The sequence below is a fragment of the Mesorhizobium sp. WSM4806 genome, from assembly GCF_055811635.1.
In genome coordinates, this window is the sequence record NZ_JBVVQZ010000014.1 from 1 (window position 1) to 86,997 (window position 86,997).

Below are 86,997 nucleotides of genomic sequence, written 5' to 3' on the forward strand. Positions count from 1 at the left end.
GATCACGTCCTGCAGTGAGAAGACGAGAACGCCCAGGCAGAGAAAGCCAGTGGCTGCTAGGGACTTGTTCTGCATGGATAGGTCCTAGTGAAGGGGCGCAGTTAGCTTGGCTAGGGCCGAGCTCGATAGGGCCTGCACAGCCGCACCTGTAATCCACACTGACGTGAACGATCGTCGCGCGATTTCGTTCTGGCCGCAGACTAAGGGGCGTGCTCATACGAATTGGAAGTAGCTGCATCCGCGCGGCTGCGCCGCTGTGGCGGGCGCGATAAGGAAGCAACGTGCAGACAAAGGATGGTTATCTGCACTGGAGGCGAAAACTCGGCGTCCTCATGTTAGCCCGATGGGGTGTCGGCGAAGCCTTCACCATGCTGACGATGGAGCCTGGGCCCGATATCGCGCCCTATCATGACAGGCAGATTGTTATCCTCGATCGCAGCGCGTGGGCGGACTGGCTTGACGCTTCGGTATTGGCGAAGTCGCTGATCAAACCCCTTCCAGCCGGCACGCTGCAGGTAGAGCAAGTCGGATGAAGCGATCGGCGACCGATGCCGATCAGGGATGGGGGACGGAACGCACCACCTGCCGGGCTGGCTTGTCCTGACGCTCGCCTTGGTACGAGACCTGGCGCAGGAGATTGTCTTCCGTCCAGGTGAGATAGGTGACCTCGACCACCACTTCAGGCCTGACCCAATGCACGCGCGACAGCTCAAGCGGCGAGGCGAACCGGCTCTCGCGCGGCGGCGGAACGTCGAGGGGCATTCGAGCTGTCTGAAGTGGCGCAAGCCGGCGAGCCAATCGCTTGAGCTCTGCAACCGTGATGCCCGTGCCGGCGCGGCCCGCGTACATCAGACGACCATCATCGGTGTAGTAGCCTAGAAGCAGCGAGCCGATATGCGGCCGGCTTCCAGTCGGATCGGTCCAGCCGACGACGATGAATTCCTCTCTGTTGAGACACTTTGACTTGACCCATAGGCCGCGATTGCCGGATGCATAGGCGCTGCCGATCCGCTTTGAGATAGCGCCCTCGAGTGCAAGCCGGCAGGCGTGCTTGCGGAACACAGGCCCGCCGCCAATCACGTGATCGCTGAAGCGCAGGCCGGGGATGTCGGTCGAAAACAGGCCTTCCAGTCGCGCCTTGCGGTCCATGAGCGGCAGCTTCGCAATGCTTTCTCCGTTCAGGAACAGAAGATCGAAAGCAAAGAAGGCAAGATCGCCGGTGCGGCCCGCGTCCATAGCAGCCTGCAGGCGGCTGAAGGAGGTGACGCCGTCTGCGCGAACGGCGCACAGCTCCCCGTCGAGATATGCCTCTTTCACCGGGAGCGCGCGGAGGGCCGCTATCGTCGCTTGATAGCGATGCGACCAATCGAGGCCAGTGCGGGTGAGCAAGCGGAGGTCGCTGCCGTCGATCCGCGCGTGCATGCGGTATCCGTCGTACTTGATCTCATGAAGCCAATCGGGGCCGTCGGGCGCTTCGTCGACTAGGCGCGTCAGCTGAGGCTCGATCCATTTCGGCGGATGCGTTCTATTCGGCTTTGCCGGATTCACCGTCTTCCACGCCAATTCAGATGAAGCGTCGTCATGCGGGCCAGACTACCACATGATGACGGTATGCAGGAGTTCCTCCGCGAAATCCTGAGGGCGGACCCGCGCGAGGCGAAGCCATGAATCCCGATGCTCAGATCATCGCGGCATTCCCACGAGACCGGCTCGACCTGTTCCTCGCCACGGCCAATCGGATCGGAGTTCCGGTGGGCAATGTCGAAAGGCTTTTTGGGTCTGCTGGCCCTCAATGCGCTCTACCACGAACGGCCTGCGGGCGAGCCACGGCTGCTTCAGGGCGGCACGTCGCTGTCAAAAGGCTATGGCCTAATCCAGCGTTTTTCTGAGGACATCGACGTTACCGTGTTCCGCGACGATCTCGACGAGGCTGCCTCCGTCGAAGAGCTTGAGGGACTGTCGAACAAGAAGCGCCGCGCCAAGCTCGACGCCATCCGGGACGCCTGCCGTGCGTATATCACAGGCCCGCTGCGAGACTTCCTCACCGCCCAACTTGCCGACATTACGAACGGCACCGGACGGGTGGAGCTCGACGAAGCCGATGCCGATGATCAGACCCTGCTGCTCTGGTATCCCGAGGTCGAGCCGCGTGATGGCGCTTATGTGCGACCGGCCATACGCCTCGAGTCCCTGTTGGCATAGCGCCCGGGGCGGACTGGCAGGGCTCGGGAACGTTATGCACTTCGATCCAGGCGGTCGATCTCATCGGGCGTTCGCCCCCGCCGCTCGCGATAGCGTGGCAGCGACCATCCCTTATGCAACGCCATGCCGCGCACGAGCAGCCCGGCAATGAGACCTGCCCCGAGCACGACCTCGCGACGTAAGCCGATATTCGTGAGCACAACAAAGACGATCGCCCCAGCAAGGGCTGCCGTGACATAGACTTCACGGGAAAGCACTATTGGACTTTCATTGCCCAGCACGTCACGAATGATTCCGCCGAAGGTGGCCGTGACCACTCCCATAGCCACGCCACCACCGCGCCTGAGCCTGCAAGCAAAGCGCGCTCCGCACCCGTGACAGCGAAGAGTGCCAAACCGAGGGCATCGAGCCACAGGAGCAAGCGGTAGCGACTCTGCGGGATGTGAGCGGTGAAAAACACTGCGCATGATACGATGACGCATGCGAGAAGAACGGCAGGCTCCCGCACCCAAAAAACGGGGCTCAAGCCCAGAAGAAGGTCGCGCAGCGTGCCACCGCCGATGCCCGTCACCGTGCCTAGCAGGACGAAGCCGACTACGTCCATTTGCTTGCGCGAGGCGACCAGCGCGCCCGAAATCGCAAAAACGATCAAGCCCAGCCAGTCGAGCAGTGCGGCGGCCGTGTCGAAGAGCATAGGAATCTTCCGCTTGGGTTTGGCGACCGCAGCGCGTCCTTCGCTGCTGCATACGCTCGACTACGCGTCAATACAGAACCAATGCTCACTGTGCGGAGAAAGTCTAGCGAAGAGGATGGAATAAAAAGCGTAGCGGGCCGCTTCCCTCCACCAAGTCTATTGTTCAGGTTCGTCACCGCTATCAGGTTCAGCCGCTACGCTTTGGCGGGTGCCTTGCGCGCCTTCTTCATCGGCGACTTGATTGCTGCTGGGCTTGTTGCTGCTGCCGCCGTCCGAGCAGCCCGTTTTGGTTTTGCTGCCGGTGCGGGTGTCGGCACCGCGGCCTTGCGCCCGAGTCCAATTGATTTCGCCATAGCAGAGCGGGTGGCCGCGTAGCTCGGCGCCACCATTGGATAGTCGGCCGGTAGATTCCACTTTTGCCGGTATTCATCAGGGCTCAGATTGTAGTGAACTCCGATATGGCGCTTCAGGGATTTGAACTTTTTTCCGTCTTCCAGGCAGATGATGTAATCCGCTGTGACCGACTTCCCAATCGAGACTGCCGGTTGCTGTTTGACCACAGGTTCCGTTGCCGGCGTGCCGATCCCGTGCAGAGCGGCATGGATATCGCCGATTAGCTTCGGCAACTCGGCGACCGGCAGTGGATTGTTCGACACATAGGCGGCAACAATGTCGGCGGCAATCGACACGATATCCGTTTGGCCATCGCGTTCGGGAGAATTGGTCATAGAATATTCCTTTGTCTTATCGGACTCACTAACTTATCGGATTCACCAAAGAAGTGTGATTTACCCGCTCCGGCAGGCAAATAATCCGTTTCCTTTTAACAATCCACATCCCTCGTCAATATTATAAGGATGAGCGGTGTTTAACCCTGCCACCAAGTCTGGTCGCGGTCGCTCCACGGCGGATGCGACAGCCGCGCGGGCGGTCCGCACGGTGAGTCCCATAAGATAGCCCTATCTAAGAACGCGACGGCATCTCCGATCGTTGACGGATTTTAATCGAGCGACCCGTCATGCCAACACCTCGATCCGGAGCGCAAAGTCCTTTCGGGGTGGTTCGTGGCCAGCGGCAAACGCTACGAATTTGAGGAGGACGTGCCGCCGGAGACCTTCGCCGCATTCAAAGCCGCCTTTGCCAAGGGCCGCTATTTTAACGAGCACATCCGTAATCACTTCCGATACCGTCTGGTTTCGACCGGCAACGATCCGGGATGACGGCAAGCTTCGACGGCAGGAAGTCGTTCCAACTGAGTTGGGTAGACGTGCGCCGCGGGTGCGTAGCGTTTCTGCGCACCGGGCACACCGCCCGCCTAGCCCTCGTGCCCTGTGTGTATCTTGTGGTGCTCTAGGTGCGTGATGATCGCCGCAGCGAAGCCTTAAAGCTTCGGGCCTCGGCCACGACTCAAGAGACGCGCTTCTCTCAGAATCGATGCCCGATCGACGCCGATAAGTGATACAATATCGCGTATCTCCTGCTCAGTGGCACCGGACTCCCGTGCGAGAGCGCTTACATGTTCGTTCGTCAGGCTGGTCCGCCTTGGTTCGTTTGCCATCACACAAATGCCTCGCGTTTGGGGCAGGAGTGCGATGGTCGCTCCCCAAGCGTCAGCGCCCGAAATGCGTGGCCGACGATCTCACATCCTATGCGCTGGCGCAGATTTTAGCCAGCCGCTCTTCCAAATAGATCGAGTCCCTCATGAGCGAACCAAGAGGACAACGGGCACCAAGGGATCAGAGTGCGCGGTGCGCGGTGCGCGGCCAGCGAACTCGCCAAAGCTGCCAGCACACATTCGTCCGCAGGTTTCTCGACAAAGGTACCGGCCTTGAAGGCCTCACCTCGGCCCTCGATGTCCGTGGCACTGTAAATTACAAAGGGGATATTGCGGGCCACGAGTTCTTCAGCAACCGAAGAGCTAACGCAGTCCCGCAAGAGCACGTCCAGGATAACGACGTCCGGCTGGACAAGGGCCAAAATTGTCTTGCACGAACGCAACTTGGCTCTGAGGCCACCGCAAAGCCAGCCGCTTTTAGCGACGACTCGATGCTCATGACGATTATCGGCTCGTCCTCAAAAATGAGCGCCAGAGGCTTTCTCATGTCCTCACCCTCCTTTGGATGGGTAGGAGCACGATGTGCGCTGAATCCGACAACGCCGCCCAAGATAATTATAAGCCTTGTCAGGATGAAAATCCAACAATTTCAACGGCCCGCGCTCTGAGCAGTGCTGACCTACTCCTCGTCACTGAAACCCACCAACGACGCATGACGTATTTTGCTGTGGTCGCCGCGAAGATGCTTGATGCGCAGCTTTACGCCAGGCCCGACCCATTGCGGCGCCGGGCGCTTCTTCATGGCCTCGGGCGGCGGCCCAGCGTGTTCCTGGACCCGCTTCCACAGCCGCTCCTTCATGTCGCGGCCCAGGCTGATGAACGCCGAACCGACATACTTCCCCGTGCCGGGTTCCGCTAAAAGCGCGAATGCCGCCTTGCCCGGCTCCCGCTCGACGCCGAGCAGTTCGAACTCGTCGACGGTCCAGCTCTTGGTCTTCAGCCAGTTCGTTGTCAGGCCGCTGCGATATTTGCTGTCGTCGCGCTTACTAGAGTAAACAGAACGTGATTCCGCGCGAGAGACGTTCCACGACCAGCGCAAAGCCAAATGGATGAAACCCGCGCCCTACGGAGGGGAAGGACGCGGGCTGATCGGGAGGGGACACCGATCTCGCAGCATTGGCTCACAGGAGAAGATGCTGCAGGAGTCGAACGCCTTCCCTGAGCTGGGTGTTCCATACGAAAGTCAAAAAAGCCCGCCGCACCTTTCGGCACAGCGGGCTTCAGTAGTTCACCAGGCACGAGGGGTGGGCGGGGGGCTTGTGCCCGGATCGGAGGAACCTACGCTCGCCAGCTGCGTCGCGTCTACCAACCGCCGGTTGGCACCTTTAGGCACGGTTGGCGAGTGTACGGTGGCGCTTTGCCCTTAAGAAGCGTAGGGTTTCCTGGTCGCCCATACCTTCCGGCAATTGAGCGCTTGAGAGCGAGCAACGTGCTTTCGCCTAATCAGGGAGAAGTACGATGCAGCAGCTATATTCCAACCTCGTCACTCACTACGAGAACGCGGTGTCTTGTCAAGACAGGGTCGTAGAGCATGAGCGTCGGTGCGGACATGTCCTTTCGAAAAGCGAAGCCCTGCTAGAGAAGAATTTGGCCGAAGCCCGCCGCGTCCTCGATCGTGTGACTCACAGTCATCACTAGTTCACCGGCCAAGCGGTAGTTTGGAAGCCGAAAGAAGTTCCTCCTCGTCCCTCACACCGGCCATGTAATTGGCAATAATTCGGGACGCGAGCGATTCGCGCTGTTGTTCCGATTGGCCGTCAATCTTCAAGCGATTGAACACGCGGCCAAGTAGCGCCAACTCTGTCGGGTTGAAGACACCCGCATCCTCGGCTGTTCCACAAATCGGCATGACAAACCCCCTTCGCCCAGAGATTTTGTTCGTGCAGCATTATCATACACCAAAAAATGGCACCCCGTTGCAGAATCGCATCTCCGTAGGACTTCGACAGGTTCAGGCCATTGAAGCTCGTTATTGAGTGCCAACCAGACGGTACCGGAATTGATTGCGGATGTGGTCGTTGAAGAAGCGGCCCTTGGCGAAGGCGGCTCGGAACTGCGCAAAGGTCTCCGGCGGCACATCCTCAAACTGGTAGCATTTACCGCTGGCCACGAACCACACCGAGAGGGTTTTGCGTTCCGGATCGTATTCCGTTCTGCGTATCGAGGTGGACGGCATGACGTTCACACCTTCGTTCGGCGCGCGAAGCGCAGCACCGGCCGGCGCCCGCGCCCATCGGGAGGAATAAGGGCGCGGGCTGATCGGAGGTGCAATCCGATCTGCAGCATGTCTGCACACGAGATGCTGCAGGAGCCAAACTGGCTCACCCAGCCGGTGTTCCATACGGAACAAAATTTCCTGAATCGTGCCCGCGCCACCGCCTGATCCGACCCAAAACCCGCAACCGCAACAGCAAACGAAGCTCGTCGACGTCCTCGGTGAGGGAAAGGCGCGTGCGCCCGCCCTACGATGACCTCACCAATTTCTGGAGCACCTGCCCATGATCTCCTACGACCGTGTCCGTTTCACCATGAAGGACTCTGATTGCAACCGCGCCGCCACGTCGCGAGCAGCGCAGAAGGCTTTCGGCATGACGTTCAGCCAGGCCTATGAGGCACTCCGTGTCGGAAAGACCATCATCTGCCGCCCCTCACAATTCGCCCGGTTCCTGATCTACCGCGCGGACTAAGCCAGCACTCGGTTCCGACAGTTCGACGCCGAACTCATCCCTGCCGCCCGCCACGACCTGATCATCGACGTCAGCGAGGCCGCATGACGATCGATTTGTCGGGTCCAAGCGTTTGCAAGTTCAGCCGATGCTGATCGTGATCTTGATTACCAGTTCTTCAATGATGCCGACCTCAACCAGTACATCGCCTAATAGGCTGGCTTGCGCGAGAGCTTTTGCCCAGGGCGGCGGTGAGGAAGCTGACCTCGCTTTTCTTCCGCAGATGCGAATCTGGACTCGAACCGAGAGCGGCGCAGAACCGTTCAGTTCGAACGCAAGTGCGCTGCTTTCCGAGCCAATCCAATCTTGCATCTTATTTCATGACGCTGGGCACTTTTGCGGCTCTCATGCGTTAGGGAGTTCAATAAACGCGGCGCGGGCGATGGATCGTCATTGGACTGCCTCAGTAGCATTGGGTCTGTTTCTGCTAACGATCGGCTACGTCGAGCAAAAAGCCTGGGCGCAGGCGCCGTGCCCTGCTGACCATGGCAGACTGCTCAGCGCCCTCAAGGCGAGCGTTAAGGCGAGTGGCGGCCCTGGCAATGGCGGCTTCGACACCCATGAGTGGGCGGCGGTCGTGGCTCGCGACGGAGCAGTCTGCGCCGTCGCCTACAGCGGTCCCACGGCCGACGCGCAATGGCCCGGCAGCCGTCTGGTCGCAGCCGAAAAGGCCAGTACGGCCAACGGGCTCAGCCTTGCCCACATGGCCCTTTCGACCGCTAACCTCTATGCGGCGGTCCAGCCCGGCGGACCCCTGTTCGGCCTGCAAGCCACCAACCCTGTCAACCAGGCGGCCGCTTATACCGGAAATCCTGCTGCATTTGGAAGTTCCAGCGACCCGCTGACGGGAAAGCTCGTCGGGGGCATAGTCGCATTTGGCGGCGGCCTGGCGCTTTACGATGAAAAAGGCATCATCGGGGGGCTTGGTGTAAGCGGCGATTCCCCCTGTGCCGATCACAATGTCGCATGGCGCACGCGTGCTGCGCTTGGATTGGACAAAGTGCCGGCCGGCGTCAATCCAAATCGCAAAGACGCCATCGTCTATGATCTTGACCCTGGCGGGAAGAGCGCTTCCGGCTGGGGCCATCCATTGTGTGCGGGAAGCGAGGCGGACATAGCAGCGGAGCTCGGCGCCGGGGTCGGCGGCTCGATGCACGAATGAGACAGGTGCTGGCGGTGAAGATTGGGGCGGCCTGCCAGAGAGGATACAAGGCAGTGGCCAGGATAGATGGTCGTACCAAATTGGGGGTGATCGGCTGGACCTTGCTGGCGGGCTTCGCGCTCGTGGCCGGAGCGGTGGCCCAGGCGGCGGATCCTGCCATAAGGCCGCCTGCTGCAGCAGCCCCACCTGACGATGGCCAGTGGACGATGCCGGCGAAGAACTATGCCTCGACCCGCTACAGCGAACTCGCTGAAATCACCGAAGACAACGTCAAGACCCTGCAGGTCGCCTTCACCTTCTCGACCGGCGTGAACAAGGGCCAGGAGGCTGCGCCGCTGGTTGTCGGCGACACGATGTATATCGTGACGCCTTTTCCCAATATCCTCTACGCGCTTGATCTTACCAAACCCGGCGCACCGATGAAGTGGAAGTTCGAGCCGAATCCCGAGCCTGCTGCGCAGGGTGTTGCCTGCTGCGATGTGGTCAACCGGGGTGCGGCTTTCTCCAATGGGCGTCTCTACTTCAACACGCTCGACGGACATACGATCGCGGTCGACGCGGCGATCGGCAAACCGGTCTGGAACACCCATATCGGCAACATCAACATCGGCGAGACCATCACCATGGCGCCGCTGGTGGTAAAGGGCATGGTTCTGGTGGGCAATTCCGGCGGCGAAATGGGCGTGCGCGGCTGGATCAAGGCGCTTGACGCCGGCGACGGGCATGTCATCTGGACGGCCTACAGCACCGGCCCGGATGCCGAGGTGCTGATCGGCCCGGACTTCAAGCCACATTACAACATGGACAAGGGCAAGGATCTCGGCGTCACATCGTGGCCGCCGGACGCCTGGAAAATCGGCGGCGGCAATGTGTGGGGCTGGATTTCTTATGACCCCGACCTGGACCTGATCTTTCACGGTACCGGTAATCCCGGTCCCTGGAATCCCGACCTGCGACCCGGCGACAACAAGTGGACGTCCGGCATCTTCGCCCGCGATCCCGACACCGGCACTGCCAAATGGTTCTATCAGTGGACCCCGCACGATTTGCACGATTACGACGGCATCAACGAGCAGGTGTTGCTGGATATGACCTGGCAGGGCAAGCCCCGCAAGGTGCTCGTCCGGCCGGAACGCAACGGCTATGTCTACTTGCTGGATCGCATGACTGGCGAGGTCTTGTCCGCGGTACCATTCGGCCCAGTCAATTCCAGCAAGGGAGTCGACCTCAAGACAGGCCGGCTGATAGTAAACCCCGAGAAAGAAACCGGCACCGGCAAGGTCGTACGCAACATCTGCCCGACCGCGTCCGGCCTGAAGGATTGGCAGCCCTCGGCATTCTCGCCCAAGACCGGCTTGCTCTACATCCCGCACAACAATCTGTGCATGGACGAAGAAGGCGTCGAGGTGAATTACATCGCCGGCACGCCCTATGTCGGCATGAATGTCCGCATGATTCCCGGGCCGGGTGGACATCGGGGTGTCTTCACCGCCTGGGATGTCGCTGCCGCCAAGCCGGCTTGGATCCTGAAGGAGAACTTTCCGGTGTGGAGCGGCGCGGTCGTTACGGCCGGCAACGTCGTGTTCTACGGAACCATGGAAGGCTGGTTCAAGGCGGTGAGCGCCACGACCGGGAAACTGCTTTGGCAGTTCAAGACCTCTTCCGGCATCATTGGCCAGCCGATCACCTATAGCGGTCCGGATGGGCACCAATATGTCGCGATCTTGTCGGGTGTCGGTGGCTGGGCAGGTGCCATCGTGTCGGGAGATCTCGACCCGCGCGACGCCACCGCTGCGCTCGGCTTCGCCAATGTCATGAAGGATCTCAAGGACGTAACCACGCCGGGAGGTACGCTGCATGTTTTCCGGCTGCCCTGAAGCGATCGGCGGGCCTGCGCGAAGGGGGAGAATACGTTCCCGGCATTTTGCCGAGATAATCGGTGCACTGGCCTTTTCCCTTGTTGCCGCCCTGGCGAATGCGCGCGAGCTGCGGGTGTGCGCCGATCCCAACAACATGCCCTTCTCCAACGCTGGCGGGGAAGGCTTTGAAAACAAGATCGCGGCGATTGTCGCCAGGGAACTTGGCGCAACTCTTTCCTATACCTGGTGGGCGCAGCGCCGCGGCTTCATCCGCAACACGTTGAAAGCCGGTCTGTGTGATCTCGTCCCCGGCACGCCAGCTAATCTCGAATTGCTGCGCACCACCGCGCCTTATTATCGCTCGTCCTACGTATTCGTGACGCGCAAGGAGGCACAGCAAGTCAGGTCCTTCAACGATCCTCGCTTGCGTAATCTGCGCATCGGTGTCCAGCTGATCGGCGATGATGGCGCCAACTCCCCACCCGTCCAGGCGCTCGGACGCCGCGGGATCGTCGGCCATCTCATCGGCTTCCCGGTCTACGGCGACTATTCTGCGCCGAACCCTCCGGCGCGCATCATCGAAGCGGTCGCGAGCGGCGATATCGATATGGCCGTCGTCTGGGGCCCGCTGGCCGGCTACTTTGCCGCCAGACAGAAGGTGGCGCTGCGGATTACGCCGGTTGAACCTCGGATAGACGGTCCGCAATTACCGATGATCTACGACATCTCAATGGGCGTGCGCCACGAGGATGATGCGCTGCACGGCGAAGTGGACGCTGCCCTCGCAAAGCACAGCGCCGAGATCAATGCGATTCTGGCGCAGTATGGCATGCCCCGGCTCGACACTGCTGGAGCGCCTTGAAGATGAACCGCGGCCTTCCCTTGCTGTTGTTCGCAATGCTCGCCATAGCGGGATGCCAGCGCGAGGAACGCGACACCCGCCCTCAGTCGGCGCTCGGCTCGGGCGAGCAACCGACGCCGGTCACTGTCCTTGCGCCAGGCGGCGAGCGGCCGTCCCCGTCCGACAACAAGGCAGCGGCGTTCGAGGCAAACGCGTTCCATCTTAGCCAGGGCAAACGTCTGTTCAACTGGTTCAACTGTTCCGGATGCCATGCCAATGGCGGTGGCGGCATGGGACCAGCGCTCATGGACGAGAAGTGGATTTACGGCGGTTCGATCGAAAGCATCCACGCCACGATCAGAGACGGACGCCCGAACGGGATGCCGAGCTTCCGTGACAGGGTCCCCGACGACCAGATCTGGGAACTTGCCGCCTTTGTCCGCTCGCTGAGCGGCAACGTACCCTCCTCCGCCGCGCCTGGGCGCGACGACGATATGATGGTGCACCCATCCGAAAATCGCCTGCCAAATGCCGCGACACTGGGGAAGTCGCCGTGAGACGCTTTGTTTGGGTGATGTGCGGCGCAGCCTCCATTCTGCCCCTTGCGGGATGCAGTGGCTGGCAATCCGCCCTCGATCCGAAGGGCCCGGCAGCGGGCGAGCTCGCGTGGCTAATTTGGTTTTTCACCGCCCTCTGCACCGTGGTTTGGCTCCTGGTGATGATCGTGCTGACCATGACGCTGATCCGGCGCGCACGACCGATCGGCGATCCGCTTGTCGTCGACGCCACTTCCGAGCGCCACAAGGCGCGAGTTGTCTTTGCGGCGCTCGGGGCAACCGCAGTGATCCTGATCGGGCTAACGCTGTTGAGTTTCTTCGCCAACAGGACGCTCGCTGCCATCGGCTCGGATGCGGCGCTGACAATCCGCGTGACCGGGCACCAGTGGTGGTGGGAGGTGCGCTATGAAAACAGCCAGCCGAACCGCATCTTGACGACCGCCAACGAGATCCACATCCCGGCAGGCGAGTCGGTGCGGTTCATTCTCACCTCGACCGACGTCATCCATTCCTTCTGGGTGCCGAATCTGGCCGGCAAACTGGACCTCATCCCGGGCCACGAAAATGTTCTTGATCTTAAGGCGGACAAGCCCGGCGTCTACCGGGGCCAATGTGCCGAGTTCTGCGGTGCTCAGCATGCCAATATGAGCACCTTCGTAATCGCCGAGCCTCGGCCCGTCTTCGAGGCCTGGCTGAACGGCCAGTTGAGGCCGGCCGCCCCGCCTGCCTCGCCCGAGGCGAAAGCCGGCCATGACCTGTTCCTCAAGCGGCCCTGCGTGATGTGCCACAAGATCGGCGGCACCATCGCCGGCGGCACGGTTGCCCCCGATTTGACCCATGTCGCCAGCAGGCAAACGCTGGCAGCCGGAACGCTGACGATGAGCCGCGGCAACCTTGCAGCATGGATAGCCGATCCGCAGGGGATCAAGCCGGGCGCCCATATGCCGGTGGTGGATCTGAACGGCGACGAGTTGAATGCGATCGTCGCTTATCTTGAGGCCTTGAGATGAGCAGCGCCGACCTCGCTCGCGAACGCGGCTTGGCCTCAGAAGGCAATTTGGCCCCTGAGCGCGACGGCCCGCGCGACACTGGCCTCGACGATGACAGCCTTGACCGCTGGCTTGCGCGAACGTGGCAGACCGCACCTGGCATCATCGGCGCCCTTTCAACCGTCGATCACAAGATCGTCGCGCGGCGCTACCTGATCACCGCCTTCGTGTTCCTATGCCTCGGTGGGCTGAGCGCGGTCGCCATGCGGGTCCAACTCTCGGGCCCCGAGCGCGGGCTGATCGGGCCGGACCTCTACAATCAGTTGTTCACGATGCATGGCGTGACGATGATGTTCCTGTTTGCCGTGCCGATCGTGCAGGCGAGCGGCATCTACCTTGTTCCGCTGATGGTTGGCACCCGCAATATCGCGTTTCCGCGCCTAGTCGCCTTCAGCTTCTGGATCTTTCTGTCGGGCGGCATGTTCGCCTGGGTGTCATTCGCGCTCAACATGGCGCCTGATGTGGGATGGTTCGCCTATGTGCCGCTGTCCGGTCCCGAATTCGGACCAGGCAAGCGCGCCGACGTCTGGGCGCAGATGATCACCTACACCGAGGTCTCTGCACTAGCGGTCGCGGTCGCAACCATCGTGACGGTTCTCAAGCAGCGGGCTCCTGGTATGTCGCTTGACAAGATCCCGCTCTACGTCTGGGCGATGCTGGTCACCTCCTTCGTGGTCGTGTTCGCAATGCCGGCGGTCATGATCGCCTCGACGTTCCTGATCCTGGACCGGCTGGTCGGCACCCACATCTTCAACCCCGCCGAAGGCGGCGACGCATTGCTCTTCCAGCATCTTTTCTGGTTCTTCGGCCATCCCGAGGTCTATATCATTTTCCTGCCGGCGACCGGGATGGTCTCCTCGATCATAGCCGCCTTCGCACGGCGCCCAGTGTTTGGGTATCTGGGACTGGTGCTGTCGCTGATCGCCATTGGGTTCTTGTCATTCGGCCTCTGGGTCCACCACATGTTCACCACCGGTCTGCCCAAGCTCGGCGCGAGCTTCTTCACCGCATCGAGCATGTTGATTGCCATTCCGAACGGCCTGCAGATATTCTGCTGGCTGGCGACGCTCTGGGACGGTCGGCCGATCATCAGGACGCCGCTGTTGTTCGTGGTCGGTTTCTTCTTCATTTTCGTCGCCGGTGGTCTGACCGGTGTCATGCTGGCTTCGGTGCCGTTGGACCTGCAAGTTCACGACACCTATTTCGTGGTTGCGCATTTCCATTACGTGCTCATTGGCGGGTCGGTATTTCCCTTGCTGGCCGCCGCCTATTTCTGGTTTCCCAAGATCACCGGCCGGATGATGAACGAGCGCCTCGGGCGCTGGCATTTCTGGCTTGCCTTCATCGGCTTCAATGCGGCGTTCTTCCCGATGCACATAGTCGGCATCTGGGGCATGCCGCGACGGGTATACACCTATCCGTTGGAGCTCGGTTGGGGTGACATCAATCTGTTCATCACTGCGGGCGCGGTTGTCCTGTTCGTGAGCTTCGCGCTTTTCACCATAAATGTGGTGCACAGCTCCTTGAGGGGCGCCCCCGCCGGCGACAACCCATGGAACGCAGGCACATTGGAATGGGCGACGTCATCGCCGCCGGCGAGTTACAATTTCGCCCGCATTCCGGTCGTGACGCACGTCGAGCCGCTATGGGCCGAACGCGGAACGCTTCCGGTAGCGACGGGGCTTCGGGTCGATGCACGCGAACTGGTCGTCTCGACAGTGGCGGAGGCGCATCCGGACGTGCGCGAGAAATCGGCAACGCCGTCGATCTGGCCGCTATTTGCCGCCCTCGCAGTCGGGGGTACCTTTCTCTACTCGATCTTCAGCCCATGGGCAGTGGTTTGGGGAGCCGGACCGATCGCCATCACTTTGATCGGCTGGTTCTGGCCGAAAGGCGGTGTGGAGGACGAGGAATGAAACAACGTCCTGCCGTCGATCTTTCCGAGCTCCCGACCTTCGGGCACGGACCGCGTACCCCGACCTGGTGGGGTACTCTCGCCTTCATGGCACTCGAGGGCATGGGATTCGCTCTTGCCGCGGGGAGTTATCTTTACCTCGCCTACCTGTCACCGCAATGGCCGTTGAGCGCGCCCACACCGAACCACTGGCCGGGCACGATCGTGACACTTTTGCTGCTCGCCAGCCTGGTCCCCAACCACATGTTGAAGCGCTACGCCGAGGCTTGCGCGATGCTGCCAGTGCGCATTGGCCTCGTAGTCATGTCGCTGCTCGGGATCGCGCCGCTTGTCGTGCGCTGGTTCGAGTTTCCAGCCCTCAACATCTATTGGGACACCAATGCCTACGGCTCGATGCTCTGGGTCTTGCTCGGCCTGCACACCGCGCACCTGATCACCGATGTCGGCGACACGCTGGTGTTGACCGCTTTGATGTTCACCCGCCACGCCAACAGTGGCCGACGTTTCGCTGACGTCGGAGACAACGTCTTCTACTGGGACTTCGTGGTCCTGACCTGGATTCCGATCTATCTCCTAATCTATTGGATGCCGAGGCTTGATTGAGATGCGCGCACTTCGGTCAGGCACCTCATGGGCCGGGCTCGTGTCGGGGCCTTTGGCCTGGGCCGTGTCGACGCAACTGAATTACGCCGTTGTGGAATGGCAGTGCGCCCGCCGGATTCCTGTCATACCCTTCATCGCACTGATGCTTACGGTAATGTCTCTGGTTGGCGGGGCGCTATCGTGGCGGGCGCGGCAACAGGGCGGCGCCTCCTTCAAACCAGAGCGCACGCACGGCACTGAAGCGTTTGTTGCCAATCTGGGCATCCTAACCGCAGTGCTGTTTGCACTGGTCATCATAATGCAAGGCGCCGCCTCGCTCATTCTCGACGAGTGCGTGCGATGAGCTTCGATGCGCTCTTCTCGACCTCGATCTGCTACGGCGGCAGCGCCCCGGGGTGGACACTGGCGCTGCCGATCACGCTGCCCTTGGCGACGATCGCATTGTTATATGCGGCAGGCGCCATTCGACTGTGGCGTAGGAGCGGTCGCGGCCGCCCGTTGCGATCGCGACAGGCCCTGCTGTTCGCTGCCGGCTGGGCCGTATTGGCGTCTGCGCTCGTCAGCCCGCTTCATGCATTGGGCGAGCGCGTGTTCACCGCACATATGATCGAGCACGAATTGCTCATGGCAGTCGCAGCGCCCCTGCTGGTCGCTTCCCGTCCGGTGGCTGCGATGATGTGGGCACTGCCGATCTCGTTACGGCAGAAGCTTGGCGCAGCCGGGCACGCGAAACTGCTTCAGGCCGTCTGGGCCGCGACCAGCCGTCCCGTCGCCGCCACCATCCTGCACGCTATCGCGATATGGGCGTGGCACGTGCCGGGGCTGTTCGAGGCTGCGCTCGAACGCGGTTTCCTGCATTATGCCCAGCATGCCAGCTTCTTCGGCACCGGCGTCTTGTTCTGGTGGGCGCTGCTGCCGCGTCCCGGCCGTGAACAAGCCTATGGCAGCGCAGTCATGCATCTCTTCTTCACCTCGCTGCACACCGGTCTGCTCGGGGTGCTGCTCGTGGTCTCGCCGAGACTTTGGTACCCCGAAAATGCCGCCGGCGCCCCATTGTGGCACCTCAGCCCGCTCGAGGACCAGCAACTCGCCGGCCTGGTGATGTGGGTTCCGGCCGGCCTGATCTACGGCGGAGCTGCTTTGTTGCTGGCAGGCTTATGGATCCGCTCGAGCGGACAGAGAAGCCGGGAGGCGTCGCTTGCGTTCCAACCTGTCTAGGCTGATTTTCGGCACGAGTACCATTGTCGTACTGGCGATTCTAGCGGCGCTGACATGGTGGTTGCAACGCACCGATAGGGTCCAACGGGAGGCCAATAATGCAACCGGTGGCATTGCTACCCGTGCCATACCGATCATGATGGCCAGTGGTTGCGCCGGTTGCCATACAATCACCGGCGTCCCCGGCGCGCATGGATTAGTCGGCCCGCGCCTGGACGCCACCCTGGCCACCAAGGTTTATGTCGGCGGGGTTTTGTCCAACAATCCAGAGAACCTGATCCGCTGGATTCGCGCCGCAAGGGAAATCAATCCGCATACGGCAATGCCTTCGACCGGCATTTCCGAGCAGGAGGCTCGAGACGTCGCGGCCTATTTGTATGCGCTCAGGTGAAGCTAAAAGCTTGTCATCCCGACCAGCGGTCCTGAAACAGGAAGTCCGACCTGGCGCGGATTTTCTCTGCATAGCAGATTGGATCCCAGCCCGTCCGGCACTAGCCCGGCGAGCAACCGCAGCAGAGACTATTTGAAGTCGCGCCATGACCTTCTATCAGGCGAGCAAAGCGGGTAGACGGCACTAAATGGTTTCTGCCGAGCCCACGCCGTGAGCAACCGCTACCACCAACCATACTGTGCACTCTTGCAAAAGTCGAAACTGACCTTGAGCGACTTAGTCGGCGGCGAGGGCAATGACAGTACGAAGCCGATGTAGACTCAGATGCTGCGTAAGCACCTGCACCGGCCGGCACATTTGGGCTGTGTCTTCTTCCAGACTGTTGCCGCATGCACAGAGCCCCTGTGCGATGGACGTTGGGCTTCGAAAGGCCGCTTCCAACTCGCCTCCCGAAGTCAGTTACGGCGAGCCTTGAGCGCACGTGCGAGCAGCCGGGTGTCATTTAGCTGGATCACGCACGTGTCGAATGCTTTGGTCGGGCCGTGCCAGCGCAGATCTTCGACGTTATCAAACAGCCGAGCGTCCGTGCGCAGGGTTGCGAGATTTTTGAACAAAAGCGCGAGCTCTCTACGCCTGCCGAGCCCGCGCCCACGAGGAGAGGACGCGGGCCGATCGGTGCATCTCCGATCTGCAGCCCATCGTCGGGAGGGACAAGATTGCTGCACTTCCCGAACTTTCATCTCAAGCATGTGTTCCAGACAAAGCGAATGCCTGGAAAGTTTGAGCCATTCATCGCAACAAAACTTTCCCGCCGGCGTTCCGGTTCAATCCAATGGCTGAAAAGGCGCACCATGGGCGAGCAAGAAAAGTCCGACCGCGACCGAATGACGGATTTCCAAGCGCAGTTCCTCGCCAAGGAAGCCGGAATAACTGAAGCTCAAGCGCGCGAGCTGATCGAGTTGATCGGCACCGACCGGGCATCACTACTTCGGGAAGCTCGGCTACTGAAGGCCCGACTGAAGCCGCCGGACGCTTAGGAGCATCCACATGCTATTCGCATGGGACAATTTTGAAAATAGAAGCGGCTCGATTGAATGAGAGTCGCGCGCGAGCAGATATCGATGATCTTCGCCAGGCGATAAGCGATACCCGCCGCCTAATACGGGCATTCCGTAAGCTGTTGGATCGCATCGCCGCAGACGATACGCTGAGCAAGTAATCACGCGCCTAACATCCCGCACCCCCAAACCGCACAGCTTCCACGCTCGACCTTTGGATATCGGCCGTCGATTCGATTGAACCAAGCAGTCTGCGGAGACGACCGCGGCTGATTGCCAGGTGCAGGGTGCCTACTACGACTTCTTGGTTTTCCAATTCCTCTTCGGTTTCGGTGCCGATGCAGCAGGAAGGGCAATCTCGGCTTTAAGTCTTTGCTCTCGCAGCCGAGCCGACTTGGCATGTCGAGAGAACCTATCTGGACCAAACTCGAGTAGCGACAGCATGGGCTTTTGAGATAAGGTTGGGACGCGATGGCATTGAGCGAATAGAGCGATAACGGGGAACCGAACCAATCCACAGAAATATTTTTTTGGTATTTTTGTTGGCTAGTCCTGCTATAGCGGAGCCCTAACCATTTGGAAACAGAGCGATTTTCCCATCGCTTGGACTCCGCCTCTGGCACCATTTTTCCAAGGCAATTTCAGCAAGTTGCGCATGGCGCCCGCTTGGCTGAAATCGGTTGGGGGAATTCAGGTCGCCGTGTTGCGGCAGGTTGCGTAGCGGTTCTCGGCGACCTCAAATCATTTTTCCGGCGCCCGACAGGGCCGGCACTGGCGAAACTGTTTGCTCGCATTGGGCGAATGACGGATTTGATTTGCTTGGTGATCCCCTATCCTTAGGGCAAACTGCCCGTTGGGGCTCCAGGAGGCGAAATGAGAGCACGCGCAGCAACGGTTGGAGATCTGGAAAGTGTTTTCCGTGATCTGTCCAAGCGGATATCGGACGAGTACGTCGCGGCCGGCAAGGACAGCAAGATCGCCTACGACAATCTGATGATGAACTTGAAGGAAGGCCGTGCTCATGCGCTCGTGCAGGGCGAAAAAACCGTAGCGCTCATCGCCTGGCACGAGAATAGCGACGCTGCCGATACGCTGTTCGCCGCGCAGGAAGATTTCTTCAGCGCCGCGACCGTTCGCTTCTGCAAGCGGCACATTCGCCATATCCAGGCGCTTGCAGGCAACCTCCCCATTCACTCGCGCAGCTGGCTCCAGAGACCGGACGTCGCAAAATGGTTCCGGATAATCGGCTATGTCGAGCGGGGCCAGGAGAATGGCGCCCATCTGTTCGAACTGCCGCCGGCTCCCGCCGCCTGACAAATCTCGGCGGGCTGCGCAACCGGTAGCCACGTTCGGGGTCGATGCTCTAGCCAAAAAGGCCCGCCGCTCCATTTGCGAAGCGGCGAGCCTCGATATTCGGGAACGACTTCCGGGCCGTTGCCCCGGCATTGCTTACTGTGCAATTCAGGTGCCAGACGGGTTGACCGATAATGGGACACCGCACCGGGAAAGCGCGAACCATCTTCCGCGATCACACCACTGCCATACCGCGCCATTCCTTGCTATGTTTGCTCGCGGCGGACCTGATTTCCGCTTGGCCGGCGCCCATCAGGCAATCTACCCCAACGCCCCCCCAAAGTGGCGCCGGCCACTCTTCACCACCAACCCAATCTTCGCCGCCGGCCCAATCTTGGCCACCGGCCCAATCTTCGCCACCGGCAACTTCACGCGCGGTCAGGCCGAAACCAGGACAGCGGTTCTTAATCCGCCTCCAGAGCGGCGGCCTTTCATGTCAAAACGCCCTGACTGGCGATTCCAGTGCGACAGATCGCCTGGAGCGGCAGCACGATCCGACCTGAAGCGCGTCGCGTTTGACCGGCGACGCCGCTTCAGGTTGTTGTTTTTTTGCATGTCGTTACCGCAAAACCGCTGCACACTTTTGCGCGACATGCATTAAATCCAAAAAGACGGTAGCAAGCCGCGGCCAGAAAGTGTTGAAGACCGTGCCGATGGCATTGAACCTGTCGCGATCTGGTTGCACTCGGCAAGGCTTGATGATTTGTTGCCGCTTCAAGGAGAATGAATCATGCACGAGCCTGCCGGTCAAGACGAATATGGGTCGGCCAGCCCCTTCGACCCGGACGACCTGACGACGTTGAACGTGATGGGTCCGGGTGTGGCCAGCAACGATTTCGAGAAATACGCGGTCGCCGTGATCATCGTGTTCGGCGCCCTCATCATTGGCGGCTTGATGGCCGCAAACCTTGCCCTGGGGCACCGTAACGGCTTCCTGTACGCGCTTGGCGGCGCCACCGCGGCGTGGATATCGGGAAATGCGCTGCTGCTCGATCGGCCGCGTATCTATGCCTTGTTCGTCGGCATCGCGGCGGTGATGCTGATTGCGTCCACCATCACGCTGGTCATCTGACCGAAAGAAACTAATATCCGATCGCCTCGCCGGACGCGGCGCGGCTGTCGATGGCGCCATTGTAGCGGGCGCCGCCGCCCTTTTCGATCTCGGTCAGGCTCTTGCCGCCTACCAGGATACCGGCCGCCTGACCCCAGGTCGCATCGGTGACGTCGAGGCGGTAGCCCATCCCGGCAAGCAGTTTTTTGGTATCGGGCGACAGGCCGAACGGTTCGATATAGACCGTGTCGGGCAGCCATTGGTGGTGGATGCGCGGCGCGTCGATCGCCTCCTGGATGTTCATGCTGTGATCGACGACATTGACGATCGCTGCCAGCGTGATGGTGATGATGCGCGAGCCGCCGGGGCTGCCGATGACCATGAACGGCTTGCCGTCTTTGGCGACGATGGTCGGGCTCATCGACGACAGCGGCGTCTTCCTCGGGGCGATCGCATTGGCCTCGCCCTGAACGAGGCCGTAGAGATTGGGCACGCCCGGTTTCTGGGTGAAATCGTCCATCTCGTTGTTGAGCAGGATGCCGGTGCCGTCGGCGACGACGGCGGCGCCGAACGAGCCGTTCAGCGTATAGGTCACCGCGACGGCGTTGCCGTCATTGTCGACGATCGAATAATGCGTCGTCTCCTGGCTCTCGCCAAAACCCTTCGGCATCAGATCCTGCGACACGCCGGCCCGGAACGGATCGATCTTTTCGCGGATTTCTTTCGCATAGTTCTTGTCGAGCAGCTTTTCGACCGGATTGTCGACGAAGTCGGGATCGCCGAGCGCCGAATTGCGGTCGACATAGGCGTGACGCATCGCCTCGACCATGACTTTGATGGTTTCGGCAGAACCCGCGCCGAGATAGGACAGCGGGTAGAATTCCAGCACGTTGAGTATCTCGCAAATGATGACGCCGCCCGAGCTCGGCGGCGGCGAGGAGGTGATCTCATAGCCGCGGTAATTGCAGGTCACCGGCTCGAGCTCGCGGACCGCGTAGGTCTCGAAATCCGCCTTGGCCAGAATGCCGCCCTTCTGCGCGCTCGCCTTGACGATGCCGTCGGCGATCGGTCCTTTGTAGAAGGCATCACGACCTCGTTCCGAGATGGCCGAGAGCGAGGCGGCGAGATCGGCCTGGACAAGGCGCTCGCCGACGGCATAGGGCTTCCCGTCAGGCTTCAGGAAGATGGCGGCCGCGGCCGGGTCCTTGGCCAGCCGCGCGGCGCCGCCTTCGAGCGAGGCGACATCGCCCTGCTCCAGCACAAAACCATCCCTGGCATAGCGGATGGCCGGCGCCATCAAGTCCTGCCGCGTCAGCGTGCCGTATTTTTCCCGTGCGGTCTCGAAGCCTGCCACCGAGCCCGGCACGCCGACAGCGAGATAGCCGTCGAGGCTGGCGCCTTTCACCGGCTTGCCGTCCTTGTCGAGATACATGGTTTTCGTCGAGGCGAGCGGCGCGCGCTCGCGGAAATCGAGGAATGTCGAGCGGCCGTCCTTGAAGCGGATGGTCATGAAGCCGCCACCGCCGATATTGCCGGCGTTCGGATAGACCACAGCCAGAGCGTAGCCGACGGCGACCGCGGCATCGACGGCGTTGCCGCCCTTCTTCAGCACCTCGACGCCGACTTCCGACGCCAGATGCTGGGCGGTCACCACCATGCCATGCTCGCCCTTCGCCGGCTGCGGCGAGGCGGCCAATGCGGCCGCCAGCGGTGCAAAGGTCAAGGTGAGGGAAAGACTGAGTGCGATTAGGGTGCGGCGGTGCATGGCCGTTCTCCGAGGCGGGGGATGCGCCTAGAAAAGCCGTTTGGAGCGGGCGAGTCTACTGACAATAAAGAAGATTTCGCCGGGCTTGCACGCCTGCGCCGGTTCGGTTCGTAACCACCGTTGCGATCTTCGGCTGATGTAACGGCATGGATCCTAGGGTCTCCGCGACGTCGCTTCGCTCCTGCTCCCCCTAGGATGACGAAGGCGTGTTGGCTTGTAGCTAATCGCAGATGGCGGAGATTTGGCAGTTGCGTCGCAGCGTAGGTAGGCTGATGACAAGCGAAGGCTTTCGAAATTAGCCGACGCCTCTCTCGCATCGCGCCGCAACCCGCCTCAGGCGGGTTTTTTTGTTTCAGGCCGACATCAAACAATCCCACCGCCGCCGCCGGCAACCGCCGGCCGTTCCGCCGCGACCTTGGCTCGGTAGCCGGCGGCGCGATAGGTGGCGACCGGATCGATGGCGCCGCCCGTGTTCAGCCGCGCCATGGCGAGGATCGGCTCGACGTCGGTGCGATAGGCGGCTTTCAGCGTCTGCGTCGCCATCAGCGCGTCGTTGGCATCCTGATAGCCTTCCAGCGCCTGGCGATCGACCAGCAGCGCCTGCGCATAGGCGCGCTGCACCTCGACCGCCGACAACATCAGGCTTTCGATCGGGTCGGTGACATTGTGGCTCTGGTCGAGCATGTGAGCCGGATCAAAACCTTCGGCACCGGCAAGCTCGGCATCGACCAGTTCGTTGAAGACGAGGAACAGCCGGTAGGGATCGATCGAGCCGGCGTCGAGATCGTCGTCGCCATATTTCGAATCGTTGAAATGGAAGCCACCGAGTTTCTTGAACTGGATCAGCCGCGACACGATCATCTCGATGTTGACGTTGGGCGCATGATGGCCGAGGTCGACCAGGCAAAAGGCCTTGTCGCCGAGCTCTTTGGCGATGATGTAGTTGGTGCCCCAATCCTGCACGACCGTCGAATAGAAGGCCGGCTCGTACATTTTGTGCTCGGTGAACAGCTTCCAGTCGTCAGGCAGTCCGGCGTAGATCTCCTTCATTGCGTCGAGATGACGCTCGAACGCCTTGGCGAAATTGACCTGGCCGGGGAAATTCGAGCCGTCGCCGATCCACACCGTCAGCGCCTTGGAGCCGAGCGTCTTGCCGATCTCGATGCATTCGAGATTGTGCTCGACGGCCTGCCGGCGGGTGCCGGCGTCGGCATGCGACAGCGAGCCGAACTTGTAGGACAGTTTTTGATCACTGGCGTCGGAGAAGGTATTGGAGTTCATGGCGTCGAAGCCAAGGCCGAAGCGCGAGGCCGCCTGTTTCAGCCGGTTCGGGTCGGCCTTGTCCCACGGAATGTGCAGCGAGACGGTGGGTGTCGCCTGCGTCAACTGCCGGATGACGGCGCAATCCTCGATCTTGTCGAAGATATCGCGCGGCTCGCCGGCGCCGGGAAAGCGGGCAAAGCGGGTGCCACCGGTGCCGACGCCCCAGGACGGGATCGCCACGGCGAATTTTTCGACCTTGTCGCGGATGGCGTCGACGGCGATGCCGCGGCGGTCGAGGCGTTCGCCGAGCGCATCGTAATCGCGCTTGAGCTCGGCCGAGCGCGCGAGATTGTCCTTGTCGACGATGTCGGCTGAGATGATGGTTTCGGACATGGTGCTTCCTCCCAAATGCGTTCGGTTGGCGCTGCCCCTCATCCGCCTGCAGGCACCTTCTCCCCGTATGGCGACCGGGAGAAGGACAAGCGTGTCCGGCATTGGCGACCCCCTCTCCCCGTTGTTCGCGGGGAGAGGGTAAGGGTGAGGGGCAGCGCCACCCTCAAAAAATGATCGCCTAGCGCGTAAAACTCTGGGCGTTGCCGGCGTCGACATTGACGATATTGCCGGTCGACTTGGCCGACATGTCGGAGGCGAAGAAATAGATCGCCTCGGCGATGTCTTCGGGGAACACCGAACGCTTCAGCATCGAGCGTGAGCGGTAGTGTTCCTCAAGGTCGTCAGTCGACATCTTGTAGGCGGCGGCGCGCTGTTCCTTCCACTCGCCGGTCCAGATCTTCGAGCCGCGCAGCACGGCGTCGGGATTGACGACATTGACCCTGATCTGGGCCTCCGCGCCTTCCAGCGCCAGGCAGCGCGCCAGATGGATTTCGGAGGCCTTGGCCGTGCAATAGGCGGCGGCATTGGGCGATGCGGCAAGCCCGTTCTTGGAGGCGACGAAGACGACATTGCCGCCGATCTTCTGCGCCCGAAACAGCCGGAATGCTTCGCGCGACGCGAGGAAATAGCCGGTCGACAAGATGTCCATGTTCTTGTTCCACAGCGCCAGCGTCGTCTCCTCGATCGGCGCCGAGGTTGCCAGGCCGGCATTCGACACCAGGATGTCGATGCCGCCGAACTCGACCGCCGTCTCGGCGAAACCGGAGATCACCTGGTCCTCTGACGTGACGTCGATCACCACCGGCCGCACGAAATCCTTGCCATGGGCCTTGGCCAATTCGTCATTGGCGCTGGCAAGGGCGGTCTCGTCGATGTCGGCCAGCACGACGCAGGCGCCCTCGCGCAGCAGCCGGTTGGCCGTCGCCCGGCCGATGCCGCCGGCGCCGCCGGTGACCAGCGCGATCTGGCCGGCAAGCGCTTTCGGCTTGGGCAGGCGCTGCAGCTTCGCCTCTTCGAGCAGCCAGTATTCGATGTCGAAGGCTTCCTGCTCGGGCAGGCCGACATAGGTCGACACTGTCGAGGCACCGCGCATGACATTGATGGCATTGACGTAGAATTCGCCCGAAATGCGCGCCGTCGCCTTGTCGCCGGCGAAGGTGAACATGCCGACGCCGGGCATCAGATAGACCACGGCGTTCGGATCACGCACCGGCGGCGAATCCGCATGCTTGCACCTGTCATAATAGGCCTGGTAGCCAACGCGATACTCCGCCAAATCGTCGGCGAGACGGGCGATGACGGCGTCGACATCAGGATTTTTGGGGTCGAATTCGATGAGCAGCGGCCGGATCTTGGTGCGCAGGAAATGATCCGGGCAGGAGGTGCCGAGCGCCGCCAGCGGGCGCAAATCCTTCGAATTGACGAATTCGAGCACGGCCGGCGAATCGTCGAAATGGCCGAGCTTGTGGCTGTTCTCCGAAATCAGGCCGCGGATCCTCGGCATCAGCCTTGCGGCCACGGCGCGACGCGCCGGCGCGTCGAGCGATTTGACGACTTCGCCGCCGAAGATCTGCTTGCCTTCAGACTTGCGCTCGAACCAGTCGATCGCCTGGTTGATCACCGAGATCGTCGTCTCGTAGCATTCCTTTGGAGTGTCGCCCCAGGTGAACAGGCCATGGCTTGCCAGCACAACGCCCTTGGCCTCAGGGTTTTCGGAGCAGAATTTTTCCAGCGACAGGCCGAGCTCGAAGCCCGGACGCTTCCATGGCAGCCAGCCGATCGCGTCGCCGAAGATCTCCCTGGTCAGCGCCTGCGAATCCTTGGCGGCGGCAATCGCGATGATGGCGTCGGGATGCATGTGGTCGACATGCGGCTTCGGCACGAAGGCGTGCAGCGGCGTGTCGATCGAGGCCGCGCGTGGGTTAAGATTGAAGGTGCAATGGGGCAGATAGGCGACCATCTCGTCCTCATGCTCGAGGCCGCGATAGAGACCCTTAAGCGCGCGCAACTTGTCCATGTAGAGGGTGGCGAAACCGTCGAGCTTAATCGAGGCGCTGTCGCCGCCCGAGCCCTTCACCCACAGCACTTCCACGCTTTCGCCGGTGAGCGGATCCTTTTGCCATATCTTGGAAGAGGTGTTGCCGCCGCCATAGTTGGTGACGCGCTTGTCGGAGCCAAGAACATTCGAGCGATAGACGAGACGTTCCGGCTCGCTCATTCCCAGGGCTGTCGCCTCATCCCAAAGATTGGTGAGGCGCGTGCCGGAGCGCTTGTCAAGCATAGGTAATCCTCCCGTGACGTGAGACGCGCAAACGGTGCGGTCCCTTTGGGCCGAATTTCTACGCAAGCGGCGGCGTTGTCAATCACAAACGATCAACATCGATCATATTGCGCTGCACAATGAATTTATCTGATCGGAAATGATTGACACTGCGCGTTTTGAGTGCCTAGATGTGCTGGCAGGGAGGAACCATGCACGAAAAGGAGCGCCACAGGATCATTTTGTCCGCCGTCCAGGAAAAGCCTGTGGTGACGGTGCAGGAGATGGTCGACCTGACGGACTCGTCCGAGGCGACGATCCGGCGCGACATCGCTGCATTGCATGTGCAAAAGCGCCTGCGCCGCGTGCGTGGCGGCGCCGAGGCGATCACCCCGCCGCAATTCATCGGCCTTGCCGGCCGGCCTTTTTCCGTCAACGAGACGATCAACGCTGTGCAGAAGCGGGCGATCGCGCGGGACGCCGTGGAACTGTGCAAGGACGGCGAGCCGATCATCATCAATGGCGGCACCACCACCTTCCAGATGGTGTATTTCCTGACCGGCCGCCGCATGCCGATCTTCACCAATTCCTTTCCGATCGCCGAGCACCTGCTCAAGCACTCCAAGAACACGGTGATGCTGTCGGGCGGCACCATCTACCGCGAGCAGAACATCATCCTGTCGCCCTTCGACAATGACGTGACGCGCAATTTCTATGCGCGCCGCATGTTCATGGGCGCGCAAGGGCTCGGGCCACTCGGCCTGATGGAAGGCGATCCGCTGCTGATCCAGGCCGAGCAGAAACTGATCGATCAGGCCGACGAACTGGTGGTGCTGGTCGACTCGTCAAAATTCCGCAAACGCTCGAGCCTGATCCTGTGCGGCCTGTCGCGCATTGCCACGGTCATCACCGACGACGGCATCGAGGATCGCGAGGCCAAGATGTTGGAGGCCGCCGGTGTGACGCTGGTCGTCGCCCGCACAACGGCAGGCAATAGGGAAGAATCTTCGCTGCAGGCCTGAGGGTTCGCAGCGGCGATGGAATGCAACGCTCAAGGGAGGATATTCGATGAGCTTTCTGAAGAAATTGATGGTTACGGCGGCGTTCTCGGCCGCCATCTTCGTGAATGCGGCCTATGCCGAGAACGTCAAGATCGCGCTGGTGGTGAAGTCGCTCGGCAACGGCTTCTTCGATGCCGCCAACAAGGGCGCCGAAGAGGCGGCCAAGGAACTCGGCGACGTCGATATCATCTACACCGGCCCGACCAAGGCGACCGCCGAAGCGCAGATCGAGGTGATCAATTCGCTGATCGCCCAAAAGGTCAACGCGATCGCCATTTCGGCCAATGACGCCGACGCGCTGGTGCCGGCGCTGAAGAAGGCGATGGATCGCGGCATCACCGTCATCTCGTGGGATTCCGGCGTCGCTCCGGAAGGCCGCCAGCTCCACCTCAACCCCTCGGACACAAACCTGATCGGCGAGACCATCATCAAGCTTGCCGCCGACTATCTGCCGGAAGGCGGCGATGTCGCCATACTGTCGGCTTCGTCGACCGCGACCAACCAGAACGCCTGGATCGAAGCGGCCAAGAAGGTGCTGCCGGAGAAATTCCCCAAGATCAATCTCGTCGCCACCGTCTATGGCGACGACGACTCGGCCAAGAGCACGGACGAGGCCAAGGGCCTGCTGAAATCCTATCCGAACCTCAAGGCGATCATCGCACCGACCACCGTCGGCGTCGTGGCCGCTGCCCAGGTGGTGACCGACCAGGGCCTGATCGGCAAGGTCAATGTCACCGGCCTGGCGCTGCCGTCGGAGTTCAAGAAGTTCATCGACAACGGCGCCAGCCAGGCTGTCGCACTGTGGAACCCGATCGATCTCGGCTACTCGGCCGTCTACCTCGCCCATGATCTGGCGGTGAAGAAGGAAGAAGCCAAGCCGGGTGCGACGCTGTCGATCGGCCGTGTCGGCAAGGTCACCCTCGACGACACCAACTCGGCCGCGATGGCTCCGCCCTTCAAGTTCGACAAGTCGAACATCGAAGAGTTCTCCAAGATCTATTGATCCTGGAGCCCTTCAAGCCGGCGCGGCGGAGCTCAAGTTCCGCCGCGTCCTCAAACGGACCTGCTTAAGGGCTTGATACGACTATGGACACGACAGCCCAACTCGACCCGACCACTGAGCAGCCTTTGGCTGCGGCTCCGCGCCTGACCCTGGCCGGCATCTCGAAGAGTTTTCCCGGCGTGCGCGCGCTGCACGACGTCAGCCTGTCGCTCTACCCAGGCCAGGTGACCGCGCTGATCGGCGAGAACGGCGCCGGCAAGTCGACGCTGGTCAAGATCATGACAGGCATCTACCAGCCTGACACAGGCACGATCAGTATCGATGGCCAGGCCGTGACCTTGCCCAGCGCGCATGCCGCCTTCGGGCACGGCATCACCGCCATCCACCAGGAAACCGTGCTGTTCGACGACCTGACGGTGGCCGAGAACATCTTTCTCGGCCATGCGCCGCGATCGCGCCTCGGCACCATCGACTGGCGCACCATGCGCAAGAATGCTCGTGAAGTACTGAACACCATGGGCGCCGGCCACATCGACGCCGATGCGCGGCTGAAGGATCTCGGCATCGCCAACAAGCACCTCGTCGCAGTCGCCCGCGCCATGTCGATCGACGCCCAGATCGTCATTATGGACGAGCCGACCGCAGCGCTGTCGCTGAAGGAGATCGAGGAGCTGTTTTTGCTGGTCGAGTTCCTGAAGAGCGAAGGCAAGGCGATCCTGTTCATCAGCCACAAGTTCGACGAGATCTATCGCATCGCCGACCGTTACACGGTGTTCCGCGACGGCGAGATGGTCGGCGAAGGCCTGATCAGGGATGCCGGCCAGAGCCAGATCGTGCGCATGATGGTCGGCCGCGCCGTCGATCACATCTTTCCGCAACGCAAGGCCGAGATCGGCGCGCCGGTGCTTGCCGTCTCCGGCCTGTCGCACCCGACCGAGTTCGACGACATCGGCTTCGAGCTGCACAGAGGCGAGATCCTCGGCTTCTACGGCCTTGTCGGCGCCGGGCGCAGCGAGGTGATGCAGGCGATATCAGGCATCACCCGCACCAGCAGCGGCACCATCACGCTGGAAGGCAAGGCGATCATGCCGAAATCGGCGGCGGATTCGATCGACGCCGGCATCGTCTACGTGCCGGAAGAACGCGGCAAGCAAGGCGTGGTGATCGGCCTGCCGATCTTCCAGAATATCTCGCTGCCCTCGCTCAAGCGCACATCCAAGTCAGGTGTGTTGCAGCTGGCCGAAGAGTTCGCGCTAGCCCGTTCCTATACCGAGCGGCTCGATCTGCGCGCTGCCTCGCTCAGCCAGGACGTCGGCACTTTGTCGGGCGGCAACCAGCAGAAGATCGTCATCGCCAAATGGCTGGCGACCGCGCCCAAGGTGATCATCCTCGACGAGCCCACCAAAGGCATCGACATCGGCTCGAAAGCCGCCGTGCACGGCTTCATGGCCGAACTGGTCGCTCAAGGGTTATCGGTGATCATGGTGTCGTCCGAACTGCCCGAGATCCTCGGCATGTCCGACCGGGTCATCGTCATGCGCGAGGGCCGCATCGCCTCGATCTATGACAACAAGGGGCTCGACGCCGAAACGCTGGTCAAGACGGCAGCAGGGATTGTGGCATGAAGGTTTTGCTCAAATATCGCGAAGTCTGGCTGCTCGCGGCAATCGTCGTGCTGATCGGGCTGATCTCGATGCGCTTTCCGGGCTTTGCTGCCTTCGGCAATCTGCGCCAGGTGTTCAACGACACCTCGATCCTGATGATCCTGGCGCTGGGGCAGATGGTGGTGATCCTGACCCGCTCGATCGACCTGTCGATGGCGTCGAACCTGTGCTTCACCGGCATGGTGGTGGCGATGCTGAACGCCGCGCATCCGGCAATCCCGATCCCGCTGCTGATCGTCATCGCACTTCTGGTCGGCCTGGTGCTCGGCGCGATCAACGGCCTGCTGGTATGGCGGCTGAACATTCCCTCGATCGTGGTGACGCTCGGCACGCTCACCATCTATCGCGGCGCCACCTTCGTCATTTCAGGCGGCGCCTGGGTCAATGCCGATCAGATGAGCCCTGATTTCATCGGCCTGCAGCGCGCGGCCTTTCTCGGCATTCCAGTGCTGTCGTGGATCGTCATACTGGTCATCGCCTTGTTCTTCCTGTTGATGACGCGCACCGCGCTCGGCCGCTCGATCTATGCCATCGGCGTCAATCCGACAGCATCGATCTACGCCGGCATCGATGTCGGCCGCACCAAGTTCATTGTCTTCTGCATCTCGGGGATGGCCGCCGGTCTGTGCGGCTATCTCTGGATCTCACGCTATGTCATCGCCTCGGTCGAGGTCGCCAATGGCTACGAGCTCAACATCATCGCCGCCTGCGTCATCGGCGGCATCTCGATCGCCGGCGGCATCGGCTCGGTCGGCGGCGCAGTGCTTGGTGCGCTGTTCCTCGGCATCATCTCCAACGCGCTGCCGGTCATCAACATCTCGCCGTTCTGGCAGATGGCGATTTCGGGCAGCGCCATCATCCTGGCCGTGGTGCTCAACGCGCGCGGCGAACGCCGGCAAGGCCGCATTATTCTCAAGAAGGCGGAAGCGGCATGACCGACACCCCAGCCCCGCGCCACATTCCCGACCGGCTCGACACGCCGCTCAACTCGGCGATCTTCTCGTGGGAGGCGCTGCTGGTCGCGGTGGCGGTCGCCATCTTTGCCGTCAACAGCTTCGCCTCGCCCTATTTCCTCGACGCGTGGTCGCTGTCGGACCTGACCTTCAACTTCACCGAGAAGGCGCTGATCGCGCTCGCCATGGCGCTGCTGATCATTTCCGGAGAGATCGACCTGTCGGTCGCCGCCATCATTGCGCTGGCCTCGACGATGATGGGCATGGCGGTGCAGGCCGGCGCCGGCACGCCGGTGCTGGTGGCGATCGGCATCCTGGTCGGGCTCGGCTGCGGCGCCTTCAACGGGCTGCTCGTCACCAGGCTCGGCCTGCCGTCGATCGTCGTCACCATCGGCACGATGAGCCTGTTTCGCGGCATCGCCTTCATCGTCCTCGGCGACCAGGCCTACAAAGGCTATCCCTCCAGCTTCGCCTTCTTCGGCCAGGGTTATGTCTGGTGGGTGGTGTCGTTCGAGCTGACGCTGTTCCTCGTCGCGGCGGTCATCTACTGGTTCCTTCTGCACCGGACCAGCTTCGGCCGTCGCGTCTTCGCCATCGGCAACAACCCGGTCGCGGCACAGTTTTCCGGCGTGCGTGTCGGCCGCATCAAGTTCATCCTGTTCTGCCTGACCGGGCTGATGGCGGGCATCGCCTCGGTGCTGATCACCTCGCGGCTCGGCTCGACCCGGCCATCGATCGCGCAAGGCTATGAATTGGAAGTCATCACCATGGTGGTGCTGGGTGGCGTCAGCATCCTGGGCGGCGCCGGCAGCATTTTGGGCGTGGTGCTCGCCGCCTTCATCATGGGGCTGGTGACTTTCGGCCTGGGGCTGCTCAATGTGCCCGGCATAGTCATGTCGATCTTCATCGGCCTGCTGCTGATCATCGTCATCGCGCTGCCCATCGTCTGGCGGCGGGTGCGGCGGGAGCGTTTTACCTGATGGCCGAGAAATACGCGTTCAAGATGAAGCTCAATCCCGGCATGAAGGCCGAATACAAAAGGCGTCATAACGACATCTGGCCGTCGCTGGTCGCACTGCTGAAACAGGCCGGCGTTTCCGACTATTCGATCCATCTCGACAATGAGACCAACACCTTGTTCGGCGTGCTGTGGCGGCGCGACGGCCACGGCATGGACGAATTGCCGAAGCACAAGGTGATGCAGCGCTGGTGGGCTGAAATGGCCAACATCATGGAGACCAGGCCTGATAACGAGCCGGTGGCGGAGCCGCTGGAAACAATGTTCCATATGGAATGACCCGCCACGTCGCCGTCATCGATATCGGCAAGACCAACGCCAAGGTGGCGCTGGTCGATCTCGCCGATCTGCGCGAAGTTGCGCTGCGCCGCATGGCGAACGCGCCTGTCCTTGACGGTCCCTACCCGCACCACGATGTTGAGCTTCTGTGGTCGTTCATCCTCGACAGCCTCGCCGAGATCAATCGCGAACAGCGCATCGACGCGATATCGATCACCACCCATGGCGCGACGGGCGTGCTGGTGGACACTGCCGGCGAGTTGGCGCTGCCGGTGCTCGACTATGAATTTGCCGGGCCCGACACCCTTGCCGAGGACTATGACACGAACCGTCCGGCCTTCGCCGAGACGGGCACGCCGCGCCTGCCGGTCGGCCTCAATCTCGGCGCGCAGCTGTTCTGGCAGCAGAAGCGCTTCCCGGCGGAGTTCGCCAAGGCCGCCGCGATGCTGATGTACCCGCAATACTGGGCCTTGCGCCTGACCAGCGTCGCCGCAAACGAAGTGACTTCGCTTGGCTGCCACACCGATCTGTGGAACCCGTGGAAGGCCGATTTTTCGTCGCTGGTCGACAAGATGCAATGGCGTCATCTGATGGCGCCGGTGCGGCCGGCGAAATATCGCCTTGGCCCGATCCTGCCCGCGCTTGCGATACGGACCGGGCTTGATCCGCAAACGCCGGTGTTTTGCGGCTTGCACGATTCCAACGCCTCGCTGCTGCCGCATCTCCTGTCCGATACGCCGCCGTTCTCGGTCGTCTCGACCGGCACCTGGGTGGTGTCGATGGCGGTTGGCGGCAACAAGATCGCGCTCGACCCGGCCCGCGACACGCTCGTCAACGTCAACGCGCTCGGTGATCCGGTGCCGTCGGCGCGTTTCATGGGCGGCCGTGAGTTTTCGCTGCTGACGGAAGGCCAATCGGAAGACTGGACCAAAGAGGATATCGCCACAGCGCTCGCGCGGAAGACGTCCCTGCTGCCTTCGACCCAACAGGGTTCGGGGCCGTTCCCGCATCACAGGGCAGCATGGCTCGACGGAGACGGCATCAACGGCGGCCAGCGCTTTGCCGCCATCTCTTTCTACCTGGCGCTGATGACCGCGACCTGCCTCGACCTGATCGACGCCGGCGGCCCGACGACCGTCGAGGGGCCGTTCGCCCGCAACCGGCTTTTCACGCGCATGCTCGCTGCAGCCACCGCACGTGCCGTCATCGCGTCGGAGGCCGCAACCGGCACCAGCATCGGCGCCGCCCTGTTGGCGTCGGACCAAGGAACGGTACAAGGCGCCGGCGAAAGGTTCGAACCGCCGGTCGACCCGGCCTGGGCGGATTACGCACGTTCATGGCGCGCGGCGGTCGACGCACAGGGCTGATCACAAAATCCGCTTGCCAAACGCCGACATGACGAAATTGACCGTTTCCGCCGCCAATCGCGGTTCCAGAGCTGATGTCAGGCCGGAAACGTCCATCGACAACAGCCCGCCGGACAACGCGATCGCCTCCATGGCCTGATGCGTTTCGCGCACCGTGATGCCGCCGGAGCCTGCCGCCCAGCCGGCGAATTCGGTCACCTCAGGCGTATAGCTGACATGAAAGCCTTGCGTGCCGGAACTGGCGATGCGGATCGCCTCGTGCATCACGTCGCGCATGCCCATGGCGTCGATGTCGGTCATGGTGAAGGCGCAGACGCGCGAATCCTTCAGCACCCGGGCCTCGGCCGGATCTGCATGGCGCAAACCGACAATGACGACGTTTTCCGGCGACAGTTGTGGCTGCAGCGCGCCGGGCTTGTGATCGAGGCCGAGCGCCCGCGCCAGCACCGAAGCTTCCGGCAGGTCGATGCCGTCTTCGTCCTCGGGCATCAGCGCGGCGATGGAATCGATCCAGATCAGGCCAAACGAGTGCGTCGCCCGCGCGGTCGCCGTCAGCGCCGTGTGGGCGATGCGCCGGTCGCTGCCGGCGGTGAGCCGGACCAGGCCGGACGGCGGCCGCTCGATATCGGCCAGTTCGACGACATCGAAATTCATCGCCTCCAGCCGGGCGCCGGTCGCCTCCCTGGCCAGGATGCCGGCCGCCGCCGGTGCGGCAGATATCGACACCATCTTGCGGCCGGAGAAATCCTCGACATCGTGCATTGGCGCCTTTTCGACATATTCCGAGGTCATTGCCAGCAGCATGGCGCCATAGCTCATGCGGAAGGCGACACGATCGCCGACGGCGGGTGGCGGCTCGGCATCGGTCACGTCGAGAAGCAGATGGTCGCTGGAGGCGCCAAGCACCCGCACGCCCTTGGCAATCGGCGTCAAACCTTCGATCAAGACATCCTCGCGGCCGATATTGGCGATGGCGCGCAACCGGTCGCCATCGTCGGCAAACACCGGCTGGTTGCCGAAAGCGTCGTAGCCGGATTGGCCGATCGGCCGCGACGGCTTCAGCTTGACCTCGATGATGTCGCTGGTCAGCCGGCAGGCATCGGGTTCGAGTTCGGCCCACGGCGTCTCGCGGAAGGTTTCGACGCCACCCTGAAGGATCGCCTCGCCGACCCGCAGATTGTTGATGCCGGCGGGCAGCCTGCCTTCGAGCAGCAGCGTCAGCGACGATGACGCGCCGCCCGAGATCCAGTCGAGCCTTGCGCCGGACAGGCGCTCGGTCTTGTAGGCATGGGCGACGAGCTGTCCGAGATTTTCCTGCGTCGGCATGATGGCGCCGAAGCAGCCGAGATTGGTGCCGATGCCGGCGATGCGCACGCCGCTGAGCGCCAGTATTTGTTCGACCGTCGGAATGAGGTCGTTCGGCCAGATGCCTTCCCTGAGGTCGCCAAGATCGATCATCAGCATGATGTCGTGGACGCGGTCCATACGCTCGGCGATGCGCGATAATTCGCGGATGGTGGCGAGTTCGGATTGCAGGCTGATGTCGACGGTGCGCACAACCTCCTCGATGCGTGCCATCGGCGGACTGCGCAGCAGCATGATCGGGGCGGTGATGCCGCTGTCGCGCAGCCGGCGGATGTTTTCGAAGCGCGATTCGGCGATGCCGGCGACGCCGCCGCGCAGCATGGCGCGCGCCACCTGCGGCATGCCGCAGGTGCCCTTGGTAACGCCGAATACCCTGATGCCGGACAGGGCGCAGCGGTCGACGATGGTGCGCGCATTGCGCTCGATGCGGCCAAGGTCGATGGCGACTTGCGGTCCCGACATTTTTCTACTCAGAATTTGTGCACGGTATTAGACGCATTTATCTTCCCGGTGCCGACACGACGATTAATTCTCCCTCAATTGACATAGACCAGCCCTTGCGGGTCGATCTCCGGCTTGCGGCCGGCGACCACATCGGCAAGGAATTTTCCCGAGCCGCAGGCCATGGTCCAGCCGACATGGCCGTGGCCGGTGTCGAGGTAGAGATTTCTGTAGCGCGCCCGGCCGATGACCGGCACCGAGTTCGGCATCATCGGCCGCAAGCCGGCCCAGAGCTCGGCCTTGTTCTCGTCGAAGGCGCCTGGGAAAAGCTCCTTGCCGGTCCTGAACATGGCGGCGAAATCGCTCGGCTTGTGGCTGCGATCGAAGCCGGTGAACTCGGCGGTCGAAGCAAGCCGCAGCCGGTTGCCGAGCCTGGAATAGCCGATAAGCTGATCCTCGTCGGCGCCGCCCATGGTCGGCCCTTTGCCCTCGTCCTCCAGCGGCACGGTCGCGGTGTAGCCCTTGACCGGATAGACAGGCAGGTCGATGCCGTAGCGGCGGCCGAGCAGGCCACTCTCCGGCCCCATCGAGATGACCACGGCGTCGGCTGTTATCGGGCCGGCCGAGGTCATCACCGCGCGCACCCGATCGCCTTCGATGTCGAGGCCTTCGACCGTCGTGCCGTAGAGGAACTGGACGCCGAGTTTCTCGGCGGCATAGGCAGCGAGGTTTCGGGTGAATTGGCTGGAGTCGCCGGTCTGGTCGATCGGCGAATAGACGCCGCCGGCTATTCTGTCCCTGGCCCCGGCAAGGCCGGGCTCGATCTCGACCAGCCTGTCGCGGCCGACGATCTCGATCGGCAGACCGTGCTCGGCGAGATAGCGGTAATTGTCGGTGCCGGTATCAAAACTCTGCTGCGAGCGGAAGAAATAGAGAATGCCCTTCTTGCGCTCGTCATAGTGAATGCCGGTGTCGGCCGAGATGGCGTTGATGCAGTCGCGCGAATAAAGCGCCAGGCGCAGCTTGATGTCGGTGTTGGCGCGCAGTCGCGCATGCGTGCATTGGCGCAGGAAGCGCAGACTCCAGGCGAAGAAATAAGGATCGAAGCGCAGCCTCACCTTGATGCCGAGATCGTGGTTGTAGAGCGCGCGCAAAAACGTCCTCAGCGCAGCGGGCGAGGCCCAGGCGGTGGCGTCGCCTGGCGACACCAGGCCCGCATTCGATTGGCTGGTGCCTCGCGCCGCCATCGGATGGCGTTCGATCACGGTCACCTCGTGGCCGTCGCTCGCCAGATAGTAGGCCGCCGCCGTGCCGACGACGCCAGCGCCAAGGACCAATATCTTCATGCCGCCCCCAAAGGATCAGACGCGGCCGAAACGCCTCCACGTTTCAGCCGCGCAGCTCCTTCAATAGCGCTTCCACGCTCGATCTACGAGCCCACGGAGGAAAAACCGGGACTTCAGCTCCGCGCCGAATTCTTGCCGGTCAGGATACGCTCCCAAGCCAGCGCGTCGGCGACGATCCGGTCGAGGTCATCGCGTTGCGGGGTCCAACCGAGCTCGCGGCGCGCCAGCTCCGAATTGGCGACCACCGCCGCCGCGTCGCCCGCACGGCGCTCGCCGATCCGCACGTCGAAATCATGGCCAAAGACGCGGCGCACGCTGTCGATAACTTCGAGCACCGAATAGCCGTGGCTGTAGCCGCAATTGGCGACGAGGCTTGGTCCCCCGGCGCGCAGCCGTTCCAGCGCCAGCCGATGCGCCGCCGCCAGATCGCTGACATGGATGTAGTCGCGCATGCAAGTGCCGTCGGGCGTCGGATAGTCGGTGCCGAACACCTCCATGAAGGGCCGCTTGCCGAGCGCCGTCTCGCAGGCGACCTTGATCAGATGCGTGGCGCCCGGCGTCGACTGACCGGTGCGGCCCCTCGGATCGGCGCCGGCGACGTTGAAGTAGCGCAACGCCGTATAGCGCAAGCCGTGGGCGATTGCGGCGTCGCGCAGCATCCATTCGCTCATCAGCTTGGACAGGCCATAGGGCGATTCCGGTGCAAGGCGCGCATCCTCGCGCACCGGCTCCAGCCCGGCGCCGCCATAGACGGCGGCGGTCGAGGAAAAGATGAAATTGGGCACGCCTTCGCGCACCGCGGTCTCGATCAGCGTGCGCGTCTTGCAGGTGTTGTTCTCGTAATAGCCGAGCGGGTCGGCGACCGATTCGGGAACCACGATGGAGCCGGCAAAATGGATGATCGCATTGACATGATTGTCGCGGATGACCCCGCCGACCAGCTCCTTGTCGGCGACATCGCCGACGACAAGCTTTGCCTCCGGCGCCACCGCCCATTCGAAGCCGGTCGAAAGCCGGTCGAGGACGACAACGCTCTCGGCCGCGTCCAGCAGTTCCCAGACCATATGGCTGCCGATATAGCCAGCGCCGCCTGTCACCAAAACCGTCATCCGTGTCCTCGCTGCTCAAGATTAATCGGAAGCTGTCTCCACACCCGCCTTACTGGAAAGCCTGCCACTGGGCCATTAGTCCATTTCCATCAGTGCCTGCGGTAACCAGTCTCATCGGCGCATGGCATCGTCCTGAAACAAAATTGATCCACATCAAGGGAATAGGCCATGATCCGTGGCCGTTAGGAACAGGCTTGGGGCGTGGCATTTTGACCAAAAAGGCCAAGTAGACGGCGAATAGGGCAATGATTATGATCCCACGCAAAAATTGGGAAGCCGAAATGAACTATCAGCGGTTCTTCGAAGACGCGATCGACCAGCTTCACGCCGAGCGTCGCTATCGCATCTTCGCCGACCTCGAGCGCATCGTGGGGAACTTCCCACGCGCCATCTGGCGCGCCAACGGCCGCGCCCAGGAAATCACCGTCTGGTGCTCCAACGACTATCTCGGCATGGGCCAGCATCCCGACGTCATCGCCGCGATGCAGAACGCCGCCGGCAAGATGGGATCCGGCGCCGGTGGCACCCGCAACATCTCCGGCACCAGCAATCCGCTGGTCGAGCTCGAACTGGAACTGGCCGACCTGCACGACAAGGAAGCCGCGCTCGTCTTTACCTCCGGCTTCGTCTCTAACGAAGCTTCGATCTCGACCATTGCGCGGCTGCTGCCCAACTGCCTGATCGTCTCGGACGAGTTGAACCACGCCTCGATGATCGAGGGCGTGCGGCGTTCGGGCGCCGAGAAGAAGATCTTCCGCCACAACGACGTTGCGCATCTCGAAAGCCTGCTGCAGGCGGCGGGCCGCGAGCGCGCCAAGTTGATCGTCTTCGAGAGCGTCTATTCGATGGATGGCGATATCGCGCCGATCAAACAGATCGTCGAACTTGCCGAGCGCTACAACGCCATGACCTATATCGACGAGGTGCATGCCGTCGGCATGTACGGACCGCGCGGCGGCGGCATCACCGAGCGCGAAGGGCTGGCCGACCGTATCGACATCATCGAAGGCACGCTGGCCAAGGCGTTCGGCACGCTCGGCGGCTATATCACCGGCACAAGTGCGGTGATCGATGCCGTGCGCTCCTATGCGCCGGGCTTCATCTTCACCACGGCGCTGCCGCCGGCCATTGCCGCCGCGGCGACCACGTCGATCCGCCATCTCAAGCGCTCACAGGCCGAACGAGCCGCGCAGCAGCGCCAGGCGACGCGGACCAAGCAGGTCCTTACCGCCGCCGGCCTGCCGGTGATGGAGTCCGCTACCCACATCGTGCCGCTGCTCGTCGGCGATCCCGAGCTGTGCAAGATGGCCAGCGACCGCCTGCTCGGCGTCCACGGCATCTATATCCAGCCGATCAACTACCCGACCGTGCCGCGCGGCACCGAACGGCTGCGGATCACGCCGACGCCGTTCCATTCGGATCAACTGATCGCGGGACTGCAGGACGCTCTGGTCGAGACCTGGGATGCTTTGGGTATCTCTTACGGTTCTGCGGGCCGGCCGGCCGTGAGGGAATGCGACCGCGTCATTCCGCTGCTGGTGCCGAAGTCCGGCGGGTGATCTTCAGCCGAGGGCATGATGGCGGTCTCCGCTCTCGGTGCCGCGTTGTTCTTCCACGCCGCGGCATTCGAAGGTCACGGTATGGTTCCTAGGGCCTACGCGACGTCGCTTCGCTTGCGCACACTCGGGCGGATCTGACTCTCACACACTCTTCATCCACTTCGCCAGCCGGTGTGCGGCTTCCTCGAGCTGGTCGAGGCGGCGGTGGAAGCATAGCCTGAGAAAGGCTTCGCCGCCGGGGCCGAAGGCGGTTCCGGGCGCCAGGCCGACATTGGCGCGGTCGACGATGTCGAAGGCGGCGGCGCGTGAATCGGTAACGCCGTCGACCGCGAAGAACAGATAGAACGCTCCCTGCGGCACGGTGAAGCCTGCCCTGCCGGTCGCAGCCAGGATGCCGCAGACCAGGTCACGCGCCGCCCTTGCCCGCTCCACCTGCTCGACGATGAAGGCATCGCCCTCATCGAGGGCGACGACCGCGCCGCGCTGCATGAACTGGGCAACGCCGGAGGTCGAATACTGGACCAGGTTCTCGAACACCTGCTGCAGCGAAGGATGGGTCTTGATCCAGCCGACCCGCCAGCCGGTCATCGCCCAGTTCTTGGAAAAACTGTTGACGAACAGGATGCGATCCTCGTCGGCCATGATATCGATAAAGGACGGCGCGCGACCATCGCCGTAGTGGAACAGCGAATAGATCTCGTCGGCGATGATCCACAGGCCCCTTCCACGGGCAAGATCGAGGATCGCCTGCAGCGTCTCCCTGTCGGCGGTCCAGCCGGTCGGGTTGGAGGGTGTGTTGACGAACAGCGCCTTTGTCCTTGGCGTGATCGCCGCCTCGATCTTGCCGACGTCGCAGGACCAGCCATTGCCGGACTGGTCGAGCGTGACAGCGACCGGAATAGCGCCCGCCACACCGGCGGCTGCGGCGAAATTCGGCCAGGCCGGCGACAGATAGACGAGTTCGTCCCCCTTCCCTGCGACGGCATCGATCGCCAGCTGGATGGCATGCATGCCCGAGCCGGTGACGATGAATTCTTCCTCGGCGAAGCGCTTGCCGAAATGCCTGACGTAATAGCGGGCGAGCGCCTGCCTCAGCTCGGGGATGCCTTTCTGCCAGGTATAGAAGGTCTCGCCGCCGGCTAGCGCCCGGGCAGCGGCATCGGTGATGAAGGCGGGCGTCGGCAGGTCGCCCTCGCCGGCCCAGAGCGGGATCATGCCATCGCGGTCGCGGCCGCGGTTCATGACGGCGACAATGCCGCTTTCCGGCGCGGCCCGGGCCTCGGCGCGCAAATTCTCGATCAGGGTCATGGATAGATCCGTTTTCGTCTTCTGGACTGCTAGCGCGTTTCGCGACAGGCGAAAACAGAAAACCCCGGCCGCAAACGGCCGGGGTTTTGGTCCAGGGAATCTGTCTTCGGGCTATTTCCTGGCGAGGAGATCGCGAATTTCAGTGAGCAGCGCAACATCGGCCGGCGGAGCGGCCGCAGGCGCAGCTGGCTTCTCACGCTCCAGACGCTTGCGCAGATTGTTCACGGCCTTGACCATCAGGAAGATGATGAAAGCGAGGATAATGAAATTCAGCGCGGCGGTGATGAAACTGCCATAGGCGAAGACTGCGCCCTGCTTCTTGGCATCCGCCAGCGATGTGGCGTTGACGGCTGAGGACAAGGGCAGGAAATAATTGTTGAAGTCGAGTCCGCCGAAAATCGCCCCGATTATCGGCATGATGATGTCATTGACCAGTGAATCGACGATCTTGCTGAAGGCAGCGCCGATAATGACGGCGACGGCCAGGTCCATGACGTTACCCCGGGAAATGAATTCCTGGAATTCTTTCAGCATTCGACCCTCCTTGTTCTGACGCGCCAGGCCGCCGCCCTCGCCCGATCGTTGGCTTCACTGGCACAATAGCAAAAGCCTGCAGTTGCAGCATGGACAAAAGACCGTTTCCGCCGGCCAAGATTCCGAAGCCGCAGCCATCTGCGCCGAAAGCCGCGATGGACTTGATCGCCAAGCTGTGATTGCGTCTCAGCAGGCCGGATGCAAAACCGGCAAGGGAGGATTGTCAGGCCGTGCAGGGCTGGTTCGTCGTCATCATTGCGATTGCCTATGTGACGTTGCTGTTCGCCATCGCCAGCCTCGGCGACCGGCGCTCAACGACATCCGGGTCTGACCGGGCCCGGCCCTTCATCTATGCGCTCAGCCTGGCGATCTACTGCACCTCCTGGACGTTCTTCGGTTCGGTCGGCCTTTCCTCCGAGCGCGGCCTTGAATTCCTCGGCATCTATATCGGCCCGGTGCTGGTGTTCGTGTTCGGCTTTCCGCTGCTTCGGCGCATCGTCAGGCTGGCCAAGACAGAGAAGATCACCTCGATCGCCGACTTCCTCGGCGCCCGCTACGGCAAGAGTTTCGCCGTAGCAGCGATTGCCACGCTGATCGCGACGGTCGGCGCGGTGCCTTACATGGCGCTGCAGTTAAAGGCGATTTCCGGCTCGGTCAGCCTGATGGTCGAGCATTATACCGGCTCGCCGCCTTCGTTCGATCCGTTCGTCAGCGACATCTCACTGGTCGTCGCCATGCTGCTCGCGCTGTTTGCGGTGCTGTTCGGCACGCGCCACGCCGACGCCACCGAGCACCAGGACGGGCTGGTGCTGGCCGTCGCGGTGGAAACGGTCGTCAAGCTCGCGGCCTTCCTGGCGATCGGCCTGATGGTGACGTTCCTGATCTTCGGCGGCCCGGGCGATATGGTCGACAAGCTCGCCGAGAATTCGCAAGTTCAGCAAGCGATGAGCTACAGCACCTCGCTCGCAACCTGGCTGGTGCTGACGTGTTTGAGCGGTTTCGCCATCATCATGCTGCCGCGCCAGTTCTATGTCACCATCGTCGAGAACCGCAGCGAGGCCGAACTGCGCACCGCGACATGGGTGTTTCCGCTCTATCTGGTGGCGATCAACCTTTTCGTGCTGCCGATCGCGCTCGCCGGCCTGGCGCTGGTCGGCACCAGGACCAGCAGCGACCTCTATGTCCTGTCGCTGCCGCTGCTCAGCGGTCACGATGTGTTGGCCATGGCCGCCTTCATCGGCGGCCTGTCAGCGGCCACCGCGATGGTGATCGTCGAAAGCGTCGCGCTGTCGATCATGATCTCCAACGATCTCGTCATTCCACTGTTCGTGCGTCGCCTGCTCAAGACCACGACATCGGAGAACGAGGACTGGTCAGCGCTCATCCTCAACGTGCGACGGGCGGCGATCTTCATCATGCTGTTCGTCGCCTTCCTCTACTATCGCGAGAGCACCAACAGCGCGCGGCTCTCCTCGATCGGCCTGATGTCGTTCGCCGCGATCGCGCAGTTCGCGCCGGCCTTGATCGGCGGGCTGATCTGGCGCGGCGCCAACGGTAGGGGGGCGGCGCTCGGCATGGTCGCCGGCATCGTCGTCTGGAGCTATACGCTGCTGCTTCCTTCGCTCGCCGCGTCCGATACCGGCATCGTCGTCCACGGCCTGTTCGGTTTCGAAGCGTTGCGGCCGCAAGCGCTGTTCGGCACCGTCGCCGAGCCGCTGAACCACGGTGTCCTGTGGAGCCTGTCGGTCAACACGCTGTTCTTCGTGCTAGGCTCGCTGTCGCGCGCGTCGGTGCCGCTGGAGCGCATCCAGGCGTCGATTTTCGTGCCGCGCGAGGCGAGCCCGATGCCGAGCCTGCGCCGCTTCCGCACCACCGTCACCGTCAACGACCTCAAGGACACCATCGCGCGCTATCTCGGCGTCGAACGCACTGAACGGTCGTTTCAGTCGTTCGAAAAGAGCAACGGCGCTTCGCTGCACGGCAACGAGCAGGCCAGCATGGACGTCATCCGTTTCTCCGAGCAACTTCTGGCAAGTGCCGTCGGCTCCTCTTCGGCGCGGCTCATCCTGTCGCTGCTGCTGCGCCGCAATGATCGAGAGGCGAAGGACGCCTTTCGCCTGCTCGACGACGCCACCGAAGCGTTGCAGCACAACCGCGACCTGCTGCAGATCGCGCTCGACCAGATGGAACAGGGCATCACCGTCTTCGACAGGGATTTCCGGCTGATCTGCTGGAACCGCCAATATCGGGCGCTGTTCGACCTGCCCGACGAGATGGGCCAGGTCGGCGTCTCGCTCGACCGCATCCTGCGCCACCTTGCCGAGCGCGGCGACATTCCGGCCGACCAGCGGGTGGCGATGCTCAACCGCCTCACCAGCTTCGTCAGCCCCTGGCAGATGGAGCTGAAGACCAGCGGCCGCATCCTGGAATTGCGCTCCAACCCGATGCCGGATGGCGGCATCGTTGCCACCTATGCCGACATTTCCGGGCGCGTTGAGCAGGACCTGGCGCTGAAGCGCGCCAATGAAACGCTCGAACAGCGCGTCAAGAACCGCACCGTCGAACTGACCCGCGTCAACGAGGAGCTGGCACAGGCGCAGATGCTGGCGGAGGAGGCCAATCTCGGCAAGACCCGCTTCCTCGCTGCCGCCGGCCATGACATCCTGCAACCGCTGAACGCTGCTCGTCTCTATTGCTCGTCGCTGATCGAAAAGGCCGGCAAGGGACCTGCGGGCAAGGCCGCGATCAACATCGAATCCTCGCTGGAATCGGTCGAGACCATTCTCGGCGCAGTCCTCGACATTTCCCGTCTCGACGCCGGCGCGATGAAACCGGACGACACGGCCTTCAGCCTGGATGGACTGCTGCGCCAGATCGGCAACGACTTTCAGCCGCTTGCCGCCGAGAAGAAACTCAGCCTGACGATCATGCCATCGTCGCTCAGCGTGACGACTGACCGCAATCTGTTGCGCCGCCTGATCCAGAACCTCGTATCCAATGCCATCAAATACACCCGCCATGGCCGCATCCTGGTCGGCGTGCGGCGGCGCGGCGAACTGGCCGAGATACAGGTGATCGACACCGGCATCGGCATTGCCGCCGACAAGCTGAACACGGTCTTTCACGAATTCACCCGGCTCGATGAGGGCGCCCGCGAAGCCGAAGGCCTGGGGCTCGGCCTTTCGATCGTCGACCGCATCGCTCGCGTCTTGCGCCTCGAACTCCAGATATTTTCAAGCCCGAGCAAGGGCACACGCTTTTCCGTCGTCCTGCCGGTCGCGGCAGTGCAGGAGCCGCGGCGCGAGATCGAGGCCAAGGCGCCGGTCCGCACGGCTGCTTCGCTTGCCGGGCTCCGCGTGCTCTGCATCGACAACGACGCCCGCATCCTCGACGGCATGCGGCTGCTGCTCGAAGGCTGGGGCTGCAGCGTCGACACGTTTGCCGGCTCGAGGGATCTCGAGGGGTCCGGCATGCGTCGGCCCGACATCGTGCTTGCCGACTATCATCTCGACGGCGAGACCGGCCTTGACGCCATCGCCAAACTGCGCGCTATCCATGGCCATGACATGCCGGCGGTGCTGGTCACCGCCGACCGCTCGAGCGAGGTGCGCGCCAGCGCCGGCAGGCTCGACGTGCCGGTGATCAACAAGCCGCTCAAACCAGCGGTGCTGCGCTCGATGATGGCGAGGGTCAGGCCGCTGGCGTCGGCGGCCGAGTAAAGCCGGAGGGTCAGCCGGCCGCCGCCAGCGGGTCGCTCCCGATCTTGGACAGCAGGATCACCGCCTGGGTGCGGCTGTCGACGCCAAGCTTCTGCAGAATGGCCGAGACATGCGCCTTGATCGTCGCTTCGGAGACACCGAGCTCGTAGGCGATCTGCTTGTTGAGCAGACCTTCCGCCAGCATGCCGAGCACGCGCGTCTGCTGCGGCGTCAGCGTCTGCAGCCGCTTGATCAGATCGGATATCTCGGGATCGCGCTCGACGCCGAGATCGATGCCGGTGGGCGCAGCGATGTCGCCGGCAAGCACCGACTGCACAGCGCTGCGGATCTCCTCCATGCTGGCCGATTTGGAGATGAAACCCGAAGCGCCAAGGTCGAGCGCGCGCCGGATGGTCACCGGGTCGTCATGTGCCGACACCACTACCAGCGGCACAGTCGGATGGATGCCGCGCAGCGAGATCAGACCGGAAAGGCCGCTAGCGCCTGGCATCGACAGGTCGAGCAGCACCAGATCGACGTCCTCATTGGCCACGACCAGCGCCTTGGCGCTTTCGAAATCGCCGGCCTCGTGAATGCCGGCGACGTCGCCGATGCCGGCAAGCGCCTCTCTCAGCGCACCGCGAAAAAGCGGATGATCGTCAGCGATGACGAAAGTATAGCCTGACGGCACATGGCCCTCCCCGAATCCCATTGATGATTGTCTGCTTCTTGCGGGATCAGTCGAACGATTATGCGGCGATATCAGCCGTTTTCAAGCGGCAAGCCGGTGCGCCGGGCTTCCCCGGTGAACGGTGCTCAGGTTTTTTGCGAATTGGGCTTGGCGCCATCCTCGCCGCTGTCCTTTTCCATGTCCTTGACGATGCCCATGAAGCCGCGCAGGAAGCGCTCCATGTAGCTCATCGTCTTGTTGAAATCCTCCTCGCTGGGCAATGTCGACTCAAAGCGGGCGGCAAGCGAGTTCTCGAGCTTGACGACGCGCTGGTCGAGCGCCTTCACCGAATTTTGCAGCCGGTCGATCTCGTCTTGGAAGGCGGCGCGTTCATCGGCCGCCATCTTGCAGACGAGCTGGCCGGAACGCTCCTCACAGATCGACATCGCACCGGTCTGCGTGTCCATGCGGACATAGCCGGTGGCCGACTTTTCCAACCGGTAGCGGTCGGCTTCCTCGGAAAAGGCCGATGCCGCGACGAGCGAGACGAGGGCTGCAGGGATCAAGACGTGCTGCGGACGCATATTGTTTGTCCTCCATAGGCCAGTAAGCGCGATCTTATCGCATGTTTGCGCCGGAAATGGGGAAGAACCCTGGCCTTTACCTTGACGCAGGTTCCTGTCGGAAAACCGTGTGACACTTTTCCGGAACCTGCTTGCCTCTTCCCCGTACGATTGGTTCGGACTATAGCGCAACCATGTCTCAGCTTATCTACAAGATAGTGCCTGAACCGCTGTGGCGCGAGGCCGAAAGAAATCGCCGCTTCACCGGCGCGCCGATCGATGTCGCCGACGGCTTCATTCATTTTTCCACCGCCGGCCAGGCCAAGGAAACCGCGGCAAAACACTTTGCCGGCCAGACCGGGCTGCTGCTGGTCGCCGTCGATGACGCCAGACTGGGTGATGCGCTGAAATACGAGGTCTCGCGCGGTGGTGCGCTGTTCCCGCATCTTTACGGCCCGCTCGACCTCAACGCCGTCGTCTGGGTGCAACCATTGCCGCTCGGCACCGATGGCCGGCACCAATTCCCGACGCTGGAGGCCGAATGAGCGTGCTCGACCGGCTCGGCCAGAGGTTCCTGTTCGCATTCGATCCGGAAGCCGCCCACGGCCTGTCGATCGCGGCGCTGAAATGCGGGCTGCCGATAGGCGGGAGACCCGTGCGCGACGACAGGCTGAAAGTCAGCGTCTGCGACATCGATTTCCCCAATCCGCTCGGCATGGCCGCCGGCTACGACAAGAACGCCGAGGTTCCCGATGCGCTGCTTGGCCTTGGCTTCGGCTTTGCCGAGGTCGGCACGATCACGCCGCTGCCGCAGGCCGGCAACCCGAAGCCGCGCATTTTCCGGCTGACATACGACGAAGCGGTGATCAACCGGCTGGGCTTCAACAACGAGGGTCACGCGGCCGCCGAACAACGGCTTGCCGCCCGCAAGGGCCGCGCCGGGATCGTCGGCGTCAATGTCGGCGCCAACAAGGACAGCACCGACCGCGTCGGTGACTATGAACGCGGCGTTGCCAGGTTTGCGCCACACGCCAGCTATCTGACGGTCAACATCTCCTCGCCGAACACGCCGGGCCTGCGCAACATGCAGGCGCGTGAACAGCTTGGCGAGTTGCTGTCGCGCGTCATGGCCGCACGTGCGGCAGCGGCCGCGCAGCCGCCCATCTTTCTGAAGATCGCGCCGGACCTGGTCGAGGCCGAGCTGGAGGATATCGCCGCCGAGGTCACCGAGAAAGCAATAGACGGCGTCATCGTCTCCAACACCACCATCGCGCGGCCGGGGCTGCGCAGCGCCGATCTTGCCGGCGAGACCGGCGGGCTTTCGGGAAAACCGCTGTTCGAGCGCTCGACCATCGTGCTGGCAAAGATGCGCAAACTGCTTGGCCCGGACCCCGCCATCATCGGCGTCGGCGGCGTCGATTCCGCGGAGACGGCACTCGAAAAGATCCGCGCCGGCGCCGATCTCGTCCAGATCTATACCGGCATGATCTATGCCGGGCCGGCACTGCCGGGCCGCATTGTTGCGGGTATGGTCCGGTTCGCCGACATGCAACGGCTCAAATCACTGCGCGAGTTGCGCGATACCAGCCTCGACCGATGGGCATCCAAGCCGCTCTAACCCGAAGTCGCTCTAAAAAGCACCTGCCGCTCATGCCCCTGCAGATCGTTCATCATCCCGACTACGACGCCGGCTTCGCCGTCAACCATCGTTTTCCGATGAGCAAATACAAGCTGCTGATGGAAGCCTTGGGCGCGCGCGGACTGGCCAGCCCCGCCGCGCTCAATGTGCCCGAACCGGCGCCGGCATCATGGCTGGAGCTTGCCCATGCCGCCGGCTATGTCGACCAGGTGCTGGCCTGCGAAGTGCCAGAAAAAATCGAACGCGAGATCGGCTTTCCGGTAGGCCCACGCGTCTCGCTCAGGGCGCAGCTCGCAACGGGTGGCACAGTGCTGGCGGCGCGGCTGGCGTTGCTGAACGGTATCGCCTGCAATACCGCCGGCGGCAGCCATCATGCGCGGCGCGCGCAAGGCGCCGGCTTCTGCACCTTCAACGATGTTGCGGTGGCTTCACTGGTGCTGCTTGCCGAAGCCGTCGCCGGCAATATCCTGATCGTCGATCTCGACGTGCATCAGGGTGACGGCACGGCCGACATTTTGGGCGCTGAACGGCGCGTTTTCACCTTTTCCATGCATGGCGATCGTAACTATCCGACGCGCAAGATCGCTTCCGACCTCGATATCGCCCTGCCCGACGGCATCGGCGATGCGGCCTATCTCGAAAGGCTGGGCGGCATGCTGCCGGAACTCACCGCCAGGGCGCGCTGGGACATTGTTTTCTACAATGCCGGGGTCGACGTTCATGCCGAGGACCGGCTCGGCAGGTTGTCGCTGTCGAACGACGGGCTGCGTGCGCGCGACGACATGGTGATCCGTCATTTCCGCGCGCTCGGCATCCCGGTCTGCGGCGTTATCGGCGGCGGCTATTCGACTGACGTGGCGGCTCTGGCCGCGCGCCACGCCATCCTGTTCGAAACGGCCTCAGGCTTCGCCTGACGGCCTTCGGTTCGGCGTCTGCTCTATTTCCGGTAGTTGGCGATCCTGAGCAGGATGAAGGCTGGAATGACGATCGCCGCACCCAGCAGGATGTAGCCGAGGAAACGGTCAATAGCGCGGAAGCCCAGGTTCCAGAGATCGACGAAGACATTGCGGATGCCGTAGAGCACATCCATCGGCGACCAGCCGAAAGCGTTCATGACAAGGCCGACTAGGAACGACAGCACCAGCAGCTTCAGGAGCACCCGGAGCGGCGTGTCGCCGAGAAAGCGCGTCAGTGCGGACAAGGCGTGTCTCCAGATTCGGTTGCCCCGATTCGGGCACAGCTCCAGAAATACGCACTTGGCCGCCCGGCATCAAGGCGATCGCTTAGTAGCTGCGGTCGGCGCTTTGCCGAATTGTGCTCTTGACACCTATGTTGCAGTGCAGCAAAATTGAGCGACAGAGGGTAACCAGTTGATATCGAACTGCCAGACTCATCGCCCGGTGATGGACGGACTGCGCTGCCTCACCGTGACTTGCGAGCACAGGGCTTCTTGAATGAAGTACAGGCGCGATATCGATGGTCTTCGGGCCGTTGCGGTACTGCCGGTCGTACTCTTCCATTTCGGCATCTCGGCAATTCCAGGCGGCTTTACCGGCGTTGATATCTTCTTCGTCATATCTGGCTATCTGATCACCGGAAGCCTGCTGGACGACCTTGAACGCGGCCAGTTTTCGATCGTCAGCTTCTACTGGCGCCGCGCCCGGCGCATTCTGCCGGCGCTGATCTTTGTCACGCTTCTCACCTGCGTTGCGGCCCTGTTCATTCTTCTGCCGTCGGATATGCATGAATTCAGTCTCAGCGTCATAGCGGCTTCGACTTTCTGGTCGAACATCTATTTCTGGAAAACGTCAAATTACTTCTCCATCGATGCCGAGCTCCGACCGCTGTTGCACACCTGGTCGCTTTCGGTCGAGGAGCAGTACTATATCTTTGCCCCGATCCTGATGTTCCTGATCTACCGCTTTTTTGCCAAACGCTGGCTGACGATACTCCTGCCGATCATCCTCGGCAGTTTCGTGCTGGCGGTCATGGCGACGTGGCTGGCGCCAAACGCGGGATTCTACCTGCTGCCGACACGGATCTGGGAACTCATGCTGGGCGCCGTGCTCATGCTGAAACGCCCCCCGCCCCTGAGCAGCCGGTTTCTTATGGAACTGCTCGGATTGGCCGGATTTGGCCTTCTCGCCATCGGGTTCTTTGCGATCTCGGAGAGCGATCCGTTCCCGGGCTACAACGCCTTGTATCCCTGCGTCGGAACGGTCCTGCTTATCTATGTTGGCCAAAACAGCCCCTCGACGATCGCCAGCCGCATACTAGAAGTCCGGCCGCTGGTCTGGATCGGCCTCATCTCCTATTCGCTGTATCTTGTTCACTGGCCGATCAATGCGTTCGCGCACTATCTCTCACTAGAAGAATTCGACCCGTCGATGACCGTTGCGTTGACGGTAGCAAGCCTCGCGCTGGCTGCGTTTTCCTGGAAGTACGTCGAGCAGCCGTTTCGGCAGAAAAGGAGCTTCACCGCCCCGGCGCCCATCTTCGCCTTTTCAGCGGGCGCAATCGCTGTTCTTTGCCTTGGCGGGGCGGCGGGGGCGCTCGGCAACGGCTTTCCGCAACGCTTTCCAGACTATGTCCAACAGCGGATTCCTGTCGGGGACTGGGGCAATGGCGCCTGTTTCAACGAGGGCTTCAGCCGGATCGAAAACTGGAATATCGAGGATTGCACGCGCACACGCGGCTTCCCTACAACCGTTTTGTTGTGGGGTGACTCGTTCGCCGCCCACTATGTTCCAGGCCTGGACGCCAACATAAATCAACTCCGGGCCAATATCGTGGAATACACTTACGCGGGCTGTCCCCCGATTCTCTCCTACTTCTCCTATGGACGCCCGGATTGCATGCGGTTCAATCAGCAAGCCCTGAAGATTATCCAGGACGCTGGCATCAAGACGGTCGTGCTCAGCGGTCGGTGGACCGATTACGAGGCCAGAAGTTTCGACGGTCTCCAGCAAACGATCGATACCGTTCGTGGTCTGGGTGTGCGTGTGTTTGTCATCGGCCAGTCCCCGCAGTTCATAACCGATGTTCGGAAAATCGCGTTCTTCGCAAAGCGCGAAAATCTCGATGATACGTCCTGGCCAATGGCCATGGATCCCGACATCAACAACCGTGTGCGCGCATTTGCCAAAGGCGCCACCTTCATCGATCCGCTGAATTTCCTCTGCAGCGCCGGACGCTGCTCCTACGCCGACGCAGGCCAGTTCCTCTATTTCGATTACGGCCATTTTTCTACCGTCGGGGCCACGCTGGCCATTTCGAAATACTGGCCGGCCTTTGCCACAGACGATGCCGTTGCCACGACGGAGTAACAGTCGGCCCGCTGGCAAGGCACGAGTGCACACGAGTGCACGCATAACGATTGCCCGAATGCCGGCTTGCGTGGTAACGAGGCTGCTGCGCGGGTATGATGTAATGGTAGCTTGTCAGCTTCCCAAGCTGAACGCGCGGGTTCGATTCCCGCTACCCGCTCCAGCTTGCCCAGTCGGCCCGGCCGGCGCCGCACCTCACAGGACCACATGATCAGGTGAGCGGCAAACATCAGCCGGATAGAACATAACGTGATTCTAATAAGAGGCGGCAACAAAAGACGCTGATCCGCGTTTGCGCTTGATCTGAAGGCCAGCCAGGGAGGAACCCAAATGGCCGATGACAAGAGCAATAGAGGTTCTGGCGACGGAAACCGCGTCGCGCGCGACCAAGACTATGAATTCCGCTATTTCGCTACCAAGTTCGGCCTCTCAATACCGCAGATCCGGGAGCTTTTTGGCAAGCACGGCAATGATCGCGAGACCCTGTATCGGGAGGCTCGGAAGCTCGGAAACGCCGTGACCACACAAGAACGGATCTCGAACGACGACCGAACGTTTCACAACCAGGGCCGCCCATGACCGGCAAGCGACATAGCCAAGAAGTCGAACATGAGAGCGACCTTTTCTATCTGTGTCCGACAGGCGGCCAAGTCGTAGATGCTCGGGACCTGCGGCATGTCAATTGGCACGAGCCGCTGGAACTCGATGCCTGATCTGCTCAAAAGGCACCGCGATGTTCGGCAAAGACCTCCTGGTTCACATGCTCGACCGCCGCGACACCCTGCCGCCAGACGAGATCGCGCTCATTGAGGCTCTTCCGGTTCGGCCGGTAACTTTCGGACCCGATGAGGAGATCGTCAGGGAGGGATCCCGCCCCACCGAAAGCTGCCTTGTCGCGAATGGGTTCGCAGTTCGAAACCAGGCTATTCGGGAAGGAAAGCGTCAAATAACGGCAATTCACGTGCCGGGAGACTTTGTCGATCTGCATAGTTTACTGCTAAAAGTGATGGACCACAGCGTGAGCGCGCTGGGTTCGTGCGATGTAGTTTTCATTCGACACAAAGACCTGCTTACAGCAATGGGTGGAAGTCCACATCTCACCCGGATGCTCTGGCTTTCGACGACTATTGACGCCTCGATCCAAAGGACTTGGATAACCTGCCTCGGGCGTCGCTCCGCCAAACAGCATCTCGCACATATACTTTGCGAGTTGTATGTCCGATTAGAGATAGTCGGATTGGCCTCTGACCAGAAGTTCGCTATTCCACTGACGCAAGCGGAAATGGGGGACGTTCTTGGTCTATCTGTAGTTCACGTGAATCGGACACTGCAGGAGCTTCGAGCGAAGGACCTGGTTATCTGGAAAGACCGGAGGATTGTTATCCTTGATTTCCAGCGATTGGCCTTACTGGCCGACTTTGATACGACTTACCTAAATCTCTTCCATGAGCCACGGTGACCGCCCTCGGCCAAGACGCGTCGGCGCACTGATGCGGCATCAAGATTTCTCGTCAAATAAACAATGTGAATGAGCCGTCGCTCCGGATCGATTACGGCTGGGTTCAATTGGCACAGTTGACGTCAAAGAAGGATTGCACATGCGTGAGCTCGAAAATCTCATCGAACAGTATGTAAACAGTCGGAGGCGGCGCCATAGTTTCATATCGACGGGGCTCGCCGTTAAGGCGCTCAAACAGATCGTACCGGCATGTTCGGTCTCAGATTCCGACCTGGCGAACATGATTGCCAATCGTGCAATAGACTACAACCTTCCGGTGAGCTTTGACCTTAATGAGAGCTAGGCGTGGCGCGTCATTATGCAGTCCGACCATGAGCCTTCCGAGGCCTACGAAACGGTCAAGGAAGAGGCCGACCGGCAAGGCTCGGGTGGAGATGCCGGCACGCTAGCAGGCAAGGTCGAGGAAGCCATTCGCGATCGTTTGCCGGGGTCGTCGGACGGGTCTTCAGCCACCTCGTAGCTCGCCACCGGCCTGAAGGTCAGGTCCATAGGACGTCATCCGGCATCGTCTCCGGCGCGCGCCCGGGCCTTGCGAGAGCAGGTGGCGGGCCAGTCCGCTTTGCTACGGGGCAAGCTCGTCGACGGCGCGGGCGATCTCGTCCTTGAACTCGACTTTCGTGCCCGGCTGCACCATGGAGCCGAGATCTTCGACATCCCAATTGGTCAATCGGATGCAGCCATGCGAGAAGGTCGTGCCGATCTTGCCAGGTTCGGGCGAGCCGTGGATGCCGTAGCTTTCGATGGAGAGATCGATCCATACCGATCCCACGGGATTGTTCGGCCCGGCAGCGATGGTGAAGGGACGCTTGCTCTTGACTCCCTTGAAAGCGAAGTCCGGATCGTAGTGATAGGTGGGGTTGCGCACCACGCGCTTGACCTCCGCCATGCCGCTTGGCGCCGGGTTTTCATCGCTGCCGATCGAGGCGGGGTAGACTGCGAGCCATTTGCCGGAAGGATCGAGCACGCGCACCAGGCGAGCGCCCTTGTCGACCTCAATGCCGGCAACGGCCGCGGGAGGATCGCCGCGGCCAACATCAGGCACGATCAAGGTCTTGCCAGGATTCCTGAAGCCGACGCCCGGATTGAGCATCCTGAGCAACTTTTCGCTGACATGGAAGCGCTCCGCCAGCTTCTCCACCGCGTTGCGATAGGCGAGCCGCCGCAGACGGGCCATCCTCTCCATGCGAGCCGGAATACGCCTGGTGAAAGGTCCGCGCAAATCTTTGCGCGTCACCTCATAGGTGACCAGAACCGGGTCGGCGGAGGTCGCCGTGAGCTTGCTCCAGGTCTCCGCAGTGAGCTTGCCATCGGATCGGAGTCCGTTCGCCTGCTGAAAGGCGCCGACTGCCTTGGCGAAGTTCTCTGAGAGGCGACCATCGATCAGCCCCGGCGAGAAGCGGGCGCGATCCAAGAGAATCTGCGCCTTGAGCAGCGTCGGATCGTTCGGTTCACCGGCGGTGAATTGGGCCTGATTAACGGTCGCCAGGTCCAGCTTGGCCGAACGCGCCCCGCCGCACGCGAAGGCAAGCAACGCGGCGAAGACGAGGAGAAGCCTGATCATAGATAGCCTCCCTGGGGACCTGCACAGGAGCCCGCTTCTATGACGCGGCACGGCCCTGTGTGGTTCCTTCGCTCGAGCGATATTCTGATTGAAGCGACATGGCCGAAGAGCCGTAGCTGCGATAGCCAGGCAATGGATTGCTTGATTAAACGCCGTCAGCCCACCTCTCGCAAAATGAAGTCGTGCAGCATCTTGGCCGCCGGCGACAGCACGCGATTTTTTACGGTGATCAGACTGTAAGGCCTGACCTCGATGTCGAATTCGGTCTGGACGACGTCGATGGCGCCGGCCAGCCCCTCGGGGTTCTGGATGAATTTCGCCACCTGGATCGACACCGGCGCGATGGCGTCCGACTGCGCGACCATGACCAGGGTGAGCAGCAGCGAGCTGGTGTTGAGGATGCGGTCCGGCAGCGCGATGTTGCGGTTCAGGAAATTGCTCTCCATCGCCTGGCGCAGCGGCGAGCCGCCCGACTGGAAAACCCAGTCATAGGCGGCGGTCTGCTCCAGCCGCACCGCCTTGCCCTTGGCCAGCGGGTGGCCGCGGCGCACAATGAGGCAGGCTTTTTCGACGCCGATGACGCGGGCCTCGAACAGCCGCGGATTGAGGTCCTCGGGGATGCGCGCGATGATGAAATCGTGACGTGTGGCGATCAGTTCGCGCGCCAGCACATTGGAGGTCTCGACCTGCATGGTGATCTCGATACGCGGATAGATGCGCCGGATCTCGCGGATCGCCGGCACGGCGAGCTCGATTGCAGGGGCCGTCACCGCGCCCAGGAACACCGAGCCGCCCTTGCCTGCCTTGAGCTCGGATATCTCGCGGTCGACCTCGCGCATCTCGAGCAGGATCGAACGCGCGCGCCTCGCCAACGCCTTGCCATAGGGCGTCAGCGTGATGCCGCGCGGCAGCCTCTCGCACAGCTTGACGTCGAGCACCGCCTCCATCTCGGCGATCATGCGCGAGGCGGCGGGCTGGGAGATGTTCATGACCTGGGCTGCCGCGCTGACCCGGCCATGGTCGTCGAGGGCTGCGATCATGCGCATGTGGCGCAGACTGAGGCCGCTGCGCAGCAAGGTCTCACTCCTGCCGGGACGTTCCCCATAACCCTCTGAAAGTCCGCCAGAATCCCGTAGCGCCGCCATGATCTCCGTTTGCTCCTCGCTGGTGGCCGGCCGGCAATCCCGGCCCGATCTTTTGGCCACTTTCAATTCTTTTGGCCACTTTCAGTATACCAGTTTGGGTATAGCAACTACCAAAGATCGCATTTGACAGTTATGGCAAAGCGCCACACCTTTGCGCGTCCTGAAACCTGACCGTCGCCAGCGAGAAAAATCGCATCGACCGGAACCAGAGTCTCAGGGCCGATTGGGAGGATACCGGAGATCGATATGGCGGCAGCGGCGCGTTTTGGCGCTCCTGCACGATCGCGCGGCCCACGAAACCCAGGGTGCGCGTCCATCAACCAGGGAGAGTTAATGTGAAGATCATCAAGACACTGGCCGCCGTCGCGGCCCTTAGCATCGCGGCCATGACGGTCCCGGCGCAGGCAGGCGAAGGCCTCATCGGCGTGCTGATGCCGACCAAGACCTCGCAGCGCTGGATCAACGACGGCGACGCCGTCAAGTCCCAGCTCGAGGCTCTGGGCTACACTGTCGACCTGCAATATGCGCAGGACGATATCCCCAATCAGCTCAGCCAGCTCGAAAACGAAATCACCAAGGGCCCAAAGGCGCTGATCATCGCCTCGATCGACGGCACCACCTTGTCGGACGCGCTGCAGAAGGCGGCTGACGCCGGCGTCGTCGTCGTCGCCTATGACCGGCTGATCAAGAAAACCCCGAATGTCGACTACTACACCACGTTCGACAATTTCGGCGTCGGCGTCATCCAGGCGAAATCGCTGCTCAAGGGCCTCGGCTACCCCGAGAACAAGGGGCCGTTCAACGTCGAACTGTTCGGCGGCTCGCCTGACGACAACAACGCCTTCTTCTTCTACGACGGCGCCATGTCCGTTCTGCAGCCGCTGATCGACGACAAGACCCTCGTCGTGAAGTCCGGCCAGATGGGCATGGACAAGGTCGGCACGCTCCGCTGGCTGGCAGCCACCGCCCAGGCCCGCATGGACAATCTGCTCTCCGCCCACTACTCGGATGGCAGCCGCGTCGATGGCGTGCTCTCGCCATATGACGGCCTGTCGCGCGGCATCATCGCCTCGCTGCGCGCCGTTGGTTACGGCACGGCCGATCAGCCATGGCCAATCGTCACCGGCCAGGACGCCGAAACCGCTTCGGTCAAGGCGATCATCGCCGGCGAGCAGTACTCGACCGTGTTCAAGGACACCCGCGAGCTCGCCAAGGCGACGGTCGAGCTCGTCGACAAGGTGCTCTCGGGCGGCAAGCCGGAGGGCCTCGACACCAAGACCTACAACAACGACGTCAAGGTCGTCCCCTCGATCCTGCTGACGCCGCATGATGTCGACAAGTCGAACTACCAGGCCCTGGTGGTCGATTCCGGCTACATCAAGGCCGAAGAGCTGAAGTAACCGCAGACGTAAAACCCGGGGTCCTGCCCAACGCAGGACCCCGCTTCGTCAGTGAACGACCCCGGTATGTTTCCGGACCTCGCAGGAGTGGTATTCCCGATGGCCCAGACGATTTTGGAGATGCGTGACATCACCAAGACGTTTCCCGGCGTCAAGGCGCTTTCGAATGTCAACCTCAGCGTCGAGGAAGGCGAGATCCACGCCGTTGTCGGCGAGAACGGCGCCGGCAAGTCGACACTGATGAAGGTGCTGTCGGGCGTCTATCCAGCCGGCACCTATGATGGCGAAATCGTCTATCGCGGCGATGAGTGCCATTTCAAAGGCATCCACGACAGCGAGCGCCGCGGCATCGTCATCATCCACCAGGAACTCGCGCTGGTGCCGATGCTTTCGATCGCCGAAAACATCTTCCTCGGCAACGAACACGCCAGCTACGGCATCATCGACTGGAACGCCAACGAGACGCGCACCAGCGCTCTGCTCAAGAAGGTGGGCCTCAAGGAAGACCCCAAGACGCTGATTACCAATATCGGCGTCGGCAAGCAGCAACTGGTCGAGATCGCCAAAGCGCTCAGCAAGGAAGTGCAGTTGCTGATCCTCGACGAGCCGACGGCGAGCCTGTCCGAAAAGGACAGCCAGGCGCTGCTCGACCTGCTGCTCGAATTCAAGCGGCAGGGCATCACCTCGATCCTGATCTCGCACAAGCTCAACGAAATCAACCGGGTCGCCGACAAGGTCACGATCATCCGCGACGGGCGGACGATCGAGACGCTGGCGAAGAAGGACATCTCGGAAGACCGCATCATCACCTCGATGGTCGGCCGCTCGCTGGACGACCGCTATCCGTCGCGCGAGCCTGACATCGGTGAGATCGTGCTCCAGGTGAAGAACTGGTCGGTCTATCATCCTATCCATGCCGAGCGGCAAGTGATCAAGGGTATCGATATCGACGTCCGCAAGGGCGAGGTGGTGGGTATCGCCGGGCTGATGGGCGCCGGACGCACCGAATTCGCGATGAGCCTGTTCGGCCGCTCCTATGGCCGCGGCATCACCGGCGAGGTGCTGCTCAAGGGCAAGCCCATCGATGTCTCCTCTGTCAGCAAGGCAGTCGAACACGGCATTGCTTACGTCACCGAAGACCGCAAGACCTACGGTCTCAACCTGATCGATCATATCAAGCACAACATCACGCTGGCCAATCTTCCCGGCGTGTCGCGCCATAGCGTGATCGACGACATGCGCGAGCTCGCCGTCGCCAACGACTACAAGGCCAAGACCAACATCCGCTCGTCCAGCGTTTATCAGATGACCGGCAATCTATCGGGCGGCAATCAGCAGAAGGTGGTGCTGTCGAAATGGCTGTTCGCCAATCCGGAGGTGCTGATCCTCGACGAGCCGACGCGCGGCATCGACGTCGGCGCCAAGTATGAAATCTACACGATCATCGCGCGTCTTGCCTCGGAGGGTAAGGCGATCATCGTCATCTCGTCCGAGATGCCCGAACTGCTCGGCATCACCGACCGTATCTATGTCATGAACGAAGGACGTATCGTCGGCGAAATGGCGGCGAGTGATGCCAGCCAGGAAAAGATCATGCGCGCCATCGTTCGCGGAGAAGGAAAAGCATCATGAGCACCGAAAGCGGTCCCGTCCCGAAAAGCGGCGTCGCCGAAGATGTGCAGCAAGGGCCGCGCATTGCTGTCTCGGCGCTGGTCACCAACCTGCGCGAATACGGCCTGATCCTGGCGCTTATCGCCATCATGGTGTTCTTCCAGTACACGACGTCCGGAACGCTGTTCAAGCCGGTGAACTTGAGCAACCTGGTGCAGCAGAACAGCTTCATCATCGTGATGGCGCTGGGCATGCTGCTGGTGATCGTCTCCGGCCATATCGATCTCAGCGTCGGCTCCGTCGCCGGTTTCATCGGCGCGCTGGCGGCGATGATGATGGTCATCTGGCCTCTCGGCCCTTTCAGCAATCCGCTGGTGGTGTCGATCATCTGCCTGATCGTCGGTGGTTTAATCGGCGCGGCACAAGGCTACTGGATTGCCTATCACCGAATACCGAGCTTCATCGTCACGCTGGCGGGGATGCTGATCTTCCGCGGCATCTGCCAGGCGCTGCTGGGTGGGGGGTCTTCCGTGGGGCCGCTTCCGGTCGGCTTCAAGGCGCTCAGTTCCGGCTTCATTCCCGACGTGATCGGCTCATTGACGCTGATACCGCCGGTGGTGAACGCCGCCGGCAAGACAATCGTCGGCAGCGGCCTGACGCTGCACATGACGACGATCGTGCTCGGCATCGTCGCGGTGGTCGCCTATGCCTATTTCGGGCTCAGGGCACGGCGCAGCCGCGAGCGGCACGGCTACGAAGCCGAGCCCTTCTCGCTGTTCGTCGTCAAGACCCTGGTGACCAGCGCCCTGGCGCTGTTTCTGGTCTACCAATTCGCCACCTACAGGGGCCTGCCAATCGTTCTCGTGGTGATGGGCGTGCTGATTGCGCTGTTCGTCTTCGTCACCAAACGCATGACGGTCGGCCGCCGTATCTACGCAATGGGCGGCAATGCCAAGGCGGCGCAGCTATCGGGTATCAAGACCGAGCGGCTGACCCTGATGGTGTTCATCAATATGGGCGTGCTCTCGGCGCTCGGCGGGCTGATTATTGCGGCGCGCCTTGGCCAGGCGGTGCCGGCGGCCGGCCTCGGCAGCGAACTCGACGTCATCGCCGCTGTGTTCATCGGCGGCGCTTCGGCGATGGGCGGCGTCGGTCAGGTTGTTGGCGCGGTGGTCGGCGGTTTCATCATGGGCGTCATGAACAACGGCATGTCGATCATGGGCGTCAATGTCGATTGGCAACAGGTGGTCAAAGGCTTGGTGCTGCTCGGCGCCGTGGTCTTCGACGTCTACAACAAGAACAAGGCTTGAGGGCGAGGGAACTCATGCATGTCGCCAAACGTGTGCAGCGTGTTGGGACAACGGCACGCATGAAAGCAAGGATCAAAGCGGGCCCGTTTTCAAACGCGGCGCGCTTTTAGGAGGCACGGGTCACATCGCGGCGCTGCCGGGCGACGCAAGGAAGTCCCCCTAGGGGACCGGGCCCGCGAGCGCAATCCGGACGAAGAATTTCACCCGTGGCGCGGACACCGTCCGAGCTGCGCCAGGAAAAGCTTGCCAGACCGGCAGGCCGGCCAAGGCAATTGAGAGAGGGTACGTCATGCTGATTTCCCAGATCCTCGACGAGGCGGAGACCATCCGCGTCGTCGCCCGCAACGGCGGCAAGACCAGAATCATCAACGGCGCCCGCAGCGTCTATTCGCTGGCGATGGAGGCCGCGCGCACCGGCACCGGGCTTGTCGCCCTCATCGAGCGCAAGGGTTTTGGTGAAGCGGTCGACCTCGATGCCGCCTACAAGAAGGGGCGACTATTGTCGCCGATCAACCATCCCGACCCGGCGCATCTCCACCTCACCGGCACCGGGCTGACACATCTCGGCTCCGCCGCGACCCGCGATTCCATGCACAAGAAGCTCAGCAGCGACGGCGAGGAGCAGCTCACCGATTCCATGAAGATGTTCCGCATGGGGCTGGAGGGCGGCAAGCCGGCCAAGGGCCAGACCGGCGTGCAGCCGGAATGGTTCTACAAGGGCAACGGCACCATGGCAGTGGCGCCCGGTGCGGCACTTCTGTCGCCCGCCTTCGCCGAGGATGCCGGCGAGGAGCCGGAAGTCGCCGGCATCTATGTTATCGGCGACGACGGCGCCCCGTTTCGCGTCGGCTTCACGCTGTCAAACGAATTTTCCGATCACGTCACCGAGCGCGTGAACTATCTTTTCCTCGCGCATTCCAAGCTGCGCAACGCTTCGTTCGGACCGGAGATCCTGATCGGCGAGCTGCCGTCCGACGTCAGGGGTTCCTCGCGCATCCTCCGCGACGGCCAGCTGCTGTGGGAAAAACCGTTCCTGTCGGGCGAGGCGAACATGTCGCACACCATCGCCAATCTCGAACATCACCACTTCAAATATTCGGCCTTCCGCCAGCCGGGCGACGTGCATGTGCACATGTTCGGCACCGCGACACTGTCCTTCGCCGACGGCGTCAGAACCGAGGCCGGCGATGTCTTCGAGATCGAGGCCAAGGATTTCGGCCTGCCGCTGCGCAACCCACTGGAAATCGAGCAGCCGGTGAAGGTGGCGGTGAAGGCGCTTTGACGGCGTGATCTCCCCCCTTGAGGGGGAGATCACGCCGAGGGCGACAGAGGGGGTCGTCTCGCGTGGAGCGCCAGCCCCCTGCGTCTGCGATAAAGAGAGCCAGGCCCGGCCGGACCGACCCCCTCTGGCCTGCCGGCCATCTCCCCCTCAAGGGGGGAGATTGGCAGCTTCGACCTCTCAATAAATATCGAAGTCGAAATATTTGGCCTGGATCTTCTTGTAGGTGCCGTCTGCGACGATCGCGTCGATTGCGGCGTTGAGCTTTTCGCGCAGCGCATTGTCTTCCTGGCGCACGGCGATACCGGCTTCGGTCTCCGTGCCCTTGACGTCGCCGACCATCTTGCAGCAGTCGTCGCTCGACTTCTTCATCCAGTCCATCAGCACGAATTTGTCTGAAAGGACGGCATCGAGACGGCCGTTCATCAGATCGGCGACCGCCTCCTCCTGGGTTGGATAGAGCTTCGCCTCGGCGCCGGCCTTGCCATAGACATCCTGGGCATAGTCGGCCTGGGTGGTCGAAGCCTGGGCGCCGACTGTCTTGCCGGCGAGTGCCGCCGGTTCGGTCGAGGCAATATCGCTGTCCTTCAAGGCCACCAGCGAAAGCGGCGTCGTATAGTATTTGTTGGTGAAGGAGACCTGCTTCTTGCGCTCCTCGGTAATGCTCATGGACGCGATGATGGCGTCGAATTTTTTGGCCTGGAGCGCCGGGATCATGCCGTCCCAGTCCTGCGTGACAAGTTCGCATTCGACCTTCATCTGAGCGCAAAGCGCATTGGCGATGTCGATGTCGAAGCCGACGAGCTTGCCATCCGCGGTGATGGTGTTGAACGGCGGATAGGCGCCTTCAGTGGCAATCTTCAACTTTTCCTGTGCTTGCGCCGACAGGGACCCGACTGACATCGCCAGCATGACGGCTGTTGCTGCCGATGCGATCCATCTTGAAATCTGCATTTTTTGTTCCCCTTGTTCCAACCGTATTGACGGCTAAGACAGCCAAGCACGACCCGTAAGGTCAGGCAAGCATGGTCTGATCATAGCGGGCGATCAGCGCGCGGCGCGAAAATGCTTGGACAGTTTCAGGCCCTGCGCCTGATAGTTCGAGCCGAGATCTGTGCCGTAGAGCGCCTGCGGCCGCTTCAGCATGTGCTCGTAGACCAGCCGTCCGACGATCTGGCCGTGGTCGAGGATGAACGGCACTTCGTGGCTGCGCACTTCGAGCACGGCCCGGCTGCCGGTGCCGCCCGAGGCCGAATGGCCGAAACCCGGATCGAAGAAACCGGCATAGTGGACGCGGAATTCGCCGACCAGCGGATCGAAGGGCGTCATCTCGGCGGCATAGAGCGGCGGCACATGCACCGCTTCCTGGCTGACGAGGATATAAAATTCGTCCGGATCGAGCACCAGTTCGCCGGCGCCGCTCTTGTAGAGCGGGTCCCAGAAATCGAGGACATCCTGCGCGGCGCGCTTGTCGACATCGACCAGGCCGGTGTGGTGCTTGCCGCGGTAGCCGACCAGCCCGTCCTTGTCGCCATCGAGGTCGATCGACAGTGCGATGCCGCCGCCGGAAATGTTCGGCGGCTCGGTGGCGACGAGCGTCTCGGCACGGTGCAATTCATGCAGCTCGCTTTCCGACAAAAGCGCGTTGCCGGTGCGGAACCGGATCTGCGACAGCCGCGAGCCGGCGCGGACGACGATCGGAAAGGTGCGCGGGCTGACTTCGAGATAGAGCGGGCCGTTGTAGCCGGCAGCGATCTTGTCGAACTCGTGGCCGCGATCGGTCATCACGCGGGTGAAGATGTCGAGCCGCCCGGTCGAGCTTTTTGGGTTGGCCGAAGCGGAAATGTTTGCCGGAAGCGCCAGGCTCTCGAGCAGCGGCACGATATAGACGCAGCCCGTCTCCAGCACCGCACCATCGGTGAGATTGATTTCGTGCAGCTTCAGGCGGTCGAGTTTTTCAGCAACCCTGTAGTTGGGGCCGGGCAGGAAGGAGGCGCGCACCCTCCAGGCCTTGTCGCCAAGCCTGAGGTCCAGGCTGGCCGGCTGGACCTGGTCGGCGTCGAGCGCGCGCGGCGACTTCAGCGCGCCCGACTGGTACAGCGCGGAAATATCCTGATCCGGAAGAATGCCTGTCTGCCGCAAAGTCTGGCTCCGCTCGAAGGCCGGGCGTGGTCTCGTCTTGTCGCAGGATCCGCCGTGGAACCCGCTGGTACAAACCTCTTAATCATGCCGGCAATTGACGCAAGCGCGGTGCAGGTCTAAAGGATCGTTATCCCGTGGTGATTTGGCCGGTCGGCTTGCAGCCACGTTAAATAAGTCGCTAAAGGACCGTCGGGCCGAAAGGCCGTACGACCGGTTGCGACTTTCGCGGCCGGTTTTTTTGTGTTTGGACCATTTTTTGTGTTTGGAACAAGGTGATGACGAGCAAAACGCGCAACTGGAAGCCTCAGACCGCCCTCGTGCATGCAGGAACGCTGCGTTCCGGCTTCGGCGAAACCTCCGAGGCGATGTATCTCACGCAAGGCTATGTCTACGACACGGCGCAGGCGGCGGAAGCCCGCTTCAAGGGCGAGGAACCGGGCTTCATCTATTCGCGCTATGCCAATCCGACGGTCGACATGTTCGAGAAGCGCATGTGTGCGTTGGAAGGTGCCGAAGATGCCCGCGCCACCGCATCCGGCATGGCGGCGGTGACGGCGGCGTTGCTGTGCAGTGCCCGGGCCGGCGACCACATCGTGGCGGCGCGCGCGCTGTTCGGCTCCTGTCGCTGGGTGGTCGAGACGCTGGCGCCGAACTACGGCATCGAGGCGACGCTGGTCGACGGCACCGACATCGCCAATTGGGAAAAGGCGGTCAGGCCCAACACCAAGTTGTTCTTCCTTGAAAGCCCGACCAATCCAACGCTGGAGGTCGTCGACATCGCAGCCGTAGCCTCGCTTGCCGATTCGATCGGCGCGCGGCTGATCGTCGACAACGTCTTTGCCACGCCCTTGCAGCAGAAGCCGTTGCAACTCGGCGCCCATATCGTCGTCTATTCGGCGACCAAGCACATCGATGGCCAGGGGCGCTGCCTCGGCGGCATCATCCTGTCGGACAAGAAGTGGATCGACGAGAATTTGCACGACTACTTCCGCCACACCGGTCCCAGCCTCTCGCCCTTCAATGCCTGGACGCTGCTGAAGGGCCTGGAGACGCTGCCGCTGCGCGTGCGCCAGCAGACGGAAAGTGCCGGCCGGATCGCGGACTTCCTCGCCGAGCGATCGGAAATTGTCCGCGTCATCTATCCCGGCCGCGCCGATCACCCGCAGGCGGCGATCGTCAAGAAGCAGATGTCGGGCGGCTCGACGCTGATCTGCCTCGACGTCAAGGGAGGCAAGCAGGCGGCCTTCGCCTTCCAGAACGCGCTCGATGTCGTGCTGATCTCCAACAATCTCGGTGACGCCAAGAGCCTGATCACCCATCCGGCGACGACGACACACAAGAATCTGAGCGACGAGGCGCGGGCCGAACTTGGCATCGGGCCAGGCACGCTCAGGCTGTCCGTCGGACTGGAGGACACTGACGACCTGCTCGAAGACATCGAGCAGGCCTTGAAAGCCGCCAGGTAGGGATACGCGCCGAACTGCTGCGCTCTGATCTGGCAAAGCAGGCGCGGTCAGGCGCCCGACGGCGTCTCTTCCAATTCCGCAACGGCGCTGGTTTGGATGGTCATCGTGTTGCCGCGCCAGTCGACGGCACCGCTGAGCCAGCCGCGCACCCAGATGGCGGGAAGCATCACGTCCCGCGCAACCATCGCCGGGATCATGCGCAGCGACAGGTGCCAGCCCTTGGCCGAGGCGAGAGCGCATTCCGGCAGATAGGCGACTATCAGCACGGCGATGGCGGTAGCCGGCAGGCTGAAACCGGCGCCTGCTGCCGCAACCAGCGCCAGCACCAGCGGCGGCGCCGCTCCGATCAGGATCTCGGGCGCGAAAAACAGTGGGAAGGTGACGCGACGCAGGCGTGCCCAGCGGGCCTGGCGCGACCAGATTTCGCCAAATGTGCGCAAGCCGAGCGGCTGTTCGAAGGGCGCGGCAACGAGATTGACGCGCAGTCCGAGCCCGTTGACAAGCTTGGTCGCGGCGGCATCCTCGGCAATCTCGGCGGCAAGCGCACGGATGCCGCCATTGGCGTCGAGCAATGGCTTGTTCCACAGCATGCTCTTGCCCTGGGCGAAACCGAGGCCGAGCGCCTCGCCGGTATATTGCCAGCGCGCCTGCAGCGTGTTGAGGAAAGCGCATTCGACCTCCGCCCAGAACCCGTCCGGCCGCGAGCCGATCGGCGTCGAGCAGACGAGGCCAGTGTCCTGCCGCCATGCCGTCATCAGATGCTGGACATAGTCCCTCGGCATCAGGACGTTGGAATCGGCAAGGATGACCCAGTGGTGGCGCGCGGCCTCCCAGGCCTTCACGCAATTGTTGAGTTTCGGATTGCCGCTGATGCGGTCGTCGCCGACCAGCAGCCGGGCCGGCACGGCCGGAAAGCGGGCGATCGCATCGGTGATCGGCCCGACCACCGGGTCGTCGGCATGGGCGACGCAGAAGATGAGCTCATAGTGCGGCCAGTCGAGAGAGAAGGCGCGCTCGAGCGTCTCCTCGGTAAACGGCTCGACGCCGCGCGACGGCACGACGATCGACACCGGCGGCGCCTTGGCGGCTGGCGGCGTGATCCTGCCAGGCCGCTTCAGCTTCAACGAAGCGAGCAGGATGCTGGCGAGATTGACAACAAGCAGAGCTATGGAAAGCAAGGCGGCTGTGACTGTCAATTCCATCAATATCTGGTCGCTCCAGAAAAAACCGGCCGCATGAAAGCCGTTTTCAACAGTTCGACAGAATGCTGAGTCGCCCGGCCCTGCACACCATCCCCAGCCCTGCACACCATCATTGTCACGTGTCACTTAAATGACATTGTTGTTCGGCACCTGCGCTTAACAAATTCGGGCAACGATGGCAGACACCGAGGGGACGCACCCCGCTGACCGAACTGCGGAGAGGGTCGAATGTTCCGTCTTCATAGTGTGGAGTGATTTATGTACAGCGCCGTCACGCGCGACATCGAAGTGCAGGTCAGGCCGTTCTATCTGGAAGATCGCTCCGACCCGTCGGAGAACCGCTATGTCTGGGGCTACCAGGTGACCATCGACAACCAGTCGGATGAATTCGTGCAGCTTCTGTCGCGCTACTGGCAGATCACCGACGGCACCGGCCGGGTCGAGGAGGTGCGCGGCGCCGGCGTTGTCGGCGACCAGCCTGAACTCAATCCCGGCGATAGTTATCAGTATACGTCTGGCTGCCCACTCTCGACGCCATCCGGCATCATGGTCGGCCACTACACGATGCGCAATAAGCGGGGTGAGACGTTCGACGTCGCCATCCCCGCCTTTTCGCTCGACCTGCCGGGCACGCGGCGGACGGTGAACTGAGAGAGATAGATGGCCGGAAGGTCGTGCTGCCCCTCATCCGCCTGCCGGCACCTTCTCCCCGTATAGTGAACGGGGAAAAGGGAACCCATCTATCAACTGGACAACCTGTCGCAACGCTGGCGCCCCCTCTCCCCGTTCTTCACGGGGAGAGGGTAGGGTAAGGGTGAGGGGCCGGGCCAACGCTTCGTCGGTGATTTCAATTCTATTGAGCCGCAGCAAATTCCGCCGGGTCGAAGTCATATTGCTTCGAGCAGAATTCGCAGGCGACGTGAATGCCGCCATCCTCGGTGCTGTCCCTGATCTCGTCGGCGGAGAAGCCTCCGAGAATGCCGCGGATCTTCTCCCTGGAGCATGAGCACTGGTCGGCTACCGGCACGCCGCCGAAGACGCGCACGCCGTGCTCGTGGAACAGCCGGTAAAGCAACCGCTCGGCGCCGATCGTCGGGTCGATCAGTTCCGTCGGCTCGATGGTGCCAAGCAACGCCAGCAGTTCCTGCCAGGAATTGTCGGCCGGATCATGGATCTCCTCGCGCGGATCGCCGTCGCCACCCGGAAGGTCGGGCACGCGCATGCGTTCGGGCGATTGCGGCAGGAACTGTGCCAGTATGCCACCGGCGCGCCATTGCTCGCGGGCACCGCCGATGCCGGGCGTCAACAGCTTGGCCACCGAAAGCCTGAGATCGGTCGGGATCTGCTCCGACTGCCGGAAATAGGTGCGGGCGGCCTCCTCCAGCGTCTCGCCGTCAAGTTGGACGATGCCCTGATAGCGCTGCGTGTGGGCGCCCTGGTCGATAGTCAGCGCCAGGACACCGCTGCCGAGCAGCGTCCGCTGCGAGGTCTCGCCGGCAGACGTCAGTGCCTCCAGCCGATCGGCGTCGAAGCGGGCATAGGCGCGCAGCGCATGCGGCGTGGAAAAATCCGCCACCAGCATGTCGACCGGCCCGTCGGTGCGGGTCTGCAGGATGAACTTGCCTTCGAATTTGAGCGAAGTGCCGAGCAGCACCGTCAGCACGCAAGCTTCCGCCAGAAGGCGGGCGACCGGCTCGGGATAGTCATGCCGGCCGAGGATCGCGTCGAGCATCGGCCCGAGCTGGACGGTACGGCCGCGCACGTCGAGCGGGCCGACCTCGAAGGGCACGACATGATCGTCGCCGGCGTAGCCGAATTCGCCGAGTTTGGGTTGATGTTCAGCCAATTGACGGGTTTCCAACATGACAAAGCTCCGGGGCGCGGCGATGCTGCCCTCCGGGGCGCATGCGTCGAAACGCGCTCGATTTGCGTGATGCGCCTGAGATAGGCATCACGCACTCCCGGATCAAGGCGGCCGGGATCAAGGCGGCCCGGATCACGGTGACCAGGATCACGGCAGCCCGGATCAAGCGCCGAGGCACCAAGCCAAAACCGCCTTCTGGGCGTGGAGCCGGTTCTCGGCCTCGTCGAACACCACCGAATGCGGCCCGTCGATGACTTCGTCGGTGACCTCCTCGCCGCGATGCGCCGGCAGGCAGTGCATGAACAACGCGTCGGGCTTTGCCTTCGCCATCAGTGCCGCATTGACCTGATAGGGTGAGAAGACATTGTGGCCGCGAGCACGGTGCTCTTGGCCCATCGACACCCAGCAATCGGTAACGACACAGTCGGCCTCGTGGACGGCCTCCTCGGGCGAGCGGGTGAAGTTCAACTTGCCGCCATGCGCCCTCGACCAGTCGACATGCTTCTGCGCCGGCTCGCTGCCTTCCGGCACGGCGACGTTGAGGTTGAAGCGGAACCGCGCCGAGGCCTCCAGCAGTGAATGCAGCACGTTGTTGCCGTCGCCGGTCCAGGCGATGGTCTTGCCGGCGACCGGGCCGCGATGCTCCTCGAAGGTCATGATGTCGGCCATCAGCTGGCAGGGATGGGTATCGTCGGTCAACCCGTTGATGACGGGGACGGTGGCGTTCTCGGTCAGCTCCAGCAGCCGATCATGCGACGTGGTGCGGATCATGATCGCATCGACATAGCGCGACAGCACCTTGGCCGTGTCGGCGATGGTTTCGGAGCGGCCGAGCTGCATCTCGGCGCCGGTCAGCATGATGGTCTCGCCGCCGAGCTGGCGCATGCCGACGTCGAAGGACACGCGCGTGCGCGTCGACGGCTTGTCGAAGATCATCGCCAGCACCTTGCCTTCAAGCGGTTTTGTCCGCTCGCCAGCCTTGAGCCTTGCCTTTCGCACGACGGCATCGTCCAGCATAAGGCGCAGATCGCCCTCGGAAACGGCGGAAAGATCGGTGAAATGGCGAAGGCTCATGTGGGTCTTCCGACTGTTATTTCGCCGCAGCCGCGGCGATGGCGTCCGACAGGCCCCGGGCGCCGGCGCGGATGCGGTCGAGCGCCGCATGGATCTCGGCGTCGGTGACGGTGAGCGGCGGCAGCAGGCGAAGAACGTTGTCGCCGGCCGGAACCGCCAGCAGATGCTGGTCGCGCAACGCCATGTTCACCTTGGTGTTGGGCGCGGCGCATTTCAGGCCGAGCATCAGGCCGCTGCCTCTGATGTCTTCGATGACATCGGGAAATTCGTCGGCGACACCCGCCAGCCCCTGCTTCAGCAGCAACGCCTTGCGCTGCACATCCTCCAGAAAACCGTCTGCCAGCACGACGTCGAGCACGGCGTTGCCGACCGCCATCGCCAGCGGATTGCCGCCGAAAGTGGTGCCGTGCACGCCGGCGGTCATGCCGACAGCGGCCTCGTCGGTGGCGAGGCAGGCGCCCACCGGGAAGCCGCCGCCGATGCCCTTGGCGACCGCCATGATGTCGGGCGTGACGCCAGCCCATTCATGCGCGAACAGTTTTCCGGTGCGGCCGATGCCGCACTGGACCTCGTCGAAGATCAGCAGCAGATCATGCTGTTCGCAGAGCTGCCTCAGCCGCTTCAGCGACTGCGTCGGCACCGGGCGGATACCGCCCTCGCCCTGCACCGGCTCGATCAGGATCGCGGCGGTCTCTGATGTGATCGCCTTTTCGGCGGCGTCGATGTCGTCGAAGCCGACCTGGTCGAAACCTTCGACCTTGGGGCCGAAACCTTCCAGGTATTTATACTGGCCGCCGGCGGCGATGGTCGCCAGCGTGCGGCCATGAAAGGCGCCTTCGAAGGTGATAATGCGAAAGCGCTCGGGATGGCCCTTGACGAAATGGTAGCGCCGCGCCGTCTTGATGGCGCATTCCAGCGCCTCGGCGCCGGAATTGGTGAAGAACACCTTGTCGGCGAAGGTGGCGTCGGCCAGCCGCTCGCCCAGACGGCTCTGCCCCGGAATCTCGTACAGGTTGGAGACATGCCAGAGCTTGGCCGCCTGCTCGGTGAGTGCCGAGACCAGATGCGGATGGCTGTGGCCCAGCGAATTCACGGCAACGCCGCCGCCAAAATCGAGATACCGCTCGCCCTTGTCGGTGACCAGCCAAGTGCCTTCCCCATGGTCGAAGGCCAGGGGTGCGCGGGTAAAGGTCTCGAAAAGCGCCGAACCGCTCATTATATGCGTCTCCGGAACCGGAAAATCAAAAAGCCGCCAAAGCGGCGGCCTGTGCGGCTTATCGTGTTTTTCGGCCATGAAGTCAACGAAAACGTCGCGCAAGGACGCGCGGCAAGCTTTCCAGCGAGACGCCGGCTCATCAGCGACCGGGCAAGTTGGGGAAAACCGAAAAAACCGATTCGTGTTGGCCCTCGGACTCTTGTCACCGAGTCAGCGCATAAGGTAATTATAGGTCGAGAAATAACTAGATTTCGTGCGGCGGACCTAATCACCCGATATATGTGGTGTCTGCCCGGCGGAAGCCGGATCGTGGAAGGATTCCGATCGCCGCACATTTCAGCAGGAGCGCGGTCTCATGAATTGGACTGACGAGCGGGTCGAACTTCTTAGAAAATTGTGGTCGGAGGGGCTGAGCGCCAGCCAGATCGCCGCACAGCTTGGGGGTGTCAGCCGCAATGCCGTCATCGGCAAGGTGCATCGGCTGAAACTGTCGGGCCGCGGACGCGCGACTGCCACGCCGGCACGCCAGAAGAAGAGCGTGCAGGGATCGACCGTGCAGAAATCGGTGTCGCGGGCCGCGAGCACTGCGCGGCATATCACCACGTCGATCGGCGCGACCGCGCTGCAGGCGCAATTCGACGCCGTGCCGGTGACGCGTCATTATGTCCGTCCGGTCGAGAACGTCGTCGTGCCGATCTCGCGGCATCTGCAGCTCGTCGAACTGACCGAGCGGACATGCAAATGGCCGAATGGCGATCCGCTTTCGGAGGAGTTCCATTTCTGCGGCAACGACGCGGCCGAAACCGGACCCTATTGCAAGTATCACGCCCGCGTTGCGTTTCAGCCCGCTTCGGAGCGGCGGCGCAGTAGGTAGGGAAATAGGGGAGTAAGGCAGTACGGCAGTATGGGGTGAACTGCAAAAGGCTGCGCTCGTGAGGCGCCATCTTTCCCTACTGCCCTACTGCCCTACTCCTCACAGCCAGCCGCTCTTGCGGAAGCGCCAGTAGAGAACCGAGCAGACCAAAATAATCGCTCCCAGAACGACCGGGTAGCCATATTCCATCCTAAGTTCCGGCATGTCGTTGAAGTTCATGCCGTAGATGCCTGCGAGCGCCGTCGGCACCGCCAGGATTGCAGCCCATGAGGCGAGCTTCTTGGTGATCGCCGTTTCCTGGCTCTGGCCAACCAGGAGGCTCGCCTCGAAGGCAAATGCGAGCACCTCCCGCAAGCTGTCGATCTTCTCCTGGACGGTGCGGATGTGGTCGGTGACGTCGCGGAACAGCGGGTGCATGGCCGCATGGATCTGCGGCAGGTCGGCGCTGGTCAACCGGCGGCAGACTTCCACCAGCGGCAGCGCGGCGTTGCGCAGGCGCAAGAGATCGCGGCGCAGCATGTAGAGCCGCTCTATGTCGGAGCCGGTCATCGGCTTCAGCAGAACCCTGTCCTCGATCGCCTCGACCTCGTCCTCGATCTGCTCGAGCACCGGCATGTAGTTGTCGACGATGAAATCGAGAATGGCATAGAGGACGAAATCCTCGCCTTTGGCTAGCGAATGCGGGCAGCTTTCCCAATGCTGGCGAACGGCGGCATAAGAAGTCGACGGACCGTGCCTGACGCTGACGATGTAGCCGGCGCCGACGAACAGATGCGTCTCGCCGAAGGTGACGCGCCTGTCGATCAGTTGAGCCGTGCGGGCAACGATGAACAACGCATCGCCATATTGCTCGATCTTCGGCCGCTGATGCGGATGCTCGGCGTCCTCGATCGCCAGATCGTGCAGGTGGAATTGTGCCTGGACACGAAGCAACAGGTCGCGGTCCGGCTCCAGCAGGCCGATCCAGACGACATGACCTGGCTTCTTGGCCCATTCGCCGGCTTCCTCGATCGGAATGTCGGCGACACGCCGGCCGGCGGTATAGACGCTGGAAGCGACGATGGCCGATGTCGGCGGGGCCGGCGTCAGGTTCCGAACGGTTTCCATCGCTACCTCCTGGAGGCATGGCCTCGGGTCAGGATCAGGAACGTTCGGTAAAGCTTAGCCTAAATCAGCAATGGGTTCGAGAGGCAGCCGCTCACTTCGCCGGTAGCGTTGCGGGAAGCACAATCTTGTCTGTCTTGTCGCCCTTCGGCCGCTCGGCCGGCATCTGGTCGCCGGTGACGATGTAGTAGATCGTCTCGGCGATATTGGTGGCGTGGTCGCCGATCCGCTCGATGTTCTTGGCGCAGAACAGCAGGTGCGTGCAGGGCGTGATGTTGCGCGGATCTTCCATCATGTAGGTCAGCAACTCGCGAAACAGCGAGGTGTACACGGCGTCGATCTGATCGTCGCGGTCACGCACGAAGCCGATCTTTTCCACCGAGCGCGACGCGTAGACGTCGAGCACTTCCTTGAGCTGCGTCAACGCCAGGTCCGCCAAAGCCTCGATGCCGCGGAACAGGCTGGTCGGCTGGCGCCCTTCTATGACGGCAACCACGCGCTTGGCGACATTCTTGCCGAGGTCGCCGACCCGCTCGAGATCCGCCGAGATGCGGATCGCGCCGACGATCTCGCGCAAATCCGTCGCCATCGGCTGGCGCTTGGCGATGATGATGATCGCCTTGTCGTCGATCTCGCGCTGCCCCTGGTCCAGAACGGCATCGTCGCGGATGACCTTCTGGGCAAGGCCAGGGTCGGCGTTGACCAGGGCCGCAATCGCCTGTTCGACCATGCGTTCGGCATGCCCGCCCATCGCGGCAATGCGCTTCGACAGATATTTCAGCTCCTCGTCATAGGCGCTGACGATGTGCACGGACTGCATGGAGATGCCTTCCCGGGTCTTCTGGTCCGAGTCGTTCCTCGAATCCCCGCTGATACGCTAGCCGGATGACAGAAAAAAGAAAGCGATAGAGCGACGTGCGTCCACTAGGCCACAGAGTAGGCTCTAAAGTCCTGTATCCACGCATCCGGTGGTCCTAAAGTCTTCCGGTACTCGGGCCGGCGCGTGCTTAGATAGTGAGGTGTCAGTGCACCGGCAAATGCACCGTGAAAGCTGCGCCGTTGCCGACCTCCGACTTGATCGACAGCCTGGCGTTGTGGCGCGTCAGGATATGCTTGACGATGGACAGGCCAAGGCCGGTGCCCTTCTGGGTTCGGCTGTTTTCGACATCGACGCGGTAGAAACGTTCGGTGATGCGCGGGATGTGCTCCTCGGGAATGCCGGGGCCAAAGTCCCGGATGGTGATGTCGATGCCCGGTTCGGGACCGTCATCGCTGTGGGCAATCGTCACCACGACACGTCCACCCGACTGTCCATATTTGCAGGCGTTTTCCAGCAGATTTTCGAAAACCTGGAAAAGTTCATCGCGATCCCCCGCCACATTGAGTGGTCCTTTCGCGAAATCCCGCTCGATGGCAACGCCGTTTTCCCGCGCAAGCGGACCCAGCGAATCGATGACGCTGTCGAGGGTCTGGCGGAGATCGACCTCGGTTCCCGGCTGCAGATAGGGTTTCATCTCCAGCCGCGAAAGTGACAGCAGGTCGTCGATCAGGCGCGCCATGCGGCCGGTCTGGTTGTGCATGATCTGCAGGAACTGCTCGCGCGCCGCCGGGTCGTTGCGGGCCGGGCCGCGCAGCGTCTCGATGAAACCGGAGATCGAGGCGAGCGGAGTTCGCAGCTCATGGCTGGCATTGGCGATGAAGTCGGCCCGCATCCGGTCGATGCGGCGCGCCTCGCTCTGGTCCTTGAAGACCAGCACATAGAGGTCGGTGCCGTGGCCGACCGAAGATGCACTTACGCGATAGGCCCGTTCGACCGGCAGCTTTTCGGTATATTCGACGACGTCCGAAGCGGCGCCTGACAGGATACTGTCCAGCAGGGCCTGCATCTCGGGCGCGCGGAATTTCAGCGACAGCGACATGCCCGGTGCAATGCCGCCGAAGGCGGCGAAGGCGGCGGCGTTGGCATGGACAATCGTCGCGGCGCGATCGAAGATGATCAGCGGATCGGCAACGGCAGCCGCCAGATATTCTCCCGACAGCTGTTGCAGCCCGCCTGCCTCGATCGCCGCGGCATCCTCCGCGGATTGGCGCGCTACGCCGGCCGGCAGCATCGCGGCGGCGAGCAGCAGCACAGCACATGCCAGCAGCACAACATGGAAGGACATGTCTGCGAAACCATAGACCGTCAAGATCGCGACGATGCCGGTCGCAAGCAGCCAGCGGCTGTTCCACAACCGGGTGACGACGGCTTGCGCCGTGGTTCGCTGTTCTGCGCCGCCCATATCAGCCATTGTCAGCCACTGTCAGCCATTCGCGCGCACTATGCCTCCGTCCCCACCCCGACCGGCAGGTTGGAAACTTCCCGCTGACCGGCGCTATCACTAATCTGCTGCATCGTTCCTTTCGAAAATCGATTCCGATTTTCGGGCCGATGCAGTAAGGCTCCCAATAGCATGAGTCCGGAAGCTGGAAAGGTTGGTCTCGATGAAAAACCCCAAGGAAGATGCCGCCGCGCCTGTTCCGGGTCCGCAAAAGATCCGGATCAACGGCAAGGAGTTCGAGTTCGACATCGAGGATCCCAAGCTTCCGGACTGGATCGAGGACAACAAGCTGACGGCCGGCGGCTACCCCTACGACAAGAAAATGAAAAGCGACGAGTATGACGAGACGCTCGAGCGGCTGCAGATCGAGTTGGTCAAGGCGCAGGCATGGCTGCAATCGACGGGCAAGCGGGTGATGTCGCTGTTCGAAGGACGCGATGCCGCCGGCAAGGGCGGCACAATCTTCGCGCTGCGCCAGTACATGAACCCCAGGACAGCGCGCAACGTGGCGCTGACCAAGCCTAGCCCAACCGAAATCGGGCAATGGTATTTCCAGCGCTATATCGCGCACTTTCCGACATCCGGCGAGTTCGTCACCTTCGACCGCTCCTGGTACAATCGAGCCGGCGTCGAGCCGGTCATGGGCTTCTGCACGCCGGAGCAGCATCAGAGATTCCTGGACGAGACGCCGTATTTTGAACGGATGATCTGCAACGAGGGCATCCATTTCTTCAAATTCTGGCTGAACATCGGTCGGGAAACACAGCTTGAGCGGTTTCACGATCGCCGCTGGAGTCCTTTGAAGAACTGGAAATTCTCGCCGATCGATATTGCCGGCATCGCCAAATGGGACGATTACACCAAGGCGCGCGATCTCATGTTCGAGCGCACGCATAAGGAATTCGCGCCCTGGATCATCATCCAGGCCAACGACAAGCGGCGCGCGCGACTTGCCATCATCCGGCGCATCCTGTTGTCGCTTCCCTATGACGGCCGCGATCTCGACGCCATCGACAAGGAAGACAAGAAAATCATCGGGGAAGGGCCTTCGTTCCTGGGAAGACAGGCCTGAAGCGCTGCCGCGCGCCCCCAAGGACGCGCGGCACGATTCCGGATATTTTTGTCATTCTGCCGAATGACGTCTCATGCCGCCAGCCGGGCAATCCGCTGCAGCCGCCGCAGTGTGGTATCGTCCTGCAAAGCCTGCTGAAACAGCGAAATCTCCTGGTCGATGCGATCGCAGAGTGCGCCTGTGTCGCCCTTGAGCAGGTCGCGCGTCTGCAGCAGTGCGGCAACCGGCTTCTTGGCGAGTTGCCTGGCTCTGCCAAGTGCGGCTTCCTCGACGTCGCCGACCACGATCTCCGTGACCAGGCCCAGCATCCTGGCGTCCGCGGCACTGAGCGTGTCGCCCAGGCAGAAGAAGCGGAAAGCGCCGGCATAACCGAGTTTCTGCGGCGCCAGGATGCTGGTCGCCGCGTCCGGCACGAGGCCGAAATCGACGAACGGCACCCGGAACGTGCTTTCGTCAGATGCGATCACCATGTCGCAATGGAACAGGATGGTGCAGCCGACACCGACGGCGTCGCCGTCGACACAGGCAAGGACCGGTTTGGGGAACGTCGCCAACGTGCGGAACATGTCGGTGACGGCAGCGATCAACCGTTGATGCTTGGTGGCGTCGAGGAACTCGGAGAAATCGCCGCCGAGGCAGAAGCAGCCGGCGAGGCCGCGCAGCACCACGACGCGCACATCATCGTCGATTGCAGCTTCGTGGAAGATCCTGGCCAGGCTTTCATAGGCTCGCCCGTCCAGCACCGGCCGGCCGTCATCCGACGACACCGTGACGATCAACGAATGATTGCGGAACTCTGTTTGCGGGTGGATGTTCATGGCTGTCTCCAATTCTCACGAGGCCTGCCTCATTCCGAGCCTGTCGGGATATCCCCTGGCCAGGACCGGCGCGAAATGACTGCGACGCGACCGCACCACCTCAAGCGTGTGCTCGTTGAAGGTGAGCAGTGTGGCGACGACCTGCTGGTTGCCATAGGTGCGCTGGTAGCCAAGCGGCTTCGCCAGGAAGTGCAACTGCAGCGCCCGCAGAACCCACATCGGCTCGAACTCGATGATCACCTGTTTGACATTCCGCTTCAGCCCCCACTCGACGAAGCCGGCAATGAGCTCGGTGCCGACCGTGGAGACGCCGCGCTTGCCGTCACGAAAGCCCGGCGCGACCGCATAGCGGGTCAGTTCCCACACGTTCGGCCCGGATGGCGGCGTCCCTTCAAAGAGGTCCGCCAGCACCTCGGTCAGAAGATGCGCACGCGTTGTCGGCAACATCCGCTGATAACCGGCGAGTTCGCCATTGCGGATGACGAGTTGGTGCACCGCCTCGTCATGGTCGAACTGATCGATCTCAAGGCCGTCGGGGCGCTGCAGATCGGACCACCCCATCTCCTCGACGAAAATCTTGTAGCGTAAACGATGAACGGCCTCCCAAAGGTCGGGACGTTCCATAAGTTCCTGTGTTGTAAGGGAAAAAAGCATCTGCCGTCTCCTAGGTTCAATAGGAAGATACGGCCGGGCTGTCCCGAGGAAATTACGCGATCACGTAGGCAAGAATTTCTAGGCCGGCACGGCCGAGCTAGCTAATATAGCCGCGCCTTATCGCTTCCGCGACCGCCTGCACCCGGTTGACGGCACCGAGTTTGCTTTTGGCGTTAAGAAGGTGTTTCTCTGATGTGTGTTCCGAAATGCCGAGAATCTGTGAAATCTCCCATTCGGACTTGCCGACAGCGGCCCATTGCATGCATTCGCGCTCACGCGGCGTCAGTTCGACGTGGTGGTCGAGGGTCTTGGCCGCCATCGTGTGGATCTGCATGGCGCGGCCAATCGCATAGGTCGCCACCAGCGACACCAGCCCAAAATCGGCGCCCGACAATTCGACGGCCTCGCCGCCCAGCGACACCATGACGATCTGGCCATCGAGCGTGATCAGCGGGAAGGCCAATCCGTCGCGCAGCTTGAATTCGCCGGCGTCGCCCATCACTTCGCCGCTGCTCTTGTCGATGCGGATGCTCTGGGACGCTTCCCGCCACTGGAACGGCGCCTGCAGCTGCTTCATGTGGCTGACGACGGGGTCATGGTCGACATAGTTGCGCGCCACATAGCGCTCCAGCCATTCTCCCGGCCACTCGCAAAGCAGCACATGGTCCTTTTGCTGGCCTCTTGGCGTGCCCGGCTGCGGAACCGTTCCGGCCATCAGCGCCGTCAGGCCGAACTCCGAGGTTATGCCAAGCAGTTTTTCGCAGACCGCGGCCGCCGTATCGGCGTGCTGCAGCTGATCTATGAATTCCAGTGTGCGATCGAAGTGGCCCATTGCAACATCTACCCCATGTTGCCTTCCCGCGTTGAGATCAACGGCCCAGTGCTTGACCCGCACTTTGCCCTCGACCCCGGATTACAAACCTGCTCCTCTCTGTCTGCAGCGCCTTGCGACTACCCCTCCAGCCGACGCAACACATGTTTGCAAGCTCGCTGAAGCATAACCCTAAATCGGCGTGATGAAATCAAAAACCGTTGTGCCTGTGCCTTTTTCGTACCAAAAGCCACATTGGACAAGACAGGGCGGAGTTCGATCGTGGCAATTCGATGGATATCCATCGTCTTAACGCTGGCAATGACGGGGGCACAGTGGCTCACGGCGGCGCGCGCCGCGGAGCCGCAAGTGCCGATGCTGTGGGATGCCAAGGAGCGGCTGCCGAAGCCTGACCTGTCCGCGCTGCCGCGTCTGAGATTCCTGACCACCACCGATTTCCCGCCGTTCAACTTCCTCGACGGGGCGGGCCGCTTGTCCGGCTTCCACGTCGATCTGGCGCGCGCGATCTGCGCCGAACTCGGCATCGCCGAAAAATGCCAGATCCAGGCGCTGCCTTGGGCCGAGCTCGAAGGGGCGCTGCAAAAGGGCGAAGGCGAAGCGATCATTGCCGGCATTGCCGCCACGCCAGAGTCGCGGTCGAAATATGCCTTCTCGCGTTCCTACCTGCAGTTTCCGGCGCGCTTCATCATGCCGAAGGCAAAGGCGCTCACGGAACCTATCTTCGACAGACTGCGCGGCAAGCGCGTCGGCGTGGTCGCAGGCTCCGCGCATGAGCGGATGCTGCGCGATTATTTCGGCACCGTTCAGGTCGTTCCCTTCGCGCAACTGGAAGAGCTCTACGATGGTCTCAAGGACGGCAAGGTCGACGCCGGCTTCGGCGACGGCATGCGCTTCGCCTTCTGGCTGGGCAGTTCGAATGCCGCAGCCTGCTGCCGCTTTGCCGGCGGTCCCTATCTGGCGCCCGAATATCTGGGGTCGGGTATGGCCATCGCCACCAGGGCCAACGATCCAGCGCTGGCCGCAGCGTTCGACTACGCACTGCAGGAGATTTCGGTGAAGGGCATCTTCGCCGAATTCTATCTGCGCTATTTCCCGGTCAGTTTTTTCTGATCCGGCCCGGTCAGCTTTTTCTGATCCGGCCCGGTCAGTTTTTTCTGATCCGGCCCGGTCAGCTTCTTCTGACCCGTTGGCGTCTGGATCAAGTCAGCGTGCGCAGGCGAGCCTTGGCAGCACGGGCGATGGCGGCGACGGTGAGCGTGTCGAGATCAAGCTGGCGACGGATAAGCTGCAGCACCCTCACCTCCTCCAAGCGCATTTCGAGGTCGACGGCCGCAACCTCGAAGGCCGCGGCATAGGCGGTGTCAAGCAGGCGATCGGGCAGTGCTTCAGCGACGCGCGCCAAAACGCCTTCCAGGCCGTCCTTTTCGTGCAGCAACTTTTGGCAGTCCTGGGCGACGCCGACCAGCCGGTCGTGGTCGAAGTCCTCGAACACCGGCCATGAGCGGACGACGTCGCCAATCCGCGCCAATTCGACATTGGTCATGTCGCGATCGGACGCGGAGGTGATGACCATAAGATAGATCAGGGCTTCTTGCGGCGGCAACGGCATTTAAAACTCCTCAAACGGGCTCCGAAGTTAGGAACGAGGCACCGACGTCGCAAGGAAAAAGAGCCGCGATCGTTGACGCCCACGGCAGGCACGCCTAGAGACCGGTTGAAAAAATCATCCCGGCGAATAATTTGGAAACGGTGACATGGCGGGATCAAACATCATCGATCTCAATCCCGAGGTGCTTGCGGCAGCGGCTGAAAGCAAGGCGTGGCCGTTCGAGGAAGCCAGGAAGATCGTCGAGCGCTACAAAGACACTGACTTTCCCGAGACCGTCCTGTTTGAGACCGGCTACGGTCCGTCGGGGCTGCCGCACATCGGTACTTTCGGCGAGGTCGCACGCACCTCGATGGTGCGCCACGCCTTCCGCGTCCTCACCCGGGACACGGTCAAGACCAAGATCTTGTGCTTTTCCGACGACATGGACGGCATGCGCAAGATTCCGGACAACGTCCCCGATCGCGCCGCACTCGAGCCGCACCTGCACAAGCCGCTCTCGTCCGTCCCCAATCCTTTCGGCGGCGACTATGCGAGCTTCGCAGACCACAACAACGCAATGCTTTGCCGTTTCCTGGACACGTTCGGCTTCGACTACGAGTTCGCCAGCGCGACGGAATACTACAAGGCTGGCCGTTTCGACGACGTTCTGCTGCGCGCTGCCGAACGTTTCGACAAAATCATGGACGTGATGCTGCCGACGCTCGGAGAGGAGCGTCAGGCGACCTACAGTCCGTTCCTGCCGATTTCCCCCAAAAGTGGCCGCGTGCTTTACGTCCCCATGAAGCATGTCGACGCCAAGGCCGGCACGATCACCTTCGACGATGACGGCACCGAAACCACGCTGCCCATAACCGGCGGCAGGGTGAAGCTGCAGTGGAAGCCGGATTTCGGCATGCGCTGGGCGGCGCTCGGCGTCGATTTCGAAATGTTCGGCAAAGACCACCAGACGAATGCGGTGATCTACGACCGTATCTGCAATATCCTGGGCGGGCGCGCTCCCGAGCATTTCGTCTATGAGCTGTTCCTGGACGAGAACGGCCAGAAGATTTCGAAGTCGAAGGGCAACGGACTGACCATAGACGAGTGGCTGACCTACGCGCCGACCGAAAGCCTCGAGCTCTACATGTACCAGCGGCCGCGGCAGGCCAAGAAGCTCTATTTCGACGTCATTCCGAAGGCGGTGGACGAGTATTACGCCTTTCTGTCCGCCTATCGCCGGCAGGAGTGGAAGGAGCGGCTGGGAAATCCCGTCTGGCACATGCATGACGGGAACCCGCCTGTCGTCGACCTGCCGGTGTCGTTCGCGCTGCTGCTCAATCTGGTCAGCGCCTCGAACGCCCAGAACAAGGACGTGCTGTGGGGGTTCATTTTGCGCCACACCTCAGGCGTGACGCCGAAGACCCATCCCGAGCTCGACCGGCTGGCCGAATATGCGATCCGCTATTTCGACGATTTCGTGAAGCCGGCCAAGGTGTACCGGGCCGCCGACCCGGTCGAGCGCGAGGCGCTGACGAAACTGTCCGAAGCGCTCGCCGCATTGCCGCCAGATGCCGATGGCGAGGCGATCCAGAATGCCGCGCTCAACGTCGCGCGCAAGATCGAACGCTATCAGGACCATTCGAAGCAAAGCCCGGAAGGCGGGCCGGGCGTCTCCGTCGCCTTCTTCCAGATGATCTACCAGATTTTGATCGGACAAGAGCGCGGCCCGCGCTTCGGTTCCTTCGCCGCGCTCTACGGCATCGCAGAAACCCGCGCGCTCATTCAGAAGGCGCTGGCCGGTCAGTTGGCGGCGTAGCAGTCGTCTCAGATGTCGGCGTAGCCGTCGCCGACGGATCGAGAATCGGCTGCGTCGGCTGGGCTGTGGCCGCAAAAGGGGCTGGCGCCGGAGGCAGGCCGGAGAGACTGGGCGCCGGCCCGAAAATGCCCTTCCTCGCCATACGGGCCTTCTCGCCGGTCTCGACATAAGGGCCACCCTTGGCGGCGCGCGCCCAGCCGTTTTCGATCAACCACTGGCCGACATCCCGGTTGCCGACGCGGCAATCGGCGGTGATCAGGTCGCGGCCGCCCTCGGGTGGCACCGTGCAGACCACCGCCCGACCGCGCAGGAAGGCACGGAACGCCGTTCGCGCCCGGGTGCCACACGTCCACGACTTGCCGCCGTCGGTGCAAGTTTCGTCCTGCCTGACGATGTCGACGCCGGAAATCGCGACGGAGTAGCCCTTGGCCTCGATCACACCGGCGGCCGATGCAACCGGCTGGAACAGTTTTGTCCCGTTCCAGTCGTCGGGCATTTTCGTTTTGGGCGGCTTGGGCGGTCCGGCCAGCGCCAACTCACTCAGCGGCGCGCGCGGCTCGACCCGTTCAAGCTCTTGCGGCTGAAGCTGCGGCGGGGCGACGACTTCGGGATCGATGGCCCTGGAATGCGCCTCTGGGCTCGCCGCCTTGGGTCGCGGATTTGCTGATGTAGCAGGCGCTCGGGATTGCGCCGCGATGCCGGCCTGCGCCCGAGCCGCGACGCGCCCATTTTCGTCCTGCAGAACGGCGCGGCCACCGGCGGCAATCGCAGCCCCCATTGCCAGGATCGTCAACACCGCGGCGGCGGCATGAAGCGGACGCACCGGCGGCCCCTACTGGCTTGCCCAGACAATCCGCGCCACCCATTCGACATCGCGCATCGGGATCTCGCGATCCGGGTGATCGGGATTGAGCGAGACCAGCATGATCGACTTCGCCGTCTGACGGTCCAGCACCTTGGCCATCACCTCGCCGGCATTGGTCTTGACGACGACGCGATCGCCCTTGCGGGTGGCGGCGCCCGGCTCGACGATCAGCACGTCGCCGTTGCGGTAGAGCGGCAGCATGGAATCGCCCTGGACCTGCAGCGCATAGGAGGTTTCAGTCGCCCGTGCCGGAAGCTCGATCAGATCCCAGCCCTGCCCCACGGGAAAGCCGGCATCGTCGAAGAAGCCGCCAGCGCCGGCCTGGGCGAAGCCGAGCAGCGGCACCGAAGACGTCTGTGCCGGCAGAGATCCGGGAACGGTCTTGCCCCGGCCTTCGACCAGTCCGGTGAATTCGTCGAGCGAAGCGCCGGTCGCCTCGATGATCTTGGCCAGCGACTCGGTCGACGGCCAGCGCGGCCGCCCGTCCGAGGACAGCCGCTTCGATTTGTTGAAGGCCGTCGAATCGAGGCCCGCGCGTTTCGCCAGCCCCGACGCCGAGAGCGAATAGCGCTCGGCGAGAGCATCGATGGCGGCCCACACGCGGTCATGCGAGAGCACTTTTGCTCTCCTTCAGAACAGGAAAAAATACCTTCTCCGTTCTAACCGGTGGCCGTGAGTTTGTCCACCATCGAAGGCGGCGTCACGCCGCCTTCTTGGCCTCGCTCCTGGCATAGGGATCGAAGCGTTCGTAGAAAGTCTCGCCCTTCTCTGCCATCTCGAGCAGGAGCTTCGGCGCTTTGAACTCGGCGCCATACTTCTTCTGAAGACCCTTGGCGATCTTGACGAATTTTTTTGCGCCGATGCCGTCGATGTAGGACAGCACGCCGCCGGTAAAGGGCGCGAAGCCGAAGGCGAGGATCGAGCCGACATCGGCCTCGCGCGGATCGGTGACGATGCCCTCCTCCATAACCCGGGCCGCCTCCAACGCGATGGTGACCAGGAGCCGCTGCTTCAGTTCCTCATAGTCGACCTCTTCAGGCGGCAACTGCCGATAGAGATCCTTCAGGCCCGGCCACAGCTTCTTCTTGGCAGGCTTTTGCGGATAGTCGTAAAAACCCTTGCCGTTCTTGCGGCCGAAGCGGCCATGCGTGTCGACCAGCGTGTTGATCAGCGTCATCTGCTTCGGGTCGACAGCCTTGTCGCCGAGATCGCGCATGGTCTGCTTCATGATCTTCTGCGCGAGGTCGATCGCCGTTTCGTCCGTCAGCGCCAAGGGGCCGACCGGCATGCCGGCGGCCTTCGCCGCGTTCTCGATCATCGGCGCCGGAACCCCCTCGATGAGCATCTTGTAGGCTTCCGACATGTAGCGCAGCACGCAACGGTTGACGTAGAAGCCGCGCGTGTCGTTGACGACGATCGGCGTCTTCTTGATGGCGCGGACGAAGTCGATCGCGGTGGCCAGCGCCTTGTCGCCCGTCTTCTTGCCCAAAATGATTTCGACCAGCATCATCTTGTCGACCGGCGAGAAGAAATGGATGCCGATGAAATTCTTCGGCCGCGCCGAATTCTTCGCCAGCGACGTGATCGGGATGGTGGACGTGTTCGACGCGAAGATCGCCGACGCCTTCAGCACGGCCTCCGCCTTTTCGGTGGCGTCTTTCTTGACGCCCGAATCCTCGAATACCGCCTCGACCACCAGGTCGCAGCCTGCGAGGTCGGCATAGTCCGCCGTCGGCGTGATCAGCGACAGCAGCCTGTCCTTGTCCTCCGGCTTGGCGCGGCCCTTCCTGACCTGATCCGAGATCAGGCTGTCCGAATGCGCCTTGCCCTTGGCGGCAGCGTCCATGTCGCGGTCGAGCAGCACCACCGGAATGCCGGCCTTGGCCGTGACATAGGCGATGCCGGCGCCCATGAAACCGGCGCCGAGCACGCCGAACTTCTTGAACTTGGTTTCCGGCACGCCGGCCGGACGACGCGCGCCCTTGTTCAGTTCCTGCAGCGACACGAACAGCGAGCGGATCATCGCCGCCGCTTCTCTGGTCTGCATGATTTCGGTGAAATAACGCTGCTCGATGCGCAAGCCGGTGTCGAACGGCACCAGCAAGCCTTCATAGACGCATTTCAGGATGGCCGCGGCGGCCGGATAGTTGCCATAGGTCTCGCGACGCAGGATGGCGATTGCAGGTGGCCACAGATTGGCGCCGGCCACCGAATAGACCGGGCCGCCGGGCAGCTTGAAGCCCTTCTCGTCCCACGGCGCCACTGGCTTCAAGCCATTTTTGATCATGGCTTTGGCGGATTCGACCAGCTTCGTCGGTTCGGCAATCTCATGGATCAGGCCCATCGACTTGGCCTTCTGCGGCGACAGCGTCTGACCGGACGTCAGCATCTGCAGGGCCTGCTGCTGGTCGGTCAGCCGCGGCACGCGCTGGGTGCCGCCGGCACCTGGGAAGATGCCGATCTTCACTTCGGGGAGCGCCATCTTGACCTTGTCGGAATCGGCCGCGACACGGCCATGGCAAGCGAGCGACAGCTCGAACGCACCGCCCATGCAGGTGCCGTTGATCGCCGAAACCCACGGCTTGCCTGAGGTCTCCAGCTTGCGGAACAAGCCGGTCATGTAGCCGGCATTGTCGAACAATGCCTTGGTCGCCTTGTCCAGGTCCTTGGCTTTATCGGCTGCGAACTTCGACAGCATCTTCTGCAGCATGGTGATGTCGGCACCGCCGGAGAACGTGTCCTTGCCGGAGGTGATCACCGCCCCCTTTATCGACGCGTCGCTCGCCACCTTATCGACGATGGCGTTCAGCTCCAGCATCGCCTCTTCGGTGAAGACGTTCATCGAGCGGTCGGGCATGTCCCAGGTGACCAGCGCGATGCCATCGGCGTCGATGTCGAGGGTGAAGTTGGTGTAGCTCATCGGTCTCTCTCCCGTCAGACGCGTTCGATGATCGTTGCGGTGCCCATGCCGGCGCCGATGCAGAGCGTCACCAGCGCGGTGTTCAGGTCGCGGCGCTCCAGTTCGTCCAGCACCGTTCCGAAGATCATCGCACCGGTTGCGCCGAGCGGATGGCCCATTGCGATGGCGCCGCCATTGACGTTGATCCTGTCGTGCGAAATGTCGAAAGCCTGCATGTAGCGCAGCACCACCGAGGCGAACGCCTCGTTGAGTTCGAACAGATCAATGTCCGACAGCTTCATCCTGGCACGCTTCAGCAGCTTCTCGGTCACGTCGACCGGACCGGTCAGCATCAGCACCGGCTCCGAACCGATATTGGCGAATGCACGGATGCGAGCGCGCGGCTTCAGGTCGAGCGACTTTCCAGCCTTCTTCGAGCCGAGCAGAACGGCCGCCGCGCCGTCGACGATGCCGGACGAATTGCCGGCGTGGTGGACGTGATTGACCTCCTCCACCTCGGGATGCTTCTGCACCGCGACGGCATCGAAGCCGCCCATTTCGCCGGGCATGACGAAAGACGGGTTGAGGGCCGCCAGCGATTGCATATCGGTCGAAGGCCGCATGTGCTCATCGTGGTCGAGGATGGTCAGGCCGTTCTGGTCCTTGATCGAGATCACCGAATTCTTGAAGCGGCCTTCGCCCCAGGCTTTGGCGGCGCGCTTCTGGCTTTCGACCGCATAGGCGTCAACGTCGTCGCGCGAAAAGCCGTACTTCGTGGCGATCAGATCGGCCGAGATGCCTTGCGGCACAAACCAGCCCGGCAGGCCGACCGAGGGGTCCATGAACCAGGCGCCGCCGGATGCGCCCATGCCGACACGCGACATCGATTCGACGCCGCCGGCGATGACGATCTCGTCGGCGCCCTGCGCGATCTTGGCGGCGCCGAAATTGATGGCGTCCAGGCCAGAGGCGCAGAAACGCGAGATCTGCATGCCGGGCGCTTTCGTGTCGTAACCGGCCTCGAAGGCGGCGGCGCGCGGAATGACAGAACCCGCCTCGCCGACCGGATCGACGCAGCCGAAGATGATGTCGTCGACGGCGCCGGTGTCCAGCCCATTGCGGTCACGGATCGCCTCGAGCACCTTGGCGCCGAGCCGCACCGCCGGCACCTCGTGCAGCGAGCCATCCTTCTTGCCCCTGCCGCGCGGCGTGCGCACGGCGTCATAGACATAAGCTTCGGCCATTTTCCTGCTCCTTGGTTTGCTGAAAGTCTCTCAGAGAGAGCGCCCGATCAGCAATTTCATGATCTCGTTGGTGCCGCCGTAGATGCGCTGGACGCGGGCGTCGCGGAACATGCGGGCGATCGGATACTCATTCATGTAGCCATAGCCGCCATGCAATTGAAGGCATTCATCGACGACTTTTCCCTGCAGGTCTGACAGCCAGTATTTGGCCATCGAGGCCGTCACCGGGTCGAGGCCTCCATTGATATGGCGGGCGACGCAGTCATTGTAGAAGACCCGGCCGATGGTCGCCTCGGTCTTCAATTCGGCCAGCTTGAACTGGGTGTTCTGGAAATCGATAATCGCCTTGCCGAAGGCCTTGCGCTCCTTGACGTAGTCGATGGTCAACGCCAGCGCCCGTTCGACCATGGCGATGGCGCCGGTGCCGATCTGCAGCCGCTCCTGCGGCAATTGCTGCATCAACTGGACGAAGCCCTGGCCTTCCTCGTGGCCGAGTAGATTGGAGGTCGGCACGCGCATATCGTTGAAGAACAGTTCCGACGTGTCGTTGGCCTTGAGCCCGATCTTGTCGAGGTTGCGGCCGCGCTCGAACCCTTCCACCTCGTCGGTCTCGACGACGATCAGCGAGGTGCCCTTGGCGCCCTTCTCCGGATCGGTCTTGGTGACGATTATGATGAAATTGGCGAGCTGGCCGTTGGTTATGAAGGTCTTCGAGCCGTTGACCTTGTATTGGTTGCCGTCCTTCTCGGCGCGCGTTTTGACGCCTTGCAGGTCGGAACCGGCGCCGGGCTCGGTCATGGCGATGGCGCCGATCAGCTCGCCGGTCGCCAGTTTCGGCAGCCACTTCTTCTTCTGCTCCTCCGAGCCGTAGTGGAGGATGTAAGGAGCGACGATCGAATTGTGCAGGCCGATGCCGAAACCGTCGACGCCGACATGGCCGATCGCCTCGATGATGGCGCTCTCATGCGCGAACGTCCCGCCCGAACCGCCATATTCCTCCGGCATCGAGGCACAGAGCAGACCGGCCGCGCCCGCCTTCAGCCAGCACTCACGGTCGACCATCTCGTTCTTCTCGAACTCGTCATAGCGTGGCGCGATCTCTTCCGACATGAAGCGGTGCGCCATGTCGTAGAGCATGCCGACCTCGTCCGCCGCCCAGGCTGGTTTGGGAAGGCCAAGAATTTCGGCGGGGTTGGTCATGCTGTTTCTCCCTTGCGCCGACGTCCCCCCCTCGAGGGGAGGG

The 86,997-nt window shown here is 62.2% G+C and carries 82 protein-coding genes, 1 tRNA gene, 2 pseudogenes and 1 riboswitch; of the genes and pseudogenes, 45 read left to right on the forward strand and 40 right to left on the reverse strand.

The window, feature by feature from the left end; genetic code table 11:
- Window positions 1-350: 350 nt before the first annotated feature.
- A pseudogene (locus AC0L2M_RS20990) lies at window positions 351-533 on the forward strand (SOS response-associated peptidase family protein); the annotation flags it as partial.
- 22 nt (window positions 534-555) lie between these two features.
- On the opposite strand, the gene ligD reads toward AC0L2M_RS20990, so the two are convergent.
- Window positions 556-1,548 carry a non-homologous end-joining DNA ligase gene (ligD, locus tag AC0L2M_RS20995; protein ID WP_473535777.1) on the reverse strand — a complete coding sequence of 331 codons (993 nt, stop codon included), beginning with the start codon at window positions 1,546-1,548 and terminating at the stop codon, window positions 556-558.
- Window positions 1,549-1,758: 210 nt separating this feature from the next.
- Here ligD and AC0L2M_RS21000 point away from each other — a divergent pair, with 210 nt between their 5' ends.
- Window positions 1,759-2,202, forward strand: coding sequence for a nucleotidyl transferase AbiEii/AbiGii toxin family protein (locus AC0L2M_RS21000; protein WP_473535778.1), 444 nt, complete (start codon window positions 1,759-1,761; stop codon window positions 2,200-2,202).
- Between the two features lie 32 nt (window positions 2,203-2,234).
- Here the strand turns inward: AC0L2M_RS21000 and AC0L2M_RS21005 are convergent, their stop codons facing one another.
- The 3 genes from AC0L2M_RS21005 to AC0L2M_RS21015 form a co-directional block, all read right to left on the reverse strand.
- Window positions 2,235-2,525 carry a trimeric intracellular cation channel family protein gene (locus AC0L2M_RS21005; protein WP_473535779.1) on the reverse strand — a complete coding sequence of 97 codons (291 nt, stop codon included), beginning with the start codon at window positions 2,523-2,525 and terminating at the stop codon, window positions 2,235-2,237.
- Window positions 2,459-2,896 (reverse strand): trimeric intracellular cation channel family protein, encoded by a 438-nt coding sequence (locus tag AC0L2M_RS21010; protein ID WP_473535780.1) that lies wholly within the window; start codon window positions 2,894-2,896, stop codon window positions 2,459-2,461. The genes AC0L2M_RS21005 and AC0L2M_RS21010 overlap by 67 nt, the downstream gene beginning before the upstream one ends.
- Window positions 2,897-3,090: 194 nt before the next feature.
- Window positions 3,091-3,624 carry a Ros/MucR family transcriptional regulator gene (locus AC0L2M_RS21015; RefSeq protein WP_473535781.1) on the reverse strand — a complete coding sequence of 178 codons (534 nt, stop codon included), beginning with the start codon at window positions 3,622-3,624 and terminating at the stop codon, window positions 3,091-3,093.
- A gap of 315 nt (window positions 3,625-3,939) precedes the next feature.
- Between AC0L2M_RS21015 and AC0L2M_RS21020 the strand changes: the two are divergent.
- Window positions 3,940-4,116, forward strand: a pseudogene (locus tag AC0L2M_RS21020) (KTSC domain-containing protein); the annotation flags it as partial.
- 1,014 nt (window positions 4,117-5,130) lie between these two features.
- Here AC0L2M_RS21020 and AC0L2M_RS21025 read toward each other — a convergent pair.
- From AC0L2M_RS21025 to AC0L2M_RS21035, 3 genes are all read right to left on the reverse strand, one after another.
- Window positions 5,131-5,556, reverse strand: a complete 426-nt coding sequence (locus tag AC0L2M_RS21025; RefSeq protein ID WP_473535782.1) for a hypothetical protein — start codon at window positions 5,554-5,556, stop codon at window positions 5,131-5,133.
- Window positions 5,557-6,150: 594 nt separating this feature from the next.
- On the reverse strand, window positions 6,151-6,360 hold the full coding sequence (locus AC0L2M_RS21030; protein WP_065008904.1) for a hypothetical protein: 210 nt from the start codon (window positions 6,358-6,360) through the stop codon (window positions 6,151-6,153).
- Between the two features lie 120 nt (window positions 6,361-6,480).
- A complete protein-coding gene (locus AC0L2M_RS21035) occupies window positions 6,481-6,852 on the reverse strand; it encodes a KTSC domain-containing protein (RefSeq protein ID WP_473535783.1) in 372 nt (123 codons plus the stop codon).
- 157 nt (window positions 6,853-7,009) lie between these two features.
- Between AC0L2M_RS21035 and AC0L2M_RS21040 the strand changes: the two genes are divergently transcribed.
- A complete protein-coding gene (locus AC0L2M_RS21040; RefSeq protein ID WP_065008877.1) occupies window positions 7,010-7,198 on the forward strand; it encodes a hypothetical protein in 189 nt (62 codons plus the stop codon).
- A 120-nt stretch (window positions 7,199-7,318) separates the two neighbouring features.
- Here the strand turns inward: AC0L2M_RS21040 and AC0L2M_RS21045 are convergent, their stop codons facing one another.
- The gene (locus tag AC0L2M_RS21045) at window positions 7,319-7,549 is read right to left on the reverse strand and encodes a hypothetical protein (RefSeq protein WP_473535784.1); all 231 of its coding nucleotides are present in this window, start codon (window positions 7,547-7,549) and stop codon (window positions 7,319-7,321) included.
- 70 nt (window positions 7,550-7,619) lie between these two features.
- On the opposite strand from AC0L2M_RS21045, the gene AC0L2M_RS21050 reads away from it, so the two are divergent.
- The 10 genes from AC0L2M_RS21050 (at window position 7,620) to AC0L2M_RS21095 (ending at window position 16,832) form a co-directional block, all read left to right on the forward strand.
- Window positions 7,620-8,399, forward strand: coding sequence for a GlcG/HbpS family heme-binding protein (locus AC0L2M_RS21050; RefSeq protein ID WP_473535785.1), 780 nt, complete (start codon window positions 7,620-7,622; stop codon window positions 8,397-8,399).
- Window positions 8,400-8,503: 104 nt separating this feature from the next.
- Window positions 8,504-10,276 (forward strand): methanol/ethanol family PQQ-dependent dehydrogenase, encoded by a 1,773-nt coding sequence (locus AC0L2M_RS21055; protein WP_473535869.1) that lies wholly within the window; start codon window positions 8,504-8,506, stop codon window positions 10,274-10,276.
- Window positions 10,257-11,120 (forward strand): substrate-binding domain-containing protein, encoded by an 864-nt coding sequence (locus AC0L2M_RS21060; protein WP_473535786.1) that lies wholly within the window; start codon window positions 10,257-10,259, stop codon window positions 11,118-11,120. The genes AC0L2M_RS21055 and AC0L2M_RS21060 overlap by 20 nt, the downstream gene beginning before the upstream one ends.
- A 2-nt stretch (window positions 11,121-11,122) precedes the next feature.
- Entirely contained in the window at window positions 11,123-11,656 is a 534-nt protein-coding gene (locus tag AC0L2M_RS21065) for a c-type cytochrome (protein ID WP_473535787.1), read from the forward strand.
- Between the two features lie 17 nt (window positions 11,657-11,673).
- A complete protein-coding gene (gene coxB / locus AC0L2M_RS21070) occupies window positions 11,674-12,666 on the forward strand; it encodes a cytochrome c oxidase subunit II (protein WP_473535870.1) in 993 nt (330 codons plus the stop codon).
- Window positions 12,663-14,621, forward strand: a complete 1,959-nt coding sequence (ctaD, locus tag AC0L2M_RS21075) for a cytochrome c oxidase subunit I (protein ID WP_473535788.1) — start codon at window positions 12,663-12,665, stop codon at window positions 14,619-14,621. Before coxB ends, ctaD begins: the two co-directional genes overlap by 4 nt.
- Window positions 14,618-15,223, forward strand: a complete 606-nt coding sequence (locus AC0L2M_RS21080) for a cytochrome c oxidase subunit 3 (protein ID WP_473535789.1) — start codon at window positions 14,618-14,620, stop codon at window positions 15,221-15,223. Before ctaD ends, AC0L2M_RS21080 begins: the two co-directional genes overlap by 4 nt.
- Window position 15,224: 1 nt before the next feature.
- Window positions 15,225-15,566 (forward strand): hypothetical protein, encoded by a 342-nt coding sequence (locus AC0L2M_RS21085; RefSeq protein ID WP_473535871.1) that lies wholly within the window; start codon window positions 15,225-15,227, stop codon window positions 15,564-15,566.
- Window positions 15,563-16,441 (forward strand): cytochrome c oxidase assembly protein, encoded by an 879-nt coding sequence (locus AC0L2M_RS21090; RefSeq protein WP_473535790.1) that lies wholly within the window; start codon window positions 15,563-15,565, stop codon window positions 16,439-16,441. Before AC0L2M_RS21085 ends, AC0L2M_RS21090 begins: the two co-directional genes overlap by 4 nt.
- Window positions 16,422-16,832 carry a c-type cytochrome gene (locus tag AC0L2M_RS21095; protein ID WP_473535791.1) on the forward strand — a complete coding sequence of 137 codons (411 nt, stop codon included), beginning with the start codon at window positions 16,422-16,424 and terminating at the stop codon, window positions 16,830-16,832. Before AC0L2M_RS21090 ends, AC0L2M_RS21095 begins: the two co-directional genes overlap by 20 nt.
- 455 nt (window positions 16,833-17,287) lie before the next feature.
- Here the strand turns inward: AC0L2M_RS21095 and AC0L2M_RS21100 are convergent, their stop codons facing one another.
- The gene (locus AC0L2M_RS21100; protein WP_473535792.1) at window positions 17,288-17,446 is read right to left on the reverse strand and encodes a hypothetical protein; all 159 of its coding nucleotides are present in this window, start codon (window positions 17,444-17,446) and stop codon (window positions 17,288-17,290) included.
- 102 nt (window positions 17,447-17,548) lie between these two features.
- Between AC0L2M_RS21100 and AC0L2M_RS21105 the strand changes: the two genes are divergently transcribed.
- The 3 genes from AC0L2M_RS21105 to AC0L2M_RS21115 all read left to right on the forward strand — a co-directional run bounded on the left by AC0L2M_RS21105 (window position 17,549) and on the right by AC0L2M_RS21115 (window position 20,315).
- Complete coding sequence (locus AC0L2M_RS21105; RefSeq protein ID WP_473535793.1) at window positions 17,549-17,869, forward strand: hypothetical protein; 321 nt, start codon at window positions 17,549-17,551, stop codon at window positions 17,867-17,869.
- A gap of 894 nt (window positions 17,870-18,763) precedes the next feature.
- Entirely contained in the window at window positions 18,764-19,204 is a 441-nt protein-coding gene (locus AC0L2M_RS21110; protein ID WP_128177700.1) for a hypothetical protein, read from the forward strand.
- A 769-nt stretch (window positions 19,205-19,973) separates the two neighbouring features.
- Window positions 19,974-20,315 carry a hypothetical protein gene (locus tag AC0L2M_RS21115; RefSeq protein ID WP_023803282.1) on the forward strand — a complete coding sequence of 114 codons (342 nt, stop codon included), beginning with the start codon at window positions 19,974-19,976 and terminating at the stop codon, window positions 20,313-20,315.
- 10 nt (window positions 20,316-20,325) lie between these two features.
- Here the strand turns inward: AC0L2M_RS21115 and ggt are convergent, their stop codons facing one another.
- The 3 genes from ggt to AC0L2M_RS21130 all read right to left on the reverse strand — a co-directional run bounded on the left by ggt (window position 20,326) and on the right by AC0L2M_RS21130 (window position 25,996).
- On the reverse strand, window positions 20,326-22,059 hold the full coding sequence (gene ggt, locus AC0L2M_RS21120; protein WP_473535794.1) for a gamma-glutamyltransferase: 1,734 nt from the start codon (window positions 22,057-22,059) through the stop codon (window positions 20,326-20,328).
- 363 nt (window positions 22,060-22,422) lie between these two features.
- Window positions 22,423-23,715 carry an L-rhamnose catabolism isomerase gene (gene rhaI, locus AC0L2M_RS21125; RefSeq protein WP_128177971.1) on the reverse strand — a complete coding sequence of 431 codons (1,293 nt, stop codon included), beginning with the start codon at window positions 23,713-23,715 and terminating at the stop codon, window positions 22,423-22,425.
- 178 nt (window positions 23,716-23,893) lie between these two features.
- A complete protein-coding gene (locus tag AC0L2M_RS21130; protein ID WP_473535795.1) occupies window positions 23,894-25,996 on the reverse strand; it encodes a bifunctional rhamnulose-1-phosphate aldolase/short-chain dehydrogenase in 2,103 nt (700 codons plus the stop codon).
- A 191-nt stretch (window positions 25,997-26,187) separates the two neighbouring features.
- On the opposite strand from AC0L2M_RS21130, the gene AC0L2M_RS21135 reads away from it, so the two are divergent.
- From AC0L2M_RS21135 to AC0L2M_RS21165, 7 genes are all read left to right on the forward strand, one after another.
- Complete coding sequence (locus AC0L2M_RS21135; RefSeq protein ID WP_287345633.1) at window positions 26,188-26,997, forward strand: DeoR/GlpR family DNA-binding transcription regulator; 810 nt, start codon at window positions 26,188-26,190, stop codon at window positions 26,995-26,997.
- Between the two features lie 46 nt (window positions 26,998-27,043).
- Window positions 27,044-28,039 carry a rhamnose ABC transporter substrate-binding protein gene (rhaS, locus tag AC0L2M_RS21140; protein ID WP_023803287.1) on the forward strand — a complete coding sequence of 332 codons (996 nt, stop codon included), beginning with the start codon at window positions 27,044-27,046 and terminating at the stop codon, window positions 28,037-28,039.
- 83 nt (window positions 28,040-28,122) lie between these two features.
- Window positions 28,123-29,664, forward strand: coding sequence for a sugar ABC transporter ATP-binding protein (locus tag AC0L2M_RS21145; RefSeq protein WP_128177979.1), 1,542 nt, complete (start codon window positions 28,123-28,125; stop codon window positions 29,662-29,664).
- The gene (locus AC0L2M_RS21150) at window positions 29,661-30,638 is read left to right on the forward strand and encodes an ABC transporter permease (RefSeq protein ID WP_473535796.1); all 978 of its coding nucleotides are present in this window, start codon (window positions 29,661-29,663) and stop codon (window positions 30,636-30,638) included. Before AC0L2M_RS21145 ends, AC0L2M_RS21150 begins: the two co-directional genes overlap by 4 nt.
- Window positions 30,635-31,636 (forward strand): ABC transporter permease, encoded by a 1,002-nt coding sequence (locus AC0L2M_RS21155; protein WP_023803290.1) that lies wholly within the window; start codon window positions 30,635-30,637, stop codon window positions 31,634-31,636. Before AC0L2M_RS21150 ends, AC0L2M_RS21155 begins: the two co-directional genes overlap by 4 nt.
- The gene (gene rhaM, locus AC0L2M_RS21160) at window positions 31,636-31,953 is read left to right on the forward strand and encodes an L-rhamnose mutarotase (RefSeq protein WP_473535797.1); all 318 of its coding nucleotides are present in this window, start codon (window positions 31,636-31,638) and stop codon (window positions 31,951-31,953) included. Before AC0L2M_RS21155 ends, rhaM begins: the two co-directional genes overlap by 1 nt.
- On the forward strand, window positions 31,950-33,320 hold the full coding sequence (locus AC0L2M_RS21165) for an FGGY-family carbohydrate kinase (protein ID WP_473535798.1): 1,371 nt from the start codon (window positions 31,950-31,952) through the stop codon (window positions 33,318-33,320). Before rhaM ends, AC0L2M_RS21165 begins: the two co-directional genes overlap by 4 nt.
- Here AC0L2M_RS21165 and AC0L2M_RS21170 read toward each other — a convergent pair whose 3' ends face one another.
- From AC0L2M_RS21170 to galE, 3 genes are all read right to left on the reverse strand, one after another.
- Window positions 33,321-35,147, reverse strand: a complete 1,827-nt coding sequence (locus AC0L2M_RS21170) for an alanine racemase (protein ID WP_473535799.1) — start codon at window positions 35,145-35,147, stop codon at window positions 33,321-33,323.
- A gap of 74 nt (window positions 35,148-35,221) precedes the next feature.
- On the reverse strand, window positions 35,222-36,472 hold the full coding sequence (locus AC0L2M_RS21175; RefSeq protein WP_128169122.1) for a D-amino acid dehydrogenase: 1,251 nt from the start codon (window positions 36,470-36,472) through the stop codon (window positions 35,222-35,224).
- Window positions 36,473-36,585: 113 nt separating this feature from the next.
- Window positions 36,586-37,581 (reverse strand): UDP-glucose 4-epimerase GalE, encoded by a 996-nt coding sequence (galE, locus tag AC0L2M_RS21180; protein WP_473535800.1) that lies wholly within the window; start codon window positions 37,579-37,581, stop codon window positions 36,586-36,588.
- A 281-nt stretch (window positions 37,582-37,862) separates the two neighbouring features.
- Here galE and hemA point away from each other — a divergent pair, with 281 nt between their 5' ends.
- A complete protein-coding gene (hemA, locus tag AC0L2M_RS21185; protein ID WP_473535801.1) occupies window positions 37,863-39,140 on the forward strand; it encodes a 5-aminolevulinate synthase in 1,278 nt (425 codons plus the stop codon).
- Between the two features lie 141 nt (window positions 39,141-39,281).
- Here hemA and AC0L2M_RS21190 read toward each other — a convergent pair whose 3' ends face one another.
- Together AC0L2M_RS21190 and mscL are read right to left on the reverse strand one after the other, a co-directional pair.
- Window positions 39,282-40,448 (reverse strand): pyridoxal phosphate-dependent aminotransferase, encoded by a 1,167-nt coding sequence (locus AC0L2M_RS21190; RefSeq protein ID WP_473535802.1) that lies wholly within the window; start codon window positions 40,446-40,448, stop codon window positions 39,282-39,284.
- Window positions 40,449-40,559: 111 nt separating this feature from the next.
- A complete protein-coding gene (gene mscL / locus AC0L2M_RS21195) occupies window positions 40,560-40,982 on the reverse strand; it encodes a large conductance mechanosensitive channel protein MscL (RefSeq protein WP_287364425.1) in 423 nt (140 codons plus the stop codon).
- 230 nt (window positions 40,983-41,212) lie between these two features.
- Between mscL and AC0L2M_RS21200 the strand changes: the two genes are divergently transcribed.
- Window positions 41,213-44,701: a hybrid sensor histidine kinase/response regulator gene (locus AC0L2M_RS21200; protein ID WP_287248565.1), complete on the forward strand. Its 3,489-nt coding sequence runs from the start codon at window positions 41,213-41,215 to the stop codon at window positions 44,699-44,701.
- Between the two features lie 10 nt (window positions 44,702-44,711).
- Here the strand turns inward: AC0L2M_RS21200 and AC0L2M_RS21205 are convergent, their stop codons facing one another.
- Together AC0L2M_RS21205 and AC0L2M_RS21210 are read right to left on the reverse strand one after the other, a co-directional pair.
- Window positions 44,712-45,371: a response regulator transcription factor gene (locus tag AC0L2M_RS21205; RefSeq protein WP_023803301.1), complete on the reverse strand. Its 660-nt coding sequence runs from the start codon at window positions 45,369-45,371 to the stop codon at window positions 44,712-44,714.
- Window positions 45,372-45,496: 125 nt separating this feature from the next.
- On the reverse strand, window positions 45,497-45,934 hold the full coding sequence (locus AC0L2M_RS21210; protein ID WP_128169125.1) for a hypothetical protein: 438 nt from the start codon (window positions 45,932-45,934) through the stop codon (window positions 45,497-45,499).
- A 173-nt stretch (window positions 45,935-46,107) separates the two neighbouring features.
- On the opposite strand from AC0L2M_RS21210, the gene AC0L2M_RS21215 reads away from it, so the two are divergent.
- Genes AC0L2M_RS21215 through AC0L2M_RS21225 form a run of 3 tightly spaced genes read left to right on the forward strand, consistent with a single transcriptional unit; the run spans window position 46,108 to window position 48,466 of the window.
- Window positions 46,108-46,458, forward strand: coding sequence for a DUF952 domain-containing protein (locus AC0L2M_RS21215; RefSeq protein WP_128247553.1), 351 nt, complete (start codon window positions 46,108-46,110; stop codon window positions 46,456-46,458).
- Window positions 46,455-47,531 (forward strand): quinone-dependent dihydroorotate dehydrogenase, encoded by a 1,077-nt coding sequence (locus AC0L2M_RS21220; protein WP_473535803.1) that lies wholly within the window; start codon window positions 46,455-46,457, stop codon window positions 47,529-47,531. Before AC0L2M_RS21215 ends, AC0L2M_RS21220 begins: the two co-directional genes overlap by 4 nt.
- A 32-nt stretch (window positions 47,532-47,563) precedes the next feature.
- On the forward strand, window positions 47,564-48,466 hold the full coding sequence (locus AC0L2M_RS21225) for a histone deacetylase family protein (RefSeq protein ID WP_473535804.1): 903 nt from the start codon (window positions 47,564-47,566) through the stop codon (window positions 48,464-48,466).
- A 23-nt stretch (window positions 48,467-48,489) separates the two neighbouring features.
- Here the strand turns inward: AC0L2M_RS21225 and AC0L2M_RS21230 are convergent, their stop codons facing one another.
- Window positions 48,490-48,753 carry a DUF6460 domain-containing protein gene (locus tag AC0L2M_RS21230; protein ID WP_027155530.1) on the reverse strand — a complete coding sequence of 88 codons (264 nt, stop codon included), beginning with the start codon at window positions 48,751-48,753 and terminating at the stop codon, window positions 48,490-48,492.
- Between the two features lie 253 nt (window positions 48,754-49,006).
- Here AC0L2M_RS21230 and AC0L2M_RS21235 point away from each other — a divergent pair, with 253 nt between their 5' ends.
- The 6 genes from AC0L2M_RS21235 to AC0L2M_RS21260 all read left to right on the forward strand — a co-directional run bounded on the left by AC0L2M_RS21235 (window position 49,007) and on the right by AC0L2M_RS21260 (window position 52,857).
- On the forward strand, window positions 49,007-50,878 hold the full coding sequence (locus AC0L2M_RS21235; protein ID WP_473535805.1) for an acyltransferase family protein: 1,872 nt from the start codon (window positions 49,007-49,009) through the stop codon (window positions 50,876-50,878).
- Between the two features lie 89 nt (window positions 50,879-50,967).
- Window positions 50,968-51,041 (forward strand) — tRNA-Gly (locus AC0L2M_RS21240).
- Window positions 51,042-51,208: 167 nt separating this feature from the next.
- Window positions 51,209-51,457 carry a DUF3606 domain-containing protein gene (locus tag AC0L2M_RS21245; RefSeq protein WP_023802203.1) on the forward strand — a complete coding sequence of 83 codons (249 nt, stop codon included), beginning with the start codon at window positions 51,209-51,211 and terminating at the stop codon, window positions 51,455-51,457.
- Window positions 51,458-51,638: 181 nt separating this feature from the next.
- Window positions 51,639-52,337: a Crp/Fnr family transcriptional regulator gene (locus AC0L2M_RS21250; protein WP_287176373.1), complete on the forward strand. Its 699-nt coding sequence runs from the start codon at window positions 51,639-51,641 to the stop codon at window positions 52,335-52,337.
- A gap of 139 nt (window positions 52,338-52,476) precedes the next feature.
- The gene (locus AC0L2M_RS21255) at window positions 52,477-52,680 is read left to right on the forward strand and encodes a hypothetical protein (protein ID WP_051407927.1); all 204 of its coding nucleotides are present in this window, start codon (window positions 52,477-52,479) and stop codon (window positions 52,678-52,680) included.
- 15 nt (window positions 52,681-52,695) lie between these two features.
- Complete coding sequence (locus AC0L2M_RS21260; RefSeq protein WP_473535806.1) at window positions 52,696-52,857, forward strand: hypothetical protein; 162 nt, start codon at window positions 52,696-52,698, stop codon at window positions 52,855-52,857.
- 102 nt (window positions 52,858-52,959) lie between these two features.
- On the opposite strand, the gene AC0L2M_RS21265 is transcribed toward AC0L2M_RS21260, so the two are convergent.
- Both AC0L2M_RS21265 and AC0L2M_RS21270 read right to left on the reverse strand, forming a co-directional pair.
- Window positions 52,960-53,958, reverse strand: coding sequence for a L,D-transpeptidase family protein (locus AC0L2M_RS21265; protein WP_473535807.1), 999 nt, complete (start codon window positions 53,956-53,958; stop codon window positions 52,960-52,962).
- Window positions 53,959-54,113: 155 nt separating this feature from the next.
- Window positions 54,114-55,103, reverse strand: coding sequence for a LysR family transcriptional regulator (locus AC0L2M_RS21270; protein WP_473535872.1), 990 nt, complete (start codon window positions 55,101-55,103; stop codon window positions 54,114-54,116).
- A 335-nt stretch (window positions 55,104-55,438) separates the two neighbouring features.
- On the opposite strand from AC0L2M_RS21270, the gene chvE reads away from it, so the two are divergent.
- The 4 genes from chvE to araD1 all read left to right on the forward strand — a co-directional run bounded on the left by chvE (window position 55,439) and on the right by araD1 (window position 60,706).
- Window positions 55,439-56,503, forward strand: coding sequence for a multiple monosaccharide ABC transporter substrate-binding protein (chvE, locus tag AC0L2M_RS21275; protein WP_023802196.1), 1,065 nt, complete (start codon window positions 55,439-55,441; stop codon window positions 56,501-56,503).
- A gap of 99 nt (window positions 56,504-56,602) precedes the next feature.
- Window positions 56,603-58,135, forward strand: a complete 1,533-nt coding sequence (gene mmsA / locus AC0L2M_RS21280; protein ID WP_473535808.1) for a multiple monosaccharide ABC transporter ATP-binding protein — start codon at window positions 56,603-56,605, stop codon at window positions 58,133-58,135.
- Window positions 58,132-59,424 (forward strand): multiple monosaccharide ABC transporter permease, encoded by a 1,293-nt coding sequence (gene mmsB / locus AC0L2M_RS21285; RefSeq protein WP_128177935.1) that lies wholly within the window; start codon window positions 58,132-58,134, stop codon window positions 59,422-59,424. The genes mmsA and mmsB overlap by 4 nt, the downstream gene beginning before the upstream one ends.
- Window positions 59,425-59,713: 289 nt before the next feature.
- Window positions 59,714-60,706, forward strand: a complete 993-nt coding sequence (gene araD1 / locus AC0L2M_RS21290) for an AraD1 family protein (RefSeq protein WP_473535809.1) — start codon at window positions 59,714-59,716, stop codon at window positions 60,704-60,706.
- 177 nt (window positions 60,707-60,883) lie between these two features.
- Here araD1 and AC0L2M_RS21295 read toward each other — a convergent pair whose 3' ends face one another.
- On the reverse strand, window positions 60,884-61,657 hold the full coding sequence (locus AC0L2M_RS21295) for an ABC transporter substrate-binding protein (RefSeq protein ID WP_473535810.1): 774 nt from the start codon (window positions 61,655-61,657) through the stop codon (window positions 60,884-60,886).
- 93 nt (window positions 61,658-61,750) lie between these two features.
- Window positions 61,751-62,845 carry a 2'-deoxycytidine 5'-triphosphate deaminase gene (locus AC0L2M_RS21300; RefSeq protein WP_473535811.1) on the reverse strand — a complete coding sequence of 365 codons (1,095 nt, stop codon included), beginning with the start codon at window positions 62,843-62,845 and terminating at the stop codon, window positions 61,751-61,753.
- A gap of 124 nt (window positions 62,846-62,969) precedes the next feature.
- Window positions 62,970-63,047, forward strand: a riboswitch (SAM riboswitch).
- 73 nt (window positions 63,048-63,120) lie between these two features.
- Between AC0L2M_RS21300 and AC0L2M_RS21305 the strand changes: the two genes are divergently transcribed.
- The gene (locus AC0L2M_RS21305; RefSeq protein ID WP_473535812.1) at window positions 63,121-64,311 is read left to right on the forward strand and encodes an O-succinylhomoserine sulfhydrylase; all 1,191 of its coding nucleotides are present in this window, start codon (window positions 63,121-63,123) and stop codon (window positions 64,309-64,311) included.
- Window positions 64,312-64,358: 47 nt separating this feature from the next.
- Here AC0L2M_RS21305 and AC0L2M_RS21310 read toward each other — a convergent pair whose 3' ends face one another.
- Window positions 64,359-65,513, reverse strand: coding sequence for a ceramide glucosyltransferase (locus AC0L2M_RS21310; RefSeq protein ID WP_023802188.1), 1,155 nt, complete (start codon window positions 65,511-65,513; stop codon window positions 64,359-64,361).
- 258 nt (window positions 65,514-65,771) lie between these two features.
- Here AC0L2M_RS21310 and apaG point away from each other — a divergent pair, with 258 nt between their 5' ends.
- On the forward strand, window positions 65,772-66,164 hold the full coding sequence (gene apaG / locus AC0L2M_RS21315) for a Co2+/Mg2+ efflux protein ApaG (RefSeq protein ID WP_023802187.1): 393 nt from the start codon (window positions 65,772-65,774) through the stop codon (window positions 66,162-66,164).
- 202 nt (window positions 66,165-66,366) lie between these two features.
- On the opposite strand, the gene AC0L2M_RS21320 is transcribed toward apaG, so the two are convergent.
- The 3 genes from AC0L2M_RS21320 to AC0L2M_RS21330 all read right to left on the reverse strand — a co-directional run bounded on the left by AC0L2M_RS21320 (window position 66,367) and on the right by AC0L2M_RS21330 (window position 69,667).
- A complete protein-coding gene (locus tag AC0L2M_RS21320; RefSeq protein ID WP_023802186.1) occupies window positions 66,367-67,377 on the reverse strand; it encodes an Hsp33 family molecular chaperone in 1,011 nt (336 codons plus the stop codon).
- 162 nt (window positions 67,378-67,539) lie between these two features.
- Complete coding sequence (gene argF, locus AC0L2M_RS21325; RefSeq protein WP_027155178.1) at window positions 67,540-68,451, reverse strand: ornithine carbamoyltransferase; 912 nt, start codon at window positions 68,449-68,451, stop codon at window positions 67,540-67,542.
- A 16-nt stretch (window positions 68,452-68,467) separates the two neighbouring features.
- Window positions 68,468-69,667, reverse strand: a complete 1,200-nt coding sequence (locus tag AC0L2M_RS21330) for an aspartate aminotransferase family protein (RefSeq protein ID WP_287345646.1) — start codon at window positions 69,665-69,667, stop codon at window positions 68,468-68,470.
- Between the two features lie 355 nt (window positions 69,668-70,022).
- Here AC0L2M_RS21330 and AC0L2M_RS21335 point away from each other — a divergent pair, with 355 nt between their 5' ends.
- Entirely contained in the window at window positions 70,023-70,541 is a 519-nt protein-coding gene (locus AC0L2M_RS21335; protein WP_027155176.1) for a GcrA family cell cycle regulator, read from the forward strand.
- Window positions 70,542-70,640: 99 nt separating this feature from the next.
- On the opposite strand, the gene AC0L2M_RS21340 is transcribed toward AC0L2M_RS21335, so the two are convergent.
- The 3 genes from AC0L2M_RS21340 to AC0L2M_RS21350 all read right to left on the reverse strand — a co-directional run bounded on the left by AC0L2M_RS21340 (window position 70,641) and on the right by AC0L2M_RS21350 (window position 73,936).
- Entirely contained in the window at window positions 70,641-71,648 is a 1,008-nt protein-coding gene (locus AC0L2M_RS21340; RefSeq protein WP_023802182.1) for a magnesium and cobalt transport protein CorA, read from the reverse strand.
- A 91-nt stretch (window positions 71,649-71,739) separates the two neighbouring features.
- A complete protein-coding gene (gene phoU, locus AC0L2M_RS21345; protein ID WP_023802181.1) occupies window positions 71,740-72,465 on the reverse strand; it encodes a phosphate signaling complex protein PhoU in 726 nt (241 codons plus the stop codon).
- A gap of 202 nt (window positions 72,466-72,667) precedes the next feature.
- Complete coding sequence (locus tag AC0L2M_RS21350) at window positions 72,668-73,936, reverse strand: sensor histidine kinase (RefSeq protein ID WP_473535813.1); 1,269 nt, start codon at window positions 73,934-73,936, stop codon at window positions 72,668-72,670.
- A gap of 193 nt (window positions 73,937-74,129) precedes the next feature.
- On the opposite strand from AC0L2M_RS21350, the gene ppk2 reads away from it, so the two are divergent.
- Complete coding sequence (ppk2, locus tag AC0L2M_RS21355; RefSeq protein WP_473535814.1) at window positions 74,130-75,038, forward strand: polyphosphate kinase 2; 909 nt, start codon at window positions 74,130-74,132, stop codon at window positions 75,036-75,038.
- 71 nt (window positions 75,039-75,109) lie between these two features.
- On the opposite strand, the gene AC0L2M_RS21360 is transcribed toward ppk2, so the two are convergent.
- From AC0L2M_RS21360 to AC0L2M_RS21370, 3 genes are all read right to left on the reverse strand, one after another.
- On the reverse strand, window positions 75,110-75,856 hold the full coding sequence (locus tag AC0L2M_RS21360; RefSeq protein ID WP_084646899.1) for an enoyl-CoA hydratase-related protein: 747 nt from the start codon (window positions 75,854-75,856) through the stop codon (window positions 75,110-75,112).
- Window positions 75,857-75,871: 15 nt separating this feature from the next.
- Entirely contained in the window at window positions 75,872-76,510 is a 639-nt protein-coding gene (locus AC0L2M_RS21365) for an acyl-homoserine-lactone synthase (protein WP_473535815.1), read from the reverse strand.
- Between the two features lie 97 nt (window positions 76,511-76,607).
- Entirely contained in the window at window positions 76,608-77,342 is a 735-nt protein-coding gene (locus AC0L2M_RS21370) for a helix-turn-helix transcriptional regulator (protein WP_023802176.1), read from the reverse strand.
- A 261-nt stretch (window positions 77,343-77,603) separates the two neighbouring features.
- Between AC0L2M_RS21370 and AC0L2M_RS21375 the strand changes: the two genes are divergently transcribed.
- Window positions 77,604-78,452, forward strand: a complete 849-nt coding sequence (locus tag AC0L2M_RS21375) for a transporter substrate-binding domain-containing protein (protein WP_473535816.1) — start codon at window positions 77,604-77,606, stop codon at window positions 78,450-78,452.
- Window positions 78,453-78,540: 88 nt separating this feature from the next.
- Here the strand turns inward: AC0L2M_RS21375 and AC0L2M_RS21380 are convergent, their stop codons facing one another.
- Window positions 78,541-78,951: a tellurite resistance TerB family protein gene (locus AC0L2M_RS21380; RefSeq protein ID WP_023802174.1), complete on the reverse strand. Its 411-nt coding sequence runs from the start codon at window positions 78,949-78,951 to the stop codon at window positions 78,541-78,543.
- A gap of 145 nt (window positions 78,952-79,096) precedes the next feature.
- On the opposite strand from AC0L2M_RS21380, the gene AC0L2M_RS21385 reads away from it, so the two are divergent.
- Window positions 79,097-80,746 carry a lysine--tRNA ligase gene (locus AC0L2M_RS21385; RefSeq protein WP_473535817.1) on the forward strand — a complete coding sequence of 550 codons (1,650 nt, stop codon included), beginning with the start codon at window positions 79,097-79,099 and terminating at the stop codon, window positions 80,744-80,746.
- Here the strand turns inward: AC0L2M_RS21385 and AC0L2M_RS21390 are convergent.
- From AC0L2M_RS21390 to AC0L2M_RS21410, 5 genes are all read right to left on the reverse strand, one after another.
- The gene (locus AC0L2M_RS21390; RefSeq protein WP_473535818.1) at window positions 80,709-81,569 is read right to left on the reverse strand and encodes a thermonuclease family protein; all 861 of its coding nucleotides are present in this window, start codon (window positions 81,567-81,569) and stop codon (window positions 80,709-80,711) included. The two genes, AC0L2M_RS21385 and AC0L2M_RS21390, sit on opposite strands and share 38 nt — an antisense overlap.
- Window positions 81,570-81,578: 9 nt before the next feature.
- Window positions 81,579-82,229, reverse strand: coding sequence for a S24 family peptidase (locus AC0L2M_RS21395; RefSeq protein ID WP_023802171.1), 651 nt, complete (start codon window positions 82,227-82,229; stop codon window positions 81,579-81,581).
- A gap of 82 nt (window positions 82,230-82,311) precedes the next feature.
- A complete protein-coding gene (locus tag AC0L2M_RS21400) occupies window positions 82,312-84,531 on the reverse strand; it encodes a 3-hydroxyacyl-CoA dehydrogenase NAD-binding domain-containing protein (protein WP_473535819.1) in 2,220 nt (739 codons plus the stop codon).
- Between the two features lie 14 nt (window positions 84,532-84,545).
- Entirely contained in the window at window positions 84,546-85,754 is a 1,209-nt protein-coding gene (locus AC0L2M_RS21405; protein WP_023802169.1) for an acetyl-CoA C-acetyltransferase, read from the reverse strand.
- Between the two features lie 30 nt (window positions 85,755-85,784).
- Window positions 85,785-86,954 carry an acyl-CoA dehydrogenase family protein gene (locus AC0L2M_RS21410; RefSeq protein WP_287174623.1) on the reverse strand — a complete coding sequence of 390 codons (1,170 nt, stop codon included), beginning with the start codon at window positions 86,952-86,954 and terminating at the stop codon, window positions 85,785-85,787.
- Window positions 86,955-86,997 lie beyond the last annotated feature (43 nt).

Excerpts from the sequence above, each read along its gene's own strand:
- AC0L2M_RS21080 (WP_473535789.1), top strand. The coding sequence starts at position 14,618 with ATGAAACAACGTCCTGCCGTCGATCTTTCCGAGCTCCCGACCTTCGGG.
- AC0L2M_RS21220 (WP_473535803.1), top strand. The coding sequence starts at position 46,455 with ATGAGCGTGCTCGACCGGCTCGGCCAGAGGTTCCTGTTCGCATTCGAT.
- AC0L2M_RS21265 (WP_473535807.1), bottom strand. The coding sequence starts at position 53,958 with ATGATCAGGCTTCTCCTCGTCTTCGCCGCGTTGCTTGCCTTCGCGTGC.
- rhaI (WP_128177971.1), bottom strand. The coding sequence starts at position 23,715 with ATGTCCGAAACCATCATCTCAGCCGACATCGTCGACAAGGACAATCTC.
- ctaD (WP_473535788.1), top strand. The coding sequence starts at position 12,663 with ATGAGCAGCGCCGACCTCGCTCGCGAACGCGGCTTGGCCTCAGAAGGC.
- AC0L2M_RS21370 (WP_023802176.1), bottom strand. The coding sequence starts at position 77,342 with ATGGGCCACTTCGATCGCACACTGGAATTCATAGATCAGCTGCAGCAC.
- mmsB (WP_128177935.1), top strand. The coding sequence starts at position 58,132 with ATGAGCACCGAAAGCGGTCCCGTCCCGAAAAGCGGCGTCGCCGAAGAT.
- AC0L2M_RS21380 (WP_023802174.1), bottom strand. The coding sequence starts at position 78,951 with ATGCCGTTGCCGCCGCAAGAAGCCCTGATCTATCTTATGGTCATCACC.
- AC0L2M_RS21350 (WP_473535813.1), bottom strand. The coding sequence starts at position 73,936 with ATGGCTGATATGGGCGGCGCAGAACAGCGAACCACGGCGCAAGCCGTC.
- AC0L2M_RS21365 (WP_473535815.1), bottom strand. The coding sequence starts at position 76,510 with ATGCTTTTTTCCCTTACAACACAGGAACTTATGGAACGTCCCGACCTT.
- AC0L2M_RS21305 (WP_473535812.1), top strand. The coding sequence starts at position 63,121 with ATGACGAGCAAAACGCGCAACTGGAAGCCTCAGACCGCCCTCGTGCAT.
- rhaM (WP_473535797.1), top strand. The coding sequence starts at position 31,636 with ATGGCCGAGAAATACGCGTTCAAGATGAAGCTCAATCCCGGCATGAAG.
- AC0L2M_RS21340 (WP_023802182.1), bottom strand. The coding sequence starts at position 71,648 with ATGGAAACCGTTCGGAACCTGACGCCGGCCCCGCCGACATCGGCCATC.
- AC0L2M_RS21015 (WP_473535781.1), bottom strand. The coding sequence starts at position 3,624 with ATGACCAATTCTCCCGAACGCGATGGCCAAACGGATATCGTGTCGATT.
- AC0L2M_RS21410 (WP_287174623.1), bottom strand. The coding sequence starts at position 86,954 with ATGACCAACCCCGCCGAAATTCTTGGCCTTCCCAAACCAGCCTGGGCG.
- AC0L2M_RS21045 (WP_473535784.1), bottom strand. The coding sequence starts at position 7,549 with ATGCAAGATTGGATTGGCTCGGAAAGCAGCGCACTTGCGTTCGAACTG.
- AC0L2M_RS21035 (WP_473535783.1), bottom strand. The coding sequence starts at position 6,852 with ATGGAACACCGGCTGGGTGAGCCAGTTTGGCTCCTGCAGCATCTCGTG.
- galE (WP_473535800.1), bottom strand. The coding sequence starts at position 37,581 with ATGACGGTTTTGGTGACAGGCGGCGCTGGCTATATCGGCAGCCATATG.
- AC0L2M_RS21175 (WP_128169122.1), bottom strand. The coding sequence starts at position 36,472 with ATGAAGATATTGGTCCTTGGCGCTGGCGTCGTCGGCACGGCGGCGGCC.
- AC0L2M_RS21165 (WP_473535798.1), top strand. The coding sequence starts at position 31,950 with ATGACCCGCCACGTCGCCGTCATCGATATCGGCAAGACCAACGCCAAG.
- AC0L2M_RS21155 (WP_023803290.1), top strand. The coding sequence starts at position 30,635 with ATGACCGACACCCCAGCCCCGCGCCACATTCCCGACCGGCTCGACACG.
- AC0L2M_RS21170 (WP_473535799.1), bottom strand. The coding sequence starts at position 35,147 with ATGTCGGGACCGCAAGTCGCCATCGACCTTGGCCGCATCGAGCGCAAT.
- ggt (WP_473535794.1), bottom strand. The coding sequence starts at position 22,059 with ATGCACCGCCGCACCCTAATCGCACTCAGTCTTTCCCTCACCTTGACC.
- AC0L2M_RS21270 (WP_473535872.1), bottom strand. The coding sequence starts at position 55,103 with ATGGCGGCGCTACGGGATTCTGGCGGACTTTCAGAGGGTTATGGGGAA.
- AC0L2M_RS21005 (WP_473535779.1), bottom strand. The coding sequence starts at position 2,525 with ATGGGAGTGGTCACGGCCACCTTCGGCGGAATCATTCGTGACGTGCTG.
- AC0L2M_RS21115 (WP_023803282.1), top strand. The coding sequence starts at position 19,974 with ATGCACGAGCCTGCCGGTCAAGACGAATATGGGTCGGCCAGCCCCTTC.
- ppk2 (WP_473535814.1), top strand. The coding sequence starts at position 74,130 with ATGAAAAACCCCAAGGAAGATGCCGCCGCGCCTGTTCCGGGTCCGCAA.
- AC0L2M_RS21260 (WP_473535806.1), top strand. The coding sequence starts at position 52,696 with ATGCAGTCCGACCATGAGCCTTCCGAGGCCTACGAAACGGTCAAGGAA.
- AC0L2M_RS21190 (WP_473535802.1), bottom strand. The coding sequence starts at position 40,448 with ATGACCCTGATCGAGAATTTGCGCGCCGAGGCCCGGGCCGCGCCGGAA.
- AC0L2M_RS21060 (WP_473535786.1), top strand. The coding sequence starts at position 10,257 with ATGTTTTCCGGCTGCCCTGAAGCGATCGGCGGGCCTGCGCGAAGGGGG.
- AC0L2M_RS21085 (WP_473535871.1), top strand. The coding sequence starts at position 15,225 with ATGCGCGCACTTCGGTCAGGCACCTCATGGGCCGGGCTCGTGTCGGGG.
- AC0L2M_RS21295 (WP_473535810.1), bottom strand. The coding sequence starts at position 61,657 with ATGCAGATTTCAAGATGGATCGCATCGGCAGCAACAGCCGTCATGCTG.
- phoU (WP_023802181.1), bottom strand. The coding sequence starts at position 72,465 with ATGCAGTCCGTGCACATCGTCAGCGCCTATGACGAGGAGCTGAAATAT.
- AC0L2M_RS21090 (WP_473535790.1), top strand. The coding sequence starts at position 15,563 with ATGAGCTTCGATGCGCTCTTCTCGACCTCGATCTGCTACGGCGGCAGC.
- AC0L2M_RS21110 (WP_128177700.1), top strand. The coding sequence starts at position 18,764 with ATGAGAGCACGCGCAGCAACGGTTGGAGATCTGGAAAGTGTTTTCCGT.
- apaG (WP_023802187.1), top strand. The coding sequence starts at position 65,772 with ATGTACAGCGCCGTCACGCGCGACATCGAAGTGCAGGTCAGGCCGTTC.
- AC0L2M_RS21030 (WP_065008904.1), bottom strand. The coding sequence starts at position 6,360 with ATGCCGATTTGTGGAACAGCCGAGGATGCGGGTGTCTTCAACCCGACA.
- AC0L2M_RS21400 (WP_473535819.1), bottom strand. The coding sequence starts at position 84,531 with ATGAGCTACACCAACTTCACCCTCGACATCGACGCCGATGGCATCGCG.
- AC0L2M_RS21210 (WP_128169125.1), bottom strand. The coding sequence starts at position 45,934 with ATGCGTCCGCAGCACGTCTTGATCCCTGCAGCCCTCGTCTCGCTCGTC.
- argF (WP_027155178.1), bottom strand. The coding sequence starts at position 68,451 with ATGAGCCTTCGCCATTTCACCGATCTTTCCGCCGTTTCCGAGGGCGAT.
- AC0L2M_RS21065 (WP_473535787.1), top strand. The coding sequence starts at position 11,123 with ATGAACCGCGGCCTTCCCTTGCTGTTGTTCGCAATGCTCGCCATAGCG.
- AC0L2M_RS21385 (WP_473535817.1), top strand. The coding sequence starts at position 79,097 with ATGGCGGGATCAAACATCATCGATCTCAATCCCGAGGTGCTTGCGGCA.
- hemA (WP_473535801.1), top strand. The coding sequence starts at position 37,863 with ATGAACTATCAGCGGTTCTTCGAAGACGCGATCGACCAGCTTCACGCC.
- araD1 (WP_473535809.1), top strand. The coding sequence starts at position 59,714 with ATGCTGATTTCCCAGATCCTCGACGAGGCGGAGACCATCCGCGTCGTC.
- AC0L2M_RS21360 (WP_084646899.1), bottom strand. The coding sequence starts at position 75,856 with ATGAACATCCACCCGCAAACAGAGTTCCGCAATCATTCGTTGATCGTC.
- AC0L2M_RS21010 (WP_473535780.1), bottom strand. The coding sequence starts at position 2,896 with ATGCTCTTCGACACGGCCGCCGCACTGCTCGACTGGCTGGGCTTGATC.
- AC0L2M_RS21150 (WP_473535796.1), top strand. The coding sequence starts at position 29,661 with ATGAAGGTTTTGCTCAAATATCGCGAAGTCTGGCTGCTCGCGGCAATC.
- AC0L2M_RS21040 (WP_065008877.1), top strand. The coding sequence starts at position 7,010 with ATGATCTCCTACGACCGTGTCCGTTTCACCATGAAGGACTCTGATTGC.
- AC0L2M_RS21235 (WP_473535805.1), top strand. The coding sequence starts at position 49,007 with ATGAAGTACAGGCGCGATATCGATGGTCTTCGGGCCGTTGCGGTACTG.
- AC0L2M_RS21255 (WP_051407927.1), top strand. The coding sequence starts at position 52,477 with ATGCGTGAGCTCGAAAATCTCATCGAACAGTATGTAAACAGTCGGAGG.
- AC0L2M_RS21225 (WP_473535804.1), top strand. The coding sequence starts at position 47,564 with ATGCCCCTGCAGATCGTTCATCATCCCGACTACGACGCCGGCTTCGCC.
- AC0L2M_RS21330 (WP_287345646.1), bottom strand. The coding sequence starts at position 69,667 with ATGAGCGGTTCGGCGCTTTTCGAGACCTTTACCCGCGCACCCCTGGCC.
- AC0L2M_RS21245 (WP_023802203.1), top strand. The coding sequence starts at position 51,209 with ATGGCCGATGACAAGAGCAATAGAGGTTCTGGCGACGGAAACCGCGTC.
- mscL (WP_287364425.1), bottom strand. The coding sequence starts at position 40,982 with ATGCTGAAAGAATTCCAGGAATTCATTTCCCGGGGTAACGTCATGGAC.
- AC0L2M_RS21215 (WP_128247553.1), top strand. The coding sequence starts at position 46,108 with ATGTCTCAGCTTATCTACAAGATAGTGCCTGAACCGCTGTGGCGCGAG.
- AC0L2M_RS21250 (WP_287176373.1), top strand. The coding sequence starts at position 51,639 with ATGCTCGACCGCCGCGACACCCTGCCGCCAGACGAGATCGCGCTCATT.
- AC0L2M_RS21320 (WP_023802186.1), bottom strand. The coding sequence starts at position 67,377 with ATGTTGGAAACCCGTCAATTGGCTGAACATCAACCCAAACTCGGCGAA.
- AC0L2M_RS21050 (WP_473535785.1), top strand. The coding sequence starts at position 7,620 with ATGGATCGTCATTGGACTGCCTCAGTAGCATTGGGTCTGTTTCTGCTA.
- AC0L2M_RS21135 (WP_287345633.1), top strand. The coding sequence starts at position 26,188 with ATGCACGAAAAGGAGCGCCACAGGATCATTTTGTCCGCCGTCCAGGAA.
- AC0L2M_RS21000 (WP_473535778.1), top strand. The coding sequence starts at position 1,759 with ATGTCGAAAGGCTTTTTGGGTCTGCTGGCCCTCAATGCGCTCTACCAC.
- AC0L2M_RS21145 (WP_128177979.1), top strand. The coding sequence starts at position 28,123 with ATGGACACGACAGCCCAACTCGACCCGACCACTGAGCAGCCTTTGGCT.
- mmsA (WP_473535808.1), top strand. The coding sequence starts at position 56,603 with ATGGCCCAGACGATTTTGGAGATGCGTGACATCACCAAGACGTTTCCC.
- AC0L2M_RS21405 (WP_023802169.1), bottom strand. The coding sequence starts at position 85,754 with ATGGCCGAAGCTTATGTCTATGACGCCGTGCGCACGCCGCGCGGCAGG.
- AC0L2M_RS21130 (WP_473535795.1), bottom strand. The coding sequence starts at position 25,996 with ATGCTTGACAAGCGCTCCGGCACGCGCCTCACCAATCTTTGGGATGAG.
- rhaS (WP_023803287.1), top strand. The coding sequence starts at position 27,044 with ATGAGCTTTCTGAAGAAATTGATGGTTACGGCGGCGTTCTCGGCCGCC.
- coxB (WP_473535870.1), top strand. The coding sequence starts at position 11,674 with ATGTGCGGCGCAGCCTCCATTCTGCCCCTTGCGGGATGCAGTGGCTGG.
- AC0L2M_RS21310 (WP_023802188.1), bottom strand. The coding sequence starts at position 65,513 with ATGGAATTGACAGTCACAGCCGCCTTGCTTTCCATAGCTCTGCTTGTT.
- AC0L2M_RS21335 (WP_027155176.1), top strand. The coding sequence starts at position 70,023 with ATGAATTGGACTGACGAGCGGGTCGAACTTCTTAGAAAATTGTGGTCG.